Source organism: Yinghuangia sp. YIM S10712, assembly GCF_051388935.1.
In the GTDB taxonomy this organism is placed as follows: Bacteria; Actinomycetota; Actinomycetes; order Streptomycetales; family Streptomycetaceae; genus Yinghuangia.
Genome location: NZ_JBPKBI010000002.1, coordinates 422,543 through 537,885, shown reverse-complemented (window position 1 = coordinate 537,885; position 115,343 = coordinate 422,543). Strand labels below are relative to the sequence as shown.

The following is a 115,343-nucleotide window of genomic DNA, read 5'->3' as shown; positions in this document are numbered from 1 at the left end:
GCCGCCGAACCCGCCGAAGGCGGCATGACCGAGACGGTCACCCGGCCGGCGCGGGACGTCGTGGCCGACGAGGTGTTCGAGCAGCACCGAACGGTGCTGCTCGGCCTCGCCTACCGCATGCTCGGCAGTTGGTGGGACGCCGAGGACGTCGTGCAGGAGGCGTGGCTGCGCTGGCGCCGCACGGTCCCGGACACCGACGTCGCGGACCCGCGCGGCTGGCTCGTCACCGCGACCACCCGGCTCGCACTCGACCAACTGCGGTCGGCGCGGCGGCGGCGCGAAACGTACGTCGGCCCGTGGATCCCCGAGCCGGTGCCCAGCGGGCGGCTCGCGCTCGACCCGGCCGAGACGGCCGCGCAGCGGGCCACAGTCTCGCTGGCCGCGCTGCGCCTGATGGAGCAACTGTCGCCGCCGGAGCGGGCGGTGTACCTGCTGCGCGAGGCGTTCGAACTGCCGTACCAGGACATCGCCGACTCGCTCGGGGTCACCGCCGCACACGCCCGGCAGTTGCACCGCCGCGCGACCGCGCACCTGGCCGGCGACCAGGCCCGGTTCGCCGTCGACTCCGCCGAACACCTCGCGCTGGTCGAGCGGTTCGTCGCGGCGGCGGTGACCGGCGACCGGCGCGGGCTGGAGTCGCTGCTGGCCCGGGACGTGGTGCTGTGGAACGACGGCGGCGGCCGGGTCCGTGCCGCGCGCAGGCCCATCCTCGGCGCCGAGAAGGTCGCGCGGTTCCTGCTGGGCATTCTCACGCGGCGCGGACCCGCGGACCCGCATGTCGTCGCGGTCAACGGCGGCCACTCGCTGCTGCTGGACTTCGGGCGCGGGCGGATGCTGCTGACCTTGGAGGTCCGCGACGGCGTCGTCGCCGGGATCCAGGGCATGGTCAACCCCGACAAACTGCGCGGCATCGCCACCCCGGCCCGGGACCCGCGGTTCGGGCGCGAGCCGTGCGGCGGGTCGCGGGAGGAAGCCGAGCACCACGGTCGGGATCGACCGGCAGGGCGCGACCGCCGAGAGACGTACGCCACTCCGCCCGACTATTCGTCACATTGACGTCAAGGGTCGGGTAGGCTGGCGCCGTGCCTCAGCTTCGGATCGCCCTCAGCCAGATCAACCCCACCGTCGGCGACCTCGCCCGCAACGCGGACCTGGTCGTCGCGTGGACCAAGCGCGCGTCCGAGCAAGGCGCGCACCTGGTCGCCTTCCCCGAGATGATGCTCACCGGCTACCCGGTCGAGGACCTCGCGCTGCGCTCCTCCTTCGTCGAGGCCTCGCGCCGCGCCCTCGACGCGCTGGCCGTCCGCCTCGCCGACGAGGGGCTGGGCGATCTCGCCGTGGTGGTCGGCTATCTCGACCGCCGCGCCACGGCCACGCCCCGGCTCGGCCTGCCCGCGGGCGCGCCGCAGAACGCCGTCGCGGTGCTGTCCGGCGGCCGGGTGGTCATACGGTCGGCGAAGCACCACCTGCCCAACTACGGGGTGTTCGACGAGTTCCGCTACTTCGTGCCCGGGGACAAGCTCGCCGTGGTGCGCGTGCACGGCGTCGACGTGGCCCTGGCCATCTGCGAGGACCTGTGGCAGGACGGCGGCCCGGTCGCTGCGGTACGCGCCGCCGGAGCCGGGCTGCTCGTGGTCGTGAACGGCTCGCCGTACGAACTCGCCAAGGACGACGTGCGCCTCGAACTCGCCGGACGCCGCGCGGCGGAGGCGGGGTGCGCGCTGGCGTACGTCAACATGGTCGGCGGCCAGGACGAACTGGTCTTCGACGGCGACTCCCTGGTCGTCGACTCCGCCGGCACGGTGCTGGCCCGGGCGCCGCAGTTCGAGGAGGCACTTCTCGTCACCGACCTCGACCTGCCCGCGGCGTCCACCGATGCGAGCGCGCACAACGCGGGCGACGTGGTCGCGGACGGCCTGACGATCGAGATGGCGACGGTGTCCGAGACGCCGGTCGCCGCGTACGAGCCGCTGCCGCCGACGATCGCCGACAAACTGTCCGACGACGCCGAGGTCTACGGCGCCCTGGTGACCGGCCTGCGCGACTACGTCGCCAAGAACGGCTTCCGGTCCGTGCTCCTGGGCCTGTCCGGCGGCATCGACTCCGCCCTGGTCGCCGCGATCGCGGCGGACGCCATCGGGGCCGCGAACGTGTACGGCATCTCCATGCCGAGCCAGTACTCGTCCGAGCACTCCAAGGACGACGCCGCCGACAGTGCCGAACGCATCGGGCTCGACTACCGCCAGGTCCCGATCGCGCCGATGGTCGACGCCTACCTCGGCTCGCTCAAACTGACCGGGCTCGCCGAGGAGAACCTCCAGGCCCGGGTGCGCGGCACGACGCTCATGGGCGTTTCCAACCAGGACGGGCACCTCGTGCTCGCAACCGGCAACAAGAGCGAACTGGCTTGCGGCTACTCGACGTTGTACGGCGACGCGGTCGGCGGCTTCGCCCCGATCAAGGACCTGCCCAAGACGACCGTGTGGCGCATCGCCCGCTGGCGCAACGATGAGGCGCTGCGGCGCGGCGAGGTGCCGCCCATCCCGGAGAACTCCATCACCAAGCCCCCGAGCGCCGAGCTGCGCCCGGACCAGAAGGACACCGACTCGCTGCCGGAGTACCACGTCCTCGACGACATCCTGGACCGCTACGTCGAACGCGACATGGGCCGCGACGCGATCGTCGCCGCGGGTTTCGACCCCGCGCTGGTGGACCGCGTCCTGAAGCTGGTGGACACCGCGGAGTACAAGCGCCGGCAGTACCCGCCGGGCACCAAGATCTCGCTGAAGGCCTTCGGCCGCGACCGCCGTCTGCCGATCACCAACCGCTGGCGCGAGAGCTGATCCCGGCGGCCGGCCCGGCGAGCCGGCCGGCCGTCAGAACTTCAGGTCGGCGCTGACCGGCCGGTGGTCGCTGGAGGTCTCGGACAGCACCTTGGCACTCACGGTGTCCAGGCCCCGGACCAGCACGTGGTCGATCGCGGCCATCGGGAAGGACGCCGGCCACGTGAAGCCGAAGCCGCCGCCCGCGGCCTCCTGGGCGTCGGTCAGGCCGTCGGTCAGCGGCTCCAGACCCCGGTCGTCGACGGTGCCGTTGAGGTCGCCGAGCACCACGACCTGCTCGGCCTGGTCACCGTCGACGGCGGCGGCGAGGCGCCGGACCGTCTCGTCGCGCGACGCGACGGCGAATCCGGTCGGCCCGAACCGGACCGACGCCAGGTGCGCGACGTAGACGGCGATGTCGCCCTGCGGAGTGCGCACCTCGGCGCGCATCGCCCGGGTGAAGCCCATGCCGACGTCGACCGGTGTGACGCGGGTGATCGGGTGGCGGCTCCACAGCGCGACGGTGCCCTCGCCGGCGCGGTAGGGGTACGCCGCGTCCAGCACCGAGCCGTAGCTGTCCCGCTGCCCCTCGCCGATCTCCTCCAAGGCGACGATGTCGGCGTCGGCGTCCAGGAGCGACCGCGCGGTCCCGGCCGGGTCGGGGTTCTCGGCATTGATGTTGTGCGTCACCACGCGAACGTCGTACGGGCCGCTGCCCGGCGACGCGAACACCGTGCCGCCGAACATCGCGAGCCACACGATGGCGGGCAAGGCGGTGGCGACCAGCGCTGTCCAGGACCGGCGCACGGCGGCGGCGAGCAGCAGCGGCAGCAGCAACACGGCCGTCCATGGCAGGAACGTCTCGACGAGCGAGCCCGCGTGACCGGGGGTGTCGGGTATCAGACTGTGCCCCGCCATCAACAGGGCCACGAAGACCGCGCACCCCGCGGCCACCCGGCCGCGCCGCCACGCGGGGCGCCGGAGGAGGTCGCGCAGCCGGTCCCCGAGACCGGCGAGGCCGCCCCCGTGGCCCGTCGGGCGCCCGTGGCCGCCCGAGCGCACGGGCCGTGCCTGGGTGTCCGCCGCAGTGGGCCGCGTCATGTCGAGCCTCCCCGGGTCGCATCGGCGGGGCGCCGGATGGCGCCGCGCCGAATGTCGCGTACGTCCTTGCAGGACGCGGGCGCCGGTCCGGGAGGTTCCTCCGCGGGGGCTCCGGCACGGTTCCGGGACACACTCGTCACAAACAAACCGCCGTGGCGGCGGAACCCGCGCGGTCAGCGGGTTTCGTCGGACGACCCGGCGACCCCGCGCAGCACGCTGTCGACGATCAGCTCGGGAAGATCGGCCGGGACGTCCGTGTCGTCGAGCATCTTGCGGATCAGCATCGGGGCCGTGAACAGATCCTTCATGAGCTCGATCGGGATGTCGCCGCGCAGCTCCCCGGTGGCCACCCCGCGGCGCAGCACCACGCGCATGGCCTCGCGGCGCCGCTCGATCACCACTTCGTGGTAGCGGCGGTGCAGCTCGGGATGTCGGCCGACCTCGCCGAGGACCAGGGAGACCAGGCCCTCGGCCCGGCGGTCGAGCAGGTTCTGCCGCATCATCACCAGCAGGCGGATCAGGTCGTCGCGCACGTTCTCGCCGTCGAGCTCGGGGATCGGCTGCTCGGCGGCCTCGACCGCGGCGATGACCAGCGCTTCCTTGTTGGGCCAGCGCCGGTAGATGGTCGCCTTGCCGACACCGGCCTCCTGCGCGACCGCCTCGATGGACAGCGCGGCGACGCTGCGGTGGCGACCGATCAGACGCAGCGTGGCGTCGAGGATCGCGCGCTCGGCGGCGGCACTGCGCGGACGGCCGCGCGGGCGCGCACACGGCACCTGCGGCGTGCCGGGTGCGCCCGGGTCGTCGGCGCGGCCGGAGTCCGCACCGACGGCCGGGTCGGCCGGGCCCGCGTTGTCCATCGGGGTGATCACCGGTCAGACCTTAGCGTTTTCGCGAACCTCGTCCGAGGGTCTGGGGGCGGCCTGGTCCGACGGACGGGGCATCCAGCGGAAGACCACGAACGCACCGATCGCGGCGACGATCGCGGAGCCGAGGGCGGTGTAGTGCATCGCGTGGATGAACGCGTCCTTCGCGGGCTCCACCCACGCCGCCCCCGCCGGACCCGCGTGCTGCGCCGCGCCCAACGTGGCCTCGATCGACTCGTCGGCGCCCTGGGGCACCGAGTGGCCGGAGATGTGGTCGCGGTACACCGACGACAGCACCGAGCCCAGCACCGCGACGCCGAGGGCGCCGCCGACCTGGCGAACGGTGTTGGTGACGGCCGATCCGGCGCCGGCCTTCTCGCGCGGCAGCGAGGCCATCACCGAGTTGGTCGCGGGCGGCATGACCAGGGCCATGCCGACGCCCTGGAGGAAGAACACACCGCACAGGAACCACATGGGCGTGCTGCGGTCCATTTGGGTGAACGACAGGAAGGCGGCACCGACCACGAGCATGCCGACCGTGGTGACCGCGCGTACACCGAACCTGCGGACCAGTCCGGCGCTGCGCGGCGCGAAGATCAACTGCCCTATGGCGAGCGGCAGCAGGTACAGGCCCGTCTCCAGCGGCGTGTAACCGCGCACGCTTTGCAGGTAGAACGCCATGAAGAAGATGACGCCCATGAGCGCGAAGAACACCAGTCCTATGGCCGTGGCGGCGGCGGAGAAGGCCGGATCGCGGAAGAAACGGATGTCCAGCGCGGGGTGGTCGCTGCGGCGCTCGTACCAGACGAACCCGCCGAGGATCACCACGCCGAGCGCTATCGTCAGGAGCACCGCGGGGCTGGTCCAGGAGTCCTCTCCGCCTTTGATGATGCCGTAGACCAGGGCGACGAGGCCGGCGATGGAAAGGACGACGCCGCCCGGGTCGAGCTTGCCGGGCCGCGGGTCCTTCGAATCGGGGACGACGAAGATCATCGCGAGTACGCCGACCGCCACGATCGGCACGTTGATCAGGAAGACCGAGCCCCACCAGAAGTGTTCGAGCAGGACGCCGCCGGTGATCGGCCCTATCGCGATGGCCAGGCCCACCGCGCCGGACCAGATGCCGATGGCCCTGGCCCGCTCATGCGGCTCGAAGACATTGCTGATGATCGACAGCGTCGCGGGCATCACGAACGCCCCGCCGAAGCCCATCACGGCACGCGCGGCGATGAGTTGCCCCGGACTCTGCGACATCGCCGACAGGAACGACGCGACGCCGAAGACGATCATGCCGAACAGCAGCAGCTTCTTGCGTCCGAAGCGGTCGCCGAGGATGCCCGCGGTGAACAGCAGGCCGGCGAAGACAAGGGTGTAGGAGTTGATCGCCCACTGGAGTTCGCTCTGCGACGCGCCGAGGCCTTCGTCGGGGTCGGCGATCACCTTGATGGCGACGTTGAGGATCGAGTTGTCGAGGACGACGACCAGCAGGCTGATCACCAGGACGCCGAGGATGTACCAGCGGCGGCGGTGGATGTGCGGGTCGACGGTACGCGGCGGCTCGGCCGCCCGAGAGGTCATGACGGGGGTCCCCCACGGAGTTGCGCTCTGGTTCGCTGCAGATCCCGGTACAGGCTTCGATTCGAGTTTCGATACACACCTGTCTCGTTTCGTTGTGAACGACGCTACTCGCTTTTACGAGACGGGCTAGTCTCGTATTGCAAACATTCGGCAAACCGAGCCTGCCGGACAAGCCGCGAAGGGCCCTGTTCCCTTGGCACGTGTCGTGTCACCATGGCGTGGAGTCCGGGGACGCCGACCGTGCGCCTCGAGATGAGGAGTTTGACGATGTCCGAGCAGCACTCGCCCAAGCAGCAGCCCACCGCCTCCGCCCCCGCGCCCACCCCGCCGGCGGCGTCCGAAGGCCCGGGGCTCACCCTCTACGGCGGCACCGGCACCGGCCGACGCGTCACCGTCCGCGATCTCGCCCGCGCGAAGCAGGCCGGCGAACGCTGGCCGATGCTGACCGCGTACGACGCGATGATCGCCTCGGTCTTCGACGACGCCGGCATACCCGTGCTGCTGGTCGGCGACTCGGCCGGCAACAACCACCTCGGCTACGAGAACACCATCCCGGTCACGGTCGACCAGCTGGTCATGCTGACCGGCGCCGTCGTACGCGGCACCAAGCGCGCCCTCGTCGTCGCCGACCTGCCCTTCGGCTCGTACCAGGTCTCCCCGGCGCAGGCCCTGGAGACCGGCGCCCGCTTCCTGAAGGAGGCCGGCGCCGGCGCGGTCAAACTCGAAGGCGGCGTCGCGATGGTCCGCCAGGTCGAGGCCCTGGTCACCGCGGGCGTCCCGGTCATGGCGCACATCGGGCTGACCCCGCAGTCGGTCAACGTGCTCGGCGGCTACCGCGTGCAGGGCCGCGGCGACGAGGCGGCGGCGCAGTTGCTCGCCGACGCCAAGGCCATGCAGGCGGCAGGCGCCTTCGCGGTGGTCCTCGAACTCGTCCCCGAGGAACTGGCCGCCCGGGTGACCGCGCAGCTCGACATCCCGACCGTCGGCATCGGCGCGGGCGCGGGCTGCGACGCCCAGGTTCTCGTGTGGACCGACATGGCCGGCCTGACGCCCGGCAAGCTGCCGAAGTTCGTCAAGCAGTACGCCGACCTGCGCGGCACCCTCGGCGACGCGGCGCGATCGTTCGCCGCCGACGTGGTCGGCGGCAGCTACCCCGGCCCGGAGCACGCCTTCCACTGAGACCGGCCCCGGAGGTGGTCACACGCGTGACTGCCTCCGGGGAACTTTTCCGGCGTGACCCCGGCCACCTGTCGTGGTGTCGCTCCAGGGCCTGCTTCGGAGAAGACAAGAGACACGTTCCACTTCGACAGCACGCAGAGTGCAAACCAACAAGTTGCCGAGTCGTACCCCGCCCCTGCGACGCAGCTGGAGTCCCTATCCTGCTTGCAGCAGACCGTCGCGTCCCCTGCCCAGGGGCACCCTCGGAGGAACACATGACCGACGCGTGGACCCGGCCCGGCTCGCGGCTGCGGCATGTGCGCCCATCGCCGATATTCCTCGCGCTTGTCGTGGTGTTCACCGCGACGGGCGCGCTGCTGTGGCGCGGGTCGGGCGATCAGGAGATCCAGGTCTTCCTGTTCGTCATGACAGGGTGGCTCATCTCCCTGTGCCTGCACGAGTTCATGCACGCCTTCACGGCGTTGCGCGCCGGCGACACATCGGTCATCGGCAAGGGCTATCTGACGCTCAATCCGATCAAGTACAGCGACCCGCTGTTCACCTTCATCATCCCGACGATCTTCGTGCTGCTCGGCGGCATCCCGCTCACCGGCGGCGCGGTCTACATCGAACGCGACCGCATCCGCAAGCGCGTGCAGCACAGCCTGGTCTCGGCGGCTGGGCCGCTGACCAACGTGGCCATCGCCGGGATCTGCGTCGCGCTCATCAACTCCTCGGCGCTGGACGGCGCGAGCCCGTCGTTCTACGCGGCGTTCACGTTCTACGCGCAGCTCCAGATCATCGCGGCCATCCTCAACCTGCTTCCGGTCCCCGGCCTGGACGGCTACGGCATCATCGAGCCCTGGCTGTCGTACGACTTCCGCCGCGCGATCGCGCCGTACGCCCCCTTCGCACCGCTGCTGCTCTTCGGCCTGCTGTTCACCCCGGAGATCAACGACTGGTTCTTCGACCAGGTGCACCAGGTGACCGAGGCTCTCGACGTACCGGACGAGTGGGCGTCGCTGGGCTACCGGCTCTTCCAGTTCTGGAAGTGACCCTGCCCAAGATCCTGGGAGGCCGCGTGTATGTCAGCGGTGCACCGCGGGCACGTCCATCGCCACGCACACCGCGCGCCACACGTCCTTCGCGTCGTAGCCCGCGTCCAGCGCCTCGACGACCGTGCGCCCGCCCAGTTCCGTCATGACGTGGTCCCGCGCGAACGAATCGGCGTAGGTCTCGCCGAAGTGGGCACGCATCCGCTCCCAGAAATCGGTCAGTCGCATACCCCGATTATCCCGGGATCGCGCCCGGTCGCCGAATGGGTCCGCGGTTCGCCGAGAGCCGTTTGTCGGTGCCGCGCGGCACTATGGAACGCCTATGCATGAGCACGACGCGACCCCCTCCGGCAGCGACGACCTCACGGCGGTCCTCGACGCTTTCTCCCCCGCGACGCGCGAGTGGTTCACGGGGGCGTTCCACGCGCCGACCGCCGCGCAGGCCGGCGCGTGGCGGGCGATCGCCGAGGGGCGCGACGCGCTCGTGGTCGCACCCACCGGGTCGGGCAAGACCCTGGCCGCGTTCCTGTCCGCACTCGACCGGCTCGCGGCCGAGCCGCCGCCGGCCGACCCGCGGCGCCGCTGCCGTGTGCTGTACATCTCGCCGCTGAAGGCCCTCGCGGTCGACGTCGAACGCAACCTGCGCGGGCCGCTCGCCGGGATCCGGCAGGCGTCGGTGCGCCTGGGGCTGCCGGAGCCGCAGATCGAGGTCGGCGTTCGGTCCGGCGACACCCCCGCGGCCGACCGCCGCCGGTTCGCCGCGAAACCGCCCGACATCCTGATCACCACGCCCGAGTCGTTGTTCCTGATCCTCACCTCCCAGGCCCGCGACGCGCTGCGCGGCGTCGACACGGTGATCCTCGACGAGGTGCACGCCGTCGCGGGGACCAAACGCGGCGCGCACCTCGCCCTCACCCTGGAGCGCCTGGACCGCCTCCTCGACAAGCCGGCGCGACGTGTCGGGCTGTCGGCGACCGTGCGCCCGGTGGACGAGGTCGCCCGGTTCCTGTGCGGCACCAGGGACGCGACGATCGTGCAGCCGCCGGCCGCGAAGACGTTCGATCTTTCGGTCGTGGTACCCGTCGAGGACCTCGGCGAGCTGAGCGCGCGCCCCACCGAGTACGACGAGCTGGGCCAGGTGAAGCGGGCCTCGGTGTGGCCGCATGTCGAAGAGCGCATCGTCGACCTGATCGAGGCCCACCGGTCCACGATCGTGTTCGCCAATTCCCGGCGCCTCGCCGAACGCCTGTGCGGGCGCCTCAACGAGATCGCCCACGAACGGGCGACCGGCGAGGTGCTGCCCGAGTCCGGGGCGCCCGCAGAACTGATGGCCCAGGCGGGCAGCAACAAGGGAGCCCCCGCGGTGCTCGCGCGCGCCCACCACGGCTCGGTGTCCAAGGAGCAGCGCGCGCTGGTCGAGGAAGACCTCAAGGCCGGCCGGCTGCCCGCCGTGGTGGCCACCTCCAGCCTCGAACTGGGCATCGACATGGGCGCGGTCGACCTGGTCGTCCAGGTCGAGTCGCCGCCGTCGGTCGCCTCCGGCCTGCAACGCGTCGGCCGCGCCGGGCACCAGGTCGGCGCGGTTTCGCGCGGCGTGGTCTTCCCCAAGTTCCGCGGCGACCTCGTGCAGACCGCCGTGGTGACCGAGCGGATGCGCGAGGGCGCGATCGAGGCGGTGCGCCCGCCCCGCAACCCGCTGGACGTCCTCGCCCAGCAGATCGTCTCGATGGTCGCGGTCGAGGACTGGGACGTCGAGGAGCTGCTGGCGCTGGTCCGCCGGGCGGCGCCGTTCGCGTCGCTCCCGGTCTCGGCGTACGAAGCGGTCCTCGACATGCTCGCCGGGCGCTACCCGAGCGACGCCTTCGCCGAGCTGCGCCCGCGCCTGGTGTGGGACCGCGTCGCGGGGACGCTGACCGCGCGGCCGGGAGCGCAGCGCCTCGCGGTGACCAGCGGCGGCACGATCCCCGACCGCGGTCTGTTCGGGGTCTTCCTCGCCTCCGGGGAGGGCTCCCAAAAGGGCGGTGCCGGGCGGCGCGTGGGCGAGCTCGACGAGGAGATGGTGTACGAGTCGCGTGTCGGCGACGTGTTCACTCTCGGCACCTCGTCGTGGCGCATCGAGGACATCACACACGACAAGGTGCTGGTGACCCCCGCTCCCGGCGTACCCGGCAAGCTGCCGTTCTGGCACGGCGACGCACTCGGCCGCCCGGTCGAACTCGGGCGCGCGCTCGGTGCGTTCCTGCGCGAAGTCGGGGCGATGGACCCGGAGACGGCGCGCGAGCGGGTCGCCGCGGCGGGGCTGGACGCGTGGGCGGTCGACAACCTCCTCGCATATCTCGCGGAGCAGCGCGAGGCGTGCGGCCACATCCCGGACGACCGGACCCTCGTCGTCGAGCGCTTCCGCGACGAACTGGGCGATTGGCGCGTGGTGGTGCATTCGCCGTTCGGTGCTCAGGTGCACGCGCCGTGGGCGCTCGCGATCGCGGCGCGGCTGCGCGAGCGGACCGGGCTCGACGTGCAGACGATGCACGGCGACGACGGCATCGTGCTGCGGCTGCCCGACACCGATCCGTTCGGCAGCGAGGGAAACCTCGACCTGGACTCCGAGTTCAGCCTTCCGCCGGACTTCGCGGTCTTCGCCGCCGACGAAATCGACCCGCTGGTGACCGCCGAGGTCGGCGGTTCCGCGCTGTTCGCGTCCCGGTTCCGCGAATGCGCCGCGCGGGCACTGCTGTTGCCGCGCCGCGTGCCCGGCCGGCGCACACCGCTGTGGCAGCAGCGCCAGCGTGCCGCGCAACTCCTGTCGGTGGCAAGCGAGTACGGCTCGTTCCCGATCGTCCTGGAGACGATGCGCGAATGCCTCCAGGACGTCTTCGACGTGCCGGGCCTGGCCGGGCTGATGGCCGACATCACAGCCCGCAAGGTGCGCATCGTCGAGGTCACCACCGCCGAGCCGTCGCCGTTCGCACGCTCGCTTCTCTTCGGCTACGTCGCCCAGTTCATGTACGAAGGCGACTCGCCGCTGGCCGAACGCCGCGCCGCCGCCCTCGCACTCGACTCCCGGCTGCTGTCCGAACTCCTCGGCCAGGCCGAGCTGCGCGAGCTGCTGGACGCCGACGTGGTCGCGCGCACCGAGGCGGAGTTGCAGAGACTCACCGACGACCGCCGGGCGCGCGACGCGGAAGGCGTGGCCGATCTCCTGCGGCTGCTCGGGCCGTTGGCGACCGACGAGGTCGCGGCGCGCAGTCTGGGCGCCCCCGCGGAGACGTCGCGGTGGCTGGTCGCGTTGGAGGAGGCGCGGCGGGCGATCCGGGTGCGGATCGCAGGAGTCGAGCGGTGGGCGGCGATCGAGGACGCCGGGCGGTTGCGCGACGCGCTGGGCACTCCCCTGCCGGTGGGCGTTCCGGAGGCGTTCACCGAGCCGGTCCGGGATCCGCTCGGGGATCTGCTGGCACGTCACGCCCGCACGCGGGGGCCGTTCCACGCGGCGGACGCGGCGGCGCGGTTCGGGCTCGGCGGCGCGGTGGTGGCCGGGGCGTACGAGCGTTTGTCGGCGACCGGACGCGTGGTCTCCGGCGAGTTCCGGCCAGGCGGGGCCGGCACCGAGTGGTGCGACGCGGAGGTCCTGCGCATGCTGCGGCGTCGGTCGCTCGCGGCGCTGCGCCACGAGGTCGAGCCGGTTCCGCCGATCGCGCTCGCCCGTTTCCTGCCGGTCTGGCAGGGAGTCGGAGGCCCGGGGGCACGGGGTCTGCGCGGTATCGACGGCCTGGTGCGTGCGATCGAGCAGTTGCAGGGCGCGGCGGTTCCGGCGTCGGCGTTGGAGAAGCTGGTGCTTCCGGCCCGTGTGTCGGGCTACCAGCCCGCGCTGCTGGACGAGTTGTGCACGACCGGCGAGGTGGTGTGGACGGGCCATGGCGCGCTGCCCGGCAACGACGGCTGGGTGTCGCTGTTTCTGGCGGATGCCGTGCCGCTCCTGGCGCCGCCGCCCGTACCGCTCGATCCCGGGCCGGTACACCGCGCGATCCTGGACGCGCTGGCCGACGGCTATGGTCTGTTCTTCCGTCAGATCGTGGACCGGGTCCGGCAGTTGCAGCCCGACGAGAGCGCGTCGCCGGCCGATGCCGAGGTCGTCGAGGCGTTGTGGGATCTCGCGTGGGCCGGGTACGTGACCGGTGACACGCTCGCGCCGCTTCGCGCACTGATGGGATCGGGCCGTACCGCCGGATCGACCGCACACCGGGCACGCCGGGCCACGCCGCGTGGGCGCTACGCGGGTCTCGGGCGCGGCGGACGCCCGTTGACGCCCGCCCGCACGACGCCGCCGAGCGCGGTCGGCCGCTGGTCGCTGGCGCCGGAGCGCGAGACCGACCCGACCCGGCGCGCACACGCGCTCGCGGAGACGCTGCTCGACCGGCACGGGGTGGTCACGCGCGGAGCGGTGGTCGCGGAGGGCAGCCCGGGCGGTTTCTCGGCGGCCTACCGCGTCCTGTCGGTCTTCGAGGAGACCGGACGCGTGCGCCGCGGCTACTTCGTCGAGGGTCTGGGCGCCGCGCAGTTCGCGGCGGACGGCGCGGTGGACCGGCTGCGGGCGTTGCAGCAGGCCGCCGAGCGGCGCACCGAGGCGGGTGCCGGTGATCCGTTCGGTGCCGGGCTTCCCGAGGCGGTCGCGGGACCGATGCGTCGGACCTCGCCGGTTTCCGTTGCCGGCGAGGACGGCGGCCCGCGCGCGCTGTTGTTGGCCGCCGCCGACCCCGCGAACCCCTTCGGCGCGGCACTGCCCTGGCCGGACCGCCCCGGGGAAGCGGCCGGCGGCCACCGCGCCGGACGCAAGGCGGGCGCGCTGGTGGTGCTCGTCGACGGCGAACTGGTGCTGTACATCGAGCGCGGCGGCCGGTCGCTGCTGACGTGGACCGAGGATCCTCAGCGGCTCCAGCCGGCCGTCGACGCACTGGCACTCGCGGTCCGCGAAGGAGCGCTGGGCAAACTCACCGTCGAACGCGCGGACGGGGAGGGAATCCTCACCTCGTCGCTCGGCCGCGCGCTCGAAGCGGCGGGCTTCCACGCGACCCCGCGCGGCCTGCGTCTTCGTGGGTGAGACCTTTTCGTTACTTTCCCGCCCGCCGGACGAAACACGCTGGTCACGTCCATCGCTCAGTATCGAGTCACGGAGGCAACGCCATTCCGTACCTCCCCTGAAGGAGGAACCTCGCCCGTGACGACCCTGCACGCGCCACGGTAGGGGCTAGAGCACAACCGGTGCCGAACACGTGTTCCTGGCCGCACGCGTGGCGCCGGTTGTGCTCCCTTTGGTTTTCCCTCGCGGCTCCCGTCCCCCGACGCTCCGGCACCCCGGACAATGGACGCATGCCCGAAGGCGACACGGTGTTCCAGACCGCGACCCGGCTGCGCGGTGCGTTGGCCGGACGCGTGCTGACGCGCACGGATTTCCGGGTGCCGCGCTACGCGACCGTGGACCTGTCCGGGCGCGCGGTGGTCGGCGTCGTCTCACGCGGCAAGCACCTGCTCATCCGCGTGGACGGTGACACCACGCTGCACACGCACCTGCGGATGGACGGGGCGTGGCGGATTCGCCCGGCGTCCGCACAACGCGGTCCCCGGTGGGGCGTCGGCGGACGCGACCAGGTGCGGGTCGTGCTGGAGAACGACACGTATGCGGCGGTCGGCCTGCGCCTGCCGGTGGTCGACCTGCTGCGGACCTCGGACGAGGCCCGCGTCGTGGGACATCTCGGCCCCGACCTGCTCGGCCCCGATTGGGACGCCGACGAGGCGCCCCGCCGCCTGGCCGCACAGCCCGCCCGGACGATCGGAGAAGCGCTGCTCGACCAGCGCAACCTCGCGGGCGTCGGCAACGTCTACCGGGCCGAGTTGTGCTTTCTGAACGGTGTGTCGCCGTTCGCCCGCGTCGACGCCGCAGGCGACCTGCGCACGATGGCCGACCTCGCACACCGTGCCCTGGCGGCGAACCGCGAGCGCATCGGCCACGTCACGACGGGCGACCCGCGCCCGGGCCGGCAGAACTGGGTGTACGGCCGCGCGGGACGCCCATGCCGCCGCTGCCGCACCCCGATCCGCAGCGCCGAGGCGGGCGAGCCGAAGCGGTGGGTCTTCTGGTGCCCCACCTGCCAGCCCGGGCCCGACCAACAACGGGAAGGCCGAGAGGCGCCGCGCTGATCCGAGCGTTTCCACGCCTGACCGGCAGGTCGGGCGCCCGGCCAAGGGCGGGGGGAACTGAGAGGTGCGGCGTTGGTCAGGGCGTTCCCACGCCTGAACGGCCGTCGGAGCCCGGTGTCGGGCACTGGTCCGACTTCGCAGGCAAACCGTCGGTGAGCGATTCGGGATTCCCGCTGCCAAACGCGCGTTCGAACATCGTTCCTGCCGCCGGGCGTCGTCATCCTCGCGCCGCACACCCGGCTGACGCGCTCTGTTCGCTCTTCTCGGGCGTCGGCCACCACCCTTCCGGGGGACTTCGGGTGACCGACCGGAGGCTGCGTCGTCGTACAGGGTGTCCGCGCGACCCTCCCGGAGGATCCAGTGACCGCTCGCCGGCCGTTGCGCATGGCGCTGTTGGCGCCTTTCCTCTGTGCGCCCGTGCTCGCCGGATGCGTGTCCGGTGCATCTGGGCCGTCACGCCCGCCGCAGGCGTCCCTCGCGGCGGTGATTCCGCTCGGGGCGGCCGGGCCGATGGCCCCGACCCTTCCGGTGCTGCCGGAGGCCGCCGAAGTGCCGGCCGTACCGACTCCGGTGCCGCCGCCTGCCGTACCGCCACCGCCCGCGGCGGGCACTCCCGTGCCGCCCGCGCCGCCCGCCGCCCCGAAGAGCGCGCCCGGGGCGAAACCCGGCGCGAGCAAGACCGACGTACCCCGCGATCCGCCGCGCCGCCCGGGGCCGACCCACGGCGTGCCTCCGTCCCGGCGGCCCAGCGCCTCCCTCCCGAGCGTCGCCGTCACCCGGGAGACCACACTCGCGGTGCCCGCCGAGGTCTGCGAAGGGCTCGCGAGGTACGGGGTGTTCGCCCTGAACGGCGACACTCACCGCTGGTGCCTCGAACAAAAGCAGGCGGGTTGACCACCTCACGTCCATGAGGCTTGCCACACACCTTTATTGACTGTTCGTCAGATCGAATCTACGGTCCGCGTGGGGCCGGCGTCCCGGTCCCGGCACCCACGGGAGGATGACCGTGCTGCGTACCGCCCTCGATCTGTCCGGCCGCGTGGCCGTCGTCACCGGTGCCGCGAGCGGCATCGGCCGCAGCAGTGCCGAGGTCCTCGCCGAACTCGGTGCGACCGTCGTCTGCGCGGACATCAACCTCACCGGCGCCGAGGCCACCGCCAAGCTCGTCGGCGAAGCGGGCGGGCGGGCCGCCGCTGCCGCCGTCGACACCGCTTTTTCCGCTGCCGTCGACGCCCTCGTCGCCGACGTCGTCGCCGAGTACGGGCGCCTCGACGTGATGGCCAACATCGCCGGAATCATGCACACGAGCACCGTGGTCGAGACGACCGACGAGGACTTGAACCGCGTCCTGTCCGTCAACTTCAAGGGTGTCTTCCACGGCTGCCGCGCAGCCGCGCGCGTCATGGTCCCGCAGGGCTGCGGCAGCATCGTCAATATGGCGTCCAGCGCGATCGACACCGCCGCCCCCGGGCTGCTGTGCTACGGCGCCGCGAAGGCCGCGATGGTCCAGCTCACCAAGACCCTCGCCACCGAGGTCGGGCCGCACGGCGTGCGGGTCAACGCCGTGGCCCCCGGCTGGACCGTCACCGGCATGACCGGGCGCCACTGGACCGCCGAGGACGGCACCGAGGACGAAGAGCGCAAGGCCGCGACCACCGCGCCGATGGCGAGGCTGGCACCGCTCAGGCGCGTCGGGGAGCCGGTGGACATCGCCTACGCCGTCGCGTACCTGGCCTCCGACGCCGCGAGGTTCACCACGGGACAGATTCTGCGCCCCAACGGCGGAGCGACCATGCCCTGGTGAGACGCGCGAGGGCGGCGCCGGACCCGCCTCGGGTCCGCACCGCCCTCGATACGCGCTGTGCTCTCGTGACTCCCACGTCACCGCGGATCACGCGGCGACGACCACGTCCACCTGGTTCGACGCGGCGACCGCCCCGGACGACGGCCCCGGCACCCGCTCCGTCGACGACGAGCCGATCGGCTCCAGGACGGGACGGGAGGTGAGCCCTTCGGTGTGGGCAAGCTCGGCGAGCGCCAGCTCGTCGCTGACCTCGCGGAGCACTATCGACATGCGCACGTCCAAAGCCTCGCAAATCGCGGCGAGCAGCTCGGACGACGCTTCCTTCTGGCCGCGCTCGACCTCCGAGAGGTACCCGAGCGAGACCCGGGCCGCCGACGACACCTCGCGCAGGGTGCGGCCCTGGCGCTGGCGTTGCCGACGCAGCACGTCACCCAGCAGGCGACGAAGCAGAATCATCGGTCGCTCCCTCCTAGGACCGCGGCTGCAACGGACACAGCCCCACCGTACCCGGCAGACCTCGACTGCGTACCGGGTCTGCCGTCCTGTTCACTGAGGGCGTGGAAGCCCGCGCGCTGAACCGACGATTCGTCACGTTTGTCCGCTTCAATACGTCTGCACCGCATCGCCGACACAACCCCCCTCTCAGCCCGGGAATTCCCGGGCGTGCTCCTGCGGCAGGCCGAGAAGCGTACGCCGTAGCAGTTCCAGGGCCCGCACGACGGTCAAGGTCCGAATCCTGTCACGGTCGCCCGGCAGATGCGGGGAGACCGTGACGGTGCCCTCCGGGCCCGCCAGCGCGATGTGGACTTCGCCGACCGGACGCCCGTCCTGCGGGTCCGGACCGGCCACACCGGTCGTGGCCACACCGTACGTACCCGACAAGAGTGACCGCACACCCTCGGCCATTTCACGCGCCACACGAGGGTGCACGGCGCCTTCCTCGTCCAGCAGCGCACGATCGACGCCGAGCAGCGAAGCCTTGACGTCGGTCGCGTAAGCGGTGACCGAGCCACGGAACGCCGCGGACACACCGGGCACGGCCACCAGCGTCGCCGCCAGCAGACCACCGCTCAGCGATTCCGCGGCGGCGACGGTGGCGCCGCGTTCCACCAGCAACCTGGCAACGACCGCCGCCAGTGATTCGGTTCCCTCCGCATAGACGCAGTCGCCGAGCAGTTCGTACGCCCGCAACGCCGCAGCGTCCACCGCCTCACCGCCGCCGGCCACCGTCGAGGTCAGCTTGACGCGCACCTCACCCGGCTCCGCGAGGTAGGCGACCTCGACCGCACCGACCGCCGCGAGCTCCTTCTCCAACGGTTCGAGGTACGTCGCGACAAGGCCCTCGGCGACGCTGACCGTGCGCAGGACGCGCTGGGCACGCGGCGCGGGGGACCCCGACCGCCGCAACATGTCCGGCAGTACTTGGTCCCCGACCATCGCGGCCATCTCGTGCGGCACACCGGGCGTCGCGTAGACGGCCGTGCCGCGGATGTCGATCGTGAGGCCGGGGGCGCTGCCGCGGTCGTTGGGGAGGACCCGACCGCCCTCGGGAACGTCGGCCTGCCGCAGACCGAGGCTGTTCATGACGTGGCCGGTGTGCCGGTAGCGGTCGTGGAGCCACCGCTCGACGGCCGGGTCGCGGCGCAGCTCGACCCCGGCGACCCGGGCGACGGCTTCGCGGGTGCGGTCGTCGGACGTCGGGCCGAGCCCGCCGGTGATCAGCACGGCGTCGGCCCGGTCGACCGCGATGCGCAGCACGTCCACGAGTTCGTCGAGGCCGTCGCCGACGGTGGACACACCGGTGACGCGCATCCCCGCATCGGTGAGCAGGCGTCCGAGCCGGCTCGCGTTGGTGTTCACGACGTCGCCTATGAGCAGTTCATCGCCCACCGCGACGAGTTCGACCTTCATCGTGCCCGCCCCCTGTCCGCTATTCGGTCCGTCCCGCATCCGTCGCGCCGGCCGGGGCACCGTCGAGTGCCGCGTCCGGAGCGTCCGCCTTGCCGCCCTGCTCCCGCCCACCGCGCAGCGCCTTGACGACGTAGTCCACACCGGTCACCACGGTGGCGATCACCGCGACGGCCATGACCCACGCCCGGAAGGTCGCGAGCGGCCCGGTCACGACCAGGACGTACATGCCGATCGCGGTGCCTTGCAGCAGTGTCTTGAGCTTGCCCCCGCGGCTGGCCGGAATCACGCCGCGTTTGATCACCCAGAAGCGCATCAGCGTGATGCCGACCTCACGGAAGAGGACGACGCCGGTGACCCACCACGGAAGGTCGCCGAGGGCCGACAGGCCGATCAGCGCGGCGCCCATGAGCGCCTTGTCGGCGATCGGGTCGACGAGTTTGCCGAAGTCGGTCACGAGACCGTGGCGGCGGGCGAGCATGCCGTCGAAGCGGTCGCTGATGCTGGCGACGGCGAACGCGGCCCAGGCGTAGGCGCGCCACACCGGGTCGTGACCGCCGTCCTGCACGAGCAGGTAGACGAACAACGGGACAAGGGCGATCCGCAGCATCGTCAGCGCGTTCGCGGCGTTCCAGATGCTGACCGATGTGGTCGGGTCGCCGAGTCGGTCGGGTTTGGGCGGATGGTTGGCGGCCGCCGTGCGCACCGCCTCCACCGGGTGGGCGGACGCGGCACGGACCGCCTCCGCACGCTGCGCCGCCGCCGCCCTGACCGCCTCGGCGCGCTGGTGCGCCGCGGCGCGAACGGCTTCCGCCCGCTGGGCGGCCGATCCGCGCGCCGCGTCCGAAGAGCGGGAGGGAGGGGTGGGGAGGTCTTCGCTCACCGCGCGGGCCCCGACGACGTGGCCGCGGTCCGGTCGCGCGCGTTCTCGGCGGGCGGGGCGAGCGGCTCGTCGCACGCCTCGGCGTACAGGTCGACGCCTTCGCTGCCGACGACGCGGGCGCGCACGAATGTGCCGGCCACAAGATCGCGGCCCCGCAGCATCGTCAGGCCGTCGATCTCGGGGGCCTGGTGCGCGGCGCGGCCCTCTGCGGTCACCGTGCCGTCGTCCTCGACACCGACGATCTCCTCGACCAGTACGGTGACTTCGCTGCCGACGCGTTCCTCGGCGCGCTGCGCGGTGAGCTCTTCGGCGAGACGGGAGACCCGGTCGAGGCGCTCGGCGACGACGCTTTCGGGCAGCTTGCCGTCGTACCCGGCCGCTTCGGTTCCCTCTTCGTCGGAGTAGCCGAACACGCCGATGGCGTCGAGCCTGGCCTCGGTGAGGAAGCGCATGAGCTCGTCGAGGTCGTCCTCTGTCTCGCCGGGGAAGCCGACGATGAAGTTCGAACGTGCCCCAGCCTCAGGCGCCGCGGCGCGGATGCGGTCGAGCAGGCCGACGAACGCTTCCCGCGAGCCGAACCGGCGCATGCGGCGCAGCACCGGCTCACTGGCGTGCTGGAAGGACAGGTCGAAGTACGGCACCACACCGTCCGTGCCCGTCAGCACGTCGATCAGGCCGGGACGCATCTCGGCCGGCTGGAGGTAGTTGACGCGCACCCGCTCGATGCCGTCCACCGCGGCGAGTTCCGGCAGCAGGGCCTCCAGGAGGCGCAGGTCGCCGAGGTCCTTGCCGTAGGACGTGGAGTTCTCGCTTACCAGCACGATCTCCCGGACGCCCTCGCCGGCGAGCCAGCGGACCTCGTCGACGACGTCGGTCGGGCGGCGCGAGAGGAACGAGCCGCGGAACGACGGGATCGCGCAGAACGAGCAGCGCCGGTCGCAGCCGGACGCGAGTTTCACGGACGCCACCGGCCCGCTCCCGAGCCGCCTGCGGAGGGTGCGCGGCCCGGAGGCCGGTGCGACCCCCTCGGGCAGGTCCTCGGGCGAGGACGCGCGGGCGGCGTCGGCCGCCCCGTGCCCCGGCACCGCGCCGGCGGCGGCCTGGCGCTCGACGGGGCTGAGCGGCAGCAGCTTGCGGCGGTCGCGCGGGACGTGCGACGTGTGCTTCTCGCCCGCGAGGATCGCGCGGAGCCGGCCGGCGATGTCCTCGTAGTCGTCGAAGCCGAGGACGGCGTCGGCTTCGGGCAGCGCGCCCGCGAGTTCGCTGCCGTAACGCTCGGCCATACAGCCGACCGCGACGACCGCCTGCGTGGTGCCGCCGTCCTTCTTGAGGTCGGCGGCTTCGAGGACGGTGTCGATGGAATCCTTCTTCGCGGACTCCACGAACCCGCAGGTGTTGACCAGGACCACGGACGCGTCCGAGGCGTCCTCCGTCAGCCGCCAGCCGTCGGCTTCCAGGCGCCCGGCCAACTCCTCGGAGTCGACCTCGTTGCGGGCGCAGCCGAGCGTGACCAACGCCACTGTCCGGCCGGCGCCCGCGGTGACGGGACCTGCTGCGGAGGCGTGGTCGGCGGAACGGTCTTCGGGCGCGGTACGGGGGGCGGGCATGCCGGAAAGCCTACGTCAGGACACGGCAGTCGCCGGACGCGGGCGCGGTACGCGCGTACCACACCCTCGTTGCGTGCCCGGGCCGGCCCGGTGTGTCACGCGGCCGGCGCCCGCCTTCGTGTCGGTCGCCTGCCGGCTTGCCGTCTCAGCCCTGCTGGGGGTTGCCGGGGGTGAACGTCAGACGCGCCACGGAGCTCTTGGTGCTGGCGGGGCCGATGTCCTTGCCGTTGACGTTCAGATGGATGGCCTGGGCGTTGCCGATGACGAGCCTGAGCTCCTCGGCGTGGGTCCATTCCTGGTGCGTGCCCTTTTCGACGGTGCCCTCGAAGACCTTCTTGCCGTCCCCGTCGGTGACGCTGATCCAGCTCTTGCCCTCGACGGCGTCGGCCCGCACGGTCACCTGCGGGGGAACCTGCGCGACGACCTGCTGCGTCGGAGGCACGGGCGGCGTGGTCGGGGCCGGTTCCGGACTCGACGGGGAAGGCGGAGGGGCGCTGGTCGTGGCCGCGGTGTTCCTGCTGTCCGCGTCGTCCTCGGTGCCGAACCACTGGAAGACGACGAAGGCGAGCACGACCACGACGGCGGCGGCCATCGCCGCAGTCCAGTTCGGTGCGAGTTTGCGTTCGGGTTTGACGCGTTCGGGCTCGAAGATGACCGAGGGGCTGGGGGCGGGGGCCCCGCCCTTGGTCGCGTCGTACTCGGCGATCAGCGGCTCCGCGTCGACGCCCACCACGCGCGCGATCGACCGGATGTGCCCTCGGGCGTAGAAGTCGCCGCCGCATCGCGAGAAATCGTCGTTCTCGATCGCCTCGACCAGGGTCTGCCTGACACGCGTGACCTCACTCACCCGTTCGACACTGAGCCCCGCTTTGATGCGGGCGTCGGCGAGAGTCTGACCGATGGACACGTATACGCCTCCGAGCGTGCAACCACTGCGGCGAAAAGCAGTCTAGGGCTGGCCGGAACGGGAGTTCGCGGCCGAACGCAGGCGAACGTGTGTTGTGGCACAGCCGCAACACTTGATCGCGAGCGGACGCGAGTAGAGCAGTAATGCTCATTCCCCGCGCAAGGTTGTCAGTACCTGATCGAGTTCGTCGGGCTTGACCAACACGTCGCGGGCTTTGGAGCCTTCACTCGGACCGACGATGCCCCGCGACTCCATGAGGTCCATCAGCCGGCCCGCCTTGGCGAACCCTACGCGGAGTTTGCGCTGCAGCATCGACGTGGACCCGAACTGCGACGTGACCACCAACTCCGCCGCCTGACAGAGCAGATCGAGGTCGTCGCCGACCTCCTCGTCGATCTGCTTCTTCTGCCCGCCGACAGCCGCGACGTCCTCGCGGTACTCCGGCTGCAACTGCTCCTTGCAGTGCCCGACCACCGCTTCGATCTCCGCCTCGGTGACGTACGCGCCCTGCATGCGGATCGGCTTGTTGGCACCCATCGGCAGGAACAGCCCGTCGCCCTTGCCGATCAGCTTCTCCGCGCCTGCCTGGTCGAGGATGACCCGGCTGTCCGCGAGCGAACTGGTCGCGAACGCCAGGCGGGACGGGACGTTCGCCTTGATCAGGCCGGTCACCACATCCACGCTCGGGCGCTGCGTCGCGAGCACCAGGTGGATTCCGGCCGCGCGGGCGAGCTGCGTGATACGGACGATCGCGTCCTCGACGTCCCGCGGCGCCACCATCATCAGGTCGGCGAGCTCGTCGACGATGACCAGCAGGTAAGGGTACGGCCGCAGTTCGCGTTCACTCCCGGGCGGCGTCGTCAACTTTCCCGAACGCAGCGCCCGATTGAAGTCGTCGACGTGCCGGAACCCGAAGTTGGCCAGGTCGTCGTAGCGCATGTCCATCTCACGCACCACCCATTGCAAAGCCTCGGCGGCGCGCTTCGGGTTGGTGATGATCGGCGTGATCAGGTGCGGGATGCCTTCGTACGCGGTCAGTTCGACGCGCTTGGGGTCGACCAGCACCAGCCGCACCTCGTCCGGCGTGGCACGCATCATGATCGACGTGATCAGGCCGTTGATGCACGAAGACTTGCCCGCGCCCGTCGCACCCGCGACCAGGACGTGCGGCATCTTGGCGAGGTTCGCGACCACGAACCCGCCCTCGACGTCCTTGCCCAGCGCGACGACCATCGGGTGACTGTCCGCGATCGCCTCGTCGGACAGCAGCACGTCGGCCAGATTGACCATTTCGCGGTCGGTGTTGGGGATCTCGATACCGACCGCGGACCGACCGGGGATGGGACTGATGATGCGGACGTCCGGGCTGGCGACCGCATAGGCGATGTTCTTCGCCAGCGCGGTGATCCGCTCCACCTTGACCGCGGGCCCCAGCTCGACGATGTAGCGCGTCACGGTCGGACCGCGCGTGAAGCCGGTGACCCTCGCGTCGACGTTGAACTGCTCGAACACCAGCGAAAGCGCCGCGACCACATCGTCGTTGGCCTTGCTGCGCGCCTTGCCCGGCCCTCCCCGCTCCAGCAGTTCACTCGACGGCAGGCGGTACGTGACGTCCCCCGACAGCGTCAACTGCTCGCTGCGCGGCGGCGCGGGCGAGTGCGCGGGCGCGGACCGGGCCTCCCGCTCCGCCGCGTCCTCCGCCGCCTTCCGCTCGGCCTTGCGGCGTCTCGCGGACGGCACGACCGGGGCCGAACCGCCCCCGTCGAGCGCGGCCGCGGCGGCCGCGGCCACGTCGATCGGATCCGGGCCTTTGGCCGAGCCCTGGCGGCGACGCGGACGGGGCCGTCGCACGGCCTCGCCGACGGATCCGCCGGGCTCCCCCGGCAGTGCGGCGGGAGGTTCGGCAACGGGCGGACGGCGGCGCCTCGGCCGGGAAACCGGAGGCTCCTCGTCGAGCACCTCGCCATATTCGTCGTAATCCGCATCGACGAACTCGGCGTCGTAGTCCGGGTCGTCAAGATCCTCGCCGCCGGGAAACCCGAGATAGGCGCGCAGCCGACGCGGCGCGGAGGCGATCGGTGTCGCGGTGACGACCAGCAGGCCGAAGCAGATCACCAGGAGGAGCAGCGGTATGGCCGCCCAGACGGTGACCGACTCGATGAACGGGACGGAGAACGTGCATCCCACCCAGCCGCCCGCGTCCCGCATCGCCGTGGCGCCGTCGCTGGGACGCGGCGCCCCCGAACCGATGTGGATGAGCCCGAGGACGCCCGCGACGAGTGCGACGCAGCCGATGACGACGCGACCGGTGGCGTCCTTCCGGTCGGGGTGCCGCAGAATGCGGACGGACAACGCGGCGACCAGGAACGGCACCAAAACGTCGAGCCTGCCGACGAATCCGGCCACGACCGCGTCGACCGCGTCGCCGACCGGGCCGTTGACATCGCCCCACGCCCCGGAAGCGATGACGATGGAGAGGCCCAGCAGGGCCAGCCCCACACCGTCGCGGCGGTGCGCGGGGTCGAGCCCCCGGGCGCTGTGGCCGATGCTGCGGAACAGCCCGCCGAGCGCGTGCGCGAGGCCCAGCCAGACGCCCTTGATGAGGCGGAAGGCGAGGTCACCGATCTTTTCGAACGCGCCCTGCTTCGGAGGCGGCGGAGGCGGCTGCGCCGACTTCTTGGCCGGGGCCTTCTTCTTCGCGGTCGCGCCGGTCCGGGCGCCGCCGCCCGAGGTGCGCGTGGCCATAAGGGCGAGGCTACCCCTCGGGCCCCCGCGTCTCATGCGTCACCGGCGACTCATCGGCTCGTGTCGCAAACGCATGATGCGGCGATATGACGATCCGCCCGGATCTGTCCGGTACGTCGCCCAGGCGGTTCGCTGACGGTGTCTCAGCCCGCATCCGGCGGGCGGCGGGCGGCCGGCGGAGCCCCGCCACGCTCCGACGTCGGTCCGCCGTGGCCGGCGGGCGTGGGAACCAGCGCGTCCAGCACCGCCCGGAGTCGCCCGACGCGGCTGAGGACCTGATTTGCGGAGGCGACGAGCGTCGGGTCCGCATTGGCCTCCAACTGCTTGGCCATGCCGTCGGCGCTCTCCTCCAGCGCGGCAAGGCGCGTGAAGAGCTCCGAGAGCACGTCGTGGCCGCGCGATGATTCACCCGGCACGGCATCGAGGCGGCCCCGCAAAAGCGCCGCCTGCTCGCGCAACTGGCAGTTCTTCTTGTACAGGTCGACGAAGACCGCGACCTTGGCGCGCAGCACCCACGGGTCGAACGGCTTGGAGATGTAGTCGACGGCTCCCGCCGCGTAACCGCGGAACGTGTGGTGCGGACCGTGGTTGATCGCCGTCAGGAAGATGATCGGAATGTCGCGGGTCTTCTCGCGGCGCTTGATGTGCGCCGCGGTCTCGAAACCGTCCATGCCGGGCATCTGGACGTCCAGCAGGATCACCGCGAACTCGTCCGTCAGGAGTGCCTTGAGGGCTTCCTCTCCGGAATGTGCGCGCACGAGTGTCTGGTCGAGCGCAGACAGGATCGCCTCGAGCGCGAGCAGGTTCTCCTGACGGTCATCGACCAGGAGGATCTTGGCCTTCTCCGTCATGGCCCACCCTCTTCGATCCGGCGACCCGGGCAGGCCCGCGTCCCGGTCGGCTCCACTCGTCTCTGGCTCAGTGCTCTGCCGCTTCGTACACATGCTGGTCAAGGTTCGTGGTCGTCCCGGTCATGCTAGTGCTCCCGGACGGAACACGGCAGGCAGTTCCGGAACCGATGACCGCATGGCGTAACCATGAGCCAACTTACGGTGTCGGAAGAGGCCCCCACGAACCCTCCCATGGATTCAACTCCCTGGGCACCCCCGGAGTTCCCGGACGGCGGCAACTGCCCGGGTAACCAACGTACTCCTCATCGGCCACCCGGATATACCGGACATGGTCAGCACCCCGTCGTCTCACCGCTCCAGCCAGCTCCGCAGGAGGCCGAGCAGGTGCTCGGTGTCCACCGGCTTGGCCACGTAGTCGGACATGCCGGACGCGATGCTCTTCTCCTGGTCGCCCTTCATCGCCTTCGCGGTCAGCGCGATGATCGGAAGGTCCGCGTACTGCGGCATGCGCCGGATGGCCGCCGTCGTGGCGTAGCCGTCCATCTCCGGCATCATGATGTCCATCAGGACGATCCTGATGTCCACCTGCGACTGCAACTTCTCGATGCCCTCACGGCCGTTCTCGGCGTACGTGACGACGAGGCCGTACTGCTCCAGCACGCTGGTGAGCGCAAACACATTGCGCACGTCGTCATCGACGATCAGCACCTTCTCGCCGTGGAAAGACCCCTCGAACGGGTGGACCTCGGGCTTGGGCCGGGCTTCCTCGGCGGACATGGCGTCCGTCACAATGCCGGCCAGCGCGTCGGGGCTCGAGACGCGGTGCAGCGTCGGGATGCGACGGCGGTAGCCGCGCAGTCGCGCCGCCTCCGAACGCGTCGGGCGCGGCGGCATGTTGACGAGCACCGGCACGTTGTCGAGATCGGCACGGTCGACGAGCATGTCCAGCAGCCGCCACGCACCGTCGTCGGCCAGGCGCAGGTCGACGACGATGCAGCCGGGGACGAACAACTCGATCGCCGCCGCGGCTTCCGCCGGAGTCGCGGCGGTTGCGACCTCGACTCGGTCGCCGAGGCCCGCGAGCGTGGTGACGATGGGCCCGCCTTCCGGCTGCGGCTCCTCGACGGCGAGCACCCGGCTGCGCGCGGGGATGACCCCGTGCCGCTGCGGCTCGTCGGCGGCGGGAGCGGCCGCCGGCAGGGCCCGCCGACCGCCGGGCTCAATGGCCTCGGCTTCTTCGTGCCCGGCCTGACGTGCGAGCGCCGCGCCGACGGGGGTGGTGTCGTCCTGCGCGAGGACGTTCTCGAGCGGCACATACAGCGTGAACGTGCTGCCGCGGCCCGGCTCGCTCTCGGCGTGGATCTCGCCGCCGAGCAGCCAGGCGATCTCCCGGCTGATCGACAGCCCCAGGCCGGTGCCGCCGTAGCGGCGGCTCGTGGTGCCGTCCGCCTGCTGGAACGCCTCGAAGATCACCCGGAGCTTGTCCTCCGCGATGCCGATGCCGGTGTCGACGACGGAGAAGGCGATCGCCTGCTCGGCGTGCTCCAGGTCGCCGCCGCGGACCGGGATGTCGTCGGTGATCCGGATCACCACCTCCACGGAGCCCGCAGCGGTGAATTTGACGGCGTTCGACAGCAGATTGCGCAGAACCTGCTGGAGGCGCTGTTCGTCGGTGTAGAGCGTCGCGGGGACCTCCGGCGAGACATGGACCGTGAAGTCCAGGCCCTTCTCGGCGGTCAGCGGCCGGATGGTCGCCTCGACGTAGTCCATGAGCTGGACGATCGCGATGCGCGCGGGACGGACGTCCATCTTGCCCGCCTGCACCTTCGACAGGTCCAGGATGTCGTTGATCAACTGGAGCAGGTCCGAACCCGCCGCGTGGATCGTCTCGGCGAACTCGACCTGCTTGCGCGTCAGGTTCCCGTCGACGTTGTCGGCGAGGAGCTTCGCGAGGATCAGCAGGCTGTTGAGCGGGGTGCGCAGCTCGTGCGACATGTTGGCCAGGAACTCGGACTTGTAGCGCGAGGACAAAGCGAGCTGTTCGGCGCGTTCCTCGAGGGCCTTGTGGGCGTGCTCGATCTCGTTGGTCTTGATCTCGATGTCGCGGTTCTGTTGGGCGAGCAGCGCCGCCTTGTCCTCCAACTCCGCGTTGGAGTTGCGCAACTCCCCCTGCTGGCGCTGGAGTTCCTCGGACCGCTCCTGAAGCTCCTCGGTGAGCCGCTGCGACTCGGCGAGCAGCATCTCGGTGCGCGAGTTCGCCATGATCGTGTTGACCGTGACGCCGATCTGCTCGATGAGCTGTTCGAGGAAGTTGCGGTGCACCTGCGTGAAGGCACTGAACGACGCGAGTTCGAGGACGCCGAGCAACTGGTCCTCGAACTGCACGGGCAGGACGACCACATTGACCGGCGAGGCCTCGCCGAGGCCCGACGAGATCTTGATGTAGCCGGGCGGCGCCTGCTCCACCAGGATCGACCGCTTCTCCAGCGCGGCCTGCCCGACCAGGGACTGGCCGAGGCGGAAGCGTGTGGGCGCGCCCCCGTTCTGGTAGCCGTAGCTGGCGATCAGGCGCAGCTCGATGCGGTCCTCGACCGTGGGTTCGGCCAGGAAGAACGCGCCGTGCTGGGCGGACACGAGGGGGGTCAGCTCGCTCATGATCAGCGCGGCGACCGCCATCAGGTCGCGGCGGCCCTGCATGAGGCCGGAGATGCGGGCCAGATTGGTCTTGAGCCAGTCCTGCTCCTGGTTGGCCCGCGTGGTCTCGCCCAGGTTCGCGATCATCTGGTTGATGTTGTCCCTGAGCTCCAGGATCTCGCCGCGCGCGTCGACGTCGATCTGGAGGGTGAGGTCCCCGCGCGTCACGGCGGTGGCGACCTCGGCGATCGCCCGGACCTGCCGGGTCAGGTTGCCGGCCAGTTCGTTGACGTTCTCGGTGAGCTGCTTCCAGGTGCCGGAGACGCCCTCGACCTCGGCTTGGCCGCCGAGGATGCCGTCCGTGCCCACCTCGCGGGCCACCCGGGTGACCTCGCCCGCGAACGCGGAGAGCTGGTCGACCATCGTGTTGATCGTCGTCTTGAGTTCGAGGATCTCCCCGCGCGCGTCGACGGTGATCTTCTGCGACAAGTCACCGCGCGCGACCGCCGTGGTCACCTCGGCGATGCTGCGCACCTGACCGGTCAGGTTGTCGGCCATCGAGTTGACGTTGTCCGTCAGGTCCTTCCACGTACCGGAGACACCGGGGACGTGGGCCTGGCCGCCGAGGATGCCCTCCGTACCCACCTCGCGGGCCACCCGCGTCACCTCGTCGGCGAACGAGCCGAGGGTGTTGACCATCGTGTTGATGGTGTTCTTGAGTTCGAGCACCTCGCCGCGGGCATCGACGGTGATCTTCTGCGACAGGTCGCCGTCGGCGACCGCGGTGGCGACCTGCGCGATGTTGCGGACCTGGCTCGCCAGCGTGTTGCCCATCGAGTTGACGTTGTCGGTCAGGTCCTTCCACGTGCCCGACACTCCGCGCACCCGGGCCTGGCCGCCGAGGATGCCCTCCGTACCGACCTCGCGGGCCACCCGCGTCACCTCGTCGGCGAACGCGGAGAGCTGGTCGACCATCGTGTTGATGGTGTCCTTGAGTTCGAGGATCTCCCCGCGCGCGTCGACCATGATCTTCTGCGACAGGTCACCGCGCGCGACCGCCGTGGTCACCTCGGCGATGCTGCGCACCTGACCGGTGAGGTTGCTCGCCATGACGTTGACGGACTCGGTGAGGTCCTTCCACGTCCCCGAGACGCCCTCGACGTCGGCCTGGCCGCCGAGCCGGCCCTCGGTGCCCACCTCGCGGGCCACCCGGGTGACCTCGCCCGCGAACGCGGAGAGCTGGTCGACCATCGTGTTGATCGTCGTCTTGAGTTCGAGGATCTCCCCGCGCGCGTCGACGGTGATCTTCTGCGACAGGTCACCGCGTACGACGGCGTTGGCGACCTGGGCGATGCTGCGGACCTGACCGGTCAGGTTGCCGGCCATGAAGTTCACCGAGTACGTGAGGTCGCGCCACACCCCGCCCAGGCCGAGCACCTGCGCCTGGCCGCCCAGGATGCCCTCGGTGCCGACTTCGCGGGCGACCCGGGTCACCTCGGAGGCGAAGGCCGAAAGCTGGTCGACCATCGTGTTGACGGTGTTCTTGAGTTCGAGGATCTCGCCGCGGGCGTCGACGTCGATCTTCTTCGACAGGTCGCCCCGCGCCACCGCCGTGGTGACCTCGGCGATGTTGCGGACCTGACCGGTCAGGTTCCCGGCCATGAAGTTCACCGAATCGGTGAGATCGAGCCAGACGCCCGCGACACCGGGGACAACGCGGGCCTGGCCGCCGAGAATGCCGTCGCTGCCGACCTCCCGGGCCACCCGCGTCACCTCCGACGCGAACGCCGAAAGCTGGTCGACCATCGTGTTCACGGTCTCCTTGAGCTCCAGCATCTCGCCGGACACGTCGACCGTGATCTTCTGCGACAGATCACCCTGCGCAACCGCGGTGGAGACCTCGGCGATGTTGCGGACCTGACCGGTCAGGTTGCTGGCCATGAAGTTGACCGAGTCGGTCAGGTCCTTCCAGGTGCCGGCGACACCGGGTACCTCTGCCTGGCCGCCGAGAATGCCGTCGCTGCCGACTTCCCGGGCCACCCGCGTCACCTCCGACGCGAACGCCGAAAGCTGGTCGACCATCGTGTTGACGGTGTTCTTGAGCTCCAGCATCTCGCCGGACACGTCCACGGTGATCTTCTGCGACAGATCGCCCTGCGCGACCGCGGTGGTGACCTGGGCGATGTCGCGCACCTGCGCGGTCAGATTGAAGAACGCGGTGTTGACCGAGTCGGTCAGGTCGTTCCAAATACCAGCGCCCCCGGGCACCTGCGCCTGCACGCCCAACCGGCCCTCGAACCCGACCTCGCTGGCCACCCGGGTCACCTCGGACGCGAACGTGCGCAGGGTCCCGGTCATCGAGTTGATCGTCTCCGCGAGCTGGGCCATCTCGCCGCGCGCGGACACCGTGATCGTCTGGGAGAGGTCGCCGTACGCCACCGCGGTGGTCACCTGCGTGATGTCGCGCACCTGCGCGGTCAGGTTGCTCGCCATGGTGTTGACGGAGTCGGTGAGGTCCTTCCAGGTGCCCGAGACCCCCTCAACGCGCGCCTGGCCGCCGAGCCGGCCTTCCGTGCCCACCTCGCGGGCCACGCGCGTGACCTGCTCGGCGAACCCGGACAGCTGGTCGACCATGGTGTTGACGGTGTTCTTGAGTTCGAGCATCTCGCCCGCGACCTCGACGGTCACCTTGCGGGACAGGTCGCCCTTCGCGACCGCGGTGGTCACCAAGGCGATGTCGCGGACCTGGAGCGTCAGGCGGCTCGCCATCGTGTTGACCGACTCGGTCAGGTCCTTCCAACTGCCGGAGACGCCGCGCACCTGCGCCTGGCCGCCCAGTTTCCCCTCGGTACCCACCTCGCGCGCCACGCGCGTCACCTCGTCGGCGAACGCCGACAACTGGTCCACCAGGCCGTTGACGCTGCGGCCCATGCGCATGAACTCACCGCGAAGGGGCTGGTCGCCGATCCGCTGGTCCATGCGCTGGGACAGGTCGCCCTCGGCGACCGCGGCGAGCACGCGGCCGACCTCGACGGTCGGGCGCACGAGGTCGTCGACGAGGGCGTTGGCCGCGTCGTAGCTCGTCGCCCACGCACCTTCGCCGGGCCCCGGCACGAAGCGCTCGCTCAGCTTGCCCTCACGACCGACCACGCGCCGGACCCGCGCCAACTCGCCCGCGAGGTGCTGGTTGCGGTCCACCACGTCGTTGAAGACCGCGGCGATCTCGCTCATGATCCCGTTGCCTGAAACGGTCAGCCGGCGCCGGAAGTTGCCGTCGCGAACGGCCGTGAGCGCGTCGAGGAGCTGCCGCAGCTCGCGTTCCTCGTCGCGGGCGGCGCGGGACCTGCCACCGCGTGCGGCGGCATCCCCTCGTGGAGTGCTTCCACCCGCATTCGGTGCATCGGCACGTCGCGCGCCCTTGCCCGATGCCTTGGGTGCGGTACCGGCCGCGGCCTGCGCCGCACCTTTCGCCGCGGTCGCGGCGCGTCCGTCCCGCTTGGAAGCGTTCGCCATATCGAAATTTCCTCCACCCGGCCCCGGCACCCGCCCTGCTCGTCCCGGTTCGTCGGCCCGGTGCGAGGCGGTCGCCGCTGATAGGGGCAGTCTTCCACCATCGCGCCGAACGCACTGCCGAGTCGGGCGGGCCGAGACCTTCACGAGAGGGGCAATGTTCACCCGGGGCCTGCTCCCCCGTCGCGTGGAGGCGGTAGTGTGCGGAGCTGCCGCGAGACCGCCTCGCACACGGGCATGGGACAGGAAGGGCAGCGAGGCCGCGCCACCGCAACCACCGCACGACGCAGGATGCGGGAGTGTATGGATCCGGAAGCCGAAATGGTCGTCACCGCGAGAGTGAGCGCTACATTCGCCCCCGAGGGCCGGTCGGTGGCCGCCGCACGCTCGTTTGTGCGCCAGACCCTGACCGAGTGGGACGCGATAGCGGTCGTCGACGACGCGGTACTGCTCGTCAGCGAGCTGGTGACCAATGCGATCGTGCACGCCGGAACCGCCACCGAGGTCTCGTGTGTGCGCTACGACAGCGCGGTTCAAATCGAGGTCGTCGACCGCTACCCGACCCTGGAACTGCCCGCCTCCGTCGGGGCGTTCGACAGCGACGACGAGAGCGGACGCGGCTTGTTCCTGTCCGCGTCCATCGCCTCCGCCTGGGGCGTCGAGTACACGAAATCGGTCAAGCAGGTCTGGTTCCGCCTCGACCTGCCCGACGGCGGCTCCAGCACGAGCCTCGCCGGCCCCACGCTGCCGACGCATGTGCTGCCCGGCGCGGACACTCCCGTACGGGTGGCGGTGGTGCACGCCGACGCCCACCAGCGGGTCACGCACTGGAACGTCGACGCCGCGGACCTGTTCGGGCGTTCGGCCCAGGAGGCCGTCGGCATGCGCCTGTCCGAACTCGTCGACTGGCCGCATACTCCCGAGGTCTCGGACACCGACCTGCCCTTCGCCGCGATGCTCGAACTCTCGCGCTGGCAGGGCATGTACGACATCCGGCACGGCGAAGGCCGACCCGTGCGCGTGTTCGCGTCGCATGTCCGGCTGCGCGACGCGTCGGACAACGCGTCGCTGGTTCTGCTGGCGGTGCCCGCGCGGGCCCGGGCCGTGCTGGAGAACCGCGCCGCCGCCGCGGCCGGCCGTACCCCCGTGCCGCCGCCGACCGACAGCGAGTGGGACGGCCTCGAAGGCCCCAACCGCTCCGGCCTCGACGAACTGCTGCAACGCGCGATCGAGCGCGCCCGGGACCTGCTCGACGGCGACGCCGCTTTCGTCCTCATCGCGACCGACGACGAAGGCGAGATGGAGGTGCGCGCCACCACCGGGCTGAGCGGCATCCCCCAGCGGTACACCCGCGTGCCCGTCGAGAACTCCACAGGCAGGTTCGGCACCGCGCGCATGCCGGCGGTGCACGACGACGCGGACGCGCTGAGCGGAGCCGTCCCGCTGCTCGCCGACACGGGCATGCGCTCCGCTGTGACCGCGCCGCTCAAAGTCGAAGGGCGACTGACCGGGACGCTGGCGGTGGCGTCCGAATCCGCGTCGCACTTCGACAACGACGCCGCGGCCAGGCTGCAACGCGCCGCCGACCGGATCTCCCTGTCCGTGGAAAGTGCCAGGCTCTCCGAACTCGAACGCGTGCGCCGCGGCTCCCTGTCCTTCCTCGCGGAGGCCTCGGACCTGCTCGCGGGCACCCTCGACCCGGAGATGACGCTGGCTATGGTCGCCCAGATCGTCGTCCCGCGCCTGGCGACCTGGTGTGCGGTGCACACCGTCGCCGAGGGCCACGAGCCCGTCCTGAGCTGTGTCTGGCACACCGACGAGAGCCGCATCGACGACCTCCGCGACCTCCTCAACAAGACCGACCCACCTCGCGGCCACGCCACCCCCGGCGCGCGCCCCTGGCCCGGTCTGCGTCTCCTCGGGCCGGAAGCGGCCGCCCAGCACGAGGACTTGGTCACCGGGGAGACCGTCTCGCTGCCACTCGTCGCGCGAGGTCGCGGAATCGGCATGCTCACTCTCGGCAATGCGGCGGGGGAACGCTTCCGGCGGGAAACCCTCGAACTCGCCGAGGACCTCTCGCGGCGCGCCGCCCTCGCGATGGACAACGCGCGCCTGTACTCCGAGCGCAGCGCCACCAGCCAGGCCCTGCAGCGCAGCCTCCTGCCGCCCGAACTGCCGCGCGTACCAGGCCTCGACATCGAGGTCGTCTACCAGGCCTCCGGCGAGAGCAACGAAGTCGGCGGGGACTTCTACGACTTGTTCACGATCCGGCCCGACCTGTGGGGTTTCGCCATCGGCGACGTCTGCGGCACCGGCCCCGAGGCCGCCGCCGTCACCGGGCTCGCCCGCCAGGCCCTGCGGCTCCTGGCCGGCGAGGGCATGCCCGTGCCGGCGGTACTCCAGCGCCTCAACACCGCGATCCTCGACGAAGGACCCCGCAGCCGCTTCCTGACCCTCCTCCACGGCCACATCTCGCACCGCGAAAGCGGCGGCGTACGCCTGGACCTCGTGTCCGCGGGTCATCCCCTCCCCCTCCGTCTGCGCCCGGACGGACGCGTCGAGCAGGTCGCCACCCCGCAGCCGCTGCTCGGCGTGCTGGACGAGGTCGACTTGCTCGCCGAAACCGTCGACCTCGATCCGGGGGACGTCCTGTTGTGCGTCACCGACGGCGTCACGGAACGTCGTGAGGGCGCCCGCATGCTCGGAGACGAGGGTCTGGCCACCGTGCTGGCCGGGTGCACGGGCATGACCGCCGGTGCGGTGGCCGCCCGCGTGCACCGTGCCGTCGAGGCCTTCGCCGCCGAACCGGCCCGCGACGACATGGCCATCCTCGTTCTCCGCGTCGCGGACAACTGACCCGTCGCGCCTGCGGATTGTGCGTCCGACCGGACCTCCCGACAGGTCGGACACACGACCCTCGCCCGTCACCGTCGGTCATGCCGCGCTCTTCGGCCCCTCAGGCCGCCTGCGCGCCGGCACCCGCCGTGCCGCGCAGTTCGCGCAGGATCTGCGCGACGACGGTCTCCCGGTGCCGCGTCGGCTCGTGGGGGCCGCACTCGACGACGCGCCATGTGCTGCCCGCGATGTGGCGGTGCCGGACTCGGACGGCGGGCCAGGCCCCGACATGTCCGAGCTGCCGAGCAACCGCACCCGGGCCTTCGCCGGGCGGTCCGGTGGCATCCGCGACATCGGCGATGTCAGCGATGTCAGCGATGTCGACTCCCAGTCGAAGCAACGGCCAGGCCATGCCGAAGCGGTGGAGGGGGCGGCCGAACGCCGACATCACGCGCCATCCGGGCTCCGGCGGCGGAACTCCGGCACGGGCCAGCGCGATCCGCAGGCGGCTCTCGTCCTCGTTTGCGCTGCGGCCGTCGGCGAGCCGCACCGCGTCCGCCAGCCGACGCACACCCGCGTAGCCGGCGAACCGATCCACCACTCCTTCGAGTTGACGTTTCGTCACCTGACGCAGATGCAGAAACGCATCCAGGATGACGACCGCGTCCTCGCTGCCGACCGAGCGGCCGATATCCGCAGCGGTGCGCAGAGGCGTCGTCAAGGCGAGGCCAGCGATCGTGGTCGTGTCTCCTCTCCCCAGCAGCCAACTCCGGCCGAGGCATCCGGACCGACGCGGTGGAGTCGCGGCCCTCGGCACGATGACCTCGACGGGCAGCGGACGGCCGTCGCGTCCTTCCCGCCCGGCAGCGGTGATTCCCCACAGCCAGGCGGCGGTTCGACCGCAGATCACCGCCCCGGGCACGAGGGCGGTGACGGCTCTCGCCCGGAGGGTCGGCGAGTCGGGCACGTGGTTCCCGACGTACACGCCCTGTATGACGCGGCGTACTTCGCCCTCTCGCAGCCAACGGCGGATCACTGAGAGCGTGTGCCCCCGCTCGGCTGCTGCTGCGGCGGTGAAGGGGGTGGACAAGAAGGCCGTCAGGCTCGTGTCACGCGGCATGTCGTCAGTCTGGGCGTGGGTGGCAGGCGGTGCCGGCCGCCGTCCACAGGAAGCCCCCCGCGGTGTGCTCATCACACCGGAGGGATGCGGAGAACCCGCGACAGCACTGCCATGCCGCATGGCTGCCCCAGCCGGGTGGACGCCGCAGGAGTCGCCGCAGACTCGGGCGGGGATGCAGTCGCCCACCCCCGCTCGACGGGAGCCCTGGCACCGGCTCGTTCGCGCGGTAAGTCCGCCCACGCGGCCGCGTGCGTGCGATCGCTTCCGGTCGGCGCATCACCGCCCCGGGACGCCGCGGATGCGGCCTGAAACCGGGGTGACGCGAAGCCGGCACCGAGGGCGACGGCACCGCACAGCACGATGACCGCGGCGCGGGCGCGGCGACGGACACAAGAGGCGGGACGCATGGCTCCTCCACGAGCTGTCAGGTCGCCGGGCAGGTCCGGGCGACACCTGGAAAGCTACGCAGGCCGATCGGCCGGGCCGAAAAGGCCGATCACCATACAAACGCGCATCGAGTGCCCCGACTTGGCGTTCCTTCCGCCCAAAAGCCACCAGCCACGCCGAACAGCGCGACAGCAATCGACATCCCGCACCGGCCGCACACCTCAATACCGGTCCATGACACGCCGACACCCCGCTTCGCCATCGCATGATCACGCAGGAGAACCGGGCGCTGTCCCTCCGGCCCGAACCCCCACCGAGCCGCAACGGAACCACCAAGGCCCGCACCGGAGAAACCCGGTGCGGGCCCGCTCTCAGCCCTTCGTTGTCGGAGCCTCCCGCCGCCGCCCCGAACCGAGGATCAGATTCAGACCTCGACGACCACCGGCAGGATCATCGGCCGCCGCCGGAAGGTGTCGCTGACCCACTTGCCGACCACGCGGCGCACCTGCTGCTGCAACTGATACGGATCGGCGACCCCGTCCGCCGCCGCCCGCGTCAGCACATCCTCGATGCGCGGAATGACGTCGTCGAACTTCGCGTCGTCGATACCCGACCCGCGTGCGGTGATCTGCGGCCCGCCGACGACCTTGCCCGTCGACGAGTCAACGACCAGGAAAACCGACACGAAGCCTTCGTCTCCGAGGATCCGCCGGTCCTTGAGCGACGACTCGGTGACGTCGCCGACCGACAGGCCGTCCACGTACACGTATCCCGCCTGCACCTTGCCCGCGACACGGGCGACACCGTCGACCAGGTCGACGACGACCCCGTCCTCGGCGATGACGATGCGGTCCTTGCGCACGCCGGTCTTCTGCGCGAGCTCGGACGCCGCCCGCAGGTGCCGCCACTCGCCGTGCACCGGCATGAAGTTGCGGGGCTTGGCGATGTTGAAGAAGTACAGAAGCTCACCCGCCGACGCATGGCCGGAAACGTGCACCTTCGCGTTGCCCTTGTGCACGACGTTGGCGCCCCAGCGCGTCAGCCCGTTGATGACCCGGAAGACCGCGGTCTCGTTGCCGGGGATCAGCGACGAGGCGAGCACCACCGTGTCGCCCTCGACGATGCGGATCTGTTGGTGGTCGCGGTTGGCCATCCGCGACAGTGCGGCCATCGGCTCGCCCTGCGAGCCCGTGCACACCAGCACGACCTCGTCGGGCCGCAGATTGTCGAGCGTCTTGACGTCGACGATCAGTCCGGCCGGCACCTTGAGGTACCCCAGATCGCGGGCCACGCCCATGTTGCGGACCATCGAGCGGCCGATGAAGGCCACTTTGCGCTCGTAGGCGTATGCCGTGTCCAACACCTGCTGGATGCGGTGCACGTGGCTGGCGAAGCTGGCCACGATGATGCGCTGGTCGGCGTCCGCGAACACCCGGTCGAGCACGCCCGCGATGTCGCGCTCGGGCGGGATGAAGCCGGGGACCTCGGCGTTCGTCGAGTCGGCCAACAGCAGATCGATGCCCTCTTCACCCAGACGGGCGAAGGCCGGCAGATCCGTCAGCCGCCCGTCCAGCGGAAGCTGGTCCATCTTGAAATCGCCGGTGTGGACGACGAGCCCGGCGGGCGTCCTAATCGCCAGCGCCAGCGCGTCGGGAATCGAGTGGTTGACCGCGATGAACTCGCAGTCGAACGGCCCGAGCCGCTCCCGGTCGCCCTCGGCGACCTCAAGCGTGTACGGGCGGATGCGGTGCTCGTTGAGCTTCGCCTCGATCAGCGCCAGGGTCAGCTTCGACCCGATCAGCGGGATGTCGGCCTTCTCCCGCAACAAGTAGGGCACGGCACCGATATGGTCCTCGTGCGCGTGCGTGAGCACAATTGCTTCGATGTCGTCCAGCCGGTCCCGGATCGCGGTGAAGTCCGGCAGGATCAAGTCGACGCCGGGCTGCTCTTCCTCGGGGAACAGCACCCCGCAGTCGACGATCAGAAGCCGCCCGGCGCACTCGAAGACGGTCATGTTCCGGCCGATCTCGCCGAGACCGCCCAGAGGGATGACGCGCAGTCCGCCCTCGGGAAGTTCCGGGGGCGGTCCGAGTTCCGGATGCGGATGACTCAAGTTCTCTCCTCGCCACGCGGGCACGCCCGATCGCATCGGACGGCCCGCGCAAGTGATGCGTTCAAGCCCGGACGAGAAGTGTTCTCATCCGGGCACTTTCTTACAGATGTACCCCACCCGCCGCGAGATCCTGCCTCAGTCGGGCGATCTCCTCTTCGGTCGCCTCGACCAGCGGCAGCCGCAGCGTGCCGGCGATCAGGCCCTGTGCGGCAAGGGCGGCCTTGCTCAAAATCACACCTTGGGTGCGGAAGATTCCTGTGTAGACCGGCAGCAGGCTCTGGTGGATCTCGCGCGCCTTGGCGACATCGCCGGCCAGATACGCGTCCACCATCGCGCGCAGCTCCGGCGCCACGACGTGTCCGACGACGCTCACAAAACCGACCGCGCCGATCGAAAGCAGCGGCAGGTTGAGCATGTCGTCACCGCAATAGATCGCCAGGTCCGTACGCGCGAGCACCCACGAGGCCGCGCCCAGGTCCCCCTTGGCGTCCTTGTTCGCCACGATCCGAGGGTGCTCGGCAAGCCGGACGATCGTCTCCGTCTCCAGCGGCACGCCCGTGCGACCGGGGATGTCGTAGAGCATCACCGGCAGTTCGGTGGAATCCGCGACCGTGACCGTGTGACGGTACAACCCCTCCTGCGGGGGCTTGCTGTAGTACGGCGTCACCATCAGCAACCCGTGCGCTCCGGCCGCCTGGGCATCGCGCGCCAGTTCGATGCTACGCGCCGTGTCGTTGCTCCCGGCCCCCGCCACGACGAAAGCGCGGTCGCCCACGGCCTCCACCACGGCCCGTACCAGCGCGGCTTTCTCCGCGCCGCTCGTGGTGGGCGACTCGCCCGTGGTGCCGTTGAGAACCAGGCCGTCGTTGCCTGCGTCGACGAGATGCACGGCCAGGCGCTGGGCGGCGTCCAGGTCGAGCGAGCCCTCGGCGGTGAACGGCGTCACCATCGCGGTGAGCACCCTGCCGAAAGGGGTCTGAGAGGTGGAGGTCGGAGCCATGCTGCAAACGGTACCGGGCCCGGCGCCAACAGGTCTGTAGCAGCCCATATTCCGGTCCCCGCCAAGACAACCTCCGCCACGGCTCCCGCGCCGCGAGCGGCCGGCCCCCACAGGGCCCGTCACCCCCACACACGAAGGGACCCCGGCGCTGCCTGCTCGGGGGTTCAAGCAGCGCCGGGGTCTCCTTCAGTATCAGGCACATGCGCGAAAAATGCCGGGTAGTGACGCGAAAAAACTTGTACGTCACCCTTTGTGCCGATTTGAGAACGCATGGCTTTCGACCCGGCACTATGCTGCGCCCGGATCACCCCCGAACCGTCAGGGAGCGACCCGTCCGTTCGCGTTGAACGCGGCGTACGTCAGCGGCATGAGCTCCGCCCAGGCCGCCTCCATCTTCTCGGCCACCATCTCGATCTCGCGCTGCGGGAACGACGGGTACGCCGCACCGTCATGACGCGTCCGCAATCCCAGGAAATGCATCAGAGAACGCGCATTGCACGTCGCGTACATCGACGAGTACAACCCCACCGGCAACACCGTTCGAGCGACCTCGCGGGCGACGCCCTCCCCGAGCATCTCCCGATACGCCCGATACGCCTGCTCGTACGCCTCGCGCGTCGCCTCCCCCACGACCTTGTGCTGCTCCGCCGAACCCGCCACGAACTCGTACGCTCCGGGCTTGCCTTGCTGAACCAGTTTGCGCTCCTCGCCAGGCACATAGAACACCGGCTGCAACTCCCGGTAACGGCCCGACTCCTCGTTGTACGACCACCCGACCCGGTGCCGGTGGAACTCCCGGAACACAAAGATCGGCGCACTGACGAAGAACGTCATCGAGTTGTGCTCGAACGGACTGCCGTGCCGGTCACGCATCAAGTAATTGATGAGCCCCTTGGACCGCTCCGGGTCCTTGCCCAACTCGTCGAGCGACTTCTCACCCGCTGTCGACACCCTGGCGGCCCACAGGACGTCCTGGTCTCCGGCGCTGTGCTTCACCAACTCCACGGTCACATCACTGCGGAAACGGATCTCGGACTCGTGGAATGCGTCTGTCACGCGAGTTGCTCCTCAGCCGACCTTCACCAACATCAACAACCCCGGTTCGGAGTCGCCCTCAGCCTAACCAGAGCGACAGCCCCCTCCGCGACGGCCGTGGACGCGCCGACGGACGGAGGTTACTTGGCGCTTCCGGTGAACCTGGCGCCGCCCGAAAGCGGGTCGCGGATGACCACCGTAAGCGCGCTCAGGTGCTCAGGACTGACGTATACGAACCAATCAACGGTGTCGGTGGAACCCTTCACCAGCATCTTGCCCAGTTGCGCCTTCTTTGCCGGGCCATCGATTTCGTTGCAGCGTTGGGGGGGCTGACCGCACGCGTGAACCTGAACGTCGATGCGATAGGGCCACAGTTCGTTGTCTGTGCCGTTGGTGATGCGTGTTCGTACGACCACGGGGACCAACTCGCTCCGCACCGAGGTGTCAAGCGACCGATCGATGCGGGCTTCGACCACCTCGATGAGCGCTCCATCGCCGAGCTCGAAGGGAATGCCTCCACCAAACGTGTATGTCGTTTTCGTCGCGGATGGTTCGGGAGCCGCCGTGGCTGGTGAACTCCCTGCCGAGCCACCGGGCCTCTCCTGTGCTGTCTCGGCTCCGTTGGCGGACGATTGGCCTTCTGGGACTTTGCCCGCCCCCGCCGTCGCTGCTGCCGGTTGTTTGGGGTCGTCTTTGATCGTGGGGCCCACGGCGCAGCTTGTGGTTGCCAGTAGTAGCGCCGCGCTGGTGGTGAGGGTGCGCCACTTCCGGGAGGGCATGGGCCGGGTCCTTTCGGTGGGTGATGTGTTGGGGACAGCGTGGCATGGGGGTGGATGTCGGCGCTTCGGGTTCGGGGTGGGGGATTGCGTGTCGATCCGCAGACGGGGGCGGGTCGTTCGCGGCAGAATCCGCAGGGTGTTGAGGTGAAGGAGTCGGCATGACGGACGTGAGCGTGCGAACCGCGCGGGCGGAGGACGGTCCGGCGCTGGGGGTGGTCCAGGCGACCGCGTGGCGGGCGGCGTACGAGGGGGTTCTGCCCGAGGCGGCCTTGGAGCCGTTTGATCCGGAGGTGCTGGCTGCCGGGTGGGGGCATGCGGCGGAGCATCCGCCGACGGCGTTGCACCGGGTGTTGGTGGCGTGCTCGGGTGCGGAGCCGGCGGGGTTCGCGGCGGTGATTCCGGCGCAGGACCCGGACCTGGGCGCGGGCGTGGCCGAGCTGAGCATTTTGGTGGTGGCCCCGGCGGAGCAGCGGAGTGGGCACGGGTCCCGGTTGCTGGCGGCTGCGGTGGAGCATGCGCGGGAGCAGGGGGTGTCCGCGATGGTGATGTGGGTGCTGGAGCCGGACGCGCCGCTGCGTGCGTTTTTGGAGGGTGCCGGGTGGGCGACCGATGGGGCGCGTCGGGAGTTGGAGGTGGATGAGCGCGGGGCTCAGCGGGTGAGCGAGTGGCGTCTGCACACGGATTTGACGGGGTGACGGGGTGGTGAGTGGTCAGCGGCCTCGCTCGGCCCTGTGGAGCTTGATGGCCCGGAGCATGGCCTTGCGTCCTCGGGCGTTGTCGCGGGCGTCGGAGTAGGCGACCGCGAGGCGGTACCAGGCGCGCCAGTTTTCCGGGTCGGCTTCGGTTTCGGCTTTGCGTTTGGCGAAGACTTCGTCGGCGCTGTGGCGGCTTATGCGTCCGTCGGCCGTGCGTTCGAGGGTGTCGGGGGGCAGTTCGCCTTCGGCTTCGAGTTCGCGGGCGAGTTGCTGCATGGTGAAGCCGAAGCGCAGTTCGCGCCAGATGTACCAGACGCCCACGACCGGGATCGCCAGCACCGCGACGCCGAGCAGGACGACGGTGGGCCTGCCGTCCTTGATGGCGATGACGCCGCGGCTGCCGACGAGCAGCACGTAGAAGACCAGGACCCCGATGAGGACGAGGGCGGTGACGCGTTGCTTCACGGGCGTGTAGTCCTCGCGTCCCCTAGTCCAGGTCCAGGAAGTGCTCCAGGCCCAGCGTGAGGCCGGGTACGGAGCCCACTCGCCGGACGCCCAGGATGACACCCGGCATGAACGAGGTCCGCTCGAACGAGTCGTGGCGGATGGTCAGCATCTCGCCCGCGTCGCCGAGCAGGACCTCTTGGTGGGCGACGAGTCCGCGCAGTCGGACCGCGTGCACCGGGATGCCGTCGATCGTGGCACCGCGGGCGCCGTCGGGGTCGTCGGTGGTGGCGTCCGGCACCGGCGGGAGGTCGGCGGCGCGGCGTGCCTCGGCGACCAGTTCGGCGGTCCGGCGGGCGGTGCCGCTGGGCGCGTCCACCTTGTTGGGGTGGTGGAGTTCGACGATTTCGACGGACTCGTAGAAGCGCGCGGCCTTCGCGGCGAACTGCATCATCAGGACGGCGCCGATACCGAAGTTCGGGGCGATGAGGACGCCGACGGCCGGGTGCTCGGCGAGCCGGGCGCGCACCGTTTCGAGGCGGTCGGGGGTGAAGCCGCTGGTGCCGACGACGGCGTGGATGCCGTTGCGGATGCAGTAGTCCAGGTTGTCCATGACGACACCCGGATGGGTGAAGTCGACGGCGACCTGGGTGCCGTTCTCGGCCAGGGCGTCGATGGTGTCGCCCTGGTCGACGCGTGCGACGAGTTCGAGCCCGTCGGCCGCCTCCACGGCGGCGCAGGCTTCGGCGCCCATCCGGCCCTTGGCCCCGATCACGGCGACCCGCAGCGCGGTCATGTACTTGGCTCCTCGTTCTTTGGCTTGTCCGGTGCACGCCCGGGGGCGTCGCGGAGGGTCAGGACACCGCCCCGGCGAACGCGTCGGGGTCGGGGAACGGTCCGACGAGGGCAAGCGTAGGACGTGCCCCGAGGATGTCCCGCGCCACCTCCCGGACCTGGTCTCCGGTCACCGCTGCGATGATCGCGAGTTGGTCGTCGACGGACAGGTGCTCGCCGTGGACGAGTTCGCTCTTGCCGATGCGGCTCATCCGGGATCCGGAGTCCTCCAGGCCGAGCACGAGCGACCCGTGCAACTGGCCGATCGCGCGGCGCAGTTCCTCTTCTCCGATGCCGTCCGCGACGACCTTGTCGAGTTCGTCGCGCACGATGCGCAGGACTTCGTGGACCTTGCCGGGGAGGCAACCCGCGTACACGCCGAAAACGCCGAGGTCGGCGAATCCGGAGGTGTACGAGTAGACGGAGTACGCCAGGCCGCGCTTTTCGCGGATCTCCTGGAACAGCCGTGAGCTCATGCCGCCGCCGAGCGCCGCGTTGAGCACCGAGAGTGCGAAGCGGCGGTCGTCGGAGCGTGAGACGCCCGGCATGCCGAGCAGCAGGTGGGCCTGCTCGGTCGGGCGTTCGAGGATGCGTACGTTGCCGCCCCCGCGGACGGGTCGTTCGCCGCCGCGCGGGGGTGTCGGCGTCGCGTCGAGGTCGACCGGGACGTCCGCGAAGGCCTTCGTGACCAGCCGGACCACTTTGGCGTGGTCGACATTGCCGGCCGCCGTGACCACCATGTGCGGCGGCCGGTAACGGCGCCGGTAGTATCCGGCGATCTGCGAGCGCGTGAGGGCGTTGACCGAGTCGACGGTGCCGAGGACCGGGCGGCCGAGCGGCATGTCGCCGAGGAGTGCCTCGGAGAACAGTTCGTGCACGAGGTCGCCGGGGTCGTCCTCGTTCATCGCGATCTCTTCGAGGATGACGCCGCGCTCGCTGTCGACGTCCTCCGACCGGATGAGCGAGGCCGTGACCATGTCGGAGACCACGTCGATGGCCAGCGGCAGATCGCTGTCGAGGACACGGGCGTAATAGCACGTGTACTCCTTGGCGGTGAAAGCGTTCATCTCACCGCCGACCGCGTCGAGCGCCGCCGAGATCTCCAGGGCGTCGCGCTTGGCGGTGCCCTTGAAGAGCAAGTGCTCCAGGTAGTGCGTGGCCCCCGCGAGGGCGGGGGTCTCGTCGCGCGACCCGACGCCGACCCAGATGCCGAAGGTCGCCGAGCGGACGCCGGGCATCGCCTCGGTGACGATGCGGAGTCCGCCGGGGAGCACGGTGCGGCGGATGACGCCGCCGTCGTCGCCCTTGAGCAACGTCTTGGTGGAGCCCGGCCGCTGCACGTACGCGGCGACCGGGCTCCTGTCAGCCGTCCTGGTCACTTCGCGGCGTCGTCTCCGGACTCTTCTTCGCCCTCGACCACCGGGACGAGGGAGAGCTTGCCGCGCTGGTCGATCTCGGCGATCTCGACCTGGACCTTGTCGCCGACCTTGACGACGTCCTCGACGTTCTCGACGCGCTTGCCGCCGGCCATCTTGCGCAGCTGCGAGACGTGCAGCAGGCCGTCCTTGCCCGGCATGAGCGAAACGAACGCGCCGAACGTCGTGGTCTTGACGACAGTGCCGAGGTAGCGCTCTCCGACCTCAGGCATCTGCGGGTTGGCGATCTGGTTGATCACGTTCCGCGCGGCCTCGGCGGACGGGCCGTCGACGGCGCCGATGTAGATCGTGCCGTCGTCCTCGATCGTGATGTCGGCGCCGGTGTCGTCCTGGATCTGGTTGATCATCTTGCCCTTGGGGCCGATGACCTCGCCGATCTTCTCGACCGGGATCTTCACCGTGATGATGCGCGGCGCGTACTGCGACATCTCGTCCGGCGTGTCGATGGCCTCCATCATCACGTCCAGGATGTGCAGGCGGGCGTCCTTGGCCTGCTTGAGCGCGGCGGCGAGCACGGAGGCGGGGATGCCGTCGAGCTTGGTGTCGAGCTGGAGCGCGGTGACGAACTGCTTGGTGCCGGCGACCTTGAAGTCCATGTCGCCGTACGCGTCCTCGGCTCCGAGGATGTCGGTCAGCGTGACGTACTCGGTCTTGCCGTCGACCTCGTCGGAGATCAGGCCCATCGCGATGCCCGCGACCGGGGCCCGCAGCGGAACACCGGCGTTGAGCAGCGACATCGTGGACGCGCAGACCGAGCCCATCGAGGTCGAGCCGTTCGAGCCGAGCGCCTCGGAGACCTGGCGGATCGCGTACGGGAACTCCTCCCGCGACGGCAGCACCGGCAGCAGCGCACGCTCGGCGAGTGCGCCGTGGCCGATCTCGCGGCGCTTCGGCGATCCGACGCGGCCGGTCTCGCCGACGGAGTACGGCGGGAAGTTGTAGTTGTGCATGTAACGCTTGCGCGTCTCGGGGTTGAGCGTGTCGATCATCTGCTCCATGCGCAGCATGTTGAGCGTGGTGACCCCGAGGATCTGGGTCTCCCCGCGCTCGAACAGCGCAGACCCGTGGACGCGCGGCACGACCTCGACCTCGGCCGCGAGCGTGCGGATGTCGGTGAGGCCGCGGCCGTCGATGCGGACCTTGTCGCGCAGCACGCGCTGGCGCACGAGCTTCTTGGTGAGCGCGCGGAAGGCGCCGCCGATCTCCTTCTCGCGGCCCTCGAACTGGGGCAGCAGCTTCTCGGCGGCGAGGTCCTTGACCCGGTCGAGCTCCGACTCGCGAGCCTGCTTGCCACCGATGGTGAGCGCGGCGGCCAGCTCGTCGGTGACGGCGGCGGCGAGGGCCTCGTACACGTCGTCCTGGTAGTCGAGGAAGACCGGGTACTCGGCGGTCTCCTTGGCTGCCGTCTCGGCGACCCGGGCCTGGGCGGCGCACAGGGTCTTGATGAACGGCTTGGCCGCCTCAAGGCCCTCGGCGACGATCTCCTCGGTCGGAGCGACGGCGCCGCCCTTGACCAACTCGGTCGTCGCGGTCGTGGCCTCGGCCTCGACCATCATGATCGCGACGTCGCCGTCCGGCAGGACGCGGCCCGCGACGACCATGTCGAAGACGGCGCGCTCCAGCTCGGTGTGCGTCGGGAAGGCCACCCACTGGCCGTCGATCAGCGCGACGCGGACGCCGCCGATCGGGCCGGAGAACGGCAGCCCGGCGAGCTGCGTCGACATCGAGGCCGCGTTGATGGCGACGACGTCGTAGAGGTGGTCGGGGTTGAGCGCCATGACCGTCGCGACGATCTGGATCTCGTTGCGCAGGCCCTTCGCGAAGGACGGGCGCAGCGGGCGGTCGATCAGGCGACAGGTGAGGATCGCGTCCTCGGACGGCCGGCCCTCACGGCGGAAGAACGAGCCGGGAATCTTGCCGGCCGCGTACATGCGCTCTTCGACGTCCACCGTCAGGGGGAAGAAGTCGAGCTGGTCCTTCGGGCGCTTGGAAACAGTGGTGGCCGACAGCACCATGGTGTCGTCGTCCAGGTAGGCCACCGCCGAACCTGCGGCCTGGCGGGCCAGGCGGCCGGTCTCGAAGCGGATCGTACGGGTGCCGAAAGTGCCGTTGTCGATAACGGCTTCGGCGAATGTCACGTCGGTACCCTCCACGGGGCACCCTCCTCGTCGCGTCAAGGGAGTGCGCGCCGTGCGCGACGAGTCGGCTTCGGCCGGGCCGGTCTTCGATCGAAGCCACCGGGTCGGTTCCGGCCGGACGGCCGGGCGTCCCGGGGGCCACTACCGAGGACCGGCGCCTTGGGCCGACGCCTGTGCCGCGATGCGGCACTCCCGGTGTTCGTGCTGAAAAATCCGGTGAACTCGGTGAGTTCCCAGAACTCGGTGAGCTCGGTGATGCGGTGGAGCTGTCGGTACGTGCCGGGGCCGCGATCCCGTCGGTTCCCGGCTGGGCCCGGGATTCCGGCGGGACATCCGAACCCGGATGGCGCCGTGTCGCGCACGACACCCTTGGGCACAGCCTACAAAAACCGCGTGCTTATACGGCGAAGGAGCGGCTTCGCATAAGCCGCTCCTTCGCCGTCGTGTTCAGCGAACGCCCGTGGAACCCGCGCGGATCCCGAGCCGGGCGATCAGCGAGCGGTAGCGCTCGATGTCGACCTTCGCCAGGTACTTCAGGAGACGGCGACGCTGACCGACGAGCAGCAGCAGGCCGCGGCGGCTGTGGTGGTCGTGCTTGTGCTGCTTCAGGTGCTCGGTGAGGTCGTTGATGCGGCGCGACAGCAGCGCGATCTGGACCTCGGGGGAGCCGGTGTCGCCTTCCTTGGTGGCGTACTCGGCCATGATGCTCTTCTTTGTTGCGGCGTCCAGCGACACTGCTGCTCCATTCGAGTGAAAGAGTGAGCGCCCCCGGTCTGCTTCACGGGGGAACTTCGGTGGCTCACGTGCGCCGCTCGGTCGAATCATCCGGGCAGCACACGCACCGGGCTCTGCGGTCCGGTGGGGAACACCACACTAGCAGTACGCGAAGACGGCCAGTGGCCGGTGTCTCATCCGGTGATGTTGCGCAGCGTGCCGTAGACGTCCAGCACCGCGAGGCACAGCGGGATCACCGCGGCCAGCAGCATGCCTTCGAGGATGTCCATCGCGCGGCCCCAGAACGGCGAGAGTCCCCGGGCCGGCACGGTGACCGCGATCAGGCCGAACACCGCACCCAGTCCCACGAGCAGGCCGAAGATCCAGGCTTGCCCCTCGGCATCGGTGACCTGCGGGGTCATTCCGGCGAACAGGAAGACCAGCGACAGCGCCCCCGCGCCGAGCAGCAGGACGACCTGAGCGGTGTGCCGGAACAGGCGGGCGCGGGTGAGCAGGGCGACGGCGAGCGCGGCGGTGAGCACCTGCGGCCACAGCGAGGACCTGTTGCTCAGAAGCAGCGTGGAAGAGGCGACGACAAGCGCGCAGGCACCGACGAGGCCGGTGAGCATCTGGTGTCCGGCCCGGGCGCGGGCGGCAAGCGCCTCGTGGTCGACCGGATCGTCGGCGGCGGCCCGGGCGGCGGCGGGCGCGTCCGGCGGCAGGAAGCCGATGGGCAGCCGGGCGAGCCGCACCGACCATGACGGCAGGAACGCCACGGCGGCGAGAGAGACGACGCCGGACACCGCGGCGGCGTCGTGCGGGGAGGCGTCGGCGGCGATCAGGCCGAAGGCCGTGAGAATGCCCGCGGCCCCGGCGCCCGCGCCCGCGACGTAGGGGGCCTTGCGGGCGGGCACCAGCGCGGCGATCAGTGCGGCGACGACCATCACGGCCCCGCACGCCGCGAGGAACTGCACGCGGCCCGGGCCCTCACCGGCCTCCGGTCGGATGGCGCCGAGGCCCGCGTAGAAGGCATTGGGCAGAGCCGCGAGACCAAGGACGGTGGCGGCTCCGGAGTCGTCGTAGACCCTGGCGCGTGCGCCGGCGACCGCGGCCGACACCAGTGCCAGCACCGCGGCGAGGAGGCCGGCCGCGGAGTGGGGTTCCGCGGTACGCCACAGCGCGACCGGCGCGAGGCTGAGGAAGACGGCGGCTCCGGACAGACCGGCGATCCGCAGCAGTTCCGGCGACCAGAGCCGGTGGTCGGCGGTGACGGACGCGGCCACGGCGTCGACGACGTCGTCGTAGACGGGCTCGGGCAACGCGTCGGCGAGCGCGGTGAAGCGCAGCAGGGCGCCGTCGTGCACGGCTTGCGCGCTCAAGGGGCGCGCGCTGTCGAGGATGCTTCCGTCGACCCGCATCAGGTGGAAGCCGGTGGGCGCGCCGGCCGCCTGGGCTCGACCGGACAGCCGCAGGATCTCGGGGTAGAGGTCGGCGAGCGGCACGTCCTCCGGCAATGCCACGTCGACGCGGCAGTCCGGGGCGACGATGGTGACCCGGACGAGTCCGGTGCTGACGGTGACGGTCGACGGTGCGGCGGCGGCCGCGTTTCCGACGGCGGTTCCCACCGTGCCGACTGCTGCACTCACCCGGCGGCTCCCCCTGCTTCCGGTTCGGACTGGGCCGCCGAGGCGCGATGGACATGCGCCGGGGCGACTGACGACGCACTCTAACGGACCGCCGGTGCCGTCCGGGGTGCCGGAGGGGGTTGTCCACAGCCGTGCGTCCTGCGAACCGGCGTGTCACTCACAACCGCGCGTTGTCCACAGTCCGAGGTCACACGGTCTGTGACCCCAGGATGCCAACCAGTAGTATCGGCCATCGCCTCGCGGCTTTCCCAGTCCGGAAACGCCCGCCGGGTGACGCGGCGACGACCCTTACGGGGTGGGTTGGTCCCAACTCGATCCCCCGTGTCCGTTCGCCGCAGTGCGCCGGTGCACCGGCGCCTCGACGCACGCGTGAATGGGGGGTGATGCCGCGTGACCGTCGTCATTGTCCGACGGCCGCCGAGGGTGTTTCCGCCGGAGGTTCCGGGGGACGAGGTCGTCCTGGAACCACCGCCGGAACTGGAGCGCCCGCAGGACCAGGGCTGGATGAACAGCCTGCTGCCGATGACGACCATGCTCGGTTCGGTCGGCTTCCTCTTCATGCCGGGCGCCAACAAGATGATGTACGTCATGGGCGGCCTGATGATGGTCTCGTCGCTCGGGATGGTCGTAGCCGGCATCGTCCGCATGCGCCGCGGCAACACCCCCGCGATGCTCGACGCGCGGCGTGACTACCTGCGCTACCTCGACCAGCAGCGCGGCCGGGTGCGCCGTACGGCAAGCCGCCAACGCGGCGCTCAGCTCTATACGCACCCGGCACCGGACCAACTGTGGTCCGTCGTGGCCGGTGGCCGCAGGCTGTGGGAACGCCGGGCGGGCGACGCGGACTTCGCCCAAGTACGGCTCGGCACCGGGCGCCAGCGCCTCGCGACGCCGTTGGTCGCGCCGTCGACGGCGCCCCTCGACGATCTGGAACCGCTGTGCGCCGAGGCCATGCGGCGATTCCTGTCGACCCAGTCGATGCTGGACGACCTGCCGATGGCGGTGTCGCTGCGCTCGTTCTATCACCTGACCGTCTCGGGCGATCCGGACACCGTCCACGGAGTGACGCGCGCGATGCTCGCGCAGTTGGTCACGCTGCACTCGCCGGACGACGTCGTGCTCGCCGCCGCTGTGCACCCGTCCCACGAGGCCCGGTGGGACTGGATCAAGTGGCTCCCCCATGCGCAGCACCCGACGGAGACGGACGGCGCCGGGCCGCGCCGCATGATCGTCGACGACCTCGGCGAGGTGGAGCGGCTGCTGGGCGACCACCTGGTGAACCGGCCCCGCTTCGCCCCTGCGGGGCCGCCGGTGCTCGACCAGCCGCACGTGGTCGTGGTGTTGGACGGCGCCACGGTGCCGTCCGGCTCGGCGTTGGCCGGCGCCGAGGGGTTGCAGGGCGTGACCGTGATCGAGGTGGTCGCTGGGCCGCTCGACGAACTGCGCGGCGGCCTGGCGATCGTTGTGGAACCTGAGCGCCTGGTGCTGGAGTCGGCGTCGGGTACGGCGTACGAAGGGACTCCGGACGTCCTGCACCTCCACGACGCGGAAGCGCTCGCCCGTGCGCTCGCGCCGCTGCGGCTGTCCAGCACGGACGGCGACGAACCGCTCATGGCGAACCTCGACTTCACCGAGTTGATGGGCGTCGGCGACGCCGCGGCGGTCGATGTGACGCGCACGTGGCGCCCACGCGCGCCGCACGATCGCCTGCGGGTGCCCATCGGCGTGGGGGAAGGCGGCGAGCCGGTCCATCTCGACCTGAAGGAGTCCGCCCTCGAAGGCATGGGGCCGCACGGCCTGTGCGTGGGGGCCACCGGGTCCGGCAAGTCGGAGCTCCTGCGCACGTTGGTGCTGGGGCTCGCGATGACGCACAGCTCGGAGATCCTCAACTTCGTGCTCGCCGACTTCAAGGGCGGTGCCACGTTCTCCGGGATGTCCGACATGCCCCACGTCGCCGCGGTGATCACGAACCTCGCCGACGACCTCACGCTCGTGGACCGCATGCGCGACGCGATAACCGGTGAGCTGACCCGCCGTCAGGAACTACTGCGGGCCGCCGGGAACCACGCCAACATCCACGACTACGAACGCGCGCGGACCGCGGGAGCCCCGCTGGAGCCGTTGCCGTCGCTCGTCATCATCATCGACGAGTTCAGCGAACTCCTCACCGCCAAACCGGACTTCATCGACATGTTCATCCAGATCGGCCGTATCGGCCGATCGCTGGGCGTGCATCTGCTGCTGGCCTCGCAGCGTCTGGAGGAGGGCCGGCTGCGCGGTCTCGACACGTATTTGTCGTACCGCATCGGCCTGCGCACGTTTTCGGCCGCCGAGTCGCGCGCGGTGCTCGGTGTTCCGGACGCGTACCAACTGCCGCCGGTACCGGGGTCGGGCCTGCTCAAGTTCGACACGGAGTCGATGTCGCGGTTCAAGGCCGCGTATGTCTCGGGCCCCTACCGCCACGCCGACCGAGGGGCCGACCGCACGGGTGGCGCGCCACGTCCGGTGCTGTTCTCGAACACCTGGACACCACAGGCGGCTTTCGTGCCCGCCCAGTCGACGGGTCCCGCCGCCCCGGCTGCGGGTTCGCCCAACGGGCACGACCTGTCCGGGGCGCCGGCGCTCGCCGACACCGTGCTGGACGTGATCGTGCGGCGCATGGCGGGACAGGGGCCGCCCGCACACCAGGTCTGGCTGCCGCCGCTGGCCGAATCCCCCGCCCTGGACGGGTTGTTCGCGTCGCTTGCGCCCGTCGTCGCGACACCGGACCGAGGGCTGGCCGCCGCGGGCTGGTCCGGCACGGGACGGCTCGGCGCCCCGCTGGGCGTCATCGACAAACCGTTCGAGCAGCGCCGCGATCTGATGCACGTCGACCTGTCGGGCGCGGCCGGGCACGTCCTGATCGTCGGAGGCCCGCGCAGCGGCAAGAGCACGCTGGCGCGCACTCTCGTCGGCTCGCTGGCGTTGACCCATACACCTGCCGAAGCCCAGTTCTACTGCCTGGACTTCGGCGGCGGAGGCTTGTCTTCGCTCGACGAGCTGCCGCACGTCGGCGGAGTGGCGGGCCGCCTCGACGCGGAGATGGTGCGCCGTATCGTCAGCGAGGTCGCGGGCATCGTCGATCAGCGCGAACAGTTGTTCGGCACACGGGGGATCGACTCCATCGCCACCTACCGTCGGCAGCGCGCCCAGGGCCGACTGCCCGGCGAGGCATGGGGGGACGTCTTCCTGGTGATCGACGGATGGACGACGATCAAGAACGACTTCGAGGCGCTGGAGCCGGTGATCACCGAGATCGCAACCCGCGGCCTCGGCTACGGCGTCCACCTCGTCGTCACCGCCGGGCGCTGGGCGGAGCTTCGGCCGGCACTGAAGGACCAGTTGCAGACACGGCTTGAGCTGCGGCTCGGCGAACCGATGGAGTCCGAAGTCGACCGGCGCACCGCCGCGAACGTTCCCACGGACGCGCCCGGTCGCGGCCTCACCCCCGACGGCCTGCATTTCCTCGCCGCGCTGCCGCGCATCGACGGTTCGAGCGATCCGGCGGACCTCGCGGACGGTACCGCCGACCTGGTGGAGCGCGCCAAAGCCGCGTGGACCGGTGCGCCGGCGCCACGCGTGCGCATGCTGCCGCGAATGCTGCCGTACGCCGACCTGCCCGACCCCGGCTCGCCGGCCGGACACGAGATTCCCATCGGCATCGACGAGGCGGCGCTCGAGCCGGTGTTCGTGGACTTCACCGCGGATCCCAGCCTGGTGCTCTTCGGTGAAGCCGAATCGGGCAAGAGCGCGTTCCTGCGTGCCCTCGCACACGGCATCAGCGCGCGCTACACACCGGCTCAGGCCCGCATCATCGCGGTCGACTACCGGCGCTCGTTGCTCGGCGCGGTTCCCGAGACCCACCTTCTGCACTATGTCGCCGCAGGTCCGGCACTCGGCCCCGTCGTCGAGCAGGTGTGCGATTCACTGAGCCGCCGCATCCCCGGCCCCGACGTCACGCAAGAACAACTGCGGAACCGCAGTTGGTGGTCCGCGCCGGACGTGTACTTCCTCATCGACGACTACGACCTCGTCGTGTCCTCGGCCGGCAACCCGCTCAGCCCGCTTCTGGAGTACCTGCCGCTCGCGCGCGACGTCGGCCTGCACCTGGTCATCGCACGCAGCTCGGGCGGCGCGTCCCGCGCGATCTACGAGCCTGTGCTCCAGAAGCTGCTCGACCTGGGCACCGGCGGCCTCCTGCTCTCCGGCAACCGCGAGGAAGGCCCGCTCCTCGGCGGCACACGCCCCACCCGTCTCCCTCCCGGTCGGGCACAACTGATCTCGCGCCGCCGCCCCAACCAGATGATCCAAACCGCCTGGCTGCCACAGTGAGCCGCGGGATGCCGCACGGTGGGGAAACCACACGCGGCGTGACACGAGCGTGGCCGGCGACCGGGTCGGACCGGCCGACTCGTCGGACCGGTCACGGCGGCGTCAGGGCCTCGGCGACGCCGGGGACGCCGGGGACGCTCTGACGGTCACCATCTGGAAGCCGCCCCTCCGGCAAGAGGGTTGCCGAAGGGGCGGCTTGGTGTGCCGACTGCCCGCAAGGCTTCACGGCGTCTGTCGCGGGCGGCGATTCCGGGGGGCCGGTGGACGCGCAGCCTCACGCGGCTCGTTCGGTGCCGTTCAGGGGCGAGGGCGCTTGCGGGCATCGCGGAGGACGATGGCGGTGCTCGTGACGAGGAGGACGGCGGCGAAGGCGGCGCCCGCGGCGAGTGTGGCGGTCCGGCGGTCGCGGTCGGCTCGGGTGGGGCCGAAGGAGAGCGGTGCGACGTTGACGGGCGGGGCCTGGGCGGGGAGGACGCCCGTCTCGACGGGGACGGTGCCGGGCACTCCCGTGAAGGTCACGGCCTTGAGGGGGTCGACGACGCCCCACCCGGAGCCTTCCAGAGCCCCGGCCTGGCCGCGCTGTGCGGTCTCCTGGATGACGGTGGTGACCTGGCGTGCCGTCCAGTCGGGGTGCGCGGCCCGCACCAGCGCCGCGACACCGGCGGCGTAGGGGGCCGCGTAGGAGGTGCCGTCGCCGGGGCAGTGCCCGCCTCGGGGGACCGTGGACCACATGTCGACCCCGGGCGCCAGTACGTCGACGTACGCCTTCTTCTGCGAGAAAGGCGCGCGGTCGTTGTTGCGGTCGGAGGCGCCGACGGCCAGGACACCTTCGTACTTCGCGGGGTACGTGTCGAAGTTGTCCTTGTCGCCCGAGTTTCCCGCCGCCGCGACCACGACGATGTCGCGTTCGTCGATCACGTGGCGGATCGCGCGTTCCAGCGCGGGTCCGGGCGTGGCGCCCTCGGGACCGCTGGTCTCCTGCGAGATGTTGATGACGTCGGCCCCGTGCTCGGCGGCGTAGTGGATCGCGCGTACGAGCGTGTCGACGTTGCCCTTCTGTGCGTCGGTTCCGCCGTTCTGACGGATCGACAGGACCACGCTGTCGGGAGCGAGTCCGACGAAGCCGCTCTCCGGGTCCGGGCGGGCCGCGATGATGCCGGCCGCCATGGTGCCGTGGCTGTTCTCGTCGACGAGCCCGCGGGTGCCGGGCGCGAAATCGTCGGTGCCCTGGTTGCTGAGCGCCGGCGTCAGTTGCCGGTTGGTCGCGTCGACGCCGGAGTCGATCACCGCGACGGTTATGCCCTTGCCGGTCGACTTCGACCAGAGCTGGTCGAGCATGACGCGTTGCAGCGCCCAGGGCTTGCCCTTGAGCGGCGGTGCGGGGAACCGGCACTCGCCTTCGGCGGCCGGCCGCAGGCCGGTGGGTGCGTCCGCAGGCGTGCCGGCCGATGCCGGGACGCCGGTCACGGTGAGGAGAAGGCAGAAGGCGCCGAGAAGCGCCCCGGCGCTCCTGCGGCGCGAAGCAGGTACCACAGTCGTGGGAGTCCTCCGGACGAGAGCAGCCCCGCACCGCGCGAAGGTGGGGGACGGGATCGACGACCGTCCCTCCACCTTCCTTGCACAGCCGGGAACCCGGGACATGCGACGGATACACGTCCGCCGGACACGGGCGTCGGCCGCCCTTGCTCGCGCGTGCGGGCGTGCGGGCGTGCGGGCGTGGAATTCCTACCGCGTCACGTCCACATGCGGGCGTTGCTGGTCTCGGTCTGCTGGTAGAGCTCGGCCGTCTGCGTCAGGGTGGCGGCAACCTGCTCCAGCAGGTTGCACAGCTCGGTCTGCGCCGCGGTCCACTTGGACTGCCGGATCTGGTAGTCCGCGGCCGCCTGGCCTTCCCAGGTGGCGGCCACGGCGTCGATCTGGCGCTTCAGCTCGTCGAGTCGGCCGCGAATGTCCCCGTTGATGCCGCGGATCTGCTGGGCTGTCTGGTGGATCATGTCAAACGTGACGACAATGGGCGCGCCCATGGTGAAACTCCCCGTTGTGTGACGACGTGCGGTGACAAGGTCGGAAGGCGGCTCAGCCGAGGGCCGCAGTGATGCTGCTGATCTGCTGCTTGTTCGCGGCCTCGGTGTCGGCGTAGTTGACCGCGCCCTTGCCCATGAGCACGCCGATGTCGTCCAACTGCTGGTTGAGTTGCACGAGGAGGGCGTTCACCCGGGCCTGCAGGGCGTCGAAGGCGGCGAAGGCCTCACCCTGCCAACCGGCCTGCACGCTGTCGACAAGGCCGTTGAACCGCGTGATGCTTCCCCCGATCGCCGCCTGCTCGGCGTCGATCTTTGCTGCCAGCGCCTGGAGTTGCTCGGTTGTGGCCTTGAAGGACCCTGCCATGATCCACCATCCCCCATGAGTGACCGTTCGGTGTTGTGACTCTAACGGTTGTCCGCCGTCTCTCCCAGTCACACCAGCCGTCTGGTTACTCGGCTTACCCGGGTTTTGCGTCCCTCTTGCGAAACCGGGCTTGTGTCATGGGCAGTTCACGATCGGTGGAAACCTGTCCGGCAGCGTCTCAACGCCCCGCGCACTGACGCAACGCCAATTCCCTCTGCACTTCAGGAAGTCTGCGGCTTTTCGGCGTCCGCGGTGCTGAGCCGGACGCCGACCGGCATGAGGCTCGTCCACGCCCGAGGCACCGGAGTCGGCTCGACTCCTTTGTAGCCCAGGCGGATCTTCGCCTCGCTGTCCTGCCCTGGCGGCATCGTCCCGCCGCCTTCCGGCAGGTCGTTGACGATGTGGTAGCGCAGTCCCGAGTCGGTGACGAGGAACACCGGGCCGGCGTGGTCGTCGGGGCCCCCGGTCACCTCACGGATCAACGCGCCCGCTCCGGGTTCGACGTAGACCGCGCCCATGCCCGGCACCAGCTCCCGGGGCAGCGTCGTCCACGCCGACTGCCGGGTCTGCGCCACTCCGCCGCTGTAGGAGCCGGTGTACGTGTTGCACAGCGTCGTACGCCCCTCCCCGACCGGCGCCTCGACCCGGTTCACCGTCTGCGGCACCAACTCCGGCCACGCCTTGTCCGCCCCCCACAGCGCACCGGCGCGGATCGACTCCCCCAGGTCGCTGACCGCCACCGGGAACGCCGTCGGCGTCCGGTCTTTGTAGACCATGTCGCGCGCGTCGGGGCGGCTCCGCAGCAACGTCGCGACGAACGGGCTCACGGGCACCACGCCGTCCAGGGTCACCAGGTAGTAGCGTTCGCTGTCTTCGGCGACCAACACCGTTCCCACCGTGCGGTACGCATCGTCGAGGTCGGCCTTGGAGCGCTCGCCGTACCCCTCGACCTCGGGAAAGTCGATCTCGGTACCCGGCGCCAGCGTCTCAAGCCACTCCTGCGACACGGGCTGTGGCCGCACCCTGTCCAACGCAAAGGCGGCGCGGACCCGATCGTTCTTGACCTGGTACTTGCGCCCGGCCTGCACGATGTACAGCACGGGGTCCTCCCCCGGCTTCGACGGCGCCGGCCACTGCTGCACGAAGATCGCCTGATCACCCGTCAGGTCACCGAACTCCGGTGCCACGCCGAGGAAAAGACTGCGCTGCGGGGCGACGGTCAGGTCCGGTTGGCCGTCCGCGGTCACCGCCGGGCGTTCACAGACGGTCCAGGTCTTGGTCTTCCTGACCTCCCTGGCGGTCGGCAGGCGGTCGGGCGCGGTCGGGATGCCCAGCGGCGCGCCGCGGACCTCCTTGTTGATCGCCTTCTCGGGCACGAGGTTGACCTTGAACTTGCCGGGATCCAGGAGAAGTCGGCCGGAAGCGATGTTGAGCACCGGGTGGAGTTTGCCGTCGAGGTAGACGTAGCGACTCGCCGAATCGCGCCCGACGATGAGACTGCCCTTGTTCTTCCACCCCGGCGGCACTCCCGGCCGCAGCAGACCGTAGACGCCGAATCCCGTCAGGATCAGGGCGCCGATGACGATGCCCGGCAGCACTGCCCGGAAGGGTTTCGGTGCCTTCTCCTCGGATCCGCCGCCTGGTTCCGGTTGCAGGAAACCGGCCACGAGTCGGCGGCGCGCGAAGGTGTACGCCTCAAGTTGTTCGCGACGCGATGCCATCGTTCTCCCCGTCTTCGACGATCGGCGAGCGTCACCGTACCCTCTTCCCCAGCGCGCCAACGAACCCGTACCGTACGGTGTTTGGCGTCGCCGACCGCCGCGCCGTCGTACTCAGGGGGATGTACCAGGTGGCTGTTTCCGCGCCTCCGCGCCCGCCCGGCGGGCGTACGCCCGTGTCGGGCTCCGCCACGGCCACCCCGAGCCCGGCGCCGAGGTCGTCAGCGACGCCGCGGCTGCAACCCCGCCCCGGCCGCATGGGCGCGGTGCTGGTGCAACATCTCGTCGTCCTCGAAATCGCCGCGCTGCTGGTCGCGTTGCCCCTCGCCACCGAACGCGCCCTCGTGGTGCCGGGTGCGATCGCCGCGGCGGTGCTGGCCACGGCGGCGGTGGCGCGCTTCCGCAACCGCAGGCTCGTGCTGTGGCCGGGGATCCTCCTCGGCTTCCGGCGCCGGCGCCGCCAGGCCGCGGCGGCACCGCGCACGAGCGGGACGCCGGCCGACGGCATCGAGTCCGACCTCGCGCCGATCCGTGAGTGCCTGCCGAACTTGCGGGTGGGGATGCTGACCGACCGTTCGCGCCGCACGGTGGGCTTCGCCGGGGACGGTACGTTCCTCACAGCGGTGCTGCTCGTCGAGGCTCCCGACGAACCGCTGCGCCCGCATCGCGTCCACAGGCCGCTGCCGCTGTCCGCGATCGCCGACGCCCTGCGCGTGGACGACGTCGTCCTGGCCTCGGCGCAGATCGTGCAGCACAGTCGCCCGGCACCCGCGCCGCACCTGCCCCAGGAGGCGATCGCCGCCCGTTCGTACACCGAACTGCGCGAGCGCGAGGGCCTCGACGCGCCCGCGATACGGCAGACCTGGATCGCCCTTCGGCTTGATGCCGACCGGTGCCGTCCCGCGGTCGCCGCCCGCGGTGGCGGGCTGGAAGGCGCCCAGCGCACCTTGCTGCGTGCTGTCAACCATCTCGCGACGACGCTGGCCGCCACCGGCCTCTCATGCCGTCCACTTGACGAACAGACTTTGATACAGGCTCTGTTCGCAGCGAGCGGTGCGAGCCCGAGCGCGCGCAACACCGGTCGTAACGGACCGCGGACCGTCGAGACACGGCAGGCGTGGCGGTGCGACGACCGCTGGCACACCACGTACTGGATCGCGCGCTGGCCGCGCTTGTCCGAGGCGTCCAGTCCGGACCTCGTCGGCGCTCTCACCGGAACGACGGGGCCCGCGACGACGTTCTCGCTCACCGCGCAGGCGGGCGGCGGCGGTTCCGTCGCACTGACCGGGCATGTGCGCGTGTCGGCCCGCTCCGCCGACGAACTACGGCAGGCGGCAGCCGAGTTGGAGGCGCGTGCCCGACAGCTCCGGGTCGGCCTGGTCCGCCTCGACTGGGAGCAGCGCCCCGCGTTGGTCGCGACGCTCCCGTTGGGAGGTCAGCCGTGATCCGGGCCCTGCGGTCGCGCGGGCCGCGCCTGGAACGGCACGCGCTCACCGTCGAGCAACTCGGCGCCCTGAGCGTCCCGGTGAGCGACGACGGCATCGTGGTGGGCCACGATCAGGACCGCACTCCGGCGGTCCTCGGCCTGTTCCGCCCCGAACCATACGAAATCTCCTTCGTGGGCGGCGCGTACCTGGTCCAGGTCATCGCCCTGCGCGCCGCCGCGATCGGCGCGCGGGTGGCCATCGAATCCGGACGCCCGCACCTGTGGACGGCCATGGCGCAGCAGGCGGGCGGGGGCCAGCCGTGCGTCACCGTGCACCCGGTGGGCCGCCTCTCGCCCCAGGGACCGTCCGCGGCGAGCCCGGTGCTCGTCGTCCGCGACTGCGGCGCCCGCCCGCCCCGCAATCGGCTGTCCGCCACACCCTGGCAGACCACGCTCACCCTGCTTCCCTTCCTCGATCCCGCGTCCGCCGGGCGGCTCGCCGACGCCGACCTCGTGGGCCTCCAGCGCGTCTCGCCTCCGGAGGCCGAGGCCGCCGCCAGGGAACTCGACCTCCCCGTGCGCGACGCCGACGCGCTGCCGTCGCTCGCCGACGAACTCACCCTCTGGTGTACGCGGCGCGCACGCAGGTATGTTCTGCTGACGCCGACTCAGGTCGAATCGACCTTCCTGGGTCCGCCTCGGCGCCTGGACTGAGAACACCGTCCGGACCGGCGCCGCCACGGCGCGGGTCGGGAAATCCGCGTGTTCTGAGGGAACTCCCGCGCGCTCCGACCGACCGGGCACTCTGCGGCCCGGGTTGAATAGTGTTGGGCTTCCCATGACGGGAAATTGGCCCGGAACGCCGGAGGCGGAGATCGGGGCGCGACCGCCCTCCTCCGGATGATCGGAAGGACCCGCGGTGAGCAGCGAGCAGGACGGCAGGCACATCGAAACGCCCGTGCCGGACGAGGAGGAGGAGTGGTCGGGCCCTGACTTCACGATGCCTTCGTGGTACGGGCAGTCCAGTCAGAGCTCCGCCGACCCGCATCCTGATCCGGCCGCCGGCGTCCGGCCCGGCACACCCCACGCGGGTCCGTATGTCGCGCCGACCCCCGATGATTCCGTGACAGACCATCAACATTCGGGCGTGCCAGGCGCGTTCTCGTCCGGTCCCGGTCAGCCGCCGCACAGCGGCGTTCCCACATGGACTCCGCCGGGCTCGGCCCCTGCGGGCGACCCGGGCTCCGACACCGCCCCGGATCCCGCTCACACGCCGCCCCACCAGGCCCCCACCCGCCTGCTGCCGCAGATCACCGACGACATGCCCCCGCCGCCCGGCTACCAGGGCGGCCCGACGGCACCGGACTCGTCGTCCCCGCAGGCCTCGCCGCCCCCCGCGGCAGGCCACCCGGCGGCCCCGCCCCGTCCCACGGCTCCTCCGGTAATCCCCCCGCAGCCGGCATCGCCGCCGGGCGTCCCGTCCTGGACACCGCCGGGCGCACAGCAGCAGCCCGTACACCCGGCGCCGGAACACGGGCAGCCGCAGTGGTACGCGCCCGGCACCGCACCGGAGCCGAACCCCGCGCCGTATGCGGGGCACCAACAGCCCGCCCAGCCGTACCAGCAGCTCCAGCCGCCGCAGGGCTGGCAGCAGCAGGCTCCGGGCGCCTACGCCCGGCAGGAGCACGACGCGGGCCGACCGTATGCGGGGCCTCCCGTGGATCCGGCATACGGCCAGGGGCAACAGCCGGGCCCGCAGCCGCAATCCGACCCGTACGGAAACCACGGCCGACCCGGCGCGGCGCCGTACGGACCCGAGCAATCTCCGCCCGCACAGCACGCGCAACCTCCCTACGGCAGCCCTCCGTACGGCCAGACGCCCCACCCCGGCGGCCCGCCGGAGGCCGCCGCGGCCCCGCCCGCCGACCAGGCCGCCGAACCGCGCAACGTGGACCGGGATTCCTCCGGTAGGCGCGACTCGGAGACACCGCACGCCCCCCAGCCGGCCGGTGTCGCGCCCACCGCCCCCGACGAGGCCGAGGCCGAACAGGACCGGAACGTCATGGAAACCCCCGAAACCTCCGCTGCTTCCTCCGAAGGCGACTCGGAAGAGGATGCGAGCGCCTGGGCGCGCGACACGCTGCGTGAGCTCACGTCCCGCAACAACCGGTCCGGGCGGCCTGATTCCGGCGCCGTGACGAACGCCGTCGTGGACGCGATGGAACAAGACGACCGGCCGGAGGACGCATCCCACGGCAACGAAACCCCGGCCCACGACGAGCCGGCCGCTCACGACGCCTCCCACGCCCAGGAGCACCACCCCGCCCCCGCCCCCGTCGCGTCCGCGGCCTCACACGCGGTCGGCGACCACTCCGCGGCGGTTGACGCGGCTGCCAACCCGACTCCCCACGCCCAATCCGCCGGGACGAAACCGGTCGGGTCGCAGGCCGATGCCCCTGCCCGCACCGGCGTTCCGATCGCCCGCCGCCCCGAGGCATCGGGGCAACCCGCCCCTCGGCCGCAGGACGCCGCAGGGCCGGCCGAGCCGGCGCCCGTCGCAGAACCGCCCGCCGCAAGCCCTGCCACTCCCGGCCCCGACAGTTCGGCACCGCCGGCGACGCAGGCTCCCGAAGGCGACCGCTCGGGTCCCGGAACGGGGCAGCCCGGCCCCGGCAATCCGTACGCGTCGGCCCCACACGGCGGGGTCGGCCCGCAACAGCCCTACCCCGCGGGCCCGCAGGGGCCCTACGGCCACCACCCGCAGCCCGCCCACGGCTCGCAACCCGGCGCCTACCCGCCCGCATCCGGTGACTCGCAGCCGGGCGCGTGGCAGCAACAGCCGTACTCCCCACCGCACAGCGGCGGCCCCGCCTATCCGCAGCCCGCAGGCGCCCAACCCGACCCGGCGTGGGGACAGCCGGACCCGCACGGCGGCCCGCCGCGCGCCGTCGGCGGCGCACCGCTCGGCTACACGGCGGCCGTCGAGCTGACGTCCGACCGGCTGCTGCGCCGGCAACCACAGGCCAAGCGCACGACCCCGCGCTTCCGGATCGGTGGACGCGCCGCCGCACAGCAGCGCGCCGAACGACTCGACCGCATCCGCACGCCGGTGCTCAGCGGTTATCGGATCGCGGTCATCAGCCTCAAGGGCGGCGTGGGCAAGACGACGACCACCACGGCGCTCGGTGCGACACTCGCCAGTGAACGGCAGGACCGCGTCATCGCGATCGACGCGAACCCGGACGCCGGAACGCTCGGCCGCCGCGTGCGCCGCGAGACGGGCGCGACGATCCGCGACCTCGTCACCGCACTGCCGCGCCTGCAGAGCTACATGGACATCCGGCGCTTCACGTCGCAGGCGCCGAGCGGCCTGGAGATTTTGGCCAACGACGTCGACCCGGCGGTCTCGACGACCTTCGACGACGCCGACTACCGCGCGGTGATCGACGTCCTGGGCAAGCAGTATCCGATCATCCTCACCGACTCGGGCACCGGCCTGCTCTACAGCGCGATGCGCGGAGTCCTCGACCTGGCCCACCAGTTGATCATCGTCAGCACTCCCAGTGTGGACGGTGCGACCAGTGCCAGTACGACGCTCGACTGGCTGGTGGCCCACGGCTATTCGGATCTGGTCGCCCGCAGCATCACGGTCATCTCCGGGGTGCGGGAGAGCGGCAAACTGGTCAAGACCGAGGACATCGTCGCCCACTTCCAGACCCGCTGCCGCGCGGTCGTGGTCGTGCCGTTCGACGAACACCTGTCCGCGGGCGCGGAGTTGGACCTGAACATGATGCGACCGAAGACCCGCGAGGCCTACTTCGAGCTCGCGGCCGTCGTCGCGGAGGACTTCGGACGCACGGCACCAGTAGGCGAGCCGTGGCAGCAGAACGCGTGGGCGCCCGAGCAACAGCCGTACTACCGGCAGCAGTACGGCACCCCGCCCCAGCAGCCCGGGCCGCCGCAGCAACACCAGCAGCAGCCCTACCCCGGCCACGCGCAGGCCCCCGGCCAGGCACCGGGTCAGCCGCAGCAGCCCTATCCCGGGCAGGCGTGGCCGCAGCATCAACCGCCGCAACAGGGCTGACAACGTCGGAGGGGGTTCCCGCCTGTGCGGCGCGAGCCCCCTCGACCGGCCCCGGACAAACCCGCGTCAGGAGGCGGCGTCGTACGCGTCGACCAACTCGCGCGCCCGTTTGACGTCGTCGGCCATCCGTTCGAGCAGCGCCTCGATCGAGTCGAACTTCTCCATGCCGCGCAACCAGGCCAGGAACTCGACGCTGACGTGCACGCCGTAGAGGTCGAGATCGGTGCGGTCGAGCGCGTACGCCTCGACACGGCGCTCGGTGCCGTCGAAAGTCGGGTTCGTGCCCACCGAGATCGCCGCCGGCAGCCGCTCGTCCGCGACGACGAGCCAGCCCGCGTACACGCCGTCGGCCGGAATCGCGGTGTACGGAAGCGTCTCCAGGTTGGCCGTCGGGTATCCCATCTCGCGTCCGCGCTGGTCGCCGCGCACAACGACGCCCTCCACCCGGTGCGGTCGACCGAGGATCTCCCGGGCGCCCGCCACATCGCCCTCGGCGACCCGGGCCCGCACGACGGTCGAGGAGAACACCGTCTCACCGTCGGTGAACAGGTCGGGTTCGACGACCGTGAAGTCGTATTGCGCACCGAGTTGTTCGAGCAGTTCGACATTGCCGGTGGCCTTGTGGCCGAAGCGGAAGTTCCGTCCCTCGACGACGATTTGCGCGTGCAGCGCGTCCACCAGGACCTGCCGGACGAAGTCCGCCGCGTCCAGGCGCGAGAACTCCAGCGTGAACGGCAGGACCAGGACCGCGTCGATGCCCAGCTCGGCCATCAACTGGGCGCGCCGGTGGTGGGGCGTCAGCAGCGGCGGGTGGCTGCCGGGCCGGACCACCTCGCTCGGATGCGGGTCGAAGGTGACAACAACCGACGGCAGTCCGCGCTCACGCGCGATCTCCACGGCCTGGGCCATCACCCGCTGGTGCCCGCGGTGCACACCGTCGTACGACCCGATCGTGACGACGGAACGCCCCCAGTCGGATGGGACATCCTCCAAGCCCCGCCAGCGTTGCACCTGACCGCTCCTCGTGGTTCCTGCGCCCGTTTTCCTTAGCGACCCTGTGGAACGTCGCAGGACCAAGCCTGCCATGAACGGAGGACCGCTCTTGATCGGCCCCGGTCAGCACACCGGCGGATCAGCTCCCGACGAAAACCGCGACCGGCTTGGCCTGCCCCCGGCTCTCCTCCACGAGGGCGAGGAACGTCCCGTCCGGCCCGAAAACGGCGATCGGACCGGCCCCGCCTCCCGCGGCCTCAAGACGCCCGCCGTGCGACACGACGCGCGCCTCCTCGGCGGTGACGTCGCGGCGCGGGAACGCGGCGGCCGCGGCGTCGGCGATCGGCAGCACGGAGAACGACTCCGCGAGTTCGTCCAGCGTGCGCGCGGCGTCGAGCGTGTAGGGGCCGACAGCAGTGCGGCGGAGCATCGTCAGGTGGCCGCCGACGCCGAGCCGGACCCCGAGGTCACGGGCGAGCGCGCGGATGTAGGTGCCGGACGAGCAGGTGACGGTGGCGTCGAGGTCGATCAACGCGTCCGGGGTGCCGTCCGGGTCGGCGACGCGGCGCATGTCGTGCACCTCGAACCGCGAGACGGTCACCGGGCGAGCCGCCAGCTCGACCTCCTCGCCGCCGCGCACGCGCGCGTACGAGCGCTTGCCGTCCACCTTGATCGCCGACACCTTCGACGGAACCTGCATGATGTCGCCGGTCAGCTCCGCGATTCCGGCATCGATCGCGTCGCGCGCGACCGCGTGCGCGGAGGCCGTCGCGGTCACCTCGCCTTCCGCGTCGTCGGTGACCGTGGCCTGGCCCAGGCGGATCGTGGCCTCGTAGGTCTTCTCGGTCAGCGCGAGGTGCCCCAGCAACCGGGTGGCCTTCTCGACACCGATCACCAGGACGCCGGTCGCCATCGGGTCCAGCGTGCCGGCGTGGCCGACGCGACGGGTTCCGGCGATCCGGCGCAGACGGCCGACCACGTCGTGCGAGGTCAGTCCCGCGGGCTTGTCGACGACGACCAAGCCGTCGGGCGGCGGCGGTCCGGTACGGCGTGGCTTGCTCATCTTGGCTGCGACTTTCTGGGACCGGAGGACCGGAGTGGACACATGGCTGTTCGAGACCCCGGACGGACGGAACCCGCCGGGGCGCTCTTCAGGGGCTCTTCACATTGCTTTCGCGGTGGTTCAGGCAGGTGTGGGACCGGCGGCCGGCGGGTCCGTCACCGCGTCGTCGAGCAGTGCCCGGAAGCGCGCAACCACCGCCTCCGGGGCCTCGTCCGCGGCCGTGTAGCCGGCCGCGAAGGCGTGCCCCCCGCCGCCGAGAGCCGAGCACACGCGCCCGAGGTCGACGCGTCCTTTGGAGCGCGCGGACACCTGAGTGCGCCCGGCGTCGTCCTGTTTGAGCACGAGGGCGACCTCGGCCTCGGCGCTCTTGCGCACGACGTCGATGACGCCTTCGATTTCGTCCAGGCGGATGCCGTGCGCGAGCCTGTCCTCGCGGGTGACGACCGTCCACACCAGCCCGAGGCCGCGCGCGGCGGCCGGATCGAGCCGGGCAGCGGCGAGCGCCCCCGACAGGACCTTGAGGTAGCCGAAGCGGCAGGTGTCCCAGATCGCGCGGGAGATGAGGTCGTGCCGGATCCCGGTCTCCAGCAGGCGCGCGGCCATGGCGTGGGTGGCGGGGGTGGTCGCCGCGTACTTGAACGATCCGGTGTCCGTGACCAGGCCCGTGTACAGCGCGGTGGCGACGTCGGCGGTCAGGGTGCCGCCGAGACGGCGTACCAGTTCCTCGGCGAGCACCGCCGTCGCGGGTGCCCGGACGTCGATGAGGTGATGGGTGCCGAAACGCGTGTTCGAGGCGTGGTGGTCGACCACGACGAGCGCTCCCGCGGCCTTCGCCTTCGCCTCCAGGAGGCCCAGCCGGGAGCTCCCCGCGGCGTCGAAGACCAGCACCAGCTCCGGGACATCCGGCACGTCCGCGGGCGGGACGATGAGGTCCTGCCCGGGCAGGAAGGTCAGCGACGCGGGCACGACGAGGGGATCGTCGCCGTACGACACGTGCACGTCGCGGCCCAGCCCGCGCAGCGCGAGGCCGACCGCGAGGGCCGACCCCAGCGCGTCACCGTCCGGGTTGACGTGGGCGAACAGATCGATCCGCGAGGCCGCGCGCACCAGCGCGACCACCTCGTCCCAATCATGCTCGCCCGGCGGTGTCGGCGGCCCCGTGGGCAGGGCGGACAGCGGCGCCTCGGCACCGCGCTCTTCCATCGCCTTCATGGGGCCCGGGATTCCGGCCGCCGACACCGTGGGGTTCAACGCTGCTCGTCCTCCTCCGTGGAGTCCCCGCCGCCTTCCGAGTCGAGGTCGTCCTCGCCCGACGTGCGGTACGGGTCCGCGTCGCCGGCAAAGCTGGCACCCGCGGCGGTGAAGCGTACCGCCGCGTCGGCCTCCTGCGCCTTGGCAAGCAGCTCATCGATGTGGCGCGCGGTGTCCGGAACTGCGTCGGCGACGAACGTCAGCGTAGGCGTGTAGCGCACGCCTGTCTGCCGTCCGACCTCACTGCGGAGGACGCCCTTGGCGCTCTCCAGCGCCGCGGCGCTGGCCTCCCGCTCTGTCTCGTCGCCGAAAACCGTGTAGAACACGGTGGCTTCCCGCAGGTCGCCGGTCACCCGGGCGTCGGTGATGGTGACGAAGCCCAGGCGGGGGTCCTTGATCCGCCGGTCCAGCGTCTCCGCGACCACGACCTTGATGCGGTCCGCCAGTTTGCGCGCCCGCGCGGTGTCGGTCACTGATCCTCCAGCCTGTTCTTTCTCGTGGGGTGCTCAGTCGTCTTCGCCGAACACCCGGCGTCGTGTGGAGAGCAACTGGATCTCGGGTCGCCCTGCGACCTGCCGCTCGCACTCGTCCAGCACGTCGGCGCACCTGTCGACGGTCGCGGAGACCACCGCGATGCCGATCCGGCTGCGCCGGTGTAGATCCTGATACTCGACCTCCGACGCGGCAACGGCATTCTTTCGCTGGAGGTCCGCGAGTATCGGCCGGAGCAGTGACCGTTTCTCCTTCAACGAGTGGACGTCGCCGAAGAGCAGGTCGAGGGTGATCGTTCCTACGAACACGGGCATCACGGGCCAGGCGCCCGGGGGCCATCAGATGGGGTCTCGCTCGGTAATGCTCGGTGCTGCTTGTTCTGTTGTTCTTGCTCGGTGACGCTCGGTAATGCTCGGTGTTGCTCTGCCGCGCAGGGCGTGCGCGGCCCAACGGGAGAGCCCCCCGCGTCGTGGTCGACGCGGAGGGCACCCGTCGCGTACTGCGTGCCGCCTTTCGGCCGGAGCCGTCCGTCAGGCGCGCGGCTTCTCGCGGATCTCGAACGTCTCGATGCGGTCGTCCACCTTGATGTCGTTGTACGACCCGAGGTTGATACCGCACTCGAAGCCCTCGCGGACCTCGGTGACGTCGTCCTTCTCGCGGCGCAGCCCGTCGATCCCGAGGTTCTCCGCGACGACCACGCCGTCGCGGATGAGCCGGGCCTTCGCGTTGCGCCGGATCTGACCGGAGGTGACCATGCAACCCGCGATGTTGCCCAGCTTGGACGAGCGGAAGACCGCGCGGATCTCCGCCGTGCCGAGCTGGACCTCTTCGTACTCGGGCTTGAGCATGCCCTTGAGCGCGGCCTCGATCTCCTCGATGGCCTGGTAGATGACCGAGTAGTACCGGACATCCACGCCTTCGCGCTCGGCCATCGTCCGCGCCCGGCCCTCCGGCCGGACGTTGAAGCCGATGATGATCGCGTCCGACGCCACCGCCAGGGTGACGTTGGACTCGGTGATCGCACCGACGCCGCGGTCGATGATCCGCAGCTCGACGTCGTCGCCGACCTCCAGGTTGAGCAGCGCGTCCTCAAGGGCCTCGACCGAACCGGACACGTCGCCCTTGAGGATGAGGTTGAGCTGCTGGATCTGGCCTTCCTTGAGGGCGCGGTCCAGGTCCTCCAGCGACACCCGCTTGTTCCGGCGGGCCAGCAGCGCGTTGCGGTTGGCCGCGGCGCGCTTCTCGGCGACCTGGCGCGCGGTGCGCTCTTCCTCGACCACGAGGAAGTTGTCACCGGCTCCGGGCACCGTGGTGAGGCCGAGCACCTGGACCGGACGGGCGGGGCCCGCCTCGGCGACCTGGTTGCCGTTCTCGTCGAGCATCGCGCGGACGCGGCCGTACGACTCGCCGATGACGATCGCGTCACCGACGCGCAGGGTGCCGCGCTGCACCAGGACGGTCGCGACGGAGCCGCGGCCCTTGTCCAGGTGCGCCTCGATCGCGATGCCCTGGGCCTCCTGGTTGGGGTTGGCCTTGAGCTCCAGAGCCGCGTCGGCGGTCAGGATGACCGCCTCCAGCAGCTCGTCGATGCCGAGCCCCTGCTTGGCGGAGATGTCGACGAACATCGTCTCGCCGCCGTACTCCTCCGCGACCAGGCCGTACTCGGTGAGCTGCCCGCGCACCTTCGTCGGGTCGGCGCCTTCCTTGTCGATCTTGTTGACCGCCACGACGATCGGCACGTCGGCCGCCTGCGCGTGGTTCAAGGCCTCGATCGTCTGCGGCTTGACGCCGTCGTCCGCCGCGACCACGAGGATCGCGATGTCCGTCGACTTCGCACCACGGGCACGCATGGCGGTGAACGCCTCGTGACCCGGCGTGTCGATGAGCGTGATCTTGCGCTCGTCGCCGTTCACCTCGGTCGCCACCTGGTACGCACCGATGTGCTGCGTGATGCCGCCCGCCTCGCCCGCGACCACGTTGGTCTTGCGGATCGCGTCGAGAAGGCGCGTCTTGCCGTGGTCGACGTGACCCATCACGGTCACGACCGGCGGACGCGGCCGCAGGTCGCCCTCGTCGCCCTCGTCCTCGCCCCACTCCAGGTCGAAGGACTCGAGAAGCTCGCGGTCCTCTTCCTCCGGGCTGACGATCTGGACGTCCCAGTCCAGCTCCACGCCGAGGTCCTTCAGGTCCTCGTCGGAGACGGACTGCGTCGCCGTCAGCATCTTGCCCAGGTGGAACATGATCGTGACGAGCGCGCCGGGGATGGCGCCGATCTTGTCCGCGAAGTCGGTCAGCGACGCACCGCGCGAAAGGCGGATGACGCTGCCGTTGCCGCGCGGAGCCTGCACGCCGCCGATCGCGGGGGCCTGCATGTTGTCGAACTCTTGGCGGCGCTGGCGCTTCGACTTGCGCGCCCGGCCGGGACGACCGCCCGGACGCCCGAACGCACCCTGTGTGCCGCCGCGGCCACCCGGGCCGCCGCGACCGCCGCCGGGACGACCGGCGAACCCGCCGCCGCCGGGACGACCGGCACCGCCGCCGCCACCGGGACCGCCGGGACGACCGCCGCCGCCCGGACCGGCCGGACGACCCGCGAAGCCGCCGCCGGGACGACCCGCTCCGCCGCCCCCGCCGGGACGACCGCCGGGACCGCCGGAACGGCCCGGAGCACCGCCGGGACGCGGGCCCGGGGCGGGACGGTTGGGCATCATGCCCGGGTTGGGACGCGGCCCGCCGGGGCCGGCCGAGCCGCCCGGACGCGGACCGCCGGGGCCACCGCTGCCGCCCGGACGCGGCGCACCCGCGCCGGGAGCCTGCGGACGCGGCCCGCCCGCACCGGGACCCGAGGGACGGGGACCGCCGCCGGGCGCCTGCGGCCGGGGCATGCCCGTGCTGCCGGAGGTGAAGGGGTTGTTGCCCGGCCGCGGACCCGCAGGACGCGGGGACGACGGGCGCGGACCCGGAGCGCCGGGCGCTCCGGCACGCGAACCCTGGCCGGACTGCCCGCCGGGACGCGGCCCGGGCTGACCCGGACGCGGTGCACCGGCGCCGGGCGCACCCGGACGCGACGCACCGGGACGGGACCCGGGAACGCCGCCGGACTGTGCGCCGGGACGGGGGGCGCCGCCGGACTGCGGGGTGCCCGACGCGGCCGCGGGACGCGGCCCGGGACGGGCGCCCGGAGTCGGTGCGCCGCCGGGGCGCTGTCCGGGACCGGGCTGGGCGCCCGCCCGCGGCGCCGCGGGCTGGCGGCCACCGGGCACAGGGGCGTCGCTCGGCCGCGGGCCCGCAGGCGGACGTGGGCCGGGAGTCGGGGTGCCGCCGGCCGGGCGCGGACCCGGGCGGGCGGCAGGGGAGGGGGCCGCGGCGGATGCCGGACCCTGCGCGGAAGCCGGGGCCGAAGGGGCCGAGGGCTTGCGCGCGGCAGGACGCGCGGAGGGTCCGCCGTCCTTCTTGAATGCGTCAGTCAACTTGCGTACGACCGGTGCCTCGATTGTCGAGGACGCCGACCGGACGAACTCACCGAGTTCTTGGAGCTTGGCCATGACGACCTTGCTCTCGACTCCGAACTCCTTGGCGAGCTCGTATACCCGGACCTTTGCCACGTCGCTCCTTCTGGTCCGGGGTGGTCGTCCGCCGGACCGTCGCTACCACATGTACGTACTCATCGCGTACTCATCGAGTGCTCATCGCAATCTCGACCTACTTCCGACTCGCGAGGTACTGCTGTTCCGATCCATGGCCCCGCTGTTTCGGTGCCACCACCGCGTGCAAGCGCTCCGTGTCCAACGGCCCGCTCACGCGCAACGCCCGCGGGAACGCCTTCCGGCGCTCCGCTCGGGCGAGACATTCCGGGTCACGGTGCAGATGGGCACCACGCCCGGGCAAGGTGCCGGTCGGGTCGGGGACACACACGCCCTCGACCGCGACGACCCGCACCAGGTCGGCCTTGGCGGCGCGGGCCCTGCATCCGACACATGTCCGCACCGGCCCCGCCCCTTCGGGCAAGGACTGCTGCCGACGTGAAGGAGGGCATGGCTCAGCCCGCGTCCGACCAGACATCAACTAAGTCTACCGCTCCCCGCCACCATGCGGCTCGGCCCTTCCTTCGCCCGGCCCCTGCCGTCCGCCGGACTGCGCGGCCTCGGTGTCCGGCCGGATGTCGATGCGCCACCCGGTGAGCCGCGCGGCCAGGCGGGCATTCTGGCCCTCCTTGCCGATCGCCAGCGACAACTGGTAGTCGGGCACCGTCACCCGGGCCGACCGAGCCCCGAGGTCCACGATCTCCACATGGCTCACCCGTGCGGGCGACAGCGCGTTGGCGACCATGGTGGCCGGGTCGTCCGACCAGTCGACGATGTCGATCTTCTCGCCGTGCAGCTCGGCCATCACGGCCCGCACGCGCGCACCCATCGGACCGATGCACGCGCCCTTCGCGTTGAGCCCGGCCCTCGTCGAGTAGACCGCCATCTTGGTGCGGTGTCCGGCTTCGCGGGCGATCGACGCGATCTCCACCGAGCCGTCGGCGATCTCCGGGACCTCCAGCGCGAAGAGTTTGCGCACGAGGTTGGGGTGCGTCCGCGAGAGCCCGATCGACGGGCCCTTCGGGCCGCGCCGCACGGTCACGACGTACGCCCGCAGGCGCAGGCCGTGGTCGTAGCGCTCCCCCGGCACCTGTTCGGCGTGCGGCAGGATCGCCTCGACCTTGCCGAGGTCGACCATGACGTTGCGCGGGTCCTTGCCCTGCTGGACGACACCGGACACGATGTCGCCCTCGCGGCCCGCGTATTCGCCGAAGGTCACCTCTTCCTCGGCGTCCCGCAGGCGCTGGAGGATCACCTGTTTGGCGGTGGTCGCGGCAATGCGCCCGAAGTCGTGCGGAGTGTCGTCGTACTCGCGCACGGTCGCGCCGGTGTCGTCGGTCTCGGCGGCCCACACCGTCACGTGGCCGCTGGCTTTGTCGAGCTCCACCCGGGCGCGCGGCTGGCTGCCGGGGGTGTGGTGGTATGCCGTGAGAAGCGCCGACTCGATCGCCTCCACCAGGCGGTCGAACTTGATTTCCTTCTCGCGTTCGAGCGAGCGCAGGGCGCTCATGTCGATGTCCACGTCCTACGCCTCCTCGTTCATGTCGTCGTCATCGGCGTCGGCGATGCGGACGTCGTCCGCGTCGAGCACGTCGTCGAAGCCGGCGTTCTTGCGGTTGAACTCCACCTGCACCGTCGCCTTCGCGATGTCGTGGTACGCGATCCTTCGCAGGTCGCCGTCCACATCGAGCTCCACGCCATCGGCGTCCGCGCCCGTCACCCGGCCGGTCGCCGTGCCCCCCTCCGCCAGGCGGGCCTCCACCAGCCGCCCGCGCGCACGCCGCCAGTGGCGTTCCGCGGTGAGCGGGCGGTCGATGCCCGGCGTGCCGACCTCCAGTTGGTACGGCTGACTCCCCATCACATCGGAGGCGTCCAGTGCCTCGGACATCCTGCGGCTCACCGCCGCGACGCCGTCGAGGTCAACGCCGCCGTCCGCATCCACCACGACACGCAGGACGCGGCGCTTGCCGGCGGGGGTGACGGACACGTCCTCAAGGTCGACACCGGCGCCTGAGGCGATCGGTTCCAGCAACTCCCGCAGCCGGTCTTGATGGGTGGCGCTCATCCGGATGACTCCTCGGCCGCGTGTGCTGTTGTCAGAGAGCTTCCGGCGGGCCGTCCGCGGGGGCCGCCGGGATACACAACAGTATCCGGTCCGCAACAGTTCGCGTGCACGCACTTCAGGCGCCCGGCCGCACGGTGGGCGATGCGATAGCGTCCGACTGGACCCGCGCCCGTGCGCGGGATATCGGGTGCAAACAATCAGCGGGAGTCGAAGCAATGCGCGACGCGGGGCCGACGCGCAGGACCGTTCTTGCCGGCCTCGGCGCACTCGTCGCCGTCGGCGCCACAGCGACGGCCTGTACCTCGGATGACAATGCCGGACCCAGCCCCGAACAGCGCAAAGCGGACGACGACATCCGCTCCCGCGCGACGAGCGCCGCGAGCGCCCTGCTGGACCGCTACGACGCCGTCGCCGCCGCCCACCCGGCCCTGGCCACGCGCCTGCGGCCCTATTCGGACGAGATCAACCGGCACCTGACGGCCCTCGGCGGCTCCCGGACACCGCCGGCAGCGCCGCCGGGCGAGCCCGTCCCGCCGGACCCGCAGGCCGCACTCGCGGATCTGGCCGCCCGCGAACAGCAGGGTTCGGACGGCCGCCTGGACGACGTATCGGCCGCGAGCCCCGAGGTCGCCCGCCTTCTGGCGTCGATCTCGGCCTGTCAGTACGTGCACGCGAATCAACTCGGGAGTGCGTCGTGACCATGCCCCCGGCCAGTGGCTCCCCGGGCGCGGAAAGCCCGCTCGTACAGGCGCTCCAGGCACTGCTGGACGCCGAACACGCGGCCGTCTACGGCTACGGCGTGGTCGGAGCCCGGTCGGACGGCACCGCGCGGGACCGGGCCCGCACTGCGTACGACGCGCACCGCGCGCGCCGTGACGAGGTGGAGCAGTTGATCGTCGGGCAGGGCGGCCGTCCGCGAGCTTCCGCTCCGGCGTACGGCCTGCCGTTCGCCGTGGGCACCGGCGGCGACGCCGCGCGCTTGGCCGCGCACCTCGAAGAAGGCGTGGCCGCGCATCTGGCCGACGTGGTCGCGAGCGCGGAGGGCGAGCGGCGTAAAACCGCCGCGAGGTGGCTGCGCGAGGCCGCCCTCGCCGGGGTGGCCTGGCGCGGGTCGACCGTCGCCTTCCCCGGGCTGCCGGAGCAAACGGGGCAAACGGGCTCGACGGCTTCCGGGCCGGCGGTGCCCGCCGGAGCTGCGGCGGACCCGGGCCGGCCGTCGTGACGTCGCCGGTGACGGTGCCCGACAGATTGGTCCGCACGGCGGTCCGCTGGTGCGGGGAAGAAGCCGCACGCCCGTGGTTGGCCGCGCTGCCGGACGTCGCCGCGGAGTATCTGGCCCGTTGGAACCTGCGCCTCGAACGCACGGTGCTGCCCGGCGGGGCGTTGAGCCTGACGCTGTTGGTGCGTCGGGAGGACGGCACCCCGGCAACGCTCAAATTGGGTTTCGTGGACCGCTACACGGCGCACGAGGCCGAGGCGCTGGCGATGTGGGCGGGCCGCGGCGCCGTCCGCCTCCTCGACTCCGACGTGTCGCGCGGCACCCTGCTGTTGGAGCGTTTGCAGCCCGACGTCTCGCTGCGCTCGCTGCCCGAGGACCGGGCGATGCTGGAAGCCGTCGAGGTACTGCGGCATTTGTGGATCACCCCGCCGGAAGACTGCGGAATCGACCTGGTCGCGGACCGCGCCGGCCTCTGGACCCGGACGATGCCGCGCAGGCATGCCGCGCTGGGCGAACCGTGCCCGAAGGCGCTGGTCGACGAGGCGGTGCACCTCTGCGCGGAACTCGCCGCGTCACAGCCCCGGATCGTCGCGCTGCACGCCGACTGCCACCACGGCAACATCCTGGCCGCCGAACGGGCCAAGTGGCTGGCGATCGACCCTCGGCCGATGCTCGGCGAACCGGCCTTCGACCTGGGCGCGCTGGTCCGCGACCGGCTGGCCACCCTGGTCGCGGAGACCCGTCCCCAGGCCGTGGTCCGGCGCCGGGTGACGTGGCTGTCCGACGCCCTCGACCTCGACACCGACCGGGTACGCGGCTGGGCACTCGTCCAGGCACTCGCCCTGGGCCTGTGGTGCGTCTCGGTGGGTGACCCCGCCGGCGAAGACCTTCTGTCGGTCGCCGAATGGCTCGCCTGACGGACCGACGGCCTGTGTCAGTCCACCAGTAGCGGCAGTTCCGCGCCCATCACGCAGTAGGGACGCACGTTGCCGGGGAACAGGACCGGTGCTGCCAGGTCGACGAAACCGACGCCGTAGTACAACCGCCGGGCGGGGGTGTCCTCGTCGACGGCCGACAGCAGGATCCGCGCGCGGTCCTGACCGTGGCACAGCAGACTCAGCAACGTGCGCCCGATGCCGTGCCCCTGCCACTCGGGCAACACGTGCAACTCGCCGACCACGAAGGCGTCGTCGAGCCAGTCCGCGTGGCCGGTGCGCGCGAGGTACGGCTCGATGACCAGGCTCCACCACTGGTCCTTCAGGTTCGGATAGCCGTATCCGAACCCGACAAGACGGTCGTCCGGCCCGAACGCCCCGAGAGCGCGCAGTCCCGGAAACTGGGCGTGCCTCTGCACTATGCGGCGGCGGACCGCCTTCTCATCCTCGGTGAGCCCGAACGCGCGGGCCTGCACCTCGACCGTCTCGACCGCGAAGTGCGCGAGGTCGATCAGTCGGCACGTCCATTCCATGGCGGGGAACGCTATCGCGCGGTCAGAACAGGACGCTCATGAACGCGCCCGTCTCGGCGAAGCCGACCCGGCGGTACGCGGCGCGCGCGGGGGTGTTGTAGCTGTTCACGTACAGGCTCACGACCGGCGCGACCTCGCGCAGCGCGAAGTCCAGAACCGCGGCCATGCCGATCTCCGACAGGCCTTCGCCGCGCCGGTCCGGAGCGACCCAGACCCCCTGGATCTGGCAGGCGTGCGGCGTCACCGCGCCGATCTCCGCCTTGAACACCACGCGCCCGTCCTCGATGCGGGCGAACGCCCGGCCTGCGTGGATGAGTTCGGCCACACGGGCGCGGTACAGCGCGCCTCCGTCGCCGGCCAGGGGACTGACGCCGACCTCCTCGGTGAACATCGCCACGCACGCCGGCATCGCGATGTCTATCTCGTCGTGCCGCACGCGCCGCACCCGCGGGTCCGGCGCGACCGTTCGGGAGCTCTCGGTCGCGACCATCAGCGGCTGCACGGGCCGGACATCCCGGGCCGGCCCCCAGACCGGTTCCAGCAGGCCCCACAGATTCGCGGCCGCCTCGGCCGGCCCCACGATCGACGAACACCGCCGCCCCTGCCGCCGGGCACGGTCGGCGAACGACCGTATCGCCTCCGGCCCGGCCTCCACGGGCACCAGATTGGCCCCGGCATAGCACAGGGACGCGAGCCGCCCGCTCTCGTAGTAACCCCACAACTCCCCGCCCAGGCGCCACGGGTCGGCACCCGCCAGGTGCACCCGTGACGCGACGAAGACATTGGTGACGGGGTCGCGGCCCAGCACGTCCATAATCGCGGGCAGGTCGGCCCCGTCGAGCACCTTTGAGGAAACCGAGCTCAGCACGGACCTCACCCTGCCATCCCGCGGATCACCCCACCAGAGTACGGAGCCTCCGGCGTACGCGCTGCGACGCCCCCGGCGCTGGACGACCACGGCTCACTCCCCGGCGCGCCCGTCGCAGGCGCTGGCGAGCGGGTCAGCCGCGGCCCCGGCCGGTGAGCCCGTCCAAGGCCGGGTGCGGGACGCCTCGGACCTCCTCCGACGCCGCGCTCGGCGGCGTCGGCTCCGGCGGCGGAAGACCGGGACAGGTCGTATCGGTACCGGGGAGCTCCCCGCGTGTCAGGTACGCGGCGGCCGCGGTGTCGACGCATTGTCCGCCACCGACGAACTGGCCGTGGTTGCCACTGCCTTCGACGGTCAGCAACCTCGCGGACGGCATCCGTTCGCGCAAGTGGAGCGCGCCCGCATACGGGGTGGCCGGGTCCTTCTCGGACTGGATCAACAGCATGGCAGGCAGGTCCCGGCCGCCGATCCTGACCGGCGACCGGGTGTTGCTCTGCAAATGCAGGCAGGGTCCCGCAGCGGCGATGTTCGCCCCGAGGTAGCCGTACTCGGCCTTCAGACGCACGGTGTCGGCGACGAAGACCGCGAGGTTGTCGGGCGCGGGCGCATCGGCGCAAGTGACGGCGTGGAACACCGAGTCGGTGTTCTCGTGCTCGATCGTGGACGTCCCCTTCAGCTCGCGCAGCTCCGTCGCGTCGCCGGTGCCCTGGTAGGCCGACAGCGCGGCGGTGAACCGCGGCCACGCACGATCCGAGTAGAGGCTCATGATCGTCACCACGTCGAACTCGGTGCCGCCGAACTCGCCGTCGACCGGAGCGGCGGCCGCGGATTCGCGCATGTCGTTCCAGGCCATGAGCACCGCCTCGCGAGAGTCGCCGAGCCCGTAGACGGCGTCGTGTCGCGCGGCCCAGTCCGCCCAGTCGTGCCAGCGCAGCCAGAATGCGTGTGCCTGATCGAGACCGGCCTGGTACCAGACCCGGGTCGGGTCGACGATGCTGTCCAGCACCATGCGCCGCACCCGGTCGGGGTGGAACTGTGCGTACACCGCCCCGAGGTAGGTGCCGTACGAGTAACCGAGGTAGTTGATCTTCTCCTCGCCGAACGCCGCACGGACCAGGTCGAGGTCGCCGGCGATCTGTCGTGTCGTCAGGTACGGAAGCATCTCCGGAGCGTCCGCTTCGCAGCCCTCGGCGAACACGCGGGCCGCCTCACTGATCGCGCGTTGGCCCGCCAGGGTGGTGAGCGCCGTGTCCGGTTTCGGTGCCTTGGCGAATGTGGCCATGTCCAGGCAGTCGAGACGGCTGCTCGTGCCGCGCCCGCGCAGGTCGAAGCCGATGATGTCGTACGCCCGCCGCACGTCTTCCGGCAACGCCTGTGCGAACGCCGCCGCGGCCCCGACGGCGGCGGCTCCGGGACCGCCGAAGTTGACGACGAGGACGCCCTGGCGCTCCTCGGCCGACCCGGTCGCCGCGGACCGCGAGACCCCGATGGTGACGCTCCGCGTGTCGCCGGGCCGGTCGTGGTCCAGCGGCGCCCGGATCGTGCCACAGCGCTCGTTGTCGAACGTTCCGGGCGGGCATTCCCCCCACTGCACGTGCACCGCGGTCGGTGCGGTGCCCGTGACGGTGGCCGAGGCTGCGGCGGAGTACGGCGCATGGCCCGAAGAGCCGGCTGCGGGCTCGGCTGCCGGGCCGGTCGCCGCGGTCAGGGATCCGGTGACCAATGCGACGGCCGAGGCCGCGAACAACGCACGTGCTCTTCTGTGCAGGCGCGTCATGCCACCCCTCCGCTCCGTCTGCCGCCCTGTCCGCCGCACGGCCTCGCCACCATGTGCCGCGACCGGCGACGGACCGGCGCCGCGACCGCCGGCGGCTCCTCGGCGGACAGCCGTCCCGTCCGCTGATGACTCGTCAACCGGCGCTCCCCTCCTCCGGTTTCGGCTCGCCGCCGGCGGCACAGACCCGGTCGGTGGCGGGCAGCGTCCCGTCGCGCAGATAGGCATGCGCGAAGTCCTCGACACAGGGGGTCGCGTTGAAGACGAGGACTCCGTGATTGCCCTCGCCCGTCACGGTGACCAGCCGCGAGGTCGACAGTGCCTGCCGCATGGACAACGCGCCGGCCAACGGCGTCGCGGCGTCGCGGGTGGCCTGGATCAGCAGCACGCCCGGCAGCCCGTGCCCGTCCACACGGATCTGCTCGTGCGGCGCGACCGGCCAGAACCGGCACGGCGCGTTGAGCCACGTATTCGACCACGTGAGGATCGGGTGGGTCCGGTGCAGCGCCTCGGCGTCGCGGTCCCAGACGGCCCAGTCGCGCGGCCAGGGTCCGTCCACACACTCGACCGCGGAGTAGACCGCCGTCGAGTTCGCCGCGGCGGCGTCCGGGGGCTCGTACAGGTCCACCAGGCGCGTCGGGTCGCCGTCGAGGTACGTGCGCAGGGCACGCCCCAACCCCGGCCACCCGCTGTCGTCGTAGAGGGCGCCGATGAACATGTCGTAGACCTCGGCCGGACCGATCAGCCCCTCGGCCGGGGCGGCCCGGACGCCTGCCAGGACGCGGTCCGCGGCAGACTGCACGTCCTGCGGGGTCGGTCCGAGCCCCACAATGGCGTGATGGCGTGCCGCCCAGTCCGTGAAGTCTCGCCAGCGCGCCTGGAAGGCGATGTTCTGCCCGAGGTTGACGCCGTACCAGATGCCTTCGGGACGAGGATCGACGATGCTGTCCAGGATCATGCGGTCGACCCGCTGCGGATACAGGTGGCCGTAGACCGCGCCGAGGTACGTGCCGTACGACCAGCCGATGAAGCTGATCTTCGGTTCGCCGAGCGCGACGCGGACCGCTTCGAGGTCGCGGGCGTTGGCGACCGTCCCCATGTGCGGCAGCATCTCCCCCGCACGCGCCGCACAGCCCTCCGCGTAGGCCCGGGCACGCGCCAGCAGCACCTGCTTGTCGGCCTCGGTGCGGGGCACCGGATCGGGCTTGGGCGCCTTGTCGAAGGTCGCCGTGTCGACGCACTGGATCGGCGAACTGTGGCCGTTGCCGCGCGGATCGACGCCCACGATGTCGTAACTCGCCCGTAGGTCGGCCGGAAGAGCACGCTGGACTGCGGCGGCCAGCCACATGCCCCCGCCGCCCGGGCCTCCGGGGTTGACCAGGATGGTGCCGCGTTTGGTGCCGGTCGCCTGGGCGAGCGCGACGCCGAGCGTGGTGGTCGGGCCCTCGGGCGCGGCGTGGTCGAGTGGGACGTCGAGCGTGCCGCAGCGCAGGATGCGCGGCAGATCGTCGGGGCAGCCGCCCCACCCGATCCCCGGTGAGACGCGGACCTGTTGCGGGGTGGCCGAGGCACCGACGCTGGGCCCGGCGACCACCGGCCCGGCCGCCGCGGCGAACATCGCGGCCACGGTCGCGATCCACCGGGTCGTCATGCGCCGCACAGCAGCCCCCTTCTGCGGACGCGGTGCGCGTCGCCTCCCGTCGATGATTTGCTGTCCGTAACGATTTGAGGCGGAACACCTACGGAAAGTCACTCAACCGGGTTGGGCTTTTCGCCCGAACGGGTGACGGCGGGCGGAGGCGGGCGGACATGCCGCGGCCCCGCCCGGATGCGCGGGCGGGGCCGTTCGGCGGACCGGTGCGGGGGCGTCAGTTGACCTCGACGACCGGGTCGCCGGAGATCACGCCGTCCTTCTGCATTTGCTCGGCGAGGGCCAGGGCTTCCTCGATGAGCGTCTCGACGATCTGCGATTCCTTGACGGTCTTGATGACCTGGCCCTTGACGAAGATCTGGCCCTTGCCGTTGCCGGACGCGACGCCGAGGTCCGCCTCGCGGGCCTCGCCCGGGCCGTTGACGACGCAGCCCATGACCGCGACGCGCAGCGGCACCTTGAGGCCGTCGAGGCCGGCGGTGACCTGGTCGGCGAGCTTGTAGACGTCGACCTGGGCGCGCCCGCACGACGGGCACGAGACGATCTCCAGGCCACGCTCGCGCAGACCGAGGGACTCGAGGATCTGCGTGCCGACCTTCACCTCTTCGACGGGCGGCGCGGACAGGGACACCCTGATGGTGTCGCCGATGCCCTGTGAGAGCAGCGCACCGAAGGCGACGGCGGACTTGATGGTGCCCTGGAAGGCGGGCCCCGCCTCGGTGACCCCCAGGTGCAGCGGGTAGTCGCAGCGCTCGGCGAGCTGCCGGTACGCCTCGATCATCACGACCGGGTCGTTGTGCTTGACGGAGATCTTGATGTCCCGGAAACCGTGCTCCTCGAACAGCGAGCACTCCCACAGCGCGGATTCCACCAGCGCCTCAGGCGTGGCGCGGCCGTGCTTGGCGAGCAGGCGCTTGTCGAGTGAACCGGCGTTGACACCGATCCGGATGGGCGTCCCGGCCGCCGACGCGGCCTTGGCGATCTCGCCCACCTTGTCGTCGAACGCCTTGATGTTCCCTGGGTTGACGCGCACCGCGGCGCAGCCTGCGTCGATCGCGGCGAAGACGTACTTGGGCTGGAAGTGGATGTCCGCGATCACCGGGATCTTGGACTTCCGGGCGATCGCGGGGAGTGCGTCGGCGTCGTCCTGCGAGGGCACGGCGACGCGGACGATCTGGCAACCGGCGGCGGTCAGCTCGGCGATCTGCTGAAGGGTGGCGTTGACGTCCGAGGTGAGGGTGGTGGTCATCGACTGCACGGAGACGGGGGCGTCGCCGCCCACCGGTACGTTGCCGACCATGATCTGCCGCGACCGGCGGCGCGCAGCGATCGGCCGATTCGGCAGGGAAGGCATTCCGAGAGTGATCGCGGTCATAGCTGATTCAGTCCCGTGTAGGTCGGACGAAGGTTGCGCGGAGCCCCGTGCCGATGGCGTTCGGACGGGAGGGAAGCCGATCACCAACGCTACGGCACACCGTCCGCTGCCAGGCGGACGCGCCCCCCGCACAGCGATTCTGTTGCAGTTCCGGCACACACGGTGCGGCTATGTCACCTTGACAGGGTTGACCACGTCGGCGATGAGCACGAGCACCGTGAAGCCGATGAAGACCACCGCCACCGCGTACGCCACGGGCATGAGCTTCGCGACGTCGAACGGCCCCGGATCCGGCCGCCGGAACAACCGTGCGACGCGGCGCCTCAGGGACTCCCACAGCGCGCCCACCATGTGACCGCCGTCGAGTGGCAGCAGCGGCAGCATGTTGAACAGGAACAAGCCGATGTTGACCATCGCGAGCAACTGCACGAAGAAGATCAGCCGCGACTCGACCGGCAGGTCGGCGGACATGACCTCGCCGCCGATGCGTGCCGCGCCCACCATGCCGACGGGCGAGTCCTTCTCGCGCTCCTCGCCCTGGAAGGTCGCGCCGAACAGCGCGGGGACCTTCTCCGGGATGCGCATCAGGCCCTCGATGGACTTGTCCATGTAGAAGCCGAGTTCGTCGACGACCCCGCCGACACCGAGCGTGTGCTGCTCGTTGAGGGGGCTGAAGCCGAGGAACCCGGTCCGGACGTACTCGCCGTCTATCGCCAGGCCGTTCTCGTCGAGCTTGGCCATCTCGTTCTGCGCGATCGTCGGGGTCAGCGTCAGCCGCTGTCCGTCGCGCTCGACGACGACGGTCGCCTGGCCGCTGCTCTCCCGGATGAGCGGCCGCAGGTCGTCGTAGGAGGTGACCGGGACACCGTTGAACGCCACGATCCGGTCGCCCACCCGCAGGCCCGCCTCCTTCGCCGGCGCGGGCTTGTCGCCCGGCTGGCACGTGCGGTCGGCCTCGCTCGCGGGCACGACGCACTCGGTGACGACGGCGACCTTGGTCCCGGGCTCCATGACGCCGTACGTCATCCACACGCCGGCCAGGATCGCGACGCCCAGGATGAGGTTCATCGTGGGACCGGCCAGCATGATCAGGAACTTCTGCCACGGCTTGCGGGTGTAGAACAGCCGCGTCTCGTCGCCCGGCACGACCTCTTCGTACGAGGCCTCACGGGCCTCCTCGATCATGGTCCGCCACGGCGAGGTGCTCTTGGCCTTGAGCTTGCCGTCCTCGTCGGGCGGGAACATGCCGATGAGCCGGCAGTAGCCACCTGCGGGGACCGCCTTGAGGCCGTACTCCGTCTCGCCGATCTTCTTCGACCACAGTGTCTTGCCGAAACCGACCATGTACTGCGGGACGCGCACGCCGAAGAGCTTGCCCATGGCAAGGTGCCCGGCTTCGTGCCACGCGATCGAGAACAGCAGGCCGACCACGAACACGACGATGCCGAGCACGGTCATGACCAGCGTCATCGGGCTACTCCCAGGGCGTCGGCGACAAGTTCGCGGGCACGGTGGCGGGCCCACAGTTCGGCATCGAGGACGTCCTCCAGTGTGAGGCCTTGCCCTGCGCTTCCGCGCACGTCGTGCTCGCCGAGCACCCGCGCGACAGTATCGACGATGCCGAGGAAGGGCAGGTCCCCGGCCGCGAAGGCGGCCACGCATTCCTCGTTGGCCGCGTTGAACACCGCAGGGGCGGTGCCGCCGGTCGCCCCGGCCTCGCACGCGAGCCGGACGGCCGGGAACGCATCGTTGTCGAGCGGGAAGAACTCCCAGCTCTGCGTCTGCGTCCAGTCGAGCGCCGGGGCGGCGTCCGGCACCCGGTCGGGCCAGCCGAGTGCGAGCGCGATCGGCAGGCGCATGTTGGGCGGACCGGCCTGGGCCAGTGTCGAACCGTCGACGAACTCGACCATCGAGTGCACGATCGACTGCGGGTGCACCACGACCTCGATCCGCTCGAACGGGACGTCGTAGAGCAGATGCGCCTCGATGACCTCCAGCCCCTTGTTGACCAGCGTCGCCGAGTTGATCGTGATGACCGGGCCCATGTCCCAGGTCGGGTGGGCCATGGCCTGAGCCGGTGTCACATCGCCGAGCTCCGCGCGCGACCGCCCGCGGAACGGGCCCCCGCTCGCCGTCACGACGAGCTTGCGGACCTGGTCGGCACGACCCCCGCGCAGGCACTGGAACAGCGCCGAGTGCTCGGAGTCGACCGGCACGATCTGCCCGGGCCGGGCAACCGCCTTGACCAGCGGGCCACCGACGATCAAGGACTCCTTGTTGGCCAGCGCGAGGGTGGCGCCGGCCTTGAGCGCGGCCAGCGTGGGCGCGAGGCCGATCGACCCGGTGATGCCGTTGACGACGACATCGCACGGATGCGCGGCGAGCTCGGTCGCGGCGTCGGGCCCGGCCAGAATGCGCGGCACCTGGTAGGCGCCGGTGGCGTAGCCGCGGCGCTTGGCCTCCGCGTAGAAAGCGAGTTGCAGATCCTGCGCGGCCGTCGCCTGCGCGACCGCGACGACCTCGACACCCAGTTCGAGCGCTTGCGCCGCGAGCACGTCGACACGTCCTCCGCCCGCCGAGAGCCCCACGATGCGGAAGAGATCCGGATTCGCCTTGACGACGTCGATGGTCTGGGTGCCGATCGACCCGGTCGAGCCGAGCAGCACGATGTCGCGCCGCGCGGGGCTGCCGTCGGGGTCGGAGAACGGGGCGTACGGGTCTGCCAGGGAGTCCATTCGACCATTGTGGCGGTCGGGTGGATCCTCCCGTTGCACGCCCGGGCGGGAATCCCGCCGCGTCAGCGGGCCGGTGGCGTACACCGGCGCGCAAACGCGACAGACCGACTCCCGCACCGGGCGTACCCCGGTTTCTCCGGTCAGGTCACCTTGCGGTGCACGTTCTCGACCTTGGTCGGCCCGGGGTCGGCCGCGGCGATCCAGGCGCCCGGCGTGGACGGGTCGAGCACGCCGTCCTCCAACCAGCGGTGCCGGCCGGCGGCGACCTGCTGGGTGATCTTCATGTCGAGCGAGTCGGTGTTGGTCCACAGGCGCCCGAAGAGCTCGTCGCAGCGCACCCGCGCCTGACGGCAGAACAGGTCCGCCAGCGCGTACGCCGATGCTCCCTGCTCGGGGTCGCGCTGCCGCATCTGCTCGGCCCGCATGCACGACGCGCTCATCGCGAACAGTTCGGCGCCGATGTCGACGACCCTGCCCAGGAATCCCTGCTTGCGCTCCATGCGGCCCTGCCAGCGGGCCATCCCGTAGAACGTGGAGCGCGCCAGCTTGCGCGACGCGCGCTCCACATAGCGCAGGTGCCCCGCCAGCTCCCCGAACTCCTTGTAGGACGTGGGCACGTGGCCCGCACCCGCGACCAGCTTCGGCAGCCACTTGGCGTAGAAGCCGCCCGCGTCGACGGCCGCCTTGCGCTTCTGGCTCATCGTCGCGTCGGGATCGATGATGTCGCCGGCGACCGCAAGGTGGGCGTCGACTGCTTCGCGGGCGATCAGCAGGTGCATGATCTCGGTCGAGCCTTCGAAGATGCGGTTGATGCGCGTGTCGCGCAGCATCTGCTCGGCCGGGATGCCGCGTTCGCCGCGAGCGGCGAGGGAGGCGGCGGTCTCGTAGCCGCGTCCGCCGCGAATCTGCACAAGCTCGTCGGCGACCCGCCAGCCCATCTCCGAGCCGTACAGCTTCGCGAGGGCGGCCTCGATGCGGATGTCGCGGCGGTCCTCGTCGGCCATCAGGCCGGCGAGGTCGAGCACCGCCTCCAGGGCGAACGCGGTCGCGGCGATGAAGCCGATCTTCCCGGCGATGGCCTCGTGTTCCGCGATCGGCAGCCCCCACTGCTCGCGCTCCGCGGACCACTCGCGGGCCACCCGCAGCGACCACTTCGCGTGGCCCGCGCACATCGCGGGCAGGGACAGCCGCCCGGTGTTGAGCGTGGTGAGGGCGATCTTGAGCCCCGCCCCCTCCGTGCCGATGCGGTTCGCGGCGGGCACCCGCACCTGGTGGAAGCGGGTGACGCCGTTCTCGATCCCGCGCAGGCCCATGAAGGCGTTGCGGTGCTCCACGGTGATGCCGGGCGAATCCGCCTCGACGACGAACGCGGTGATGCCGCCCTTGTTGTCCGCGGTCCTGGGCACCCGGGCCATGACCACGACGAGGTCGGCGACCACGCCGTTCGTGGTCCACAGCTTGACGCCGTCGAGCAGATACGCCTCTCCGTCGTCGGTGGGCACCGCAGTCGTCGCCAGGCGCGCGGGGTCGCTTCCCACGTCGGGTTCGGTCAGCAGGAAGGCCGTGATGCCGCGTGCCGCCCGGGGCAGGAACTCGCGCTTCTGCTCCGGCGTACCGAACAACTTGACCGGCTGGGGAACGCCGATCGACTGGTGGGCGGACAGCAGGGCACCGAGCGCCGGGCTGATCGAGCCGACCAGCATGAGGGCCTTGTTGTAGTAGTACTGGCTGAGGCCGAGGCCGCCGTACTCCGGATCGATCTTCATGCCGAGCGCACCGAGGTCGCGCAGCCCGTGGACGACCTCGTCGGGGATCCGCGCGTCGCGCTCGATGACGGTCGGGTCGACGTTCGTCTCCAGGAACCGTCGCAGGGTCGCGAGGAACTCCTCGCCACGTGCGACGTCATCCGCACTTGGTCGCGGGTACGGGTTGATCAGGTCCAATCGGAACCGGCCCAGGAACAGTTCCTTGGCGAAGCTGGGCTTGCGCCATTCGCTTTCTCGGGCCTCTTCCGCAACCTTGCGGGCTTCGCGTTCGGTGACAAGGGCCATGGCGTGGTCTCCTCCTCGCATACGGGTCCCCGACACGTACCCGGCCCGCTCGGGTGGATTCCGCCCGCTACCAGCCGGTTTTTCTGGCCGGTAGGTACCCGCGACCCGCCGAGGTCATCCCCTGTCACCCGTTCGGCCGCACGCCACCGCGAGGGGCTGCGGAAGGAGCCGTTACGCCCGGCCGTCCAGCTCGACCAGGACCGGGCCCGTGCGCTCGCCCTCGCGGTTGGTCAGGCTGCACAGCACGTGGCGGGCGTGCAGCTCGCCCGCAATCTCGGACGGGGACCACCTGAACCGTTCGACGCTGCGCACGGTCACACTCTCCGACCCGCCTGCGGCCTTCTCTCCGAAGAGCGCGCCCATGACCGCGAAGCGCGCCTTGCGCACCAGGCCGCCTTCGGGCGCGCCGCGCGTCACCGAGCGCTCCTCGACCAGGGTCTTGCCCCAGTGCTCGGCGAATGCCTCGGCGTCGCGCGGGCCCGCCCCCGGGATGACCGCTTTGCCGCCGACCGCGCCGAACACCGCGGCGCGCAGGCGCGGGGCGAAATCGTCCATCGAGCGCACCGCGAGCAGGAGGCCGGCATTGCGCCCGCGCGTCCAGGCGAGGCCCTGCGCGGCGTATTCGTCGACGTACGCACCCGCGTTGTCGGCGACGAGACAGGCGAAGACACCGCGTTCGGCGGCTTGGGGATCGCGTGCGGCGGCGGCCTGCACGAACTGTCCGACGAGCAGGCGGCCGACGATCCTGGCCGCGTCGGGGTGGAGCGCTTCGTTGAGCGCCACCCGTACGCGCACCGGGCGGTCGATGTGGCGCATCGCGAACCGCTCCCGACCGGCGTCGAACAGCGCGGCGATACCAGGGCGTTCGAGCACCGACAGGCGCTGGACCAACAGGCGGGCTGCCTCGTCGGCCCGCGCCAATGTGCGCAGCGCGCGCTCGAATTCGGCGTCGCGGCCGACACTCGCGAGGGCTTCGCGCAGCGCCTCGATGGTTTCCGGGTGGCCGTCCAGCAAGTCGAGCAGGGCGGCCATCGCCGGATGCTGCCCGTATGCCGCGAGGTGAGCGGAGATGGCGTGGTGCAACGCGGTCCTGGCCCCGTCGCGCAATCGGGCGTCCTCGTCGTCACCTCCGAGCGCGGCGGTGGCCAGACGGTCGGCGGCCTCCTCGGCCCCCCGGGCGGCGCCGTACGGGTCGATGCCCCATGGTGATTCGGGATCGCCGAGGACGATCTCGATGTCGTACGCTCCCGACCGCGCGAATGTGCCGCCCTTCGCGTCAAGCACGACCACGGATGCGGCGCCCGCGAGCGCCGACAGGCTCAGCGACTCGATCACCGGGCCCAAGAGCGCCTCGGCCTCCCCGGCGGCGGACGGGCCCACGACGACCATGGAGGTCCCCAGCACGTCGGGGTCGAGCGCGAAGTCGACCGCGCGCAGTGGCGCACTGTTGCGGCCGCTGTCGGTCGCACGCCCGACCTTCACCTGGCCGAGCATGAGGTCGTGCACGGACCGCCGGGGACGGACGTCGCGCGCCCCCGAGCCGTGCGTGCAGGCGCCGGCACCGAGTTCGGCGACCTCGTGGGCGACATCGGCCAGGTATTCGCGGTCGCCGTCGCCGGCTTCCAAAACGCGGCGCAGACGCAGGTAGTCGACGTCGCCGACACGACCGAGTGCGGCTTCCTCGTCGAGCCGATCGGCAGCCTCGGCGAGACCCACGTCCCGGAGTTCCGGCCACAGATCGTCGTCGACCGGATCCGCGCCCTCTTCGGCCTGCTGCGACGCCGGGCGAGCGGCGACGAAGTACGGCCGCAGCACATCCACCCATCGGCCCCAGTACGCCGCGGCTGCGACGAAGGCGCCGTTGTAGACGATGCGGATGACCGACTGGAGCTCGTGGAGCTGGTGCCGGCTGTCCGGGAAGACTTCCAACAGCAGCCAAACGAAAGGCCGTTGCAGCATCACCCAGGCGACGACGCCGACGGCCAGGGCGACACCGGCGCGCTGCCACTGGTCGTTGCCCGGGCGTCCGTTGGCTTCGGCGCGGCGGTCGAGGCGCTCCAGCGCGGGGGCGATGTAGGGCAGCACCAGTTCGTGCCATCGGCCGAGGTAGCCGAAGAATCCGAAGTAGAACAGCCAGAACAGCGACGCGAGAACAGGCCACGCAGGTTTCAGGAGATCGCTGGTACCGACCCACACGAATGCCAGGACGAACCAGCGGAACGCGACCAGCGCAAGCACCAGCCACAGCAGCGCACGACGGACCAGTACGGCGTCGGGCTTGCGTCGGGCGCGGGCGTCGGTGGCGGCCAGGCGCAGTTCGGCTTCGTCTCGGCCATACGCGAAGATGCCGGGTGCCTCGCGGAAGCGCGGAGCGAAGACCCAACTGCGCAGGTCGAAGCCGGTCTTCGGGGCGCCGACCGGCTTGGTGGGGTGGGGCACGCCGGGGCGGGGGCCCGTGGGCGCCGTGCCGGGCGTGCCGAACACCGGCTCTTCGAGCTCGGGGTCGCGCCACCACTGCGGCCCTTCGGCTCCGGTCGTCGACGCGGCCGTGTTGCGGCCGTCGGCACCCCGTCTGCGTTCCACGTCCATCCCGTCACCGCCGCGTCGATTCCCGCCCAGAGGAAACGCACTCAATGTAGTGGACCGCTGCTGAACCGTGATGATCATTCCGTATTGCGACACAGGTGCGAGAGAGCCGTGCGCGGTTCCCGGTGTGGCGGAGGCAGGTGGTCGGCGGGGGTATCTAGCCTGCGAACACACCGTCATGAGCCGCGGGCAAGGAGACCTTCATGGGCGCTGCGCAACCCGGTGGGCCGTCGCTTCCGCAGGAGCGCCGACTCGTCACCGCGATTCCCGGTCCGAAGTCCGTCGCGTTGGCGGAGCGCCGGGGGAAGGCCGTGGCGCGCGGGGTCGGGACGACTCTGCCGGTCTTCGTGGCGCGGGCCGGCGGTGGGATCGTGGAGGACGTCGACGGAAATGCGCTGATCGATTTCGGCTCCGGCATCGCGGTCACCGGGGTGGGCAACAGCGCGGAGTCCGTGGTGCGGCGGGCACGCGAGCAGTTGGAGCGCTTCACGCACACCTGCTTCATGGTGACGCCGTACGACTCGTATGTGGCGGTCTGCGAGGAGCTGAACCGGCTGACTCCGGGCGCCCACGAGAAGCGCAGCGCGCTGTTCAACTCGGGGGCGGAGGCGGTGGAGAACGCGGTCAAGATCGCGCGGGCTTCCACGCGGCGGTCGGCGGTCGTGGTGTTCGACCACGGTTATCACGGTCGCACGAATCTGACGATGGCGCTGACTGCGAAGAACATGCCCTACAAGGAGTCGTTCGGTCCGTTCGCGCCGGAGGTCTATCGGGTGCCTTTCGCGTATCCGTTCCGTTGGCCCGGCGGTGCCGCGAATTGTGCCCGGGAGGCGGCGGCGGAGGCCACCGACGTGATCGTGACGCAGATCGGCGCGCACAATGTGGCGGCGTTGGTGATCGAACCGATTCTGGGCGAGGGCGGGTTCATCGAGCCGGCGAAGGGGTTCCTGCCGCGGATCGCTGAGTTCTGCCGCGAGCAGGGGATCGTGTTCGTCGCGGACGAGATCCAGACCGGTTTCTGCCGCACGGGGCAGTGGTTCGCGTGCGAAGACGAGGGCATCGTGCCTGATCTGGTCACCACGGCCAAGGGCATCGCGGGCGGCCTGCCGCTCGCCGCGGTGACCGGCAGGGCGGAGATCATGGACGCCGCGCATGTGGGCGGTCTCGGCGGCACGTACGGCGGCAACCCGGTCGCCTGCGCCGCCGCGTTGGGCGCGATCGAGACGATGCGCGCGTTGGATCTCAATGCCGCCGCGCGGCGCATCGGCATGGTGATGAAGGCGCGGTTGTCCGCACTCGCGCGCGAGTATCCGGCGATCGGCGAGGTCCGCGGGCGCGGCGCGATGATCGCGATCGAGTTGGTCAGGCCGGGGTCCAAGGACGCCGCTCCGGAGATCGCCGCGGCGGTCGCGAAGGCGTGTCACGCGGAAGGCCTGCTCGTCCTGACCGCGGGCACATACGGCAATGTGCTGCGCTTCCTGCCGCCGCTGGTGATTCCGGAGCATTTGCTGGTCGAGGGGCTGGACGTCCTTGAGCGGGCCGTCCGGCGGGTGGCCTGACAGCGTCGCGGAGGCGGGGTCAGTTTGGGCCGGGTTCTCCGATCCGCAGGCCGGCGGCGGTGTCCCAGCCGCACAGCCGCAGGACGCGCAGCAACTGCCGGGAGGCGCCGACCAGCAGGAGGTGCCCGCCGCATTGCGCAAGTTCGGCGGCTCCCTCGATGACGACACGGAGCCCCGCGACGTCGATGAAGGCGAGGTCGGCGACGTCGAGGGTCACCTCGGCGCCGTCCTCGGCGACCGCGCGGAGGGATTGACGGACGATCTCGACGTTGGCGAGGTCCACCTCGCCGTCGAGACGCAGGCCGCGTGGCCGGGCGGTCCGGACGACGCGGAGCTGGCGATCGCTTGTGATCACCACGCCGATGCCGCGGGTTCCCGCGGCGCGCCTGCCTCGGGACGGGGTGCGGGGGTCGGCGAACGCGGTGGTGAAACGGCGAACGCGCGCAGGGGCAGCCGGTGCCGGAATCATCGGCACTCGGTGTGACGGGTAGCCGGACTCTTCAACCACCTTGGAACCCTACCTTTGCGGACCGACGGCGGGCTGGGGTCGGACGGCAGTGCGCTGACGTCACGTCACACAAATCCAGGCTGTCCATCCGCCTGACTGCCCCTCGTCGGCCCGGCCCCGTGTGGTCCGAGGCCGGATTCCCGTGCTGTGACGCCGCTCACATCCGGGGCTGACACCGTACATCGCGCGCGGCGCACAATCCAGAGTGCGCACTTGTTCGAGCGGTGGCCAGGGGGCGTTTCATGGGCAAGCCCGGGCATACAGTGCGGTTTTCGGGTCGCTTGCCGGCCCCTCGGCGACCGCGTGCACCGGAAGGCCCGCGAGACCGGGGCCGCGTGGAGAAGGTGTGCAGGCTTTGTGTCCACGCGGGGATCCGGGAACAACACCAGGACTGCGGCACGTATGTTTCAGTGAGATGCACGCACGAACCCCAGATGCCGGACCCGGCACACCCCCCAGCCCGGGCTCCGGCCGACCCGACGCCGGCCTTGAGCAAGCCGGCGCCCGCCCCGGGACAACGCCCCCCGTCCCGGGGCGGTGGTCTGTGTACGCACTGTTGCCGCCGGTCGCGCTCGGCGTCCTTCTGGTGGTGCTGACCGTCCAGGCCGCGCTCGGTGCCGGGCCGATGATCGCGGTCGACGAGGCGGTCCGCGACGGCGTCGGCGACCTCGCCTCCGGGTCCGGGCCGGACCGCCTGGACGGGGTCATGCATGTGCTCGCGGACCTGGGTGGTCCGATTCCGGGCGGTATCGCCTTGGCCGCCGGGTATGTGGCCGCGGCCTGGCGCACGTCCGGACGCGGTACGCGCGTCCGCCTGGCCGCCACCGCGGCGGTCTCGGTCGCCGTCGTCTCGCTCGCTGTGATCACCGGGAAGATTCTCATCGCCCGCCCGGGTCCGGACGGCCGGGCGGTCCCGTCCGGCGACTGGGGTTTCTTCCCGTCCGGCCATACCGCCACGTCGGCCGTGTGCTTCGGCGCGTCAGCGCTGCTGCTCGGCACGGTGCTTTCCGCGCCCGCGCGCCGACGGGTGTACGCGGGGACTTCTTTGCTGTGTGTCCTCATCGGGTTCGCCTTGCTGTGGTGCGGCTACCACTGGCTCGGCGACGTCCTCGCGAGCTGGTCCCTGTGCGTCCTGGTCCTGTGGGCGGCGGCGAGAAGCGTGTCGCGGGGCTCGCCGCCGGGCCGTGACCGGCCGTCCGCACTACGCTGAACGGGTGTACACGACACGTGTCTCCCGACACATCGACGCCCCTCCGCCGGTCGTCTATGGAGCGCTGGTCGACGGGGAGACGCTCGTACGGTGGCGCGCACCCGACGGCATGCGCGGACACGTTCACACGTTCGATGCGCGCGAAGGCGGCTCGTTCCGCATCTCGCTGACGTACGAGGCGCCGGACGCCGCCGGGAAGTCGACGGCGCATACGGACACTTATTTCGGCCGGTTCATGAAGCTCGTCCCGGACGAGCAGGTCGTCGAGGTCTTGGAGTTCGAGACGTCGGACCCTGCCTTGCGCGGTCGCATGACCATGACGACCACGCTGACGCCGGCCGGCGGCGGCACGGACGTGCTCTTCGTCCACGAGGGCGTGCCCGACGGCATCCCCGCCGCCGACAACGAAACGGGCATGCGCATGGCGCTCGCGAACCTTGCCCGGCTCGTCGAGCCGGGCTGACGCATGGCCGGCTCTCAGCTGTGCGTGGGGAATCCGAGATTGATTCCGCCGTGGTTGGGGTCGGGCCAGCGCTGGGTGACGACCTTGCCGCGGGTGTAGAAGTGGACGCCTTCGGCGCCGTAGGCGTGGGTGTCGCCGAACAGCGAGTTCTTCCAGCCGCCGAAGGAGTAGTAGGCGACGGGCACCGGGATGGGCACGTTGATCCCGACCATGCCGATCTCGACCTCGTTTTGGAACTTGCGGGCCGCACCCCCGTCGTTGGTGAAGATGGCGGTGCCGTTGCCGTAGGGGTTGGCGTTGATCAGGGCCAGACCCTCGTCGTACGACGCGACGCGCACGATGGACAGGACCGGGCCGAAGATCTCGTCGGTGTAGACGGACATCTCGGGTGTGACCTTGTCGAACAGCGTCGGGCCGAGCCAGAAGCCGCCGGTGGTGTCGTCGCCCTCGATCGGGTGCCGGCGGCCGTCGACCACGAGGTCGGCGCCTTCCTTCACGCCCGCGTCGACGTACGAGATGACCTTGTCGGCGTGCTGCCGCGTGATCAGCGGACCCATCTCCGACCCCGGCGCGCAGCCGGCGCCGACGCGCAGACCGGCCATGCGTTCCTTGATGCGGACGATCAGGTCGTCGGCGATCGGCTCGACGGCGACGACGGCGGAGACGGCCATGCAGCGTTCTCCGGCGGCACCGAAGCCGGCGTTGACGGCGGCGTCGGCGACCAGGTCGAGGTCGGCGTCGGGGAGGACGAGCATGTGGTTTTTGGCGCCGCCGAGGGCCTGGACCCGCTTGCCGTAGCGGGTGCCGTTCTCGTAGACGTACCGCGCGATCGGCGTGGAGCCGACGAAGGACACGGCCTTGATGTCGGGGTGTTCGAGGATGCGGTCGACTGCGGCCTTGTCGCCGTGCACGACGTTGAACACGCCGTCCGGCAGCCCGGCCTGCTGCCACAGCTCGGCCAGGAACTGCGCGGCTGACGGGTCTTTCTCGCTGGGCTTGAGGACCACGGTGTTGCCGGCCGCGATGGCGAGAGGGAAGAACCACATCGGGACCATCGCCGGAAAGTTGAACGGCGAGATGACCGCGACGGGCCCGAGCGGTTGCCGGATCGAATAGACGTCGACGCCGGTCGACGCCTGCTCTGAGAACCCGCCCTTGAGGAACTGGGGTACACCGCAGGCGAATTCCACGACCTCCTGACCGCGGGTGACCTCGCCGAGCGCGTCGGCGTGCACCTTTCCGTGTTCGGCGACGATGGTCGCGGCGAGCGCGTCCTTGTTTGCGTCGAGCAGTTCGCGGAACCTGAACAGCACCTGCGTCCGTTTCGCCAGCGACGCGTCGCGCCACGAAGCGAACGCCTCGACGGCCGCGCCGACCGCCTGGTCCACCTCGGCGGCCGACGCGAAATCGACCGTTCCGGTCACCTGGCCGGTGGCCGGATTGTGGATGTCGCCTCGCCGCTCGGCGGTGCCGGTCCAGGACGCGCCGTTGATCCAGTGGGTGATGTGCTTGGTCACGGCAGGCCTCCGATGACGTGCCGCGCGGAAAGCGTCGGCGAGAAATGTGGTACGCGGGGCGGCCTTCCCGCCGCCACGCGCGGCAACACGGCTGCACCGGACAGTCTGTTCGCCCCCGAGAAGCCACTCAACCCCGCAGCCTGTCGCCTTTTCGGGTGATCGGCTTACAGGTCGTCGGGTCCCCTGGTAGGCCGCCCGTGTCGGCCGAGTGCACCGGCACGGGACGGGGCTTGCTCCGGTCCGAACGTGCCGCCGAAGCTGTCACCATGGAAGCCGCGCGGGGCGATGTGCTTACAGGTTGTGGAGGTTTGTCGGGTGTTTCCCTCGGTCGCCGACGTCGTGGCCCTCGACGCAGTACGTCGCGGAATGCCCCAGGTCGTCGCGGGCGCACGCGGTCTGGCCAGGCCCGTCCGATGGGTGCACATCAGCGAGCTGCCCGACGCGGCGCGGCTGCTGCGCGGCGGCGAACTGGTCCTCGCCACCGGGATCGCCCTGCCCGAGGACAGTGCGGGGTTGGAGCGGTACGTGCGCGAACTCGTCGACATCGAGGCCGCCGGGCTGGTGATCGAACTCGGCCGCCGGTACACCGGCGAACTGCCCCGCCCGCTCGTCGACGCGGCGGAAAAGGCCCGGTTCCCGCTGGTCACGCTCCACCGCGAGACCCACTTCGTCGGCATCACCGAGGCCGTGCACAGCCTGGTCATCGACGCGCAGTTGGCCGAACTCCGCGAGTCCGAGGCGGTCCACCAGGCATTCACCGAGCTCGCCGTCGAAGGCGCGGAGCCGGGCGACGTCGTACGGCAGGCGTCGCGCATGTCGGGCCGGCCGGTCGTCCTGGAGAACCTCGCCCACCAGGTTCTCGCCTACGACGCCGCCGGCACTCGCGCCGAAACCCTTCTCGACCATTGGGAGGACCGCTCGCGCCAGGTCCGCCCGAGCACACGTACCGAATACGACGAGCGGGCCGGTTGGCTGGTGACCATGGTCGGCGCGCGCGGCCACGACTGGGGTCGGCTGGTCCTGGTCGGCGACGGGGCCTCTCCCCCGGCGAAGCAGACCATGCTGCTGGAGCGTGCGGCGTCGACCCTGGCACTCAACCGGCTCGTGGTCCGCGACCGCGAGACGTTGGAACGGCAGACTCACCGGACCCTGCTGTCCGGCATCCTCACCCACTCCTACACGGTCGCCGAAGTCACCCTGCGCGCACGGGCGTTGGGGGTGCATCTGGAAGGCCGCAGGCTTGTGGGGGTGGTGCTGCGCCTGCGGCGCGGCGTCACCCCGGCGGTCCTCGAAGCGCAGATTCGCCTGCGGGACTTCACCGAGACGGCCGCGGCCGCCGTACGGGAGCGCCGGCTCGTCGCGCTGGTCGGCGGCCTCGACGACGACAGTGTGGGCCTGCTGATCGCCTTGGGCCCACAGGACGCCGAGGACGCGGCACTACAGGGGTTCTCCGCCGCACTGCGCAAACTCGCCCCTGACTTCGCCGCGGACGTCGTCATCGCCGTCGGCTCGTCGGTGGGCGCGGTCCGCGATGCGCGGCGATCGCTTCTGGAGGCCACACAGGTCGCCGACGCGGCCCTGCACCAAGGAAGCGGCGCGGCGTTCTACCGTCTGCCGGACGTCCGCCTGCGTGGCCTCCTGCATCTGCTGCGCGACGACACGCGCCTACAGACGTATGTGGAAAGAGAGTTGGGTCCGCTGCTGGAGTACGACGCCCAGCACGGAACGCACTTGGTACAGATGCTCGCCGTGTATCTGGAGCACGGGCGGAACAAGTCGGCGGCCGCCGACGCCGCGCATCTGTCCCGCCCGTCTTTCTACGAACGCCTGCACCGCATCGAGCGCGTGTTGTCCGTCGACCTGGACCAAGTGGAGAGTTGCCTGTCCCTCCACGTCGCACTGCTCGGGCTGGAAGCACTCCGCCGCTGACGCGTCCGCCGCCATCCGCACCGACGGGAAATGCCGTTGCGGCGAACTCCCCGGCCCTCGTAGCCTCGTCGGCACGACGGCGTGTAGCTCAGCAGTAGAGCACCGGGCTTCTCACCCGGCGGGCGCGGGGGCAGAACCCGCCACGTCGGCTCAACGCGAGTCGGCTCCGAACAGCCGACTCGACAGGTCGAACTTGCACGACCGACAACGGCGTGTGGCTCAGCAGCAGAGCACCGGGCTCGGGACCCGGAAGGCGCGGGGGCGGAACCCGCCACGCCGGCTATGGACAAGAACGAGGTTTACATCGGCACGGGCTATCCCGCGGGGCAGTTGGCCAAGGCCATCACAACCGCACGGCTCCACGAGGACGCCGACACCCGAAAGCGCGCGGAGGAACGGCTGCGCACCTGGCAGCGGGTGCTCGCCAACATGGCCGACGGAACGGTGACCGTCGGTTCCCGCACCCCGGTCGCAGGGCTTCCCGCGTGGGTGACGCCCGAGGTTGTGCGCGGTGGTTTCGCCACCGGCGACGCCGCGGCCGGCGGCCCGCTGACGGCCGACGAGCGGGCGACGGCCCGACGCGCGAACCTCCGTGCCACAGACCGATTGTCGCTCTTCCGCCACTACCTGTCCGACGCCGGGCTGGCGGAACTGGACGGGATGCTCGACAGCGGCCACTACGAGGTCGAGCATCCGGAAGAAGCCGCGCTGCTCACGGTCGCGTGGCTGCTGCGGGCCGGCGACCGACTCGCCGCTCTGGCGCTGTTGGACGAGATCCGGCCCTTCGCCGACCGCCTCCGCTTCGCTCCCAGGGCTGTCGACGCACGCACGCCGGACGGCTCGGTCGTGCACCGCGAAACCGTCGGCGACGTGCGCACCGCTCTTCGTGCCCGCAGGCCGAAGCCCGCCGTAGCCGCGATGAACGAAGCCCTCGCGGTGTGGAACCCGTTCGCCGACCAGCTTCTGGAGCACTGGCTCGAAACCATCGCGGATGGGAGGGTCGCGAGCGTCGAGCCCGACGGCTGGCATGAGCGCGGACACGAACTCCTCGCCCGCTACCGGCGCTTGTCGGCCGCACACACGTTGTGCACCAAGCACCGCAAGCCCAAGGAGAATCCGGCCATTCTCCGGTCGGCCCTGGAAGACGTGCTCGAAGGGTCCGGCCGGGAACAGCCGTTGAGCCCGCGTCGCCGCGGGCTTCTGCAGCACGCCGTGGACACGATGGTCGCCCGCCGCGGCTTGCCCGGGTCGCAACGGCACGCCGAGCTGCGCGAACGCCAGGCGGCGGACGCGGCCCGCGTCACGTGGTACGAGCTGGCCCGAATCCTGCTCGACCGCCTCGCGAACAGCCCCGACGGTGTCGCACTGCCCTCGACCGACTGGGTGGTCTCGCCGTTGACCGAGGACGAGGCGAGCTCGCTGCGTCCCGGCGTCGCCCCGGGCACCGCGATTCCCGAACCGATGCAGCGGGTCGTCCACCGGGCGCTGAGCGCGCCGGTCGCGACGTTGGTCGAGCGGGGCGTGATCCCTTCGGCGGAGGTGCTGGCCGATCTCGTACCGCAGCTCGTGGCCTCGACGACGGCGTTGGCGTACCACGACGAGGCGCTGCGCACGCTCGTCGCCGCGACGTACCGGGCCTTCGCCAACCGGCGTTCGCTGCTTCTGCTGAACCTCGAACACCAGGTGAGGATCGACGAGTTGCCCTGGATGCGGGCCGTTCGGCCGTATCGCCGGCCGACCGGCGACGCGATCGGGCACGCACGCGCGGCCCTCGTCGAGACCGCGGAGCTGACGCTGCACGCGTTTCCGGCGACGATCCTTCCGAACCCGATGGTTCAGCAGCTCGGCACGCTCGCGCGGCAGGCGGGAATCGACGTGCCGCTCACCGAGGAGCTGGCCGCCGACATCTTCATGGGCACGTTCTCCGACAAATTCCTGCGTGCCGCGCAAGGCGCCGCAGAGGTGCTCGAAGGGTCGCTGTACGCCCGCTACTACGGCATCGACTACGCGGCGATACGCGCCATCCCCGGCGTTTCCGCCGCCCGCGGACACCGCGCCTCCCCGGCGCCGTCGTTCGCCGCCCTCTGCCACGAGCGGGCCGGCGACCGGAAAGGCGGGTCGTGGGTTGCCGCGAACGGCATGGTCATCGAGCAGGCGCAAATTCTCACCACCCACAACCTCGCGGCGCTCGTGCACCCGATCGGCATCGACGCGGGTGCCGCGCCCGACCTCGCGCGGGCGGCGTTCGCCGGGGTGTGCCGTCTGGTCGGCCAGGTCCACAACAACCCGCGCCCGTTGGGGACGATCAAGGACGCCGCGTACGCGTGGCGCCAAGCCGTGTTCTTCATGGCGCTGTGCGGCCTGGAGGACCAGATCACCGTCATGGCCGCGATGCAGGACAGACTGCGGCGCCAACCGGACCACGTCGTACGTCGGCTGAACCCTGTGCTCGCAGGACTGCGCCACGTGCTCGTCGGGGGCAGTCTCGACGACAGCGCACCGGCGAACACCCGCCGGTTCCTGGGATGGAGCACCGACGGGCACTGGATGCGCAGGCTCCAAAGCCGATGACAGCCGGCGAGCGTCAGCGCGCGATACGGTCGAGCGCCTTGCGGATCGGGGCGCGTTCGACATACTCGGCGAGCGTTTTGCGGCCCCGCACGATGGACTCGAAGGCGGTCCAGGCCTTGGGGATGGTCACAACCGTGCCGTGGAAGACCCGGGGCCTGCGGGTGAACGCGGCGAGCATCAGGCGTCCGGCCCGCATCTCCCGGCCCAGCGTGCCGTCGATGAGCGCGTGGTACGCCTCCGTGGCCTCCTTGACGTCCGCGTCCGCGCGGGCGGCGGCGATCGCCGCCGCCACCTCGCCGGCCGCGCGGCCCGACCGCAGCGCGAAGGAGATGCCTTCGCGCGTCCACGGCTCCAACAGCCCCGCGGCGTCGCCGGCGACCAGCACGCGGCCCTTGGCGAGCGGGGATTCGTCGGTGCGGCAGCGCGTCAGGTGCCCGGAAGTGATCGACGGCCGGAATCCTGACAGGGCGAGACCCGCGATGAAGTCGCGCAGGTAGGCGCGCGTCGCCTCGCCGTTGCCCCGGGCGCAGATGACGCCGACGGTGAGGATGTCGTCCTTCGGGAACACCCACGCGTACGAACCGGGAATGGGCCCCCAGTCGATCAGCACCCGCCGGCGCCAATGATCGGCGACCTCGGGCGGGACGGGGATCTCGGCTTCCAGTCCGAGGTCGACCTGGTCGAACGTGACGCCGACGTACGCCGAAGTGCGTCCCGCGCTGCCGTCGGCGCCGACCAGCGCCCGCCCGCGGACGGTGCCGCCGCCGGACAGGCCCAGGACCACCGTGTCCGCGTCCTGGTCGACGCGCTGGACCGTGGCTCCCTCGCGTACGACCGCCCCTGCCGAACGCGCGGCGTCGACCAGTGCCGCGTCGAATTCGGGCCGGTTGACCAGGGCGAACATCGGCTCGCGCGAACGCATCCGCCGCGTGCGGCGCCACCGGCCGCGCAGGGTGAACGTCACGGCCTCGACGTGGTCCTTGACCGGCGGCCGGATGCCGGGCGGGAGCGAGGCGGCGGACGGTCCGATGATTCCGCCGCCGCAGGTCTTGTAGCGCGGCAGAGTCGCCTTCTCCAACACGAGGACGCTGCGTCCCGCCTCGGCGGCGACCCGGGCCGCGGACGCCCCCGCCGGACCTGCTCCGATGACCACGACGTCCCACAGGGGTTCGCCGGTCGCGGGGTCGTGCGGGGGCTGCGCGGGGGTGCTGGTCATGAGCCCTGAGCCTACCGAGCCGGGAGGGGCTGGACGGCCACCCGCGATCACGGCGGAGCGACGCGGCGGTGGCCGGGCATGCTCCGACGCCGTCGGCCGTGGGCGGCGCGCGGCGTCGGAAACAAGCTGCCGGACTCTGCGCCGACCGCGGGCCGATCAGCTTTCGACGTGCGACATCACATGTTTGATGCGGGTGTAGTCCTCCAGGCCGTACGCCGAGAGGTCCTTGCCGTAGCCGGAGTGCTTGAACCCGCCGTGCGGCATCTCGGCGACCAGCGGAATATGCGTGTTGATCCAGACGCAGCCGAAGTCGAGTTTCTTCGCCAGCCGCATCGCGCGCGCGTGGTCCCGCGTCCACACCGACGACGCGAGGGCGTATTCCACGCCGTTCGCGTTTTCCAGCGCCTCGGCCTCGTCGGTGAACTTTTGCACGGTGATGACCGGGCCGAACACCTCGTGCTGCACGATCTCGTCGTCCTGGCGCAGACCGGAGACGACCGTCGCCTGGTAGAAGTAGCCGGGCCCGTCGACGTGGCGGCCACCTGTCTCGACTGTGGCGTGCCCCGGGAGCCGTTCGATGAAGCCGCTGACCTTCGCGAGTTGCTCGGCGCTGTTGAGCGGGCCGAAGTCGGCGTCCTCGACGTCGGGGCCCGCGGTCGTGAGCCCGGCGGCGGTCTCGGTGAGCCGGGCGACGAACTCGTCGTGCACCGACGCGTGCACGAGGACGCGGGTGGCCGCGGTGCAGTCCTGTCCGGCGTTGAAGTAGCCCGCGTCGGCGATGCCCTGGACCGCGCCCGGGATGTCGGCGTCGTCGAAGACGAGGACCGGTGCCTTGCCGCCCAATTCGAGGTGCACGCGTTTGAGGTCGCGCGCCGCCGACTCGGCGACCGCCATGCCCGCGCGCACCGAGCCGGTGATGGACGCCATCGCGGAAACCTTGTGACCGACCATCAGACCACCGGTCTCGCGGTCGCCGCACAGCACGTTGAACACGCCGGGCGGCAGGATCTCCCCGATGATCTCGGCGAGCAGCACCGTCGACTCGGGTGTGGTGTCGGACGGCTTGAGCACGACCGTGTTCCCGGCGGCGATCGCCGGAGCGAACTTCCACACCGCCATCATCATGGGGTAGTTCCACGGCGCGACCTGGGCGCAGACGCCGACCGGCTCGCGCCGTACGAACGACGTGTGGCCGGCCATGTATTCGCCCGCCGACTTGCCTTCGAGTAGACGGGCCGCCCCCGCGAAGAAGCGGATCTGGTCGACCATCGGCGGGATCTCCTCCGATGCGGTCAACCCGCGCGGCTTGCCGGTGTTGCGGCACTCGGCCGCGACCAGTTCGCCGGCGCGCTTCTCGACCGCGTCGGCGATTTTGAGCAAGGCGAGCTGGCGTTCCGACGGGGTGGTCTCGCTCCAGGTCTCGAAGGCGTTCGCGGCGGCCTGCATGGCCGCGTCGACGTCGGGCTCCCGCGACAGCGGGGACGTCGCGTACACCTCACCGGTGGCGGGGTTCACGATGTCCAGCGTCCTGCCGTCGACGGCGTCGACGAACTTGCCGTCGATGAAGTTGCGCAAGATTCGCAAATCACTCATGCAGCCAGTCTGCTCCGACGACTGCGGAAGTGAGGGCAGAACCCGCCCGTCGGTTCCGCCCGGCCCGCCGGCGCGGAAGCGGGTCACCCGTGTGCCCACCCCGCGCCGTCGTGCGCGGAACATCGGTCAGGCGTCGACGAATCGCTCGCACCAGATGTCGAGCCACTCCGACTGGGCGCCGGCCTTGACGAAGAAGTCCGCGGCGCTGTCGTAGCGCTCGCCGAGCGCGTCGAGGAAGGCCTCCATTGTCTCGGGCGCCGCGTCCCGAAGTGCGGACGAGACCTTGGTCCCCGTCGGCATCGGCGGCTGGTCCCGCACGCTGCGGAGGCGCTTGAACAGTTCCTCGGCGTGGATCCGGGTCGCGGCGTAGTCGTTGACGATGGCCTTGCGCTCGACGCCGGCCACCGACAGCAGCAGGGCGACCAGAACACCGGTGCGGTCCTTGCCGGCCGTGCAGTGCACCATCGTCGGTCCGGCGTTGTCGTCCGTGAGGAGCCGCAGCGCCTGCACGAACGCGTCCTTGCCGCGCTCGATCATGCGCAGGTAGAGGCGACCGGCTCCGTGAACGTCGACCTCGACCATGTCCAGCTCGGACTTGCGGGCCAAGCCGTCGACCTGGCCCGTCGATATGTCGCCCACTCCGCGCGCCTGCTCGGCGTCCGCCGCGGCCCCGCTCATCCGCCCCAGCAGCGGCATGCGGTGCCGGGTGATGCCGGGCCAGATCTCGATGGGACCGCCCTCACCGACCGAGCGCAGGTCGAACATGTGACGCACCGCGTAAACCTCCGACAGGCGCGCGATCGCCTCGTCGGTGAGGAGATCCGGGGTCTCGCAGCGCATCAGCACTCCCGAGCGGGTGCGTCCGCCTCCGGTGACCGGCAGTCCGCCGACATCCCGCGCGTTGACCTGGTCCGGCAGATCAAGCCAGTCGATCTCGTGCATGTGAACCCCGCTCTCGCCCAGTCCTCGCGGCCCCCGGGTCCGGAGGTCCGCTGTGCGCAGTGTGACAAATGGCCGGGGCGTGTCTCCATCCCCACCCCCGAAGCAACCCGTCGGCGGTCCTGCGCCGTCGGACGCGAAGAAGCCCGGCCGCGATGCGGTCCGGGCTTCGGGTCGGTGACGGCGTCGTGCCCAACGCCGTCACCTGCAACACAGCCGGACCGCCGCGGCGTCCCCTTCCGCGACGGCCCGGGCGTGTTTTCGCCTCCGGGGGCCACGCACTGCCCCGGGACGCTCTCTCCGCCGGGCCGGCCCGCCTCCTGCAACGGGCGACCTGGTCGCACCGCCGAAGGTCCCCGACGGGGGTTGAGGGAGACCCTGCGAGCGGTACTGAGACCACTCTCCCCCACGGCACCTAAGAGGGCGATAAACGTGGGGCGACGGACCGTCAGACCTCCGCGGCGGCCAACTGGCCGCAGGCGCCGTCGATGTCGCGGCCCCGGGTGTCGCGCACCGTCACGGGCACGCCGTGGGCCTGGAGCAGTCGGACGAATTCGTCCTGCCGCTCCTGCGTCGACGCGGTCCACTTCGAACCGGGTGTGGGATTGAGCGGGATCAGGTTGACGTGCGCCAGGTGGTTGCGCAGGCGCTTGCCCAGGAGGTCCGCCCGCCAGGGGTGGTCGTTGATGTCCTTGATCAGGGCGTACTCGATCGACACCCGGCGCCCGGTGCGGTCCGCGTAGAGCCACGCCGCGTCCAGGACTTCTCGAACCGCCCAGCGGGTGTTGACCGGGACGAGCGTGTCACGCAGCTCGTCGTCGGGGGCGTGCAGCGACAACGCCAGCGTGACGTTGAGCTTTTCGTCGGCCAGTTTCTCCATCGCGGGCACCAGGCCGACCGTCGAGACGGTGACGGAGCGCTGGGAGATGCCCAGGCCGTCGGGCGACGGGTCAGTGATGCGGCGTACCGCGCCGACGACCGCCTTGTAGTTGGCCAGCGGCTCCCCCATGCCCATGAAGACGATGTTGCTGACCCGGCCGGGTCCGCCCGGGATCTCACCGCGATGCAGCGCCCGGGAGCCCGCGACGACCTGTTCGACGATCTCGGCCGTGGACAGATTGCGGGTGAGACCCGCCTGGCCGGTGGCACAGAACGGGCAGTTCATGCCGCAGCCGGCCTGGGACGACACGCACACGGTGGCGCGGTCCGGATAGCGCATCAGCACCGACTCGACGAGTGTGCCGTCGAAGAGCTTCCACAACGTCTTGCGGGTCGCCCCGTCGTCGCAGGCGATCTCGCGCACCGAAGTGATCAGCCGCGGCATGAGCTCGTCGGCCAGCCGCTCCCGCAGTGCGGCGGGCATGTCGGACCACTGCGCCGGGTCGTCCGCGAGCCGGGCGAAGTAGTGGCGCGAGAGCTGATTGGCCCGGAAGGCCTTCTCGCCGAGTGAGGCGACGGCTTCGCGGCGCTCGGCGGGCGACAGGTCGGCGAGGTGGCGCGGCGGCTTGGCACGGCGCGGGGCAGCGAAAGTGAGCTCTCCAGGCTTGGGCATGATGCGTCCAGTGTCTCAGGTCCGCACACCTGCCCGGTGACGTGCAAAGCCCGACGGACCTCGGACGGTCCGCCGGGCTCGGTAGGCCCGCGCAGCAGCGTGGTCGGGAGTTCGGGACGACCGCTACAGGTAGAGCTCCAGCAACAGCCACACGACGGGCGCGGAGGCGACCAGCGAGTCGAGCCGGTCCATCAGGCCTCCGTGGCCGGGGAGCAGGTCGCCCATGTCCTTCACCCCGATGTCGCGCTTGATCATGGACTCGACCAGGTCGCCGACCGCGGCGGTCGCGGCGACCGCGGCGCCGAGGAGCGCCCCCTGCCACCACTGGCCGTCCAGCATGAGCGTGAGGCACAACGCGCCTGCCAGCGCACACGTGACGACCGCGCCGGCGAACCCCTCCCAGGTCTTGCCCGGGCTGATCGTCGGCGCCATCTTGTGTCTGCCGAAACTCACGCCGGCCGCATAGGCGCCGGTGTCGCTGCACACGACGACGATCATGAACGCGAGGACACGCTTGGCGCCGTCGTCGGCAGCCAGCATCAAAACCGCGAATCCGGCGAGGAAGGGCAGGTAGAACGCCGCGAAGACGCCGGTGGCCACATCGCGGAGGTAGTTCTCGGGGCCCTCGGTCATGCGCCACACCATCACCGCGAGCGCGGTGAGCGCGGCGGCGATGACCAACCCCTCGGGGCCGTGCTCGTACGCGGCGATCTGCATCGCGACGGCACCGGCAGCAAGCGGGACCAGGGGCAGCCGGACCGTGCCGCGCGCCTCGTCCGCGCGACCCAGCGCGCCGGAGAACTCCCACAGGCCGACGAGCACTGCCGCGAGCACGATGCCCACGAACAGCACGGGCACGGTGAGCAGTGAACCGACGATCGCCCCGCCCAGGAGCAGTGCGACGCCGATGGCGGCGGGCAGATTGCGGCCGGCCCGGCTCTTCCTGGGGGCGTCGGAAGCGCCGCTCACCGGACGGTCCGCGGCAGGTCCGACGGAATCCGGCCCGGCGTCTTCCGGCTCCGGCCGCACACCGGGGTCGACGACCGGCAGATACACGGTGTGCCCGCCGTCATCCGCAGCCTCGTGGTCCTCGCCGTAATGGTCGCCGTAGTCGCGGCCGGTCGCGATTGGGGTCGCACCCGACAGGTCTACCCCGTCGGTCTCGTCCGGGTGCTGCTGCGCCCGAGTGGAACCGGTGTCGTACCCCGGCCAGGCGCCACCGTCGCCCTGGGGTGGTCCCTCGGCGGCGACCATGCCGGGCGCCTCGGCAGGCGTCACCGGAATCACCTGGGTGCGCAGCGCGTCCGCTTCCGGTGTCGTGTGCGGGCCCGGCGCCTGCAGGGCCTGGCCCGCCCACGGGTCGTACGGTTCGAACGGGCCGAGCCCGGAACGCCGATCGGGCTCCGAGGCGCCGCCCCAGGTGGAGTTGTTCATCAGACCTCGAGCAGCTCGGCTTCCTTGTGCTTCAGCAGCTCGTCCACCTGGACGACGTAGCGGTGGGTGAGGTCGTCGAGCTCCTTCTCCGCGCGGCGGACATCGTCTTCGCCCGACTCGCCGTCCTTGACGAGCTTGTCGAGCGTCTCCTTGGCCTTGCGTCGCACGCTGCGGATGGAGATGCGGGAGTCCTCGGCCTTGCCGCGCGCGACCTTGATGAACTCCTTGCGGCGTTCCTCGGTGAGCTGCGGGAAAACAACGCGGATGACCTTGCCGTCGTCGGTCGGGTTCACACCGAGGTCCGAGTCGCGGATCGCCTTGATGATCGCGTTCGTGGACCCCTTGTCGAACGGCGTCACGAGCACCATGCGGGGCTCGGGCACCGTGAACGAGGCGAGCTGGTTCACCGGTGTCATGGCGCCGTAGTAGTCGACGACGATCTTGGCGAACATCGCCGGAGTCGCGCGCCCGGTGCGGATCGCCGCGAAGTCGTCCTTCGCGACCGATACGGCCTTCTCCATCTTCTCCTCGGCTTCGAGGAGGGTTTCATCGATCACGTCTCGGCTCCTGTCCCGGTCCGGTGTCGCCGTGGATCAGCCGTTGGTACGGCTGATCAGGGTGCCGATCTTCTCACCCCGCACGGCCCGGGCGATGTTGCCCTCGACCAGCAGGTTGAACACGACGATCGGCAGTCGGTTGTCCATGCACAGGCTGATGGCCGTGGCGTCGGCGACCTTCAGCTCACGGGCGAGCACTTCGGCGTGGTCCAGGCTGTCGAACAGGACCGCGTCGGGGTTGGTCTTCGGGTCCGAGTCGTACACACCATCCACGCCCTTGGCCATGAGGATGGCCGACGCGTCGATCTCCAGAGCCCGTTGTGCGGCGGTGGTGTCCGTGGAGAAGTACGGCATCCCCATACCCGCGCCGAAGATCACCACGCGGCCCTTCTCCAGGTGCCGGATCGCGCGGCGCGGAATGTACGGTTCCGCGACTTGGCCCATGGTGATGGCGGTCTGCACACGTGTCTCGATGCCCAGCTTCTCCAGGAAGTCCTGGAGTGCGAGGCAGTTCATGACGGTGCCGAGCATGCCCATGTAGTCCGAGCGCGCGCGGTCCATGCCGCGCACCTGCAGCTCGGCGCCGCGGAAGAAATTGCCGCCGCCGATGACCACGGCGACCTCGGTGCCGAGGCGTACCACCTCGGCGATCTGGCGGGCGATCCCCTGGACCACGTCGGGATCGACGCCGAGGCCGCCGCCTCCGGCGAAGGCCTCGCCGGAGAGCTTGAGCAGCACGCGGCGCCGGTACACCTGCGGGTCGACCTCGTCGGACGACGAGGGGGCCTCCCCCGTTTCGGTTTCCGGCACGGGTCCCTCCACGGAAGTGGCCTCCTCGTCGCTTCCCGGCGCCCCGGGGTCGGAGGGTCCGACCCCGGCCGCCTGTTCACCGCTCATGGTGCTGTGCCTCAGGCGCTGCGGGGCCGGACTCGCTGCCGGCCCCGTCGCGGGGTCGGTCAGACGCCGACCTTGATGCGGGCGAAGCGCTTGAGGCTGACGCCCGCCTCGTCGAGGACCTTCTTGACGGTCTTCTTGTTGTCCTTCGCGGAAGGCTGCTCCAGGACGACGTTCTCCTTGTAGAAGCCCGTCACCCGGCCTTCGACGATTTTCGTGAGCGCGGCCTCCGGCTTGCCTTCCTCGCGGGCGGCGGCCTCGGCGACCTTGCGCTCGTTCTCGACGATCTCCGCCGGGACGTCCTCGCGGGTCAGGTAGGTGGGGGCGAACGCCGCGATGTGCTGCGCGATGTCCTTGGCGACCTCGGCGTTCTCGCCGGAGAGCTCGACCAGCACGCCGATCTGCGGGGGCAGGTCGGGGCTGGTCTTGTGCAGGTACGCGGCGACGTAGCCGTCGGCGAACTGCGCGAAGCGGTCCAGGACGATCTTCTCGCCGAGGGTCGCGTTGGCCTCGTCCACGTACTCGCGGACGGTCTTGCCCGCCTCGATCTCGCTCGCGAGCAGGGCGTCGAGGTCGGCGGGCGAGGTCTTGGCGACGTGCTCGGCGATGGTGTTGGCGACGGCGATGAACTTGTCACCCTTGGCGACGAAGTCGGTCTCGCACTTGAGCTCGACCAGCACGCCGGCCTTGTTGCCGTCCAGGATGGCGACGACCGCGCCGTTCGAGGCCGAGCGGCCCTCGCGCTTGGTGACGCCCTTCTGACCCTTGACGCGCAGGATCTCGACGGCCTTGTCCAGGTCGCCGTTCGCCTCTTCGAGCGCCTTCTTGCAGTCCATCATGCCGGCGGCGGTGAGCTCGCGGAGCTTCTTGACGTCCGCGGCGGTGAAGTTCGCCATTGTCAGATCTCTTCTTCTCGCGTGTCGTCTCGCGGTGGTCTTCGGATGATGCGCGGGGCGCTTCGCCCACCCCCGGGTCGCGGAGACGGGTGCCGGCCGCCCGCACGTACGCGAGGGGTACGCGCGGACTCCGGCGTACCCCCCGCTTTACGGCGTCAGGACTGCTCGGGCTCGGCGGCCTTCTCGGGCTCCGCCGCGGGGGCCTCGGGCGCGGCGGGGGCCTCGGGTGCGGCGGCTTCGGCGGCGGGGGCCTCGTCGGCCTTCTTCTCGCCCTGGAGCTGCTCCAGCTCCCACTCGGCGAGCGGCTCGCCGGCGGCGACCTCGGGGGCCTTGGTGTCGGCCTGCGAAGCACCGGCGCGCGCCATCAGGCCGTCGGCGACGGCGTCGGCGATCACGCGGGTGAGAAGCGTGACGGAGCGGATCGCGTCGTCGTTGCCGGGGATCTTGTAGTCGACCTCGTCGGGGTCGCAGTTGGTGTCCAGGATCGCGACGACCGGGATGTTGAGCTTGCGGGCCTCGCCGACGCCGATGTGCTCCTTCTTGGTGTCGACGATCCACACCGCCGAGGGCACGCGCTGCATGTCGCGGATGCCGCCGAGGGTCTTGTCGAGCTTGTCCTTCTCGCGCTTGAGGACCAGGAGCTCCTTCTTCGTCATGCCCGAGCCGGCCACGTCGTCGAAGTCGATCTCCTCAAGCTCCTTCAGGCGCTGGAGGCGCTTGTGGACGGTCGAGAAGTTGGTGAGCATGCCGCCCAGCCAGCGCTGGTTGACGTAGGGCATGCCGACCCGGGTCGCCTGCTCGGCGATGGCCTCCTGCGCCTGCTTCTTGGTGCCGACGAAGAGGACGGTGCCGCCGTGCGCGACGGTCTCCTTGACGAACTCGTAGGCGCGGTCGATGTAGCCGAGCGACTGCATCAGGTCGATGATGTAGATGCCGTTGCGCTCGGTGAAGATGAAGCGCTTCATCTTCGGGTTCCAGCGGCGGGTCTGGTGCCCGAAGTGGACGCCGCTCTCCAGCAGCTCCCGCATCGTGACGACGGCCATGGCCGTACTCCTTGTGATACGCCCCGCGAACGCGCCGGGGGCCTGCTCGGTTGTCCGCGCCGACGGGTGCCGGCGCGCCTGACGCCCGTGACACCGTGCCGGGGGACGGCCCCCGGACCGAGACGTGCCCCACGGGTCCGTCGTCGGTTCTCCCGCCGTCACGACGTGACCGGGGATCGCCGGAGGGCCCGAAGGTGGGCGTGCGAAGTCGACCCGGAGGTCCGGGCCGCTGTCGGAAGTGTACGGGACCTGGCCACCGGGCGGCCAACCACCGACTGCCGAGCGCGATCAGGGCTTCGACAGGGATCGGAACCGAGGCCGGACGGCGTCGGCCACTGCACCGGATGCGTTCCCTTTTTTCCACAGGAACGACGTCGCGAAAACGTTTCTCCACAGATTTTGGGCCCGATGTCGGAGCGCTTGCGGAATCCGGCGCATGCTCGATGCCATGACTCACTCGCAGCTCTCCCAAAGCTCAGGCCACTCCGGCATCCGCAGTCTCGCAAGCACCGAGCGCGGCATCCACGACGCGCGGCTCGGTGCGCGGTTCACGGACATCCGCACCCGCGCCCCTGCTCTGGCGGCGCTCTTGGCGTGCGCGCTTGCCGCGTCCTGGGCCGCGCTCCCGGCATTGGGAGCGCCTGCTCCGGGCGCGGATCCACCGACAGGTCCGTCAACGGCTACACAGCGTTGGGTGTGGCCGCTGAGCCCTCCGCCGGTTCCCGTGCGTCCGTTCGCGCCTCCCGAGCAAGACTGGCAGCCGGGTCACCGCGGTGTGGACCTGGCCGGAGCAGTCGGCCAATCGGTGCTTTCCGCCGGCGCGGGAGTCGTCGAGTTCAGCGGGAGCGTCGCGGGGAAGGGCGTGGTGACCGTGCGCCACGGGCACCTGGTCACCACGTACGAGCCGGTGAACGCGGCGGTCGGGGTCGGTGACCCGGTGGCCCCGGGGACGGTGCTCGGCACCCTGGCCGCACAGCCGTCGCATTGCGCGGAGCCGTGTTTGCACTGGGGTCTGCTCGACCGGCCGCCGGGAGCGGCCGCCGGTGAGCCGGACTACCGCGATCCGCTTTCCCTGCTGCGCGGATTCGAAGTCCGCTTGTATCCGCCGCACGGCCCGCTGCCCTCGCTGCCGCTTCCAGCCGGAGCGAAAGCGCGGGCCGGACGAGGCGGCTCAGCCTCCGACCGACGGGGCGCTGTCGGCGGTGTCCGGCATCTGTGCGGCCGCCGGACCAGTCGGCTGGGCGGTGTCCTGCGTGTGGTCTGTGCCCGGCTCCTGCTCCGCGGCGGGCCGGACAGCCGCCACACCACCGAGTACGAGGCTCAGGGTCGCCGCGGTGACCTCGGCGCTGTCCGCTCCGCACTCGATACGCCGGACCGCCGCGTCGACCATGCCCTGCACGAGCGAGGCGACGAGCATCGGATCCGGATGCCCGAGGTCCGCGAGCGCGCTGACGACCAGTTCGACGATGCGGCCGTGGGCGGCTCGTATCCGCTCACGGGCGTTGGCGTCGAGTTCGCCGGTGGAGATCGCCACGACGACGCGGTGGGTGCGGTCGCCGACCAGTTCGAGCTGGCGGTTCACGTACGCGGCGATCTTGTCGGCCGGGTCGTCGCTAGCCGCCATGGCGTCCTCGACCTCGGCGACCCAGGCCGGCAGGTCGACCGCGCACAGCTCCTCGACGACGGCGGCGCGCGAACGGAAGTACTCGTACACGGAGGACCGGGCCAGGCCGGTGCGCTCGGCGAGGGCCGGGAACGTCAGCGCGGCGAATCCGCCCTCGTCGAGAAGCGCACGGGCGGCATCGAGCAGCGCGGCGTGTTGCATCGCGCGGTGCTCGGCGACGGAGGCGGCGCGTATCTTCGGCACGGCATCACTGTAGAGCGTCCCCGCAGCGGTGATTCAAGACCGCTGCGGGCGGCGGCACACGGCCGGCGGCGACGTATCCGGCAGCACCTGCGGGCCTCAGCGGGTGTCACCACCACCGCGTTGCGCGGCGTCCGCGAGCACGACCGCGCGGCCCGCCTCCAGGCGTGCGACGGGCAGCCGGAAGGGCGAGCAGGAGACGTAGTCCAACCCGGTGTCGTGGAAGAAACGCACCGACTCGGGGTCGCCCCCGTGCTCACCACACACGCCCAGCGAGATGTCCGGTCTGGTCGCACGGCCCTCGCCGACGGCCAGGGCGACCAAGCGGCCGACCCCATCGCCGTCGAGGGTTTCGAAGGGCGAGACGCGGAAGACGCCCGCGTCCAGGTATGGCGTGAAGAACGACGCTTCGACGTCGTCGCGCGAGAATCCCCAGGTGGTCTGGGTGAGGTCGTTGGTGCCGAAGGAGAAGAAGTCCGCGGCCTCGGCGATCCGGCCGGCTGTGAGCGCGGCGCGCGGCAGTTCGATCATCGTGCCCACCGGCAGGTCGACGTCGACCCCGGTCTCGCGCGTCACGGCGGCGAAGACCGCCGCCGCCTCGTCCCGGACGATCTGCAGTTCCCGGACGTCGCCGACCAACGGGACCATGACCTCGGCATGCGGCATCCCTCCGGCGCGCACGCGCTCGACGGTGGCCTCGGCGATCGCGCGGACCTGCATCGCGAACAGCCCGGGGATCACGAGCCCGAGGCGCACGCCGCGAAGCCCGAGCATGGGGTTCTGCTCGTGCAGACGACGCACCGCCCCCAGAAGGGCGGCGTCGTCGGCGGCCTCGTCACCGCGGGCCTCGGCAAGCGCGACGCGGACCGAGAGATCGGTGAGGTCGGGCAGGAATTCGTGCAAGGGCGGGTCGAGCAGCCTGATCGTCACCGGCAGACCGTCCATCGCGGCCAACACTTCGGCGAAGTCCTGCCGTTGGAGGGGCAGGAGGACGTCCAGTGCGGCGGCTCGGCCGTCGTCGGTATCGGCGAGCACGAGGCGTTCGACGTACTTGCGACGGTCGCCGAGGAACATGTGCTCGGTACGCAGCAGTCCGATGCCCTGGGCGCCGAAGCGCAGTGCGCGTGCGGCGTCGTCGGCGGTGTCGGCGTTGGCGCGGACGCGCATTCGGCGCCTTCGGTCGGCATGCGACACGATCCGGTGCACCGCGGCGATGAGTTCGTCGGCGTCGTCGTGGGGCGTGGTGCGTTCCTCGAAGTAGTCGGCGACCGCGGACGGCACCACGGGAGCCTCGCCGAGGTAGACGCATCCGGTCGAACCGTCCACCGAGATGACGTCTCCCTCGGAGACCTCGACACCGTCCGGGGCGGTGAAGCGGCGACGCGTCGTGTCGACGTGCAGTGCCTCGGCCCCGCACACGCAGGTCTTGCCCATGCCTCGGGCGACGACTGCGGCGTGCGACGTCTTTCCCCCGCGGCTGGTGAGGATCCCTTCCGCGGCGACCATGCCGGCGAGGTCGTCCGGGTTGGTCTCGCGCCGGACCAGGATCACCCGCTCTCCGTTGTGCGCCCACTCGACCGCGGTCGCCTGGTCGAAGACGGCCTTTCCGACCGCGGCTCCCGGGGACGCGGCAATCCCGCGCGCGATGGGCCGCAGCCGGCCGGCACCCGTCCCGTCGTCGGCGAAGCGCGGGAACATCAGTTGGGCGAGTTGCGAGCCCGTGACGCGGCGCAGGGCTTCGTCGTCGTCGATCAGCCCTTGCTCGGCGAGCTGCGCGGCGATGCGGAACGCCGCCTCGGCGGTGCGCTTGCCGACCCGCGTCTGCAGCATCCACAAGGTGCCGCGCTCGATCGTGAACTCGATGTCGCAAAGGTCCCGGTAGTGGTCCTCCAGGACGCCCATGATCTCCAGGAGCCGGTCGTAGGACCGCTTGTCGAGGCGTTCGAGATCGGCGAGCGGGACGGTGTTGCGGATGCCCGCGACGACGTCCTCCCCTTGCGCGTTGGCGAGGTAATCGCCGTACACCCCGGGTTTGCCGGACGCGGGATCCCGCGTGAAGGCCACTCCGGTTCCGGAGTCGGCCCCCAGGTTGCCGAACACCATGGCAACGATGTTGACCGCGGTGCCGAGGTCGTCGGGGATGCGCTCCTGTCGCCGGTACAGCCGGGCCCGGTCGCCGTTCCAGGACGCGAAAACCGCACGTACGGCCATGTCGAGCTGGGTTCGGGGGTCCTGGGGAAACTCCTGCCCGGCGGCCTCTGCGATGAGGCCCTTGTAGGTCGCGACCAGGCCGCGCAGATCCGCGGCGTCCAGGTCCAGGTCCGACGTCGCCCCCTTGGCGCGCTTCACCGCTTCGAGGCGCTCCTCGAAAAGGTCTCCGTCGACACCGAGCACCGTCTTCCCGAACATCTGGAGGAGGCGGCGGTACGAGTCCCACGCGAAGCGGTCGTCGCCGGCTTGCGCGGCGAGACCCGCCACGGAGGTGTCGGACAGCCCGATGTTCAGGACGGTGTCCATCATCCCGGGCATCGAGAACGCTGCTCCCGACCGCACCGACACCAGCAGCGGGTCGTCGGCCTGGCCCAGCCGTCGTCCCATGCGCACTTCGAGGGCCCGCAAGTGCTCCGCAATCTCGTCGCGGAGCCCGCGCGGCTCGTCACCGGTCGCGAGAAACGCGCGGCAGGCCTCGGTCGTGATGGTGAAACCCGGCGGCACGGGCAGACCGAGGTTGGCCATCTCGGCAAGGTTCGCGCCTTTGCCGCCGAGCAGGTCCTTGAGGTCCTTGTTGCCTTCGGCGAAGGTGTAGACGAACTTGCGGGTGTTCGGCACGGGTTGCCCCCTCGCGCACGACGGAGGGCCGCGTGACCGCCGGTGACGAAGCCGAGGGAGGTGCGGCCCGACTGCGAACCAGCGGTTCGTACGGCCCGGTTGCCCTGATGGCCGGAGCGTACCCGCCGGGATCCGGTCGAGCACGCCACCCACCAGGATCAGGCCAAGTCCGCACGGCGGCACGTCGAGAAGCGCTGTGTTCACGCCGAACGGACGTGCGCGGCGGCCGAAGGGACGTGGGGGGGCCCGGTGCCGCGCCACGGGGGGCGCCATCCGCGACCGGCGGTCGCACTACGCCGAACGGACGTGCGCGGCGGCCGAAGGGACGTGCGCGACCCCGGTGCCGCGCCACGGGGGGCGCCATCCGCGACCGGCGGTCGCACTACGCCGAACGGACGTGCGCGGGCCGATGCCGCGAAGGCCCGCCCCGCCGCCCCCGGTCAGCCGGGCCGGCCCTGGCGGCGCCGAGTGCGGTGCGCCGCAGATCGCAATCCTCGGCGAGCTTGCCGTCGTCGGCCGCACACCGCCTGCCTTTGTGGGTGACACCGGGCTGCGCTGCGCGGCGATGCCGACGACCGAAAGGGGGAGGCGGGGCGGGGCAGTCAGCCGCCGGAGTGGTCCAGTTCCGCGTCGGTCGGGGGAACGGCGCACTCTGGATCGTCGAGCCAGCCTTCGGGGAGGACGACCTTCTTCCCGCCGGCGGTGCGACCGCGCGGGCCGTCGGCGCCGATGGGCCACGGCTGGTCCAGCCGAAGCCCGGCGATGAGCTCGTCGAGCTGGGCGAGGTTGCCGACCATGGCCAGGCCGCGACGCATCTCGGAGCCGACGGAGAAGCCTTTCGTGTACCACGCGACGTGCTTGCGGAAGTCGGTGACGCCGCGCTCCTCGCCCATCCAGGCGCCGAGGAGCTCGGCGTGGCGGCGCATGACCCCGGTCACCTCGCGCAATGAGGGGCGGGCTCGCTCGCCGCTGCCCTCGAAGACCGACACCAGGTCACGGAAGAGCCACGGCCGGCCGAGGCAGCCGCGGCCGACCACGACTCCGTCGCAACCGGTCTCACGCAGCATGCGCAGCGCGTCGTCGGCGTCCCAGATGTCGCCGTTGCCCAGGACGGGGATGTCGACGGCTTGCTTCAGCCGTGCGATCGACGACCAGTCGGCGGTACCGCCGTAGTGCTGTTGTGCGGTGCGGCCGTGCAGGGCCACCCAGGTGACGCCTTCATCCTGCGCGATGCGGCCGGCATCGAGGTAGGTCAGGTGGTCGTCGTCGATGCCTTTGCGCATCTTCATCGTGACCGGGAGGTGCCGGGCGTTCTTGACCGCGGAGCGCAGGATGTCGCGCAGCAGGTTGCGCTTGTAGGGCAGGGCCGAGCCGCCACCCTTGCGGGTGACCTTGGGCACCGGGCAACCGAAGTTGAGGTCGACGTGGTCGGCGAGATCCTCGTCGACGATCATCGCGACGGCGCGGCCGACGACGTCGGGGTGGACGCCGTACAACTGGATGCTGCGGGGGCGTTCCGTCTCGGCGAAGCGGATGAGGCGCATGGTCTTGTCGTCCCGCTCGACGAGCGCCCGGGTGGTGATCATCTCGCTGACGTACAGCCCCGCAGGGCGCGCGTGGGTGACGGCCTCGGCCTGCTCCTGACACAGCGTCCGGAAGGGGGCGTTGGTGATCCCGGCCATCGGCGCGAGGACGACCGGGGGCCACACCTGGACGGGGCCGAGGCGCAGCGGCGCGAACTCCGCCGCCGGCGTGGTCGTCTCGGCGGCACGGGTGCCGGTCGGGGTCATGACGGATCGCTCCAGGTCGGGGACGGCGGATCGGACCATTGTCCCGCATCGGGTGCGCGGGGCTTTCGCCTTGTGAGGACGGCAGTGCTCGGCCTGCTTGCCGTGGCCTGGTTGTGCTCAGTTGGAGAAAAACCATTGGCGGGACGTTGTTCCGCGCTGTCACGATGCGTTCGCGCAGAGCGGCGGCCGATGCCGTGCGGCTCGTGATCGGCAAGTTCGCTCGGGGAGGAACCTCATGGATGTCGACGCACGCACCGAGACGGAGCACGACAGCCCTTCGGGGCAATCGGAGGAGCCTCGCGACCTCGCGGGTCTGCTCGCCTTGGCCGCCACGGGCCGACGGCTGAAATTCCTGCACTTCTGGGGCCACAAGCCACAGGCGGACGGATCGATCGGTGCGGGCTGCCTGAGCCAGTGGTGGCCGTCGCCGTTCACGATGGACGGCGTCACCTATGCCACTGCGGAGCACTGGATGATGGCCGGTAAGGCACGCATGTTCGGTGACAAGGCAGCCGAGCAGCGGGCGATCGCCGCGGCGCATCCCAAGGCGGCGAAGGCGGTGGGCCGCCAGGTTCGCGGCTTCGACGAAGCGACGTGGGCGGCCGGCCGGTTCGAGCTCGTCGTGACGGGCAATGTCGCGAAGTTCGGTCAGGACGCGGCGTTGCGTGCGTTTTTGCTCGGCACGAACACCCGGATTCTCGTCGAGGCCAGCCCGATGGACCGCATCTGGGGCATCGGGCTGCGCGCCACCGACCCGAGGGCGGACGACCCGTCGCAGTGGCGCGGCCGGAACCTGCTGGGCTTCGCGCTCATGGAGGCCCGTGCCCGGTTGCGTGCCCAGGTGGCACCGGATCAGGCGGCCGACGTGTAAGGCGGCGGGCCGGGGCGGGCGTGCCGGTGAGCGGCGGAGGCGCACACCGGGTCGAGGATTCAGCGGTCGGCGGCCACCGGTGAGATCGAGTGGTTCGCGGTGATCGCGGTAAAGCGCGCTCGCCGCGCTTGACCGATCCCTGCGATACC

83 protein-coding genes, 2 tRNA genes and 1 pseudogene (1 of these 86 cut by a window edge) are annotated in these 115,343 nt (G+C 71.0%); 27 read left to right on the top strand and 59 right to left on the bottom strand.

The window, feature by feature from the left end; genetic code table 11:
* The 3 genes in view from ACRX5W_RS07745 to ACRX5W_RS07735 are tightly spaced (at most 26 nt apart) and all read left to right on the top strand, a layout consistent with a single transcriptional unit that may run on beyond the window.
* Positions 1-28: the 3' portion of a carboxymuconolactone decarboxylase family protein gene (locus tag ACRX5W_RS07745; protein ID WP_436787194.1), read on the top strand. 431 nt of this gene lie to the left of the window's left edge; the window shows 28 of its 459 coding nt (coding positions 432-459); the start codon falls outside the window, past its left edge; the stop codon is at positions 26-28.
* A complete protein-coding gene (gene sigJ / locus ACRX5W_RS07740) occupies positions 25-1,056 on the top strand; it encodes an RNA polymerase sigma factor SigJ (RefSeq protein WP_436787193.1) in 1,032 nt (343 codons plus the stop codon). The genes ACRX5W_RS07745 and sigJ overlap by 4 nt, the downstream gene beginning before the upstream one ends.
* Before the next feature lie 26 nt (positions 1,057-1,082).
* Positions 1,083-2,843, top strand: coding sequence for an NAD+ synthase (locus ACRX5W_RS07735; RefSeq protein ID WP_436787192.1), 1,761 nt, complete (start codon positions 1,083-1,085; stop codon positions 2,841-2,843).
* Positions 2,844-2,876: 33 nt separating this feature from the next.
* On the opposite strand, the gene ACRX5W_RS07730 is transcribed toward ACRX5W_RS07735, so the two are convergent.
* The 3 genes from ACRX5W_RS07730 to ACRX5W_RS07720 all read right to left on the bottom strand — a co-directional run bounded on the left by ACRX5W_RS07730 (position 2,877) and on the right by ACRX5W_RS07720 (position 6,367).
* Positions 2,877-3,923, bottom strand: coding sequence for an endonuclease/exonuclease/phosphatase family protein (locus tag ACRX5W_RS07730; protein ID WP_436787191.1), 1,047 nt, complete (start codon positions 3,921-3,923; stop codon positions 2,877-2,879).
* Positions 3,924-4,096: 173 nt separating this feature from the next.
* Entirely contained in the window at positions 4,097-4,795 is a 699-nt protein-coding gene (locus tag ACRX5W_RS07725; RefSeq protein ID WP_436787190.1) for a TetR/AcrR family transcriptional regulator, read from the bottom strand.
* Positions 4,796-4,798: 3 nt separating this feature from the next.
* Positions 4,799-6,367, bottom strand: coding sequence for an MFS transporter (locus ACRX5W_RS07720; protein ID WP_436787189.1), 1,569 nt, complete (start codon positions 6,365-6,367; stop codon positions 4,799-4,801).
* Positions 6,368-6,634: 267 nt separating this feature from the next.
* Here ACRX5W_RS07720 and panB point away from each other — a divergent pair, with 267 nt between their 5' ends.
* Entirely contained in the window at positions 6,635-7,546 is a 912-nt protein-coding gene (gene panB, locus ACRX5W_RS07715) for a 3-methyl-2-oxobutanoate hydroxymethyltransferase (protein WP_436787188.1), read from the top strand.
* A gap of 254 nt (positions 7,547-7,800) precedes the next feature.
* Positions 7,801-8,580 (top strand): site-2 protease family protein, encoded by a 780-nt coding sequence (locus tag ACRX5W_RS07710; RefSeq protein WP_436787187.1) that lies wholly within the window; start codon positions 7,801-7,803, stop codon positions 8,578-8,580.
* A gap of 33 nt (positions 8,581-8,613) precedes the next feature.
* Here the strand turns inward: ACRX5W_RS07710 and ACRX5W_RS07705 are convergent, their stop codons facing one another.
* On the bottom strand, positions 8,614-8,808 hold the full coding sequence (locus ACRX5W_RS07705) for a DUF3046 domain-containing protein (RefSeq protein WP_436787186.1): 195 nt from the start codon (positions 8,806-8,808) through the stop codon (positions 8,614-8,616).
* A gap of 94 nt (positions 8,809-8,902) precedes the next feature.
* Here ACRX5W_RS07705 and ACRX5W_RS07700 point away from each other — a divergent pair, with 94 nt between their 5' ends.
* The 4 genes from ACRX5W_RS07700 (at position 8,903) to ACRX5W_RS07685 (ending at position 16,576) form a co-directional block, all read left to right on the top strand.
* Positions 8,903-13,675, top strand: a complete 4,773-nt coding sequence (locus ACRX5W_RS07700) for an ATP-dependent helicase (RefSeq protein ID WP_436787185.1) — start codon at positions 8,903-8,905, stop codon at positions 13,673-13,675.
* A gap of 269 nt (positions 13,676-13,944) precedes the next feature.
* Positions 13,945-14,772 (top strand): DNA-formamidopyrimidine glycosylase family protein, encoded by an 828-nt coding sequence (locus tag ACRX5W_RS07695; RefSeq protein WP_436787184.1) that lies wholly within the window; start codon positions 13,945-13,947, stop codon positions 14,770-14,772.
* A gap of 510 nt (positions 14,773-15,282) precedes the next feature.
* Positions 15,283-15,666: a hypothetical protein gene (locus ACRX5W_RS07690; RefSeq protein WP_436787183.1), complete on the top strand. Its 384-nt coding sequence runs from the start codon at positions 15,283-15,285 to the stop codon at positions 15,664-15,666.
* Positions 15,667-15,772: 106 nt separating this feature from the next.
* Positions 15,773-16,576, top strand: a complete 804-nt coding sequence (locus ACRX5W_RS07685) for an SDR family NAD(P)-dependent oxidoreductase (protein WP_436787182.1) — start codon at positions 15,773-15,775, stop codon at positions 16,574-16,576.
* Between the two features lie 87 nt (positions 16,577-16,663).
* On the opposite strand, the gene ACRX5W_RS07680 is transcribed toward ACRX5W_RS07685, so the two are convergent.
* The 8 genes from ACRX5W_RS07680 to ACRX5W_RS07645 all read right to left on the bottom strand — a co-directional run bounded on the left by ACRX5W_RS07680 (position 16,664) and on the right by ACRX5W_RS07645 (position 31,624).
* Positions 16,664-17,032, bottom strand: a complete 369-nt coding sequence (locus ACRX5W_RS07680; protein WP_436787181.1) for a helix-turn-helix domain-containing protein — start codon at positions 17,030-17,032, stop codon at positions 16,664-16,666.
* 186 nt (positions 17,033-17,218) lie between these two features.
* Positions 17,219-18,487 carry a CinA family nicotinamide mononucleotide deamidase-related protein gene (locus ACRX5W_RS07675; RefSeq protein WP_436787180.1) on the bottom strand — a complete coding sequence of 423 codons (1,269 nt, stop codon included), beginning with the start codon at positions 18,485-18,487 and terminating at the stop codon, positions 17,219-17,221.
* Between the two features lie 19 nt (positions 18,488-18,506).
* Complete coding sequence (gene pgsA, locus ACRX5W_RS07670; RefSeq protein ID WP_436787515.1) at positions 18,507-19,199, bottom strand: CDP-diacylglycerol--glycerol-3-phosphate 3-phosphatidyltransferase; 693 nt, start codon at positions 19,197-19,199, stop codon at positions 18,507-18,509.
* A 164-nt stretch (positions 19,200-19,363) separates the two neighbouring features.
* Positions 19,364-20,974 (bottom strand): 30S ribosomal protein S12 methylthiotransferase RimO, encoded by a 1,611-nt coding sequence (gene rimO, locus ACRX5W_RS07665; protein WP_436787179.1) that lies wholly within the window; start codon positions 20,972-20,974, stop codon positions 19,364-19,366.
* A gap of 145 nt (positions 20,975-21,119) precedes the next feature.
* Positions 21,120-21,881 carry a helix-turn-helix domain-containing protein gene (locus ACRX5W_RS07660; protein WP_436787178.1) on the bottom strand — a complete coding sequence of 254 codons (762 nt, stop codon included), beginning with the start codon at positions 21,879-21,881 and terminating at the stop codon, positions 21,120-21,122.
* A 147-nt stretch (positions 21,882-22,028) separates the two neighbouring features.
* Positions 22,029-24,626: a DNA translocase FtsK gene (locus ACRX5W_RS07655; protein ID WP_436787177.1), complete on the bottom strand. Its 2,598-nt coding sequence runs from the start codon at positions 24,624-24,626 to the stop codon at positions 22,029-22,031.
* A 143-nt stretch (positions 24,627-24,769) separates the two neighbouring features.
* The gene (locus ACRX5W_RS07650; protein ID WP_436787176.1) at positions 24,770-25,477 is read right to left on the bottom strand and encodes a response regulator; all 708 of its coding nucleotides are present in this window, start codon (positions 25,475-25,477) and stop codon (positions 24,770-24,772) included.
* A 348-nt stretch (positions 25,478-25,825) separates the two neighbouring features.
* Complete coding sequence (locus ACRX5W_RS07645) at positions 25,826-31,624, bottom strand: HAMP domain-containing protein (protein ID WP_436787175.1); 5,799 nt, start codon at positions 31,622-31,624, stop codon at positions 25,826-25,828.
* A gap of 300 nt (positions 31,625-31,924) precedes the next feature.
* On the opposite strand from ACRX5W_RS07645, the gene ACRX5W_RS07640 reads away from it, so the two are divergent.
* Complete coding sequence (locus ACRX5W_RS07640; RefSeq protein WP_436787174.1) at positions 31,925-34,477, top strand: SpoIIE family protein phosphatase; 2,553 nt, start codon at positions 31,925-31,927, stop codon at positions 34,475-34,477.
* 100 nt (positions 34,478-34,577) lie between these two features.
* Here ACRX5W_RS07640 and ACRX5W_RS07635 read toward each other — a convergent pair whose 3' ends face one another.
* From ACRX5W_RS07635 to ACRX5W_RS07615, 5 genes are all read right to left on the bottom strand, one after another.
* Positions 34,578-35,576: a hypothetical protein gene (locus ACRX5W_RS07635; RefSeq protein ID WP_436787173.1), complete on the bottom strand. Its 999-nt coding sequence runs from the start codon at positions 35,574-35,576 to the stop codon at positions 34,578-34,580.
* Between the two features lie 811 nt (positions 35,577-36,387).
* On the bottom strand, positions 36,388-38,076 hold the full coding sequence (locus tag ACRX5W_RS07630; RefSeq protein ID WP_436787172.1) for a ribonuclease J: 1,689 nt from the start codon (positions 38,074-38,076) through the stop codon (positions 36,388-36,390).
* 100 nt (positions 38,077-38,176) lie between these two features.
* Positions 38,177-39,076, bottom strand: a complete 900-nt coding sequence (gene dapA / locus ACRX5W_RS07625; protein ID WP_436787171.1) for a 4-hydroxy-tetrahydrodipicolinate synthase — start codon at positions 39,074-39,076, stop codon at positions 38,177-38,179.
* Positions 39,077-39,394: 318 nt separating this feature from the next.
* Positions 39,395-40,132, bottom strand: coding sequence for an FAD-dependent thymidylate synthase (thyX, locus tag ACRX5W_RS07620; RefSeq protein ID WP_436787170.1), 738 nt, complete (start codon positions 40,130-40,132; stop codon positions 39,395-39,397).
* A 119-nt stretch (positions 40,133-40,251) separates the two neighbouring features.
* Entirely contained in the window at positions 40,252-40,821 is a 570-nt protein-coding gene (locus tag ACRX5W_RS07615) for a hypothetical protein (protein WP_436787169.1), read from the bottom strand.
* Between the two features lie 227 nt (positions 40,822-41,048).
* On the opposite strand from ACRX5W_RS07615, the gene ACRX5W_RS07610 reads away from it, so the two are divergent.
* Positions 41,049-41,585: an N-acetyltransferase family protein gene (locus ACRX5W_RS07610; RefSeq protein WP_436787168.1), complete on the top strand. Its 537-nt coding sequence runs from the start codon at positions 41,049-41,051 to the stop codon at positions 41,583-41,585.
* 15 nt (positions 41,586-41,600) lie between these two features.
* Here the strand turns inward: ACRX5W_RS07610 and ACRX5W_RS07605 are convergent, their stop codons facing one another.
* From ACRX5W_RS07605 to eccD, 6 genes are all read right to left on the bottom strand, one after another.
* Positions 41,601-42,050 carry a hypothetical protein gene (locus ACRX5W_RS07605; protein WP_436787167.1) on the bottom strand — a complete coding sequence of 150 codons (450 nt, stop codon included), beginning with the start codon at positions 42,048-42,050 and terminating at the stop codon, positions 41,601-41,603.
* A 22-nt stretch (positions 42,051-42,072) separates the two neighbouring features.
* Positions 42,073-42,825: a 4-hydroxy-tetrahydrodipicolinate reductase gene (gene dapB, locus ACRX5W_RS07600; protein WP_436787166.1), complete on the bottom strand. Its 753-nt coding sequence runs from the start codon at positions 42,823-42,825 to the stop codon at positions 42,073-42,075.
* A gap of 58 nt (positions 42,826-42,883) precedes the next feature.
* Positions 42,884-44,242 (bottom strand): M16 family metallopeptidase, encoded by a 1,359-nt coding sequence (locus ACRX5W_RS07595; RefSeq protein WP_436787165.1) that lies wholly within the window; start codon positions 44,240-44,242, stop codon positions 42,884-42,886.
* Positions 44,239-46,452, bottom strand: coding sequence for a polyribonucleotide nucleotidyltransferase (locus tag ACRX5W_RS07590; RefSeq protein WP_436787164.1), 2,214 nt, complete (start codon positions 46,450-46,452; stop codon positions 44,239-44,241). Before ACRX5W_RS07590 ends, ACRX5W_RS07595 begins: the two co-directional genes overlap by 4 nt.
* A 432-nt stretch (positions 46,453-46,884) precedes the next feature.
* Positions 46,885-47,172 carry a 30S ribosomal protein S15 gene (rpsO, locus tag ACRX5W_RS07585; protein ID WP_231774070.1) on the bottom strand — a complete coding sequence of 96 codons (288 nt, stop codon included), beginning with the start codon at positions 47,170-47,172 and terminating at the stop codon, positions 46,885-46,887.
* 173 nt (positions 47,173-47,345) lie between these two features.
* On the bottom strand, positions 47,346-48,797 hold the full coding sequence (gene eccD / locus ACRX5W_RS07580) for a type VII secretion integral membrane protein EccD (protein WP_436787163.1): 1,452 nt from the start codon (positions 48,795-48,797) through the stop codon (positions 47,346-47,348).
* A gap of 390 nt (positions 48,798-49,187) precedes the next feature.
* On the opposite strand from eccD, the gene eccCa reads away from it, so the two are divergent.
* Positions 49,188-53,168 carry a type VII secretion protein EccCa gene (eccCa, locus tag ACRX5W_RS07575; RefSeq protein ID WP_436787162.1) on the top strand — a complete coding sequence of 1,327 codons (3,981 nt, stop codon included), beginning with the start codon at positions 49,188-49,190 and terminating at the stop codon, positions 53,166-53,168.
* Positions 53,169-53,465: 297 nt separating this feature from the next.
* Here eccCa and mycP read toward each other — a convergent pair whose 3' ends face one another.
* From mycP to eccB, 4 genes are all read right to left on the bottom strand, one after another.
* Positions 53,466-54,701, bottom strand: coding sequence for a type VII secretion-associated serine protease mycosin (mycP, locus tag ACRX5W_RS07570; protein WP_436787161.1), 1,236 nt, complete (start codon positions 54,699-54,701; stop codon positions 53,466-53,468).
* Between the two features lie 200 nt (positions 54,702-54,901).
* Positions 54,902-55,192, bottom strand: a complete 291-nt coding sequence (locus ACRX5W_RS07565) for a WXG100 family type VII secretion target (RefSeq protein WP_436787160.1) — start codon at positions 55,190-55,192, stop codon at positions 54,902-54,904.
* A 52-nt stretch (positions 55,193-55,244) separates the two neighbouring features.
* Positions 55,245-55,556 carry a WXG100 family type VII secretion target gene (locus ACRX5W_RS07560; protein WP_436787159.1) on the bottom strand — a complete coding sequence of 104 codons (312 nt, stop codon included), beginning with the start codon at positions 55,554-55,556 and terminating at the stop codon, positions 55,245-55,247.
* A 221-nt stretch (positions 55,557-55,777) separates the two neighbouring features.
* Positions 55,778-57,277: a type VII secretion protein EccB gene (eccB, locus tag ACRX5W_RS07555; protein WP_436787158.1), complete on the bottom strand. Its 1,500-nt coding sequence runs from the start codon at positions 57,275-57,277 to the stop codon at positions 55,778-55,780.
* A gap of 254 nt (positions 57,278-57,531) precedes the next feature.
* Here eccB and eccE point away from each other — a divergent pair, with 254 nt between their 5' ends.
* The 3 genes from eccE to ACRX5W_RS07540 all read left to right on the top strand — a co-directional run bounded on the left by eccE (position 57,532) and on the right by ACRX5W_RS07540 (position 62,784).
* Positions 57,532-58,719, top strand: a complete 1,188-nt coding sequence (gene eccE, locus ACRX5W_RS07550; protein ID WP_436787514.1) for a type VII secretion protein EccE — start codon at positions 57,532-57,534, stop codon at positions 58,717-58,719.
* On the top strand, positions 58,716-59,414 hold the full coding sequence (locus ACRX5W_RS07545) for a hypothetical protein (protein ID WP_436787157.1): 699 nt from the start codon (positions 58,716-58,718) through the stop codon (positions 59,412-59,414). The genes eccE and ACRX5W_RS07545 overlap by 4 nt, the downstream gene beginning before the upstream one ends.
* A 205-nt stretch (positions 59,415-59,619) precedes the next feature.
* Positions 59,620-62,784, top strand: a complete 3,165-nt coding sequence (locus tag ACRX5W_RS07540; RefSeq protein ID WP_436787156.1) for an AAA family ATPase — start codon at positions 59,620-59,622, stop codon at positions 62,782-62,784.
* 66 nt (positions 62,785-62,850) lie between these two features.
* On the opposite strand, the gene ACRX5W_RS07535 is transcribed toward ACRX5W_RS07540, so the two are convergent.
* The 9 genes from ACRX5W_RS07535 to rimP all read right to left on the bottom strand — a co-directional run bounded on the left by ACRX5W_RS07535 (position 62,851) and on the right by rimP (position 72,232).
* Positions 62,851-63,795: a bifunctional riboflavin kinase/FAD synthetase gene (locus tag ACRX5W_RS07535; protein WP_436787155.1), complete on the bottom strand. Its 945-nt coding sequence runs from the start codon at positions 63,793-63,795 to the stop codon at positions 62,851-62,853.
* A gap of 121 nt (positions 63,796-63,916) precedes the next feature.
* Complete coding sequence (truB, locus tag ACRX5W_RS07530) at positions 63,917-64,840, bottom strand: tRNA pseudouridine(55) synthase TruB (RefSeq protein WP_436787154.1); 924 nt, start codon at positions 64,838-64,840, stop codon at positions 63,917-63,919.
* 120 nt (positions 64,841-64,960) lie between these two features.
* A complete protein-coding gene (locus ACRX5W_RS07525; protein WP_436787153.1) occupies positions 64,961-66,091 on the bottom strand; it encodes a DHH family phosphoesterase in 1,131 nt (376 codons plus the stop codon).
* The gene (rbfA, locus tag ACRX5W_RS07520; protein ID WP_436787152.1) at positions 66,088-66,564 is read right to left on the bottom strand and encodes a 30S ribosome-binding factor RbfA; all 477 of its coding nucleotides are present in this window, start codon (positions 66,562-66,564) and stop codon (positions 66,088-66,090) included. Before rbfA ends, ACRX5W_RS07525 begins: the two co-directional genes overlap by 4 nt.
* A 33-nt stretch (positions 66,565-66,597) precedes the next feature.
* Complete coding sequence (locus ACRX5W_RS07515) at positions 66,598-66,891, bottom strand: DUF503 domain-containing protein (RefSeq protein WP_436787151.1); 294 nt, start codon at positions 66,889-66,891, stop codon at positions 66,598-66,600.
* Positions 66,892-67,113: 222 nt separating this feature from the next.
* Complete coding sequence (gene infB / locus ACRX5W_RS07510; protein ID WP_436787150.1) at positions 67,114-70,188, bottom strand: translation initiation factor IF-2; 3,075 nt, start codon at positions 70,186-70,188, stop codon at positions 67,114-67,116.
* 97 nt (positions 70,189-70,285) lie between these two features.
* Positions 70,286-70,645, bottom strand: coding sequence for a YlxR family protein (locus tag ACRX5W_RS07505; protein ID WP_436787149.1), 360 nt, complete (start codon positions 70,643-70,645; stop codon positions 70,286-70,288).
* 9 nt (positions 70,646-70,654) lie between these two features.
* Positions 70,655-71,689 (bottom strand): transcription termination factor NusA, encoded by a 1,035-nt coding sequence (gene nusA, locus ACRX5W_RS07500; protein ID WP_436787148.1) that lies wholly within the window; start codon positions 71,687-71,689, stop codon positions 70,655-70,657.
* A gap of 3 nt (positions 71,690-71,692) precedes the next feature.
* Entirely contained in the window at positions 71,693-72,232 is a 540-nt protein-coding gene (gene rimP / locus ACRX5W_RS07495) for a ribosome maturation factor RimP (RefSeq protein ID WP_436787147.1), read from the bottom strand.
* 215 nt (positions 72,233-72,447) lie between these two features.
* On the opposite strand from rimP, the gene ACRX5W_RS07490 reads away from it, so the two are divergent.
* From ACRX5W_RS07490 to ACRX5W_RS07480, 3 genes are read left to right on the top strand one after another with little or no spacing between them, the layout of a single operon-like run.
* Positions 72,448-72,930 carry a hypothetical protein gene (locus ACRX5W_RS07490; RefSeq protein WP_436787146.1) on the top strand — a complete coding sequence of 161 codons (483 nt, stop codon included), beginning with the start codon at positions 72,448-72,450 and terminating at the stop codon, positions 72,928-72,930.
* A gap of 2 nt (positions 72,931-72,932) precedes the next feature.
* The gene (locus tag ACRX5W_RS07485) at positions 72,933-73,454 is read left to right on the top strand and encodes a ferritin-like domain-containing protein (RefSeq protein ID WP_436787513.1); all 522 of its coding nucleotides are present in this window, start codon (positions 72,933-72,935) and stop codon (positions 73,452-73,454) included.
* A gap of 14 nt (positions 73,455-73,468) precedes the next feature.
* Complete coding sequence (locus tag ACRX5W_RS07480) at positions 73,469-74,368, top strand: aminoglycoside phosphotransferase family protein (RefSeq protein ID WP_436787145.1); 900 nt, start codon at positions 73,469-73,471, stop codon at positions 74,366-74,368.
* Between the two features lie 17 nt (positions 74,369-74,385).
* On the opposite strand, the gene ACRX5W_RS07475 is transcribed toward ACRX5W_RS07480, so the two are convergent.
* From ACRX5W_RS07475 to ACRX5W_RS07435, 9 genes are all read right to left on the bottom strand, one after another.
* On the bottom strand, positions 74,386-74,919 hold the full coding sequence (locus ACRX5W_RS07475; RefSeq protein WP_436787144.1) for a GNAT family N-acetyltransferase: 534 nt from the start codon (positions 74,917-74,919) through the stop codon (positions 74,386-74,388).
* Between the two features lie 22 nt (positions 74,920-74,941).
* Positions 74,942-75,733: a GNAT family N-acetyltransferase gene (locus tag ACRX5W_RS07470; protein ID WP_436787512.1), complete on the bottom strand. Its 792-nt coding sequence runs from the start codon at positions 75,731-75,733 to the stop codon at positions 74,942-74,944.
* 187 nt (positions 75,734-75,920) lie between these two features.
* Entirely contained in the window at positions 75,921-77,564 is a 1,644-nt protein-coding gene (locus ACRX5W_RS07465; RefSeq protein WP_436787143.1) for an alpha/beta hydrolase, read from the bottom strand.
* A 133-nt stretch (positions 77,565-77,697) separates the two neighbouring features.
* Positions 77,698-79,212 (bottom strand): alpha/beta hydrolase, encoded by a 1,515-nt coding sequence (locus ACRX5W_RS07460; RefSeq protein ID WP_436787142.1) that lies wholly within the window; start codon positions 79,210-79,212, stop codon positions 77,698-77,700.
* Positions 79,213-79,429: 217 nt separating this feature from the next.
* Entirely contained in the window at positions 79,430-80,587 is a 1,158-nt protein-coding gene (gene ispG / locus ACRX5W_RS07455) for a flavodoxin-dependent (E)-4-hydroxy-3-methylbut-2-enyl-diphosphate synthase (RefSeq protein WP_436787141.1), read from the bottom strand.
* A gap of 168 nt (positions 80,588-80,755) precedes the next feature.
* Positions 80,756-82,057, bottom strand: coding sequence for a M50 family metallopeptidase (locus ACRX5W_RS07450; protein WP_436787140.1), 1,302 nt, complete (start codon positions 82,055-82,057; stop codon positions 80,756-80,758).
* The gene (gene dxr, locus ACRX5W_RS07445; RefSeq protein WP_436787139.1) at positions 82,054-83,322 is read right to left on the bottom strand and encodes a 1-deoxy-D-xylulose-5-phosphate reductoisomerase; all 1,269 of its coding nucleotides are present in this window, start codon (positions 83,320-83,322) and stop codon (positions 82,054-82,056) included. Before dxr ends, ACRX5W_RS07450 begins: the two co-directional genes overlap by 4 nt.
* Positions 83,323-83,462: 140 nt before the next feature.
* Entirely contained in the window at positions 83,463-85,373 is a 1,911-nt protein-coding gene (locus tag ACRX5W_RS07440; RefSeq protein WP_436787138.1) for an acyl-CoA dehydrogenase family protein, read from the bottom strand.
* A 171-nt stretch (positions 85,374-85,544) separates the two neighbouring features.
* A complete protein-coding gene (locus ACRX5W_RS07435; RefSeq protein WP_436787137.1) occupies positions 85,545-87,956 on the bottom strand; it encodes a hypothetical protein in 2,412 nt (803 codons plus the stop codon).
* A gap of 206 nt (positions 87,957-88,162) precedes the next feature.
* Between ACRX5W_RS07435 and gabT the strand changes: the two genes are divergently transcribed.
* Complete coding sequence (gabT, locus tag ACRX5W_RS07430) at positions 88,163-89,518, top strand: 4-aminobutyrate--2-oxoglutarate transaminase (RefSeq protein ID WP_436787136.1); 1,356 nt, start codon at positions 88,163-88,165, stop codon at positions 89,516-89,518.
* Positions 89,519-89,537: 19 nt separating this feature from the next.
* Here the strand turns inward: gabT and ACRX5W_RS07425 are convergent, their stop codons facing one another.
* Entirely contained in the window at positions 89,538-89,873 is a 336-nt protein-coding gene (locus ACRX5W_RS07425; protein WP_436787135.1) for an STAS domain-containing protein, read from the bottom strand.
* A 697-nt stretch (positions 89,874-90,570) separates the two neighbouring features.
* On the opposite strand from ACRX5W_RS07425, the gene ACRX5W_RS07420 reads away from it, so the two are divergent.
* Positions 90,571-91,236, top strand: a complete 666-nt coding sequence (locus ACRX5W_RS07420; protein WP_436787134.1) for a phosphatase PAP2 family protein — start codon at positions 90,571-90,573, stop codon at positions 91,234-91,236.
* 4 nt (positions 91,237-91,240) lie between these two features.
* Entirely contained in the window at positions 91,241-91,699 is a 459-nt protein-coding gene (locus ACRX5W_RS07415; RefSeq protein WP_436787133.1) for an SRPBCC family protein, read from the top strand.
* A gap of 14 nt (positions 91,700-91,713) precedes the next feature.
* On the opposite strand, the gene ACRX5W_RS07410 is transcribed toward ACRX5W_RS07415, so the two are convergent.
* Positions 91,714-93,216, bottom strand: coding sequence for a CoA-acylating methylmalonate-semialdehyde dehydrogenase (locus ACRX5W_RS07410; protein WP_436787132.1), 1,503 nt, complete (start codon positions 93,214-93,216; stop codon positions 91,714-91,716).
* Between the two features lie 315 nt (positions 93,217-93,531).
* On the opposite strand from ACRX5W_RS07410, the gene ACRX5W_RS07405 reads away from it, so the two are divergent.
* From ACRX5W_RS07405 to ACRX5W_RS07390, 4 genes are all read left to right on the top strand, one after another.
* The gene (locus ACRX5W_RS07405) at positions 93,532-95,145 is read left to right on the top strand and encodes a PucR family transcriptional regulator (protein ID WP_436787131.1); all 1,614 of its coding nucleotides are present in this window, start codon (positions 93,532-93,534) and stop codon (positions 95,143-95,145) included.
* 77 nt (positions 95,146-95,222) lie between these two features.
* Positions 95,223-95,294 (top strand) — tRNA-Arg (locus ACRX5W_RS07400).
* Positions 95,295-95,353: 59 nt separating this feature from the next.
* Positions 95,354-95,425: transfer RNA gene (locus ACRX5W_RS07395), tRNA-Pro, on the top strand.
* Positions 95,426-95,427: 2 nt separating this feature from the next.
* Complete coding sequence (locus ACRX5W_RS07390; RefSeq protein WP_436787130.1) at positions 95,428-97,716, top strand: hypothetical protein; 2,289 nt, start codon at positions 95,428-95,430, stop codon at positions 97,714-97,716.
* Positions 97,717-97,729: 13 nt separating this feature from the next.
* Here ACRX5W_RS07390 and ACRX5W_RS07385 read toward each other — a convergent pair whose 3' ends face one another.
* The 9 genes from ACRX5W_RS07385 to rpsB form a co-directional block, all read right to left on the bottom strand.
* Positions 97,730-98,932, bottom strand: coding sequence for a geranylgeranyl reductase family protein (locus tag ACRX5W_RS07385; RefSeq protein ID WP_436787129.1), 1,203 nt, complete (start codon positions 98,930-98,932; stop codon positions 97,730-97,732).
* A 156-nt stretch (positions 98,933-99,088) separates the two neighbouring features.
* The gene (locus ACRX5W_RS07380; RefSeq protein WP_436787128.1) at positions 99,089-100,525 is read right to left on the bottom strand and encodes a gamma-aminobutyraldehyde dehydrogenase; all 1,437 of its coding nucleotides are present in this window, start codon (positions 100,523-100,525) and stop codon (positions 99,089-99,091) included.
* Positions 100,526-100,651: 126 nt separating this feature from the next.
* Complete coding sequence (locus ACRX5W_RS07375) at positions 100,652-101,467, bottom strand: tyrosine-protein phosphatase (protein WP_436787127.1); 816 nt, start codon at positions 101,465-101,467, stop codon at positions 100,652-100,654.
* Positions 101,468-101,912: 445 nt separating this feature from the next.
* Positions 101,913-103,016, bottom strand: coding sequence for a 23S rRNA (adenine(2503)-C(2))-methyltransferase RlmN (gene rlmN / locus ACRX5W_RS07370; RefSeq protein ID WP_436787126.1), 1,104 nt, complete (start codon positions 103,014-103,016; stop codon positions 101,913-101,915).
* 123 nt (positions 103,017-103,139) lie between these two features.
* The gene (locus ACRX5W_RS07365) at positions 103,140-104,450 is read right to left on the bottom strand and encodes a phosphatidate cytidylyltransferase (protein WP_436787125.1); all 1,311 of its coding nucleotides are present in this window, start codon (positions 104,448-104,450) and stop codon (positions 103,140-103,142) included.
* Positions 104,450-105,007, bottom strand: coding sequence for a ribosome recycling factor (gene frr, locus ACRX5W_RS07360; protein ID WP_436787124.1), 558 nt, complete (start codon positions 105,005-105,007; stop codon positions 104,450-104,452). Before frr ends, ACRX5W_RS07365 begins: the two co-directional genes overlap by 1 nt.
* A gap of 36 nt (positions 105,008-105,043) precedes the next feature.
* On the bottom strand, positions 105,044-105,760 hold the full coding sequence (pyrH, locus tag ACRX5W_RS07355; RefSeq protein ID WP_436787511.1) for a UMP kinase: 717 nt from the start codon (positions 105,758-105,760) through the stop codon (positions 105,044-105,046).
* Positions 105,761-105,963: 203 nt separating this feature from the next.
* Positions 105,964-106,797, bottom strand: coding sequence for a translation elongation factor Ts (gene tsf, locus ACRX5W_RS07350; protein WP_436787123.1), 834 nt, complete (start codon positions 106,795-106,797; stop codon positions 105,964-105,966).
* 155 nt (positions 106,798-106,952) lie between these two features.
* Entirely contained in the window at positions 106,953-107,840 is an 888-nt protein-coding gene (gene rpsB, locus ACRX5W_RS07345) for a 30S ribosomal protein S2 (protein ID WP_436787122.1), read from the bottom strand.
* A gap of 436 nt (positions 107,841-108,276) precedes the next feature.
* Between rpsB and ACRX5W_RS07340 the strand changes: the two are divergent.
* A pseudogene (locus ACRX5W_RS07340) lies at positions 108,277-108,843 on the top strand (M23 family metallopeptidase); the annotation flags it as partial.
* 168 nt (positions 108,844-109,011) lie between these two features.
* On the opposite strand, the gene ACRX5W_RS07335 reads toward ACRX5W_RS07340, so the two are convergent.
* The 3 genes from ACRX5W_RS07335 to dusB all read right to left on the bottom strand — a co-directional run bounded on the left by ACRX5W_RS07335 (position 109,012) and on the right by dusB (position 114,323).
* Entirely contained in the window at positions 109,012-109,665 is a 654-nt protein-coding gene (locus tag ACRX5W_RS07335) for a TetR/AcrR family transcriptional regulator (RefSeq protein WP_436787510.1), read from the bottom strand.
* A gap of 138 nt (positions 109,666-109,803) precedes the next feature.
* On the bottom strand, positions 109,804-112,533 hold the full coding sequence (gene ppdK / locus ACRX5W_RS07330; protein ID WP_436787121.1) for a pyruvate, phosphate dikinase: 2,730 nt from the start codon (positions 112,531-112,533) through the stop codon (positions 109,804-109,806).
* A gap of 602 nt (positions 112,534-113,135) precedes the next feature.
* On the bottom strand, positions 113,136-114,323 hold the full coding sequence (gene dusB / locus ACRX5W_RS07325) for a tRNA dihydrouridine synthase DusB (protein ID WP_436787120.1): 1,188 nt from the start codon (positions 114,321-114,323) through the stop codon (positions 113,136-113,138).
* A 235-nt stretch (positions 114,324-114,558) separates the two neighbouring features.
* On the opposite strand from dusB, the gene ACRX5W_RS07320 reads away from it, so the two are divergent.
* A complete protein-coding gene (locus ACRX5W_RS07320) occupies positions 114,559-115,194 on the top strand; it encodes an NADAR family protein (RefSeq protein ID WP_436787119.1) in 636 nt (211 codons plus the stop codon).
* The last annotated feature ends 149 nt before the right edge of the window (positions 115,195-115,343 follow it).

Coding starts and splice junctions, on each gene's coding strand:
- sigJ (WP_436787193.1), top strand. CDS start 25: ATGACCGAGACGGTCACCCGGCCGGCGCGGGACGTCGTGGCCGACGAG.
- ACRX5W_RS07730 (WP_436787191.1), bottom strand. CDS start 3,923: ATGACGCGGCCCACTGCGGCGGACACCCAGGCACGGCCCGTGCGCTCG.
- ACRX5W_RS07720 (WP_436787189.1), bottom strand. CDS start 6,367: ATGACCTCTCGGGCGGCCGAGCCGCCGCGTACCGTCGACCCGCACATC.
- panB (WP_436787188.1), top strand. CDS start 6,635: ATGTCCGAGCAGCACTCGCCCAAGCAGCAGCCCACCGCCTCCGCCCCC.
- ACRX5W_RS07710 (WP_436787187.1), top strand. CDS start 7,801: ATGACCGACGCGTGGACCCGGCCCGGCTCGCGGCTGCGGCATGTGCGC.
- ACRX5W_RS07705 (WP_436787186.1), bottom strand. CDS start 8,808: ATGCGACTGACCGATTTCTGGGAGCGGATGCGTGCCCACTTCGGCGAG.
- ACRX5W_RS07700 (WP_436787185.1), top strand. CDS start 8,903: ATGCATGAGCACGACGCGACCCCCTCCGGCAGCGACGACCTCACGGCG.
- ACRX5W_RS07695 (WP_436787184.1), top strand. CDS start 13,945: ATGCCCGAAGGCGACACGGTGTTCCAGACCGCGACCCGGCTGCGCGGT.
- ACRX5W_RS07690 (WP_436787183.1), top strand. CDS start 15,283: ATGGCCCCGACCCTTCCGGTGCTGCCGGAGGCCGCCGAAGTGCCGGCC.
- ACRX5W_RS07685 (WP_436787182.1), top strand. CDS start 15,773: ATGACCGTGCTGCGTACCGCCCTCGATCTGTCCGGCCGCGTGGCCGTC.
- ACRX5W_RS07680 (WP_436787181.1), bottom strand. CDS start 17,032: ATGATTCTGCTTCGTCGCCTGCTGGGTGACGTGCTGCGTCGGCAACGC.
- ACRX5W_RS07675 (WP_436787180.1), bottom strand. CDS start 18,487: ATGAAGGTCGAACTCGTCGCGGTGGGCGATGAACTGCTCATAGGCGAC.
- rimO (WP_436787179.1), bottom strand. CDS start 20,974: ATGCCCGCCCCCCGTACCGCGCCCGAAGACCGTTCCGCCGACCACGCC.
- ACRX5W_RS07655 (WP_436787177.1), bottom strand. CDS start 24,626: ATGGCCACGCGCACCTCGGGCGGCGGCGCCCGGACCGGCGCGACCGCG.
- ACRX5W_RS07650 (WP_436787176.1), bottom strand. CDS start 25,477: ATGACGGAGAAGGCCAAGATCCTCCTGGTCGATGACCGTCAGGAGAAC.
- ACRX5W_RS07645 (WP_436787175.1), bottom strand. CDS start 31,624: ATGGCGAACGCTTCCAAGCGGGACGGACGCGCCGCGACCGCGGCGAAA.
- ACRX5W_RS07640 (WP_436787174.1), top strand. CDS start 31,925: ATGGATCCGGAAGCCGAAATGGTCGTCACCGCGAGAGTGAGCGCTACA.
- ACRX5W_RS07635 (WP_436787173.1), bottom strand. CDS start 35,576: ATGCCGCGTGACACGAGCCTGACGGCCTTCTTGTCCACCCCCTTCACC.
- dapA (WP_436787171.1), bottom strand. CDS start 39,076: ATGGCTCCGACCTCCACCTCTCAGACCCCTTTCGGCAGGGTGCTCACC.
- ACRX5W_RS07610 (WP_436787168.1), top strand. CDS start 41,049: ATGACGGACGTGAGCGTGCGAACCGCGCGGGCGGAGGACGGTCCGGCG.
- dapB (WP_436787166.1), bottom strand. CDS start 42,825: ATGACCGCGCTGCGGGTCGCCGTGATCGGGGCCAAGGGCCGGATGGGC.
- ACRX5W_RS07565 (WP_436787160.1), bottom strand. CDS start 55,192: ATGGGCGCGCCCATTGTCGTCACGTTTGACATGATCCACCAGACAGCC.
- ACRX5W_RS07560 (WP_436787159.1), bottom strand. CDS start 55,556: ATGGCAGGGTCCTTCAAGGCCACAACCGAGCAACTCCAGGCGCTGGCA.
- eccB (WP_436787158.1), bottom strand. CDS start 57,277: ATGGCATCGCGTCGCGAACAACTTGAGGCGTACACCTTCGCGCGCCGC.
- eccE (WP_436787514.1), top strand. CDS start 57,532: ATGGGCGCGGTGCTGGTGCAACATCTCGTCGTCCTCGAAATCGCCGCG.
- truB (WP_436787154.1), bottom strand. CDS start 64,840: ATGAGCAAGCCACGCCGTACCGGACCGCCGCCGCCCGACGGCTTGGTC.
- ACRX5W_RS07505 (WP_436787149.1), bottom strand. CDS start 70,645: ATGTCTGGTCGGACGCGGGCTGAGCCATGCCCTCCTTCACGTCGGCAG.
- rimP (WP_436787147.1), bottom strand. CDS start 72,232: ATGAGCGCCACCCATCAAGACCGGCTGCGGGAGTTGCTGGAACCGATC.
- ACRX5W_RS07490 (WP_436787146.1), top strand. CDS start 72,448: ATGCGCGACGCGGGGCCGACGCGCAGGACCGTTCTTGCCGGCCTCGGC.
- ACRX5W_RS07485 (WP_436787513.1), top strand. CDS start 72,933: ATGCCCCCGGCCAGTGGCTCCCCGGGCGCGGAAAGCCCGCTCGTACAG.
- ACRX5W_RS07475 (WP_436787144.1), bottom strand. CDS start 74,919: ATGGAATGGACGTGCCGACTGATCGACCTCGCGCACTTCGCGGTCGAG.
- ACRX5W_RS07470 (WP_436787512.1), bottom strand. CDS start 75,733: ATGGACGTGCTGGGCCGCGACCCCGTCACCAATGTCTTCGTCGCGTCA.
- ACRX5W_RS07465 (WP_436787143.1), bottom strand. CDS start 77,564: ATGACGCGCCTGCACAGAAGAGCACGTGCGTTGTTCGCGGCCTCGGCC.
- ACRX5W_RS07460 (WP_436787142.1), bottom strand. CDS start 79,212: ATGACGACCCGGTGGATCGCGACCGTGGCCGCGATGTTCGCCGCGGCG.
- ispG (WP_436787141.1), bottom strand. CDS start 80,587: ATGACCGCGATCACTCTCGGAATGCCTTCCCTGCCGAATCGGCCGATC.
- ACRX5W_RS07450 (WP_436787140.1), bottom strand. CDS start 82,057: ATGACGCTGGTCATGACCGTGCTCGGCATCGTCGTGTTCGTGGTCGGC.
- dxr (WP_436787139.1), bottom strand. CDS start 83,322: ATGGACTCCCTGGCAGACCCGTACGCCCCGTTCTCCGACCCCGACGGC.
- ACRX5W_RS07440 (WP_436787138.1), bottom strand. CDS start 85,373: ATGGCCCTTGTCACCGAACGCGAAGCCCGCAAGGTTGCGGAAGAGGCC.
- gabT (WP_436787136.1), top strand. CDS start 88,163: ATGGGCGCTGCGCAACCCGGTGGGCCGTCGCTTCCGCAGGAGCGCCGA.
- ACRX5W_RS07390 (WP_436787130.1), top strand. CDS start 95,428: ATGGACAAGAACGAGGTTTACATCGGCACGGGCTATCCCGCGGGGCAG.
- ACRX5W_RS07385 (WP_436787129.1), bottom strand. CDS start 98,932: ATGACCAGCACCCCCGCGCAGCCCCCGCACGACCCCGCGACCGGCGAA.
- ACRX5W_RS07380 (WP_436787128.1), bottom strand. CDS start 100,525: ATGAGTGATTTGCGAATCTTGCGCAACTTCATCGACGGCAAGTTCGTC.
- ACRX5W_RS07375 (WP_436787127.1), bottom strand. CDS start 101,467: ATGCACGAGATCGACTGGCTTGATCTGCCGGACCAGGTCAACGCGCGG.
- rlmN (WP_436787126.1), bottom strand. CDS start 103,016: ATGCCCAAGCCTGGAGAGCTCACTTTCGCTGCCCCGCGCCGTGCCAAG.
- ACRX5W_RS07365 (WP_436787125.1), bottom strand. CDS start 104,450: ATGAACAACTCCACCTGGGGCGGCGCCTCGGAGCCCGATCGGCGTTCC.
- tsf (WP_436787123.1), bottom strand. CDS start 106,797: ATGGCGAACTTCACCGCCGCGGACGTCAAGAAGCTCCGCGAGCTCACC.
- rpsB (WP_436787122.1), bottom strand. CDS start 107,840: ATGGCCGTCGTCACGATGCGGGAGCTGCTGGAGAGCGGCGTCCACTTC.
- ACRX5W_RS07335 (WP_436787510.1), bottom strand. CDS start 109,665: ATGCAACACGCCGCGCTGCTCGATGCCGCCCGTGCGCTTCTCGACGAG.
- dusB (WP_436787120.1), bottom strand. CDS start 114,323: ATGACCCCGACCGGCACCCGTGCCGCCGAGACGACCACGCCGGCGGCG.
- ACRX5W_RS07320 (WP_436787119.1), top strand. CDS start 114,559: ATGGATGTCGACGCACGCACCGAGACGGAGCACGACAGCCCTTCGGGG.